The sequence below is a fragment of the Agrobacterium sp. a22-2 genome (assembly GCF_012276985.1).
Lineage (GTDB): Bacteria > Pseudomonadota > Alphaproteobacteria > Rhizobiales > Rhizobiaceae > Allorhizobium.
The window spans coordinates 1-114,410 of the sequence record NZ_JAAXMM010000011.1; the positions used below are offsets into that span (position 1 = coordinate 1).

A 114,410-nucleotide genomic window follows, 5' to 3' on the forward strand; every position below is an offset into this window, starting at 1 on the left:
CTAAAGCGGTCCTTTTGCGTTGCTAAAACAACGAAGCCCATAACAGTTAACGCGGGGTGGAGCAGCCCGGTAGCTCGTCAGGCTCATAACCTGAAGGCCGCAGGTTCAAATCCTGCCCCCGCAACCAACCATTCCTGCGATAACGACAAAGCCCCATCATGGGGCTTTTTGCGTTTCTGGGGCCGGGGGACCTGACATTCTGGAAGCATTCGGTCCAGCCTGACCTTGCCCCGTTGAGATAATCCATTTTGAAGTAAGCTCTGGCCCAACGAGAGGACCAGGGAATGAAGCGCAGCCGTTTCACGGACGAACAGATTATCGGCATACTGAAGGAGCACGAGGCAGGCACGCCGGTCTCGGAGCTTTGCCGCAAGCACGGCGTCAGCGATGCGAGCATCTACAAATGGAAGGCCAAATTGGGCGGTATGGACGTATCCGAAGCCAAGCGGCTGAAGACTCTTGAGGACGAGAACGCGAAGCTGAAGCGGCTTCTGGCGGATGCGATGCTCGACAATGCTGCTTTGAAAGACCTCTTGGGAAAGAAGTGGTGACGCCCGCAGCAAGGCGGAACGCTGTCACTCATCTGATGGATCACCACCAGATGAGTGAACCACTGCCCGGCAGGCGGTGTTTACACCGCTGAGAGGGGCGGGCGTGTAAAGCCAGCGGCTTTTGCCGAATGACGATCCGTTACGAAACCAGACGCAGCGACGATGATCGTCTTCGCGAGCGGATGAAAGCATTGGCGCATGAACGCCGTCGCTTCGGTTATCCCTTGGCCGTCAGGTGATTGCCACGCAATCACCGTCAGGCGACGCATCCACGTGCTGCTCAAACGCGAAGGGCACCGTGTGAACCACAAGAAGCTCTTCCGGCTCTATCGGGAGGAGAAGCTGACCGTGCGCAAGCGCGGCGGCCGCAAGCGAGCGATTGGCACGCGAGCGCCGATGCTGGTCCCGATGGCGGCCAATGATCGCTGGTCGCTGGACTTCGTGTCGGATCAACTCACCGATGGCCGCAGGTTCCGTGTCCTCACGATCGTCGATGATTGCACCAGAGAATGCCTGGGCCTCGTCGCCGATACGTCGCTCTCCGGCCTGCGGGTTGCCCTTGAGTTGGATCAGGTCATCGAGAAGCGTGGCAAGCCAAGAATGATCGTCAGCGACAACGGCAGCGAGTTCACCAGCAATGCGATCCTGCAATGGACGGACCGCGCCAAGGTGGATTGGCACTATATTGCGCCGGGTAAACCGATCCAAAACGCCTTCATCGAAAGCTTCAACGGGCGGCTGCGGGATGAGCTCTTGAATGAAACGCTCTTCTCATCACTGACCCATGCCCGGTCAGCACTTTCAAGCTGGCGTAGTGACTACAATGATCACCGACCACATTCCGGTCTCGGCTGGCTGACGCCGGCCGAGTTCGCTCAGACCATCAACCCGCGACGCGATGCGGTGCTGCGCAACCGGAATGGCTCCGCACCGCAACCCGCCGCTACCGCCCCAAATACAGCAACCCAAAACCGCTGGAGCGAACTCAAAACTGGATAAAACTTGGGGGCAAGGTCAATTTGCGTGGAGTTTCGGTTCCATTGCCGAAACTTCCGCTCCAGTTGCCGAGGCGTGTATTCCGAGTCGTTGGAGATGATGACGAAGCGGTCATTGAGCAGGCCGAGCAGGGTGCCGGCTTTTCGCTGTATCCGTGACTTGAGTGCAGCCGGACGGCCGTCGCCGAAGTCTGGCTGCTCAGTTCAGACAGTTGCGCATTCGACCCGGTCTCTGCCTGAGGCTTTGGCCAGATAGAGTGCGTTGTCAGCTTGGCGTAGCAGAGTGTCGCGGTCTTGTCCGTGGGCCGGGTAGGTCGAAATACCGAAGGATGCGGTTACCGCGGATGGTAAGCCAGAACCCTTAGGCATCGCGTTACGCAGTGTGGTGCGGATCCGCTCGGCGTTAGCACGCGCCGTATCGAGGTCGACCTCCGGCATCAGAACAACAAACTCCTCGCCGCCGTAACGGCAGACAACGTCGCTGAGGCGAACCGCATCGCGCAAGCTCGTGGCAAAGTTTTGTAGGACGACATCGCCTGCCTGGTGACCATAAGTGTCGTTGATTGCCTTGAAGTGGTCGATGTCGGCCATCAATAGGGTGAGTGGCTTGCCGGACCTTGCGGCGCGCGCCAGTTCGCAAATCACCACTTGGTCAAAATGGCGACGGTTGTAGAGGCCGGTCAGCGGGTCGCGGATCGACTGGTCAAGAAGCTTTTGCTGCAGGGCCTCGACTTCCCGCTCGGCGCGAACGCGATCGGTCACATCCATCAAAAGACTGATCAGAGCTTTCTTGTCGCCAACTTCCATCACATTGCCATGGATTTCGACGTCGATGATATTCCCGTCCTTGCGCATGCCGCGCACCGTATGGCGAATGCTTTTCGCTTGGCCCGACAACCGGCGGCGAATGCTCTCCTCAACGATATGCCGGTCCTCTGGATGAAAATAAGCCATCGGATCGCTGCCGACCACCTCCTCGGCCGCGCAGCCGAACATCATGGCAAAAGTCTCGTTGGCATAGGTTACGCTATCGTCTTCGACAATCGTGATCCCGACCAGCGACTGGCTTACCAAGCCGCGAAAACGGAGCTCGGATTCACTCAATGCCCGCGTTATCGTTTCATTCTCGCGCAACGCCTCTTCAAGCGCTGCCGTGCGTTGTCTTACCTGTTCCTCCAGCAGTACGGTTGTCTGGAAGATGCTGAAATCGGAGCCCTGCATCGTTGCGCTCCGTTCGGCGCGATCCATCAAGACCTTGACGATCTTGTTCAGCCTAATGATTTCGTCTTGCAGGTGGTCGAAATCATTTTGCTCCGGGCCGTGGGGTTCAGCGGCAATCGCTTGGCTGGTCATGCAGCGGCCTTCCCGAAGGCGATACCGACGAGGGTCTGGTTGACGTGGACGCCCTGATACTGTTCGCCATAGGTATTGAAGCCGACAGCGCCGTGCCCACGCAGGAGCGCGCCGACGTCGGAGCGCAGTTTCAATTGGGAGATCTCCAGTTTGCGCAGTATGCAATCGAAAACCAGCATGGCCTGTGGCGGGCCGATCGCCGAGGTGATGGCCTCCAACGCATGAACCAGGTTTGCCATCAGGTCGACGCCTTTGGCGACGCGGAAGACCAATCCCTCCTCAATCGCGCAGTAGAAAGTCAGGCTGCCGTCCGGATTGGCGCGCTGGATCGAGCGCACATAGTTGGTTCCGTCCAGCATGACCACGACAGGAGAGGCGGCAAAATGTTACGGGTCTAGTTCAAAGCCGCCGGTGTTGAGGATGCGAGCATATTCCTGGGCGGCGGGTCGCCCGTTGATTTCCTTGACCACGCGATGGCCGCTGTCTGCTTCGGTGACGACGAGCCGCTCGTCCATCGCCATGAAATGCTGTGTCTTGAAGATGCGGAAAGGTAGCGCCGTGTGCATCACCACGCACACGGCGCTGTCAGTATGGAAAATTCCATCATGGAAAACGAAGGTTTGCTCCAGAGCAAGGTCGTCGCCAGCCGAACCGCCGATCAGCGGAATTTCGCCAAGACCCGTTTGTAGCGCCCGCGTTACCTGCTCCTCGCGGATCGACAAACCGTCAATAAACAGCAGACCGAAGGAATTGTGGCGGTTCGCGCCAGGAGCCTGAGCGAGCAGTTCGGACTGGAGTGCTTTGCCAAGTTCTTGGCCGCGCGCCATCTTGAACTCGGACAGACTGTCAAGAAAGCCGATGGTTATGTCGAAATCGTGCCTTGAAAAACTGAGGCCGACCATGCTTCCGTCGGAGCAACCCTGGCTGCCGATCTCTCCGGCCGTTGTGCAGCCGACTACCGGAATGCCGGCGAAACGTGCCGCAATTGCCTGTTCAAGCGCAGCGCGGTCATAGCCTGGCGAACAGAAGATTAGAACGAGGGCGGTGTCTTCCCGCTGCAGCGCATCGCCGAGCTCGGTGATCGCCGTTGTTGGATCCGAAGCCAATGAGTGGCCATTGAGAACAGCCCCGGTTCGAGGCGATGCTTCCTGTGCGTCTAATTGGGCCATCTTCATGGTTGAGAGCCGCACGTTACCGCAACCTCGCCGGGTGCGGTCGCGGCCGGCGGTAAAATCGACACGGGAGACATGTAGACCATCGCCAGAGCGGTGGCCCGAGTGTCGCTTTCGGCTCCAGAATCGGAAACGTTCGGTATCCGCGAACCCGCTCGCAGGAACTCCATTGCGCCGAATGGAGCATCGAATTTCGTGCCGGTTAGCCCGATTTCCGGCTGCTGCGATTGCTGCCGCAAACCAAGGCCAGGCTCTTGCACAGCGACCGCCGAGCCGCCAAATTTCCTGAAACCGGACACAGAATCCTCCAACCTTCGGAGAGAGCATACCCTTTGAAAATTTAGGAGCTCTTAATTAGCAAACCAAAAATTATGCGAAGGCGCAATTCGTGCCACCACCACTATGGAGAGCAAAGTGCGTGGCGGCGACATCGTTTCGCTTCAGCGGCGATACGGGCCACCGATTTCCATCGAGAGGCCCCGTGGCCGCGTGTGAGCTCATTGAGCGAAAACGTTAATGGCTATGAGTTCGCAATCAAGCAGCGCTGAAGGAACGATATGGCGCGCCGGGCTCGAATGCTCAGGTGCGCCGCTTGTTCAATGATCTCCCAGAAGGGAGCCGAGCGTGGACTTGCACGTTCTTGTTCCCTCATCGAGCACAGTGGACCTGTCACATCACACATAGACCGACATTTCGTTAGGAGAAGTCGCTCCGTTCATGCTGGCGGCTGGTTGCTTGCGACAAAGGCTTAGCGCTGAGAGGCGCGGTTCGGAGGCGACGGTTTTCCGCACCGTCGAACCCACCATGGTTTCTCGGGCTATTGCTCCGAGCGTTCGTCGGCCTTGTCCCGCAATCGGTTCCAGTGATGCATCCTGTTTGCCGCCTGGACCGCAATGGCATGCATGGGAATGGGTTTCATGGATGTGACAGGAAGGGGCATCTGCTCGTCCGAGCGTCTGCCCGCCGCCCATCGGCCAAGTTCCTGTCCAAGGGCCATCGAGAGCGCAACGCCTCGTCCGGAATAGACTCCGCCGAAAACAAGGCCAGGAGCGAGCCGATAGAGCCGGGGTTGCCGGTCAGGAACGACCGCGAACGTACCGTGCCAATATTCATCAATCTTGGGAGGGCCACCGAAGGCCTTGAACGCCTTTCCAAGGATCTGGGAGACTTTTGTGCGTCCGCGCTCTGCCTCGTCGAACCAGAAAGTGTGTGTGGCGCCGCTGACAAGCCGATTGTCGCGGTCATAATGAAAGTAGCGAAGATCGTTGCGCATGTCGGAAACGGCCGGGTTGCCAACCAGGATTTGGCCCCGCAGTTCTTCCGACAGCGGCGGGGTGGCCGCCTGGAACACCTTGAGTGGGATAAGCGTCCGCTTCAGGCCGGGCCAGATGTCCCCCGTCAATGCGTTGGTGGCAAGAATGACCTCCGGCGCGGTAACGCTTCCCGACGCGGTGAAAACCCGCCAACCCTTTTCGACGCGCTCGATACGGGTAGCGCGTGAGTTTTCGAAAATTGTCACGCCTTCGCGCTCGATGGCCGCCGCAAGTCCGAGCGTCATCGCGAACGGGTTGATATGGCCCGAATTGTGCACCATCCAACCGCCGAGATAGGGGCTGCCGATACAGGCAGACACCTCGCCACGGTCGAGCCAGGAGACGTTGGCGCCAAACGCCTTCCATTCATCGTGGAACTGGCGGGCACGCGCCAGCGTCTTTTCCGTATGGGCCGGCTGCAGCCAGCCCTCCTGGACCTGATGGGCATCGATATTGAAGCGCTGCATCAGGCCAAAGGCGACACCTGCCGCATCTGCCACCATCCGGTTGTAACGTTCGCCTAACGGCTTGCCGTAAACCATCTCGAACTCGGAAGGCGACGCCTTGGAATGGTGGGATATGACGAGACCGTTATTGCGACCCGACGCCGCCGATCCGATCTCGTTGCCCTCCAGCAGCACGACGTTCATGCCGCTGTCTCGGGCGCCGAGAGCGGCCGCCATGCCGGTGAACCCTCCGCCGACCACGAGAAGATCGGTTTGGTGGTCGCCGGACAATTTCGGCGCTGTCGTCCTGTTCTGAGACGTCTTTCTCCAGAGATGCGGGGTCTGCCAGTCGACATCAAACATGGATCGTCTCCTCGGTCGCACCGCCGAGATAATGTTCGCTGATTGCGGAATGTTCGGCGAGTTCCTGCGCCGGGCCGTGGACACGGACCCGACCGGTGTTCAGCAGATAGGCATAGTCGCCGCATTGCAGCGCCAGTTGCACGTTCTGCTCCACGAGCAGGATTGAAATCCCGGATTTGGACAGATCAAGAATGATGTGAAAGATCTGCTGTATGATTTTCGGCGCCAGGCCGAGCGAAGGTTCGTCCAGCATGAGCAGCTTGGGTTCGGCCATCAGCGCCCGACCGATGGCGAGCATTTGCTGCTGGCCGCCGGACATTCTGCTTGCCATGCCGTTGCGCCGTTCCTTGAGAATCGGAAAAAGCTCGAACACATCATTTCGAAGGGCTTCGAAGCTCTTGCCGCCGCGGCCGATATGGGCCGCAACGAGATTTTCCTCGATCGTCAAGCGCTGGAATATCTGCCGGCCTTCCGGGCAATGGGTCAGCCCCATGCGCACTACCTGTTCCGGCCTTGCGCCGGTAATATCCTTGCCGTCGAACTCGACCGATCCCGCTGTCGCGCGGGCGACGCCGGAGATCGAGTTCAAAAGCGTCGTCTTGCCGGCACCGTTCGGTCCGAGGATCACGACGATTTCCCGTTCGTCTACCTCCAGGTCGATAGCGTCAAGAACGCCGACGCGCCCGTATCCCGAGCTTAATCCGGCGATCTTCAGCAGCGGCCTTGATGTCGTCGATGTCATTGGCTGTTCCCAGATAGGCGAGTTGTACGTCGGAGCTTTCCTGAACTTCCTCAGGTGTCCCCTGAAAAAGCAGTTTTCCGTGATGCATCACCACGATGCGGTCACAGACGGACATCACCAGATCCATGTCGTGTTCGACGACGATCATGATGCGGTCCGGCGATCTCAGTTCCGCAAGCTTGGCCGTCAACTCGGCGGTCTCGTGATGATTGAGGCCGGCGGCGGGCTCATCGAGCAGCAGCAGGCGGGGATTGGTCACCAGCGCCCGGGCGATTTCCAGCATGCGCTGCCGTCCATAAGGCAGGCTCCCGGCTTCGTGATCGGCATGGTGCTGCAGATTGAAAAAGGAGAGCAGTTCCATGCATGCGTCGCGCCGCTTCAGCCGCCGCTTCGTGGCAAAGGGCGGCCAGAGAATTTCCCGCCAGACCTGTCCGACCTGGGTGGGGTAGAAACAAACCTCCAGGTTCTCGAGCACCGTCATCTGGTCGAAGAGCCGGATATTCTGGTAGGTGCGCGCGACGCCGGAATTGGCGATCTGGTATTTTTTCAGGCCGCTCAGCGTCCGCCCGTCCAGGATGATCTTGCCGCCGGAGACCAGATAGGAGCCGGCGGTCATGTTGATCAGGGTCGACTTGCCGGCACCGTTCGGGCCGATGATCCCATGGATCAGTCCCGGCTGAAATTGCGTCGAGACACCCTCGATCGCAACGTGGTGGCCATACTGCTTGCGCAGGTTTTCAAAGACGAGAGTCATTTTCCGAAAAGCCCTCGAATGAGTTTTTCCGGCCCGAATGTGCGCGGCACGATCCCGGCGGGCCGGACGATGATGAGGATGATCATCAGCAGGCCGAGGAACAGAATTCGCCACTCGGCGAATTCGCGCAAGACTTCTGGAAGCAGGATGAGGATGGCTGCACCGATGACGATGCCCAGAATGTTGCCGATGCCGCCGATGACGATCATCAGCACGATCAGGACCGATTCCTGCAGTGCAAAGCTGTCCGGGCTGACGAAACGTTGCGAGGCTGCGAAGATCACACCGGCAATCGAGCCGATGGTTGCGGATGTTGCGAAGGCTGCAAGCTTGGCATTGGTGGTGTTGATTCCGATGCCGCGCGCGGCATCCTGGTCCTCGCGGATGGCCGCCCAGGCTTTTCCAAGGATGGACTTCTCCATCCGCCACACGAATGTCGCGACAGCCAGCACCAGAACGATCAGCAGCCAGTAGATTTCGGTCGGTTTCGCCAGCTCGATACCCGCGATCGACGCCTTGTCGAGGCGCGCGATCCCTTTGGGACCGCCTGTCAGCCAATCCAGATTGTTGATCAGGATGCGGATGATTTCCCCAAAGCCGAGGGTCACGATCGCCAGATAGTCGCCTCTCAGTTTCAGGACCGGAAGGCCGAGAAGAATGCCGGAGATCGCCCCGAGGCTGGCTGCGATCAACAGGATCAGGAGGAATGGCAGATGCAGGCCAAACTGAGGGCTTGCCAAGAGAGCATAGGTATAGGCCCCGACGGCATAAAAGGCGACAAAGCCGAGATCGAGCAGCCCCGCATAGCCAATCACGATATTGAGGCCGATGCCGAGCAAAATGTAGATCAACAGGCCGTTGGCGACGCGCACATAATAATTGGGCAGGAACGGCGTGACGACGATCAGTGCCACGGCGATCAGCAGAATGAGCAGAGGGAGAAACCTGCCGCTTTTCGTCTGCGGTTGACGGGATGTATCGACGGCGGACATCAAAACTCCCTCTTGTAGACCATGCTCTCCTCGGAGACTGGCTCACCGAGGATACCCGCTGGCCGAACCAGCAGGACGAGAATGAGAATGACGAATGCCAGCACGTCGCGATATTCTGTCCCGAGCAAACCACCGGAGAGAACTGGCAGGAGAGCGGTGCCGGCCACTTCGACGAAGGCAAGGATAAATGCGCCGAGCATTGCGCCCGGGATGGAGCCTATCCCGCCGAGGATCGCTGCCGTGAAGGCCTTCAATCCGACGACGGCGCCCATTGTGGGAGACATGATTCCGTAGTAGCTCGCATAAAGGATCCCACCAGCCGCGCCCAGGACCGGGCCGGCGAAGAAGACCAGCGAGATGGCGAGGTTGACGTTGATGCCGAGCAATTGCGCGGTCGGACGGTTTTCGGATACGGCGCGAACGATGATACCAGCCCGACTTCGGTTGACCAGCAAGTGGAGCGCCGTCATCAAAACGAAGGAGGCGATCAGAATGCCGATCTGCACGAGGGTTACCGTGCCGCCGAGAACCTCAATGCGGGTTCCTGGAAAGAAGCTCGGAAAACCGACCGGCTGCGGACCGGCCATGATCTGCACGCCGGTTATCAGAGACAACGACACCCCGAGGGAAGACAGCATCGGTGCCAGGCGATTGGAGTTTCGCAGCGGCTTGTAGGCGAGCCGTTCGATGCCGACACCCACCAATCCGACGCCAATCACCGCTACCGCAAAGACCACTGCGAGAGCGAGGGCGCCTACTTCTCCTATGTCGCCCACGAAGAGGGCGAGAGCGAGAAATGCAGCATAGGCCCCCAGCATGAACATCTCGCCGTGAGCGAAATTGATCATGCGCAGGACACCGTAGACCATGGTGTAGCCGAGCGCGATAAGGGCGTAGATCGCACCGATCGTCAGAGCGTTGAATGTTTGTTGAATGAAGATTCCGAGCATGGGTGTCCTGTCCGCTGACGCCATGAAGGCGGGATAGGAGGCGCGACTGCCAGCTGGTTGAAGAGTTGGCAGTCGCGGTGAAAAATCGCGGACCAAAGACCTGGCCCGATCATATGGTCGGTTATTTCGTACCGACCAAGGTGAACTTGTCACCTTCGACCTTGTAGAGATAGGACGGCGCGACCTTTAGGTCGCCTTTTTCGTCAAACTCAAGCTCGCCGATAGCCGTCATGGCTTTCACGTTGTGCAGGGCCTCGTTCATGTCCTCGCGGGTCAGCCCCTTGGTGCTCTTCAGAACGGCTTCCAGGATCTGCCCCTGTGCGTAGCCGTAGATCGAATAGGGGCCGGCATCCTGGCCAAACTTTGCCTTATATTCCGCCGCGAAGTCGGCGATCGCCGGCGTTGCATCAAGCGGCGGAGCCTGTACGGCAACCGTGGCACCTTGGACGTTGGCTTCACCCGCCTGAGAGATGAATTCCGGCGTGTAGCCACCATCAGGAACCATGAGTGTCGCGGTGACACCCTGCTCGTGCATCTGCTTGGCAAACAGCGCCAGCTGCGGCATGACGGCGCCAAGATAGATGACATCCGGATTTTTCGCCTTGATCTGCGCGAGAATGGCGCTGAAGTCGACGTCCGTCGGCGCGATTGACAGCGTGTCGAGCACCTTGCCGCCACCGGTGGTGAAGTTCGTGCCGAAGATTTCGGAAATGCCCTGTCCGAAGACCTGCTTGTCGTTGACGATCAGCGCGGTTTTGGCGCCGAGCTTCTGAAGCGCATATTCCGCTGGAAGCAGCGCGCCGGCAAAGTCGTTGGCAACGGGGCGGACCATGAATTTGTAGCCCTGTTGGGTCAACGAAGGGTTCGAGCCGAAGGTCATCGTCGGCAACGAGCAATCTTCATAGATCGGCAACGTGGACTGTGCGACGCCGGAGTTGAAGTTGACCAGTCCAAGGATGACATCTTCCTCATCGCAGAATTTCTGCGCAACCAGAGTGCCTTGACGCGGGTCGGCCTGGTCGTCCTGCTGGTCGATCTTCACGGTCACGCCGTTCACGCCGCCAGCTGCATTGAGCTTGTCGATATAGAGCTTGAAGCCGTCATGCCAGGTGGTTCCGAAATAGGCCTGAGGGCCTGTGGTGGGGCCAGCCAGGCCAATCGTCACCTCCTCGGCGAGGACGGGCGTAGCGAAGATGGCAGTCGAAAGAGAAAGAGCGGCAATTAACTTCATTGTTGTTCCCCTTGTTGCGGTCCGATCGCGTCAGCAGGCCAGTTCCGGTCTTCTTGCTGTTGGACGCTATGGAAGCAGACATTTATGGGTACGTCAAGAAAGTGTCGACACTATTGCGTTCAATTTTATTCCGTTTTATTCATGCGACGGATCCGACGCGGCTGCGGCGTGGCCGGGTGGTCGTATCAGCGCGCGAATATACCCGGAGCAGGGCATCCTTGAGGGCTTCCTGTGTGGCAGAAACCGTGAGTTCGATATGCTTGCGCAACAATTCCGTGCCTTCCTCCGCGTCCCGTTTGGTGGCAGCGTCGACGATTGCCGAGTGGGATGCGACCAGATTGTTGTCGTGGCTGCGATGCTCTATCTGGATGCGACGGATGAACCGGATGCGGGCATTGATCGCGTGCAGTTGATTGACGATTTCCGGATTTCCGGAAAGTTCGGCGATCAGAATATGAAAGCCTTCGTCTTCCGCCAGAATGTCGTCCGGCGGTTGATCGCGGTAGCCTTCGACAATATTGGCCCAGTAGGTGCGAAGCCTGCCAATGTCATCGTCGGAGGCCCGTTCGCACATCAGACGAAAGGCTGCGCATTCGATGATCGACCGCAGTTCGTAGAGGTCGATCAGGCCCTCGGTACTGAGGCTTCGCACGAAGAAGCCGCGATTGGGGGTGAGAGACACGAACCCTTCCGATGCCAGACGGTTCAGCGCCTCTCTGATGGGTGTGCGGGAAATGGACAGGCTCTTGGCGAGCCGCATTTCATTGATCCGCTCCTCCGGCTTCAGGTGAAACTCGACCAGGAGCTTTCGAATGGCATTGTAGGCCCGCTCGCTGCTATCGGCAGATCTGCGGGTTTCCGGCTCCGCTGTCTCGACAAGAGCAACGGTAGGGTTCGTTACAAGGGGAGTCTTCATCTTGAAAATGGTCCATCGTCGAATGTTCTTGTCGACAGTTATATATGCAGTTGGATCTTTCTAGAGGGTGATCGATGCAACCTCAAGATCGAGCGGATGGGATAATACGATGATCGGAGTTCTTGGCGTAGGCCATCTTGCGGCAGCGATGATTGCAGGCCTGATAAAATCGGGTGGCCCGGAAACTATATTGCTTTCGCCACGCGGCAAATCGAAGGAGCTTGGCGCCAGATATGGGTTGGTCATCTGCGCAGACAACCGGGAGCTGGTGGAGCGTTCCGACATCGTCATTCTCGCGGTTCGCCCGGCAGATGCGCCGGCGGCCTTGGAGGGGCTGCCGTGGAGAGAGGATCAGGTCGTGCTGTCCGTTTGCGCCGGCGTTGCACTCTCAAAGTTCCCGGCGATCCCCGCACGGATCGTGCGCGCCATGCCGCTGACGGCGACCGAAATCAACGCCAGCCCGACCGTCTTTTATCCCGATGTGGCCGAGGCACGCCAATTGCTCGCACGGCTCGGGCCGGCGATCGCGCTTCGAAGCGAGGACGAGTTCGAGATCGCAACCGTGAATGCAGCGATCTACGGCTGGGCCCAGGACCTGATCCGGCAGAGCGTGCACTGGGGCGGAGATCATGGTGCCGATCGTCAAATGATGCGCCAGCTCGTGGCTCAAACCTTCGTGGCCGCCGGCCGCATGATTGCCGAGACCGCCGAGCCCATGGAGGCGATGCTCAAGGATTTGGTGACCCCTGGAGGGATCACCGAACTCGGCCTTGCTGTCCTCGACCAGCAAGGCCAACCGGCGGCCTGGCAGGCGGCTTGCGATGCCGTTCTCGCACGTCTGACAACATCTGCGGAAAGACGCTAACGGATTACCTCAACGAGCTTGAACCAAGGGGGTAGACGTGACCTCCGGTTGCCTGGTCGGTCGGAGAAATCGTCAACTCCGCCACATCGGCATGGGGCGGAAGGGTCAGGGCGCAGACAAGCACTGCGGCGATATCCTCCGGTCTGAGCGGGCGCTGCTGCGTATACATCCGCTCCTGCAGGGTGGCTGCATCGCCACCGAAGGCCTGAAGATAAAACTGCGTCTCCACCCTGCCGGGTGCGATCTCGGTGAGCCTTACGCCGGTTCCGGCAAGATCATAGCGCAGGATCCGGCCGGCCTGCGACAGTCCGGCCTTTGCCGCGCCATAGCTTGTCGTTCCGGGAAACGCAGCCGAGGCCGCCGTGCTGGTCAGGTTGAAGATATGCCCGCGCTGTCTGGCAATCATGCCCGGCAACATCATGCGAATGAGCTGCAGGGGAGCGGTGAGATTGAGGGCAATGACCTCTTCCGTCTCCTCGGCCGTCTGCTCATGAAGCGGCCGGACGGTGGAAATGCCGCCGGCATTGTTGACCAGCACGTCGATCTCAACGCCGGCAAGCCTCTCTGCGATGGCGGCGTGGTCGCGCACATCGGCCACCAGCGGCCGCAGTCGATCGCCCAGTTGGGAGGCGAGTTCGGTGAGCGACGCTTCGCTGCGACCGAGAGCGTAGACCGTCAGGCCCTCGCCCACGAGCCTCGACGCAATGGCGGCCCCAATGCCCTTGGAGGCGCCCGTCACCAGTGCGCAGCGATAGTCCATGCCGGTTCTCCTTGGCCGATAGCTTACAGCGCGCCGTGCTCGGCGACGCCCTTTAAAATGGAAACCAGTCCGGCCTCCCGTTCCGACTTCAACTGCTCCTGGCTTCGCCCGCCCACGGCCGCAGCGGTCGACTTCGTCACGGCAGCGATGGTTGCCTCGTCGAGCTCGGCGTCCAGCAGTGTGTCCCAGATGGCCTGATAGGTCGGCCCGTATTTGCGCAGAAAATCCTCCATGCCCGCCGCATTGAGCTGGTTGGAGATAAACGAACCCTGCAGGGTCCATTTGGGGCCAGGGCCGTAGACGAAGGCGCGGTCCACATCTTCGACCGAGGCCACGCCGTCGCGCACCAGGGCAATCGCCTCGCGCCACATGGCACCCATGAGGCGGAGCGCCAGGTGGCCGGTAATCTCGCGGTTCATGACAACGGGCTTTTTGCCGATGTCTTCATAGATCGCCTTTGCCACCTGCACGGATGCCGGATCGGTCAGGGCTCCACCGACAATCTCGACCAGCGGCATGAGATGCGCCGGGTTGAACGGGTGGCCAAGCACGATCCGTCCGGGAAGCCGGCAGTCGCGCTGCATGTCGGAGACCAGCAGGGCAGACGACGACGATGCTATGACGACATGGTCCGCCACGCAGCTTTCGATCTCCGGAAGAAGCTTGCGCTTGATCTCCAGGATTTCAGGGGCGCTTTCCTGGACGAAATCGACGCCGGCCATCGCGTCGGCCATGGATGAGAACAGCCGGAATTCGCCGGGCTCGGTCGTCTTGTGGGCACCGACGGCATCAAGGTCTGCCAGAAGGCTTGGCAGCAGCTTTCGGAAATCGTCCTCCTGACACGAGCCGCGATCATAGGCGCGGACATCATGACCGGCATGCAGGAATGCTGCTGCCCAACGCTGGCCAATGACCCCGAACCCGATGATTCCGATCGTTTTCTTCATCATGTGTCTCCTCGTCCATCGAGCGCGTTTCTGAAAGCGGTGTTGATGTCGTTCCACGGAATGAGGAGATCGAGCCATGCGCCGATGCGTCCCGCCACGATGATCGCTTCGTCGATCAGCACGCGGAACGGCAAGGGGCCATCCATGATGGATTCGAGAGCAAACAGAAGCGCCGGGGTCTCGTTCATGTGACAGAAGTCGCGTAGCCGCGTCGCCGTCTTGTTCAGCGCAAGTGCTGCCGCCTGGCGCAGGGCGGGTTCATCCCGCTTGCCGATTTCGGCACGCGTCCACCACAGAAATTCGTGCAAAACACGCGCTTCGCCTTCGGCGGCAAAAACCGGGCCCGCCGGATGCATGATGGCGCGGGACCTGGTCACCTGGGCAATGTCGGCCGGCATGTCCGCCCAGAGCCGCTGGCGCGCCGAGATCATTTCGGCAGGCAGTGGAGAGGCGGAAGGCGAGGCCGTCATTCCACCTTCGCCGGCCGTCAACCTACCCGTAATGATGCGCCGCCCCTGATCACGCTTGACCGTGGCGGCAAGCGCGGTGATGCCCTCGATCGGCGCATCGAGAACGCCAAGCAAGGTCACGTGGGCCGTTTCGGCCTGAAGCGGTGCGAAGGTGATTTCCAGGAACTGGCGAACCGGCCAGTAGAGGAAGGCACCGGCCGGCGCATCGAGGACATGGGTGGCACCCTCGACATCCTCGACGAAGGGAGCATGCCAGTAGATGTGGCTGCCGGCGATCTTCGGCGTATGCAGTTGCAGGTTCATCGGAAGGGCGCGCAACATGGCCTTGCGCGTCCTCTCGGCATTGCCCGTCAGCTTGATCGGCCAGGTCTGGCCTTCGGCCGAGAAATGAATGTGCATATTACTTTCCGGGAATGAAGAAGGATACGGGCTTCAGAATCTGGTTGCGCATATCGGCCAGGTAGTCGGTCTCGATCACTTTACGGCGATAGGCCTGCCATTCGGGATCGGCTTCCATCTGGTCACGGCGGGCTTCGCGATCGGCAAGGCTGTCGTATTTCCAGAGATGCACGGTGCGCGACAGGTCGCCGATATGGGTCTGGAAGAAACCGAAGGGTTCTCCGAGATAATGGCGCTGCATCGGCAGGCCCATATCCTCGTAGAGCTTCAAGAAGCTCGGCAGCATGTTGGGCTTGGCAGTATAGGTGCGATGGTCGAAGATCATTTTGTGCTCCTTGATGTCTGCTCGCGATGGCCGGCCGTGCGTATGGTCGGTCGGCTGGATTTATGCGTCCGCGCTTTTGATCGTCTCCATGATCAGCCGAGCCGTCAGAGCCGGCGCTTCCAGGTGCGGCACGTGCCCGACACCCGGCAGAAGATGGACCGCTGCAAAACCCGGCGCCCGCAAGGCATGGCTTGAGGGAATGACACGGTCGGACCGGCCCCAGATGATCCGGGTCGGCACATCGAGCCGGGAGAGTGCAGGCAAGCCGTCGAAGAGCTGGGTATCGCCCGAAAACAGATGGCCGGCGAGCGTTTCGAGTGCCGCCCGGTTGCCGATTTTCTCCATCTGCCGCAGAACGGCATTGGCATAGCCTGATGGAAGCGTCGCCGCTTCTGCCAGCATGAATGTTAGCCAGCGCTCCAGGGCGGCGGCTGTGGTCGATTGGATGAGCCCGCCGATGAAGCCGCCGGCGATTTCGGGGCCAAGGCCGCCCGGCGCCAGCAGGGTCAGCGATCGAACGGCAACCCGACCGACGGAGGTCAGGCCGAGTGCGGTTGCCCCGCCCAGCGAATGGCCGACGACATGGGCCTGCTCTATGCCTTGGCCTTCTAGCGCGTCGGACACGAAAGTGGCCAGGTCCTCGACGCTTTCGGCGCCTTGCTCGGCATTCGAGCCATGGCCCGGCAGGTCGATGGCAACCGCGCGGATGTCGGTGCCGAGTAGCGGTAAGACCTGCCGCCATGCAGACCGGTCGGCGCCGAAGCCGTGCAGGAACACGATGGGCAGGCTCTGCCTGACGACGACCGGCGGCGCTGCCAGCGGTACCGCCGCGGAAACCCGCTCGAGGGCCGGCCCGGTTGCCACAACCTTGCTTTGGTTGATCGCGTTTACAATGTCCCGCTGCTTGATCCGGCCGTTAGGTCCCGACCCGGCTATGGAGGAGAGGTCGAGCCCGGATTGCTTTGCCAGGCGCCGGGCCAGCGGGCTGGCGATAATCCGCATGCCGCTTGCCGGGGAGATTCGGGCGTCTGTCTCAGGGCTTTCAGCATCCGCCAACACCGTCTGCACCGGCCCTGTCGCGGTCGGCATGCTGCTCGTTCCGACATGTGCCGGAGGCTCGGTGTCCGAAATCGTTCCCAGCACAGCGCCGATCGGCGCCTCTTGCCCCTCGGGGTAGTGGATGTCTGCCAGCCAGCCGTCCCTGTCCGCTTCGATTTCCGTGGCGGCCTTGGCCGTTTCGACGGTGACCAGCAGATCGCCAGCCTTGACCTTGTCTCCAACCTTGGCCGACCAGGCGATCACCAGGACGGATTCCATGTACTCGCCGCCGGCACTTTCGATGCTGATGGGATGCGTTGTCATCGGCTATCCCTCACTTCAGCGTCGCAAGGGCAGCGGCGCGGATCTTGTCGGCATTGGGCAGCATCGCCGTCTCCAATGGTTCTGAATAGGGGATCGGCATGTCGGGCAGGGTCACCCGAGCGACCGGAGCATCGAGTTCATCGAAGGCGTGATCCATGATCGTGGCGGAAAGCTCTGCCGCATAGCCGCAGAAGCGCCAGCCCTCATTGACCACCACGGCATGGTGGGTCTTGGCGATCGAGCGGACAATGGCATTGACGTCGAGCGGGCGCAGAGAGCGCAGGTCGATCACCTCCGCCGAAATCCCGTCTGCCGCCAGGAGGTCCGCAGCCTTAACGGCCTCGATCACCATTTTCGATGTGGCGAAGATGGAAACGTCCGATCCTTCCCGCATCGTCGCCGCCTTGCCAAGCGGAACGATGAAATCGCCATCCGGCACCTCGCCGCGGATGTTGTAGAGCAGCTTGTGCTCCAGGAAGACGACCGGCTGGTCGTCGCGGATCGCGGCCTTCAGCATGCCCTTGGCGTCGGCGGGGGTGGAGGGCGCGACGACCTTGATGCCGGGGATATGCGCCAGCATGGAATCGAGCGCCTTGGAATGTTGGGCGCCGGCACCCGCGCCGCCGCCGCCCTGGGTTCTCAGGACGAAGGGCATCTTGACCTGTCCATCCCAGATGTAATTGTAGATGGATGCCTGGTTGACCAGCGCATCGAGCGTCAGCGGAATGAAGTCGGCATACATGATTTCCAGCACCGGCCGCGTGCCGGTCATGGCGGCCGTGACGGCCATCGCCGTCATCGCCTGTTCGGAAATCGGCGTGTCGCGCACCCGGCTCTCGCCGAATTCCTCCATCAGCCCCTTGGTCACCTTGAAGACGCCACCGTAGCGGCCGATGTCCTCGCCGAACAGGAAGACGGAGGGGTCGGCGGCCATTTCCTCGCGCAGTGCGGCATTCAGGGCTTCGCCATATCGCATGAGGGCCATATCAGTATGCCTCGCTGTAGGGGTTGCATGCTTCGTCGATTGCAAATTGCGGCATCGGATCCGACAACGCGGCTTCGAAAGCTGCATCGACCTCGGCCTTCGCCTGTGCCTCTGTCTCGGCGAGTTTCGCTTCGCCCACTTGGGCAAGAAGCGCTTGTCTCGACACCGTCAGCGGGTCGCGTTCTTTCCAGGCCGCAATGTCCTCGGGCGCCTGGTAGCCGCCCATGTCGGAGGTGGAAAACCCTTCCAGGCGATAGGTCTTGCACTCGATCATGCCCGGACCTTCGCCACGCCTGGCGCGATCGACCATGCCGGAGACGGCGCGATAAACGGCAATCGCATCGTTGCCGTCGACAATCTTGGACGGCATGCCATAGCCGGCGGCACGCACCGAAATGTCCTTGACCGAGGACTGGACATCCGAGTGCACCGTCAGACCGAACTGATTGTGTTCCAGCACGAAAACGACGGGGAGCTTCCACAGCGCGGCCATGTTCATCGCTTCGTGGCAGATGCCGGTCTGGGCCGCCCCGTCGCCGAAGATGCACATGGCGACATTCTTGCGACCCATGATCTGCATAGACAGCGCCATGCCGGTCGCCGCCGGAATGCCGGCACCGACAATCGCATTGCCGCCGACCACGCCCTTGCTGGCATCGGCGATCAGCATGTGACCGGCCCGACCGCCGCAGGCGCCGGTCTGGCGCCCGAAGATCTCGGCGATAACAGGCCGCATGGCCATGCCTTTGCCGATATAGACGGCGTGCCCGCGATGGGTCGTTGCAACCTTGTCTTCCGTTTCCAGCATGGCGGTCGCCGCAACGCCGACCGCCTCCTGGCCGTCGCAGCGGTGAATGGGGCCGCGGGTTCGGCCTTCCTTGTGAAGGGCACCCAGGCCCTCTTCCAGATGCCGCACCAGCAGCATCTTCCGATAGATTTCGAGATGGTCTTCCGTCGAGGGCGTGTTCTTCACAGAGTGGCCTCCAAATGCGTTCAGAAATTTAATACAAAAGTGTCGACACTTTGCAAGCCTTTCTGCAAAATAGAGTCCGGACAATCTGAAAAGGAGCGTGGATAATGCGTTTGCAGGGGAAGACAGCCATCGTGACGGGTGCAGGCGCCGGCATCGGAGCCGCGACGGCGGAGCTGTTCGGGCGCGAAGGTGCCCGGGTTCTTGTCGTCGATCGGGATGGTGCTGCGGCCGAACGGGTGGCCGCGGCCATTGGCGGGACGGCGATTGAGATCGACGTGTCCGACGAGGATGCGGTGCGATTGATGGCGCAATGTGCAGCCGGCCTGTTCCGGCGCGTCGACATCCTCGTCAACAATGCCGGTTACGGCATCCGTGGCTCCGTGCTGACAACGCAGGCGGCGGATTGGGATGCCCTGATGGCCGTCAACGTCAAAGGCGTGTTTCTTTGCTCGAAACATGTCATCCCGCTGATGGAAGGCGGCGGGGCGATCGTCAACACGGCTTCCAATGTCGCCAATGTCGGGCTCGCCGACAGGGCGGCCTATGTCGCGTCGAAGGGTGCCGTCGCCGCATTGACGCGCGCGATGGCCCTTGACCACGCCGGCCAGAACATTCGGGTCAATGCCGTCGCACCCGGAACCACATGGTCGAGCTATTTCGACAAGATCCTGGAGACCCACAGCGATCCGGAGGGCTTCGTTGCGGCCCTGAATGCACGAGCGCCGATGAACCGGGTGGCGCAGCCCAGCGAGATCGCCCAGGCGATCCTGTGGATGGCCAGCGACGAATCCTCCTACGCAACGGGCTCCATTCTCACCGTGGATGGCGGAATGACCGCCTGGTAGGTCTTCAGGCCGACGGGAGAGTGGTCCGCAAGGCGGCCAGCATCTCGTCCAGGTCCGCACAGGGAAAGCATCCGGCGGCGGCGAGATCGGACCTTACATCGACCGGCAAACCGGAATTGGAATCCGTCGGTATTTCGTTCAGGCGGCCGCCCACCAGGATTGGTAGCTCAAAGCCGTGAGACGCCATGACCGCCTTGATGGCCTTCGCATAGGACAGCGCAACGCCGTTATAGGTGCTGATGGCGATGACGTCCGCGCCGGCCTTCATCGCATGCTGCACCAGCGTTTCCGGATCGACGGCGACGCCGGCGTCGATGATGGCGGCACCCAGTCCCTCCAGCGCCTGTTCCACCAGATATTTGCCATGCTCATGGACATCTGTCGTGCCGATACAAATCAGCGGCCTCCTGGGTGTATTCAGGGGGAGCTGGCGTCCGACCCAGTCAGCAGCCTTGTGGTTGAGCTCGCGTGCCCATTCGGCATGGATCAGCGGCTGACGCCCCCGCGACGTTTCGGCGCCCGGCCCAAACAGCGTTTCCATGCGTTTCGGTCCCATTCGGCGGATGGCGAGCAGCAGCGCGGCCGGGTCTTTCGTGTCGACATCGCGATCCGAAAGCCCAGCCAGCACCGCTGCCGCAAAGCGGCGGCCCCCTTCGACGAGCGTATCCGCCATCGCTTCGATCTTCGGCCAGTCCATGATCAGCGCGTAGAAGGGAGCATGGTAGGCAAGGCGATGGGCGAAGGTCTGCGCGTCGATGATCTCGTCGACATCGGGGATGCGCTGGTTTTCGGTGACTGGCACGGGGTTTACGGCATGGCCCGACGGCCACCGCCCCAGTGCCAGGATATCGGCCGTCAGATAGCTCGACAGGCTGGCATAATTTCCGGCCGGCGTCGATTGGTAGGCCACGGTATTGCCGAAAATCATCGTGCCGGGCGTGTCATTGATCTGCACGAGGCCCGCATGGAAGGCGGCGCGTGACAGCGGGTCGCTGAAATGGTGACCATAACAATGGGAGACGCGGGCGCCGATCAGGTCTTCGACGATGTATTTCTCGATGACGACCATGCCAAGCGCGCAGGCCATGTCGATGAACAGGCCGGCGAATCCGTCGTCGAGATTGGAATGCACGAGGATCGTCTCGTCCTGTGCCGCAATCAGGCCAAGCGCGGTGACGGTCGCCTTCGTGGTCGCGACGTCGTCATCCCAATAGGGCAGACGGAAGGTGAAATATTGACCAAGATTGCCGATCGCCGTCGCGCCTGCGGCAATCGCCGCGCGTGTGTTCTCGACCGCTCCGGGAAGGCCGAGCATGAAATCGCCAAAATGCGCGGCGGCCGGCGCGGCATTGGTGATGCGGGCGAAATCCTCCGGGCCGCTCAGCACGATCCCCGTTCCGCGCGAAGCCTTTGCCCGCATGGCTTCCGGATACCCCATCGACCAGTCCAGCGTGATGCCGAAGCGATCGACGGCAAAGCCGGACTTCGCGCAGGCCGCATGGACGGACCGGATGGCATCGATCGTCCGGTTGACGTCGCGAAAGCCGATATGGGCGTGCTGCATCACCCGCCCTTCGGCAGCGCAGCGTGTCTTCCACGCCGCTTCCGAACCGACGCCCTTCTCGGACAGAAACAGGCATGACCCGAGGCGCCAGAGGCGCGCCATGTCGCGGCCGGCCTGTAACAGGTCGCGACCGGCTGTGAGCCGTGGATCGGTCAATGCGCGGGCGGATGCTGTCATATCGAGACTTCTTCGATGAAATGGCGGATGGATGTGGCAAATTGCCGGGGCCGGTCTTTCGGATGGAAGTGCGCACCGGCAAGCAGGGTCATGACAGAGCCGGGCACGACCGCCGCGATGGCCTGAGACAGGTAGAGTGGGGTCAATATGTCGGCGTCACCCGCAATGACGTGAACGGGACGCTCTATCCGTCCAAGGTCATCCAGCCGGTCGTGGTCCAGCAGCATGCGCACGCGTGCCGCCGTGACGGCGAGGGGGGCCAAGGCGGCACGCGCTGCCTTCGCGGCAGCCTCGAGGCGTTCCGCATGCTCATCCAGAAAGGCGGCTTCGTGACCGAAGACATCGGTCAGACGCTGGTAGGCCTCAGCAAGGCCTGCCTCCAGAAGGTCCGCTCGGGCGCGAAACAGTGTGTGGAAGCGCGCGTCGGCGCGCGCCCATGAACTGCTGATCGTGTAACTCAGGCCGATATCCGGATAGTCGAGCGCAAGGGTCTGCGCGATCGTGCCGCCGGTCGAATGCCCGACGACGTGAAGGGGTTCGCCGTGCAGCGCCGCGATCGCGGCGCAATCTGCCGAAATCCGGCCGATGGAATAGGGTCCGTCCGGTCGGTCGCTGCGGCCGGCACCCCGGTGATCGACGACGGTCAGCCGGAAAGCGCCTCGAAGTTCGTCGACCACCCCGTTCCAGAAGCGGCCATCGCCACCCAGGCCGGGAATGAGCAACAGTCGCGGACCGCGGTCCCCGAACGTCTCGGAATAGATGCGGCAGCCATCCGGAGCGACGAAATAGGGCACTAGGGCTTCCGTCCCTTCTCTAAAAGGTCCCGTGCAACTGCGGCCAGACTGAGGGCGGTGACGGCGGATGTCTTGGGGTTACCCGGCGAGGGCGCATTGGCGAACCGGAACAGGGCCTGCCCGGCAGCGCTGCTGACCTCGATCTCATGGACGTTGGACGCAAGGCCGGGATCGGCAATGACCGCCACCGAAACCTCCGCCGGATAAGCGACGATCCCCGCGGTAAAGGCGGCATTCGTGTTCTTGGGGTAGAGCTTCGCCGCTTCCGCCGGGCTGCCCTCGAACAGGACGACCGGCTCTGCCGTATCGGACAAGCCGAGCGCTGCCAGTTCATCCCGCCAGGCGGCCAACGGTTTTCGCAGTCTGTAGCTGATCTTCGCGTCGGGAAGAGCTGACACTGCCGCGAGATAATCGAGGCCGCCGATCGCGCCGGAGGGGATGACAAGCCGTGCTCCGGACAGCTTTCGCGCATCGTGAATGGCACGCGCCGTCTCCTCGGCGGCCAGCGCCCCGACGGATGCGACGACGACGGGGATACCGGCACGCAAGATGGTCGGCACGAAGGCGCCGACGCTCGCCTGACCGGCCGCCTCGATGACGAGTTGCGGGCGCTCGGCGATCAGACGGTCGACGGCAGTCACGATCTTTGCTGGGGCCGGCGGCGTTGCGCAAGACCCTTCGCGAAGCAGAACGACCCACCGGATCGCCGGCGTATCGAGTGCTGTCATGACCTGACTGGCCAGGGCTCCGAAGCCGATTATTCCTACGGTTACAGGTTCTTCGGACGCCATGGCGGTCAGTTCTTCAGGGGATCGAACTTGTCTTTCAGGTCCGCGCCGAAAACCGTCTGACGCTCGATTTCAAGCACGTTTTCCGGACGAGGGAAATTGGACGGAACGCGATCGCCCGGCTTGCGCGGCTTGCCGATCTGACGGAAGAAGTCCTCAAGGCCATTCGGCACGATCAGCCAGACCCAGCGCAACCGGGTGTCGCCGTCATTGATGAACATGTGGCGGACATTCTTGGGGAGGAAGATCGCCGTATCCGGCACGAGCGGAAATTCCTTGCCGTCGATCACCGCCCGGCCATGACCCTCGATAATGTAGACGGCCTCTTCGTTGCGGTCATGGGTGTGTTCGCGCACGTAACCGCCGGGCGCCACGGACTGGGTTCCCATGCCGAATGGGGATTCCATGGGCACGATGTGCGGCGCCAGCGCCACATCCACGTGGCCGTTGGCGGGTACCGGCTGCCAGTAACTCTCCCGCTCGTCCGGACCGGAGACGTGAACGCCGGCGGGGATTGCGGATTTGATGGCGTCTTCCATTGTCGTTCCCTCTCGTATCTGCGCGGCAGCAGCCTGCGGCAATTCTAAATGTTTGGTTGGTCGTTCTAAAGGTTCTGCCTGAGGATCGTTTCGGCCGAGATGAACCCCCAGGTCAGGTTCGGACCAAGCGTCGTGCCGGCGCCGACGGCCCGGGTGCCGATCGGATTGGCCATTGCCAGACCCGCGGCGTAAAGGCCTGGGATGATGGACCCGTCCGGACGCAGCACCTGGGCAAATTCGTTGGTGCGCGCGCCGCCCTTGGTGCCGATGATCGAGCGGTTGACCGAAAGGCCGACATAAGGCGGTTTGTCGATCGGGTAGAGACGGATATTGCCGCCGTCCTTCTTGCGCTCCCAGGCCGGTTCGCCGCGATGGAAATCCTCGTCCTTGCCTTTGGCGCAAAAGGTGTTCCAGCGGTCGACCGATTCCTTGAGCGCCGCGGCCGGCAGCCCGAGTTTGGCGGCAAGTTCGTCGATCGTATTGGCCTTCTTGACCCAGTCCGGTTCGTATGAGGCATACCAGCGGAAGGGGAAGGAGGATTGCAGGAAGCGATGGTCGCCGACCAGATAGCAGGGAAGATTGACCGGCGCGCCGGTCTCGTCGCGGGCATCGAGCGCCTCGCCGATATTGAAATGGGCCTCGCTGACGAAACGCCTGGCGGCACGGTTCACGACGATGGAATGCGGCTCATAGAGGAAGTTGATCGGCAGGCCATAGCGCTTGCCCTCGTAGCGAGTCGGAAGGCAGACATACACATTGGCCTGATCCATATTGTCGAGATGGGCGCCCACGGCTTCCGCCATTTTCTGGCCATCGCCCTCATTGCTCATCGGTGTGCCGATTCGGTCGAGTGGCCCAGGGAAATGGCGTTCCCGCATTTCCTTGTTCCATTCGAACCCGCCGGAGGCGATCACCACGCCCCGAAGTGCGGTAATGGTCTCACGGCGCGCCTTGCTTTCGACCTCGACGGCGACAATGCGGCCGCTGTTGTCCTGCACCAGGCCCACAGCCCTGGTCTCGAGACGAAACGTTACGCCGGCATCCAGGCAACCCTTGATCAGGCCGGTCATCAGCGCCGTGCCCTGCGCGCCCGCATTGTTCAGCCAGCGCCAGACCAGCTTCGGCCACGTCTTGAATATGGCGTGAAACGGACGATGATAGAGGTCGAGATTGACGTTTTCCTGATAGGTGAAGAGATGCGGAAGGGTGGAGCGCCGCATCTTGCCGGCATATTTGCCGATCAGCCGACGGCTCAGCGGCATGGGCGACAGCATGCGACCGTATTTCTTGCCTCCGGATGCTTCGACATACGGATCCGGCTCGTCAATCAGTCGAAAATCGATTGGCGTGTTGTCGGACAAGAATTTCAGCATCGTCGGCGCGTTCTGGACAAAGGCACGATGACGGGCGCCTTCCTTGTCGGCCCAATCCGGCGGCTGCACGGCCCTCAGGTAGTCGAGTGCTTCCTGCTTGCTGTCGGACACCCCCTCCGCTGCCGCGATATGGTTTGCCGGAATCCACACGCCGGATCCGGACATTGCCGAGGTGCCGCCGAGCTTGGCACTTTTTTCGATCGCAAGGACGCGAAGACCGCCTTTGGCAGCCCGGAGCGCCGCCGAACATGCTGCCGATCCTGTTCCGATAACGATGACATCAAATTCATCCATGCCGATCCCCTCGTCTGATAGGAGACATTATAGATCAGGAGAAGCCTATCTGTCTACCAATGTGTCGACACTTTAAGAGGACAAGTTCTCCAGCATTCAATAACCTGGAAGGGCTGGCGCGGCGGTAATGATCCTAAATTCAGTTCAAACGATTCGGACCTGGAATTGAGGACCAAGCGCCTTGGCTCTCGCAACATTAGACCAGTCCCGTTGAGATCGCGAGTAAGTATGGTCAACGTTCCCATTCTCGTCGTGCGCAACTAAGAGTGTAAGAATTTCTGCATAGCCTACAATAACTTCAGCATTTTAGGGATTGGTGAAAGGTCGCCGGTTCAGATCCCCATCAAGGCGCCGGTGGGCGCGCTTTTGCCATCGGCCCACTTTCCTCGTGTCTCGCGAGCGCTTCGCATCGCCCTGATCGAGAAGTTGCAGAAAACTTCTCAGTGATCCATGTCGTCTGTCGTTCGAATTGTATCATTCGTGCGACGGATTTCGGAAATAATGACTTTCAATCGCGCCTCAAGTCGACGAATACGACATAAATTTCGAATAAATACAATAAGTTGCTCTATGGCGCACAGTAAGCTTTATAAAAATAAAGCCTTATTGACAAAAATAAATAATCTGCGAGTTTCTTCTCATCCAGTGTGAACGATAAATCTGCCTCGCACTGTTGAAGGGTTGGAGAATACATGAGAATCCGGGAGCAAAGCCTGGCGCGCATCGCGTCCGGAGCGTCGTTTGATGTCCTGATCATTGGCGGTGGCGTCAATGGTGTTGCCGTCCTGAGGGAACTGGCGTTGAACGGTGTTTCCGCGTTACTCGTCGAGCGTTCCGACTTCTGCATGGGCGCAAGCGGTGCGTCCTCGCGCATGGCACATGGCGGTTTGCGCTATCTGGAAAACCGCGAATTCAAGCTCGTTGCGGAATCGACCTGCGAGCGCAATCTGTTGCTCAAATATGCACCGCATTTCACCCGTCCGCTTGAGGTCGTGGTGCCCTTGACCAGTTACATTAAAGGTTTGCCGGGCTCGATCCTGCGCTTTATGGGCGTGAGCACACGGGACAATACACTCAGCGCCGCGGGGCTTAAAGGTGCGCTGTATCTGTACGAATTCCTTGGCCGGGTGGAAAAGGTGCTTCCCTTGCACCGGATGCTGCTGTCGAGAGGTGTGTTTCCGGAACGGTTGGCAGCACGTTACAAGGCCGTTATCAGCTATTTCGATGCGCGCATCCGCAATCCCGAGGCGCTTGTCCTGGAGATGATCGAGGATGCGCTTTCGGCCAGCCAGGACGTTGCCTGCCTCAATCACGCCGAATGGAGCATGTCTGAAAACGGTGACATTACCGTTCTGGACAGTCTTGGTGGCCAGGAATTCGCCCTCCGGCCGAAAGTGATCGTCAATGCATCGGGGGCCTGGGTTGACCGCGTCAACCAGAAGTTTGGCCTGCAGACGCACTACATCAGGCCAGTCAAAGGCGCGCATCTGCTCATCCGTCATGACGAACTGTTTCAGCGCATGGCGGGCCGTGCCTTCTATTTCGATGACGGAAAGGGCCGGATGGTGATCTGCTATCCGCTCGATCGGACGATCCTGCTCGGGACCACCGAAATCCAGGTTGAGGATCCGAACGACGCCTCGATCGCCCCGGCCGAGGTCGACTATCTACTCTCGGCACTATCAAGCCTGTTCGACGATATCAAGATCACCGCGGACCACATTGCCACGGTGACCACAGGCATACGTCCGCTGCAGAGCGGTGGAGGTGCAAGCGCCAACCAGGCGAATCGCGATCACATGATTGCCGAGGACCGTCTAATTGTCGGCTCGGTTCCGCTGCTGTCCTTGGTCGGCGGAAAATGGACGACCTTTCGTGCCTTCGGAGAGCAGGCCGGCGATCGCATATTCGGGCTGCTGAAGGTTACCCGGAAAGCCGACACCCGCCGCAGGCCTTATCCTGGGGCTGCCGGATTTGGGGTCGGCGAGGATGGGGCAGAACGGATCGCCTTGCAGATCGCCAGCACCTTCGGGCTGTCGCCAAAGCGGGCGCATGACCTGGTCAAGCGATACGGAGCCATTGCCGCTGATGTTGCTGCCCACTGCGCCGAAGAGAATGACCGGCCGGTGGCGAGCCTTCCCGATTATTCGAAGCGTGAAATCGGCTGGCTCGTCGTACGGCGGGCGGCATTGATGCTGGACGATCTCCTTCTTCGTCGCACGCAGATCGTCCTGGACGGGCGCTGCAACGAGGCGGTCATCCGCGAATTCGCGACCATTCTGGCCGAGGCGCGCGGACTGGACAGCGAGTGGGCAAGGGCGGAAGTCGCTCGCTGCCTGGAAATTCCGGCATTGATCATTCGGTCAACGGCGTCTCTCTCCCAGGAGGCGTGGCATGGGTGATCTTTTTCTGGCAATAGATGCTGGCGGCACGGCCGTCAAGGCAGCCGTGTTCGATGCTGAGGGCCGACTCGTGGCCGTCCGCGCCATCGATGTCGTCACCGTCCACCGGGAAAACGGCTGGGTGGAGCGCGAACCCGAAGCGTTCTGGGATCGGACGGCTCAGGCGATCCGTGCCTTGACGGCATCCGAGATCGATGCCGGCCGGATCGCCGCCATTGCCTGCACCGGCTTTGGGAACGGCGTCTTTCTCGTCGATGAGAACGGTCGAGGAACCCGCGCGGGCATCGTGTCCGTCGATCACCGCGCCCAATCGATCGTCGACGAATTTCTCCGTGACGGAACGGCAGACGCAATCGAGGCGATGAACGGCCATCGTGTCTGGGGCGGCCAGACCATCATGCAGCTTGTCTGGCTGTCGCGAAACGAGCCCGATGTTGTCGCAAAGACGCGCTGGGCTCTGCCGTGCAAGGATTTTATCCGCATGCGGCTGACGGGAACTGCCGCCACCGACCCGACGGATGCAAGCGGGGGCGGCCTGCTGAACCTTGAGCTTGGTGATTATGATGCGGCGCTCTACGAGCGGGCAGGGATTCCGGAATTCTTCAGTCGCATGCCGCCGCTTGCCGAAAATTCATCGGTCGCCGGGCATGTTTGCGCTGCAGCAGCGGCCGAAACCGGTTTGCGCGAGGGAATACCCGTCGTCACTGCCATGATGGATGTCAGTGCCTGCGTCACGGGATCCGGGGTGGTGGGTAATGATGCGCTGACGATGATCGCCGGAACCTGGTCGATCAATGCGATTGAGACCAACGGCCCGGTCGAGGGGCGTCCGCCGATCCTCAACATGATCCACAGGGATCGCGCCTGCCGTCTGCTGGCGGATGGAAGCCCAACGTCTGCGGGCAATCTCAACTGGTATCTTTCACGCGTCGCCGGCGACCAGATCGATTTCCAACGTGCGAATGCCCTCGTGCAGGAGAGCCCTGTCATGGCGCGCCGCTGCCATTTCATGCCCTTCGTCAATGGGCCGGCCCCGCGACGTGGCTCTTTCGTCGGGTTGGTCAATTCGGATGACACCGGCTCTATGCTACGCGCGCTCTACGAAGGCGTGGCCTTCCAGCACCGGCGGCACGGGGAGGGTATCGCGCAATACGTCGCGCCGCATCGCCCCGGCATCATCCGCCTTGCCGGCGGGGCATCGAAAAGCGAGGTCTGGTCCCAGATCTTTGCGGATGTCTGCGGGGTTCCAGTGGAGGTTTCGGAAGGTGAGGAGCTTGGCGCCCTCGGCGCTGCGATCTGCGCCGCGGTTGCCACCGGACATTACCGCGATCTGCCAACCGCCATTGGCGCCATGTGCCGTGTCACGCGAACGGCGCTGCCGAATGCCGGTCTGCGCGCCTGGTACCAGGACCGCTATCACCAATTTCTGATGCTTGATCAGAAACTAGCCGATCTGTTCGAAGGATCGGAAACGCAGACAATCTAACGTTTCTTTGGAGGAGGAATAACGATGAATCTGAAAACAGCCCTACTTTGCTCGGTCGCCATGCTCGCCGCACCTGTGATGGCCTTTGCGCAAGCCGATGCCTGCATTGGCAAGGTTCCCACGCTCAACGTGATTGCGCAGGGCATGCCATCGGTCACCGAACTCGACAAATATGTCGGCGAGTTCAATGCGAAATGGCAGACAACCGTCAAGATCAACCTGCTGGGCGAAAACGAACGCCGCGCCAAGGCGCGTCTGGATGCTTCCACTGGCGCCGGAGCCTATCAGGTTCTTTATGTCGATGAAGCCAATACGCCGGAATATGCAACGGCTGGATGGCTTTATCCGCTGGCAGACGTCCTGCCTGCCGAATACGACATCAAGGATTTCCGTGTCGATCTGGCCAACGTCGCGACCTACGAAGGAACACAGTATTTCGCGCCTTTTGTCGGCGGCGGCGATATTCTCATCTATCGTAAGGACGTTTTGGAAAAGGCCGGTTTGACGGTTCCGAAGACGCTCGACGAGATGGTCGCGGGCATCAAGGCGGTCAATGATCCCGCCAACAAGCTTTATGGATGGGCGGCCCGCGGGCAACGCGGCTCCGGCATGAACGTCTGGCGCTGGACCCCCTTCTTCCGCGGCATGGGCGGCGAGTGGATGGACGGCGACAAGCCTGCCTTCAATTCGGACATCGGCGTCAAGGCGACCGAGCTTTATGTCGACCTGATGAAATATGCGCCGCCTGGTGTCGGTACCTTCAACTGGTCGGACTCCGTCGAGGCGTTTCGTGGCGGTCAGGTAGCCTACCTCATCGAGTCCGACGTGTTCGGCCCGTGGATGGAAGACCCGGATAAATCGACCGTCAAGGGCAAGGTCGGCTATGCACCGCCTCCGGAGCCGCTCGGCTCGGCCGGCTGGGCTCATGGTTTTGCGGTTTCGGCGGTTGGTGCCAAGGACGAATGCACCAAGAAGGTCGCAGGCGATTTCGTCGGCTGGGCAACGTCGAAGGACATGGAAGCCCGGCGGCTTGCAGACGGCATTGCCTCCGACATCGGCCGTCAGTCTACCTTGAAGAGCGAGGCATTCCAGAAGGCTGTTCCCGCCGAATACATCGAGGCGCTCCTTGCGACGGGTTCGCGTACGAAGCTGCTCATCATGGCAAGCCCCGTATGGCCGGAAATCGGGGACAATCTCGGCCTCGCGCTGGAAGAGATCTTCACCGGCACAAAGACGGACATCCAGGCCACGCTCGATGAGGCGGCATTCTCGGCAGAAGATACGCTCCGCCACGCAAAATAACTTTGCGGCCCAAGACCGGGCGGCTGGTCCGCCCGGTTCCCTCAGTTTTCAAAGAGCAACGGAATGCATAAACAACGCTTCGTATTCTGGACGCTGGCACCGGCTTTCACCATTCTGGGTATTCTGGCTTTCGTCTCCATCGCGGGCGCCCTGTATTTTTCGGTGATGGACAGGTCGCTGCGCTATTCGGATTATGATTTCGTCGGCCTCTACAATTATCAGCGGCTACTGGGTGACAGACGATTTCTGAACGCGCTGAAGATTTCCGCGCTGTGGGAAATCATCACGGTTGCCGGCTCGCTGCTGGTTGCAACGTTGCTGTCGATTTACATTTTCGAGACGACACGATCGGCCCGGACCCGCAATATGATTTGCCTGGCGTTTCTCGCGCCGGTGCTGCTGCCGCGTGTCGCTGCCGCCTTCATCTGGCGTTTCCTCTACTCGCCGTCCCTCGGCCTGATCAACTATATCGCCAGTCTGTTCGGCCTCGGCCCCATCGAGTTTCTCGCCAATCCGTCGCTCGCCCTTTTTTCGGTGGCCGCGGTCGACATTTGGCAATGGGGCCTATTCTTCACGGTCATCATGCTGAAACTGCTGGAGACCTTGCCAAAAGATCCGATCGAGGCGGCGCAGCTGGACAATGCGAAAACATGGGAGATCCATGCTTACGTGACCCTGCCGATGCTCAAGGCGCCGATTATCAGCCTGGCCTTGGTCAAGGCGGTGGAATCGTTGCGGTCCTTCGACCTGATCTACGTGATGACCGGTGGCGGGCCGGGGACGGCCACCGAAACACTGGATCTCTATGCCTATCAGGCCGGGATCAACTTGGGCGGTCGGGTGTCTTACGCGTCTGCCATGTCCATCCTGTTGCTTCTCATTACCACCGTCGTCTTCACCCTTGTCTGGAGAGGTATCCGCAAATGGTCAGCCTGATCCGCCGCAGTTTTTCAGGGGTGATCCTTACCCTTCTGGTCCTTGTCGCCCTGACGCCGATCCTGTGGACCGTGCTTGGCTCGTTCAAGAAGCTGAAGGATATCGTCACACCCGTTCCCACGCTGATCTTCACGCCAACGCTCGAGAATTTCACGACGATCCTGCAAAATCCGTCGATCAGGGACGGACTTGCGAACTCCGTCATCGTCGTCGGTGTCTCTGTCCTGCTGGGTGCCTTGCTTGGCATTCCGGCAGCCTACACGCTTGCCCGGCATGTCAACCGGTTGAAGGACGACATGCAGTTCTTCGTGCTGTCGCTGCGGTTCATGCCGCCGGTCGCCATCGCCATCCCGTTCATCATTATCTATCTCGATCTCGGGCTGTACGACACGCCGGCGGGGCTGATCCTCGTCTATCTCATCTCGACGATCTCGACGGTCATCTGGCTCTCCATTCCGGCATTCGAAAGAGTGCCAAGGGAGATCGAAGAGGCGGCGGCCATGGAAGGCTGCACGCAGACGGAGATCTTTGTAAAGTTCGCCCTGCCCATCGCAGCACCATCCTTGTTCGGGGCTCTGGTCTTCACCTTCGTCCTCGTCTGGAACGAGCTTCTGCTGGCCCTGACGCTTGCGGCGCAAAATAGCACCCTGCCTGTTGTCGCAGCTTCCATCACCTCGCTCGGCAAGGAAGTTCCATGGGGCGTGATCAACGCTTCCACCGTCATTCTCGTGCTGCCGCCGCTGGTTTTCATCGGTCTGCTGATGAGCTTCATCAACCGAATGGTCAGTACGGCCCGGAAATAGGAATATCACAATGGCAAACATCAAATGCTTGAACATCCGCAAGTCCTATGGCGGCCTTACGGTCATCGATGGTCTGAACCTCGATATCGCGGACCATGAATTCGTCGTCTTCCTTGGCCCCTCCGGCTGCGGCAAGTCCACGATGCTGCGCATGATCGCCGGCCTTGAGGAAATCTCCGGCGGCACAGTCAGCATCGGCGACCAGAATGTGACCAACTTGCCGCCCGGCGAACGCGGCGTGGCAATGGTGTTCCAGTCCTATGCGCTGTACCCGCACATGAGTGTCTTCGAGAACATCGCTTTCGGTCTTCGTCGCCAGAAGGTGCCGGCCGCAGACATTTCTCGGCGCGTGGCCCATGTCTCCTCTCTGCTCGGGCTCGACCAGTTTTTGGAGCGGAAGCCGAAAAACCTGTCGGGTGGCCAGCAGCAGCGCGTTGCGATGGCCAGGGCGATGATCAAGACACCCAAGCTCTTCCTGTTTGACGAGCCGCTGTCGAACCTCGACGCCAAGCTGCGCGAGCGCCTGCGGACGGAAATCCGCCGGATGCATCTGGAGCTCAAGACGACAACGATTTTCGTGACCCACGACCAGCTGGAGGCCATGACCATAGCCGACCGAATCGTGCTGATGCGTGCGGGTGTCATTGAGCAACAGGGCACGCCTTCGGAGATATTCGACCGCCCGGCCACACGCTTTGTCGCCGATTTCATCGGCTCCCCCGCCATGAATTTCCGCGACTGCCAAGTTCGTCTCGACGGTCAGGAAGCCGAGCTGTCATCGGGATCCATCAAACTGCGGGTGCCCGTTGCCGACTACCAGGGCTTTGCAGATGGTGGAGCGGTCGAGGTCGGCCTGCGCCCCTCGAAAATGGATATCGCCTCCCCAGGGGATGCCAATGTCATCACCGGTACGGTCGTTCTGGTCGAGAACATGGGCAGTGACGGACAGGTCATCGTCGATGTCGACGGCCGGGACATGTCCTTTGTGACCAAAGCTTTTCGTACGCTGGAACCCGGCCAGAAAGTCGACTTCTCGATCGAGCCGGCCAGCATTCATATTTTTTCTAAGGATACCGGCCGATCGCTGTTGCGCGCCGCTGCCTGAATGTTCAAGACCTGTAATGGAAATAAACATGCCAATGACCCGCTACGACGAAAAAATAGAGCGCATTCGCGATGGTAATTACCGCAAGGGAGATTTTATCCTCGCCGATGCGAAAGATGCCGATCTCTCAGGTGGTATCCTCACCACCGGCCGCCGCCGGGATGCCAGGGGGCAGGTGACGGGAAACCGTACCCGCGCGGAGTTTCTGGCGGAAATCGAGGCGATCGTCCGCGAAGATGCAGTCGATATTATGCTTGCTTCGACATCGAACATCGAGGCGCTCCATACCAGCGGGATTTTTGCCGGCTCGCGCGTCATGCCGGCATTCCGTGCCAATGATACGACCGATGTATGGGGCGTCGTGCGCGGTGGCAAATACCGAGAGACTCCTTCAATTCCGTTTCGCAGCACGGACCTTTCAAGAGCGAAAGCGGATCTCTGTTTATATTCGATGACTTTCAACAACTGCGCAGCCACGGATGCTGTAACACTCGACGCCTACCGCATATTCCGGCCGGACGCGCGCGCTGCAGGAAAACGGCACTTCCTGGAAGTGTTCAATCCCAACGTGCCAACGGGTTTCACAGCGGAGGAAACCGGCATGTATGTCAACGATTGTATCGCGCGCGCACTGGCCGGTTTGACGCTTGAGGAGCGCCCGGAGTTTCTCAAGGTCGCCTATAATGGACCGGCAGCTCTGGAAGAGTTGGTCGCGCACGACCCGTCGGTGATCATCGGCGTGCTTGGAGGCGGAACGGGGACACACCGCGATACATTCGAGCTGGTGCGACAAGCCGAAAAGTGCGGTGCGCGCCTTGCCCTGTTCGGCCGCAAGATCAATATGGCGGAACACCAGACGACGTTCCTGTCGTGGATGCGGCTGGTGGCTGACGTTGAGGTTTCGCCTTCCGATGCGGTCCGCGGTTACCATGCCGATCTTGCCAGGTCCGGGCTTTCTCCCGATCGTTCGATTGACGACGACCTGCTTATAACCGAAGAGGTCCTTCTGGCCGGCGCAGACCGGTAGCAAGGCTCCGCAACCTGTGGTCACAGCAAACACCGGACAAACGCATGTATCGCCAGCAGCATCCATCCAGCAAGATCATCGCCGAGGTCGCGTGGATGTACTATGTTCGAAACCTGACACAGGGAGAAATTGCGGATAAGCTGTCCCTCTCCAAGCCGACGGTCATCAGCTATCTGAAGCTCGCCAAGGAACGCAACATCGTCTGCATACAGGTTGCGCCGGAACATTTTCGCATCAACTCCCTTGCAGACAGTTTGAAGGACAAGTTCGGACTGAAGAGTGTCCATGTCGTACCTGATGAGGGCGCGCAGGGCGAGGTTCTGTCGCGCGCCGTGTGCGAAGTGGCGGCGTATCACCTTCCCAATTTTCTTGAAAAGGGTGATGTTCTCGGGGTTTCCTGGGGGCAGACCGTGTCGTTTGTTTCCGAATACGTGCCCCACTGGCCGATAGAGGATTTGACCGTTCGCCAGCTGCTCGGCTCCATTGCCAATCCGTTGCTCAGTACGTCGGAGAGCTGCAGCACCGAAATTGCACGCCGGCTGGGCGCCTATTGCATCAATTTCAACGCTCCGGCCGTCTGTTCCAGCGCCTCGCTCGCGTCGGCGCTCAAGGCGGAGCCGATCATCCGCGAACAGCTCGATAACCTGCAAAAATGCAACAAGTCGATCTTTTCCCTAAGCCCGTGTACTCCAGATACACACGTCGTCCAGTTCAAGATTGCCACCGTGGAGGATATCGACAGCTACCGCGCCCGCGGTGCTGTCGGCATCATCGCCGGGCGGTTCATCGACACAGAGGGTAGGGCGGTCCTGGGTGAACTGGACGAGCGCATCATTGGTGCCGATCATGATCTTCTCAAAACAATGGAAGGCCTGCTCGTTGTCAGCGGCACCTTCAAGCACGATGCGACGAGAGCCGCCTTGCGCGGCGGTTTTGTTGATCATCTCGTCACTGATGCCAAACTTGCGGAACTCTTGGCTGCTGGTTGAGTGCCGCTGCGTTTCGAGTTTCAATTCAGATCAAACTACGGCCAAAGGGTGCGACTAACCGCGGAACGCGTCCCGCACCCTGTTTGCGGTTGTCTCGTCCATAATCATCACGTTCGCCAGCCTCGCCCGCAACATCCCAATGACGGCCCCTACTTTTTCCGGCCCTCCGCCGACGCAAATCCGCTCCGGCACGTTGATCAGATCCTCGAGCGGCATGGTGATGTGGCGTTCGTCGAATTCACTGGTCACGATCCGGCCGTCTGCGTCGAAGAAAAATCCCGACGCAAAACCGATAGCGCCAAGGTCGCGATAGGTCGCGATTTCAGCCTCGGTCATGAAACCGCCCTGCACGAGCAGTGTTTCGCCGACCAGCTGTGTGACGCCGAAGATCGATTTTGTGCACTGGCGCAGAAGGGAAAAATGATCGCGGATCGTCGGCTCCGCCATCAGGATATCCTTCACATGTGGCGACGAGACAACACCCGGCGCATGAAGGTTGACGGCGCGTGCGCTCAGTCGCTCGGCAATGTTTGAAGTGCAAAGCACCGGCGAAAAATCGAAGGTCGCGGCGGAGCTGCCGGTGGTCTGGGCGACCGTGATATGGGGAAAGCTGATCCAGGACAAAGACTTGGACAGCGCGAGCACGGTGCGGCCCCAGGCCACGCCGATCGTGTCGTGGCTGCGCAAGCGCCGTTCCAGCACTCGCGCGCCGAGGTGGCCAATCTGTTCGTGAAGCCCGGCACGGTCCCGCAGGTTGGGCAGGACAAAACACTCGGACAATCCCGTCAGCGCGCAAATCTCGAGCGAAAGGTCGATCCGTGCGATCCGGGTCGGGTCGATGGCGATGCTGACGACGCCTTCATCACGCGCCTTCTGCAAAAGATTGAACACCGTTGCGCGGGAAATGCCGAGCTGCTCGGCGACCTCGTCCTGCTTCAGCCCCTGCTCATAGTAAAGCCAGGCAGCCCAAAGCACTTCGTCCATGGCGAACTGTGCGGGAATTTCGCGCCGCCCGGAGGCGTTTTTTGTCTCGGGAGCGTCTGCTTTCTTCATTTCAATTGTCGCCCTCTTTTCTCGTTCAATCGCAAATTTAGGCATTCGGGTCCACCGAAATATGCGCCATTCGCGGCGAATGTGGCGTACGTCATGTCGTGTTGAAAATTGCCATTGACATATGCCATTACTTGTTGGCATATTTCATCCCGAGGATGAGGACTGCCTGGGAGGAATGAAGTGAGCGTGTCGCAATCAGTGCCAATTGGCATGTCGAACGGCTGGAATGATCTCATTGATGAGGTCACCTCCGGACGCTGGCTGGACCCCGATACCGGGCGCGCCGTTGACGTTCCGTTCCGCAATATCCTGATCGGGGACGGTCTGGCGGACCAGGCCAGCGATCTGCTTGATGCGGTCATGCCGGCCTCCAATTACGGCGTCGTTTGCGACGCGGCGACGGCTGCAGCCATGGGCGACCGGATCGCCAAGGTGCTGGGTAGCAAGGCGCGGCTTTTCATCCTCGACCACCCACATGCCGATGAAGGGCAGGTCGCCGCGCTTCAGGCGCTAACCGCCGGAGTTGAAAGCCTGGTGGCCGTCGGTTCGGGCACGATCAATGACTTGTGCAAATACGCGACCTATCTCGATGGTCGCGCCTACAGCGTCTTCGCCACGGCGCCGTCGATGAACGGCTACACCTCGTCGACAGCGTCGATCACTCTGCATTCAGGGCTCAAGACCACGCAGAAGGCGCATGCTGCCAAGGGCGTTTTCATAGATATTGGTGTTTCGGCCGCTGCACCTCAATATCTGATCGGCGCGGGACTGGGCGACAGCCTGTGCCGCCCGACGGCCCAGATCGACTGGTATTTCTCGCACCGGATGTTTTCCACCCGCTACGCGACCTCGCCTTATGTCTTGCAGGAGGCCGACGAAGCCGAACTGCTGACCCGCACGGCCGGTCTTGGCCGGCGCGACCATGACGCCATCGGCTACTTGCAGCGTCTCATGACCCTTGCCGGTCTCGGCATTGCCGTCGTCGGCATGAGCCATCCCGGCTCCATGGGCGAGCATCAGATATCGCACTGGATCGACAGTTTCGCCGGCAAGCGTCATCCGGGTACCGTGCATGGCCAGCAGGTGGGCGTGGCGTCAGTGACGATGGCCCGTTTGCAGGCTCGCGTTCTGTCGATGGAGAGCGCCCCCAGGGTCAAGCCCTATATTCCTGACGAAGCGGACATCCGCGCCAGCTATCCCGCGCCAGCCGTCGAGGACTGCCTTGCAGCATGCCGCGCCAAAGCCATGGATACCGACGCAACTGCCCGGTTCAACGACAAACTGGAGAGGCTCTGGCCCGAGCTTCGCAGCGCACTTAGCCCCATGGCGCTGAACCCCGACGACATGGCGGTTCACCTGCGCGCGGCGGGCGGTGGTGCGACCTACGAGGAGATCGGCATGGAACGGGATCTCTATGTGGAGGCGCTGATCCGCTGCCGCGAAATGCGGGATCGTTACTCCATGCTCGATCTGGCTGCCGACATGGGAATTCTGGAAGACTTCATCGAGGAGGCCGTCTGATGCGCCCTTTACAAGACCTTGGGTGGGAGACGCTCGCCGATTGCGTGGCAGTGCTGACCGACATCGACGATACATTGACGACCGATGGCCAATTGCCGGCCGCAGCCTATGCCGCGCTGGAGCAACTGGCTCAGGCCGGCCTGAAGGTGGTCCCGATTACCGGTCGGCCGGCCGGCTGGTGTGACATGATTGCCCGCTTCTGGCCGGTCGCCGGAGTCGTCGGGGAAAACGGAGCCTTCTACTTTTCCTATGACCGTGACGCGCGGATCATGCGGCAGAAGTTCTTCGCCAGCGACGAGGAGCGTCGGATCAATCGGCGCCGTCTGGAAGACCTTTGCGAGCGTATCCTGCGAGAGGTGCCGGGAGCCGGCGTCGCCTCCGACCAGCTTTATCGCGAAGCCGACCTGGCGATTGATTTCTGCGAGGACGTGGAGCCTCTGGGGCCGGATCAGGTCCAGCGCATTCTCGATATTTTCACCGAGGCCGGTGCCATTGCGAAAGTGTCGTCGATCCACGTCAACGGCTGGTTCGGTGCCTATGACAAGCTGTCCATGACGCGAATTTTTGCGCGCGAGATCCTGGACCTCGATATCGACCGGGAGCGTGAACGGGTGGTTTTCGTAGGTGACAGTCCCAATGACGGACCGATGTTCGGCTTCTTTCCCAATGCCTGCGGCGTGGCCAATGTCCGCGCTTTCGCCGTGGGAAGTTTCGAGGCCCCGGCCTTCGTGACGGACTCCGAGGGCGGCGCCGGCTTTGTCGAGATTGCCGAGCGGATCCTTTCGTCGCGCAGGCAGAAGGAGACCGTCGATGGCTGAGGCCTCATACGATATCGCCATCATCGGCGGTGGCATCAACGGCTGCGGCATCGCGCGCGATGCGATCGGCCGGGGATATTCTGTGTATCTTTGCGAGCAGGGTGATCTCGGTGGTGCGACTTCCTCGGCTTCCACCAAACTGCTGCATGGCGGCCTGCGCTATCTCGAGCACTACGAGTTTCGGCTTGTCCGCGAAGCGTTGTTGGAGCGGGAGACGCTCTGGGCCATTGCGCCGCATATCGTGCGGCCGCTGCGGTTCGTGCTGCCGGTCAGCCGCGGCATGCGGCCAGCATGGTTGCTGCGGCTCGGCCTCTTCATCTACGACCATCTCGGCGGCCGCAAGCTGCTGCCTGGGACGTCGCACGTGGACCTGGCGAACGGTCCGATCGGCGAAGGACTGAGCGACGGGCTCAAGCTCGGTTTCGAATATTCCGACTGCTGGGTGGAGGATAACCGGCTTGTCATCCTGAACGCCATCGACGCACAGGAGCGCGGCGCCACGATCCGCGTCCGCACCCGCTGCACCGCAGCGCAGCCGCTGGCCGACGGTGGCTGGCGTATCGTCAGCCGAGACACCGAGACCGGACGCGAGGAGACGGTTCGGGCGCGCATGGTGATCAATGCTGGCGGCCCATGGGCAAATGGCATTGCCCGCGATATCGCCCACCGCGCCCCGCGTGGCCGTGTCCGACAGGTGCAAGGTTCGCATATCGTCGTGCCGAGGCTCTATGAGCACGACCGATGCTTCATCTTCCAGAACGGCGATGGCCGCATCGTCTTCACCATTCCCTACGAGGGCCGTTTCACGCTGATCGGAACCACCGACCGGGACTATCCCGGTGATCCCGCCGTTGTCACGGCTTCAGACGAGGAGGTCGCCTATCTCTGCACCCTGGTCAGCACCTATTTCGACAAGCCCGTGACACCCGCTGACGTGGTGTGGACCTATAGCGGCGTGCGTCCGCTCTACGATGATGGCAGTTCTGACGCGCAGGCCGCCACGCGCGACTACACCCTGGAGCTGGATGATCGCGACGACGCGCCGATCTTATCCATTTTCGGCGGCAAGATCACCACCTATCGGCGCCTTGCCGAAGCCGCGATGGAACATGTCGAGGCGCGTCTCGGACCGGCCCCGCGCCGGACAGGCCTGTCGCAAGGATGGACCGGAAAGGCATCATTGCCGGGCGGCGAATTTGCGCCGCTGGACTTCGATCGCCAGGTCGCCAGGCTGAGGGCGTCCCATGAATATCTGTCGGAAGCACTCTCCACGCGCCTTGTGCGCCAATACGGCACGCGGGCGTTGCGGCTTCTTGACGGAGCCACAACGCTGGCGGATCTGGGCCGGCAATTCGGCGCAGGATTGACACAGTCCGAGGTCGATTACCTCTGCCGCAATGAGTGGGCCCGGACGGCGGATGATATCGTGTTCCGGCGCAGCAAACTCGGCCTTTTGATGAGCCAGGCGGAAATCCTGGAGCTCGACCGATATCTCCAGGGTGATCACAAGGAACGGCGCACCGCATGACATGACTTTTACATGACGACGAGCGGGAAGAGGAGCCCGCACGCCGACATGAACGACCGCCGAGGGAGAAGGCGGAAATGGGAGGGGAAAGATGTATCTGGGAATCGATCTCGGCACGTCCGGGGTGAAGGCCGTCATCATCGACGAGGCGCAGCGGCTGGTGGCGGAAGCCTCGTCGAGACCGCTTGTGGTGACGCGGGAGCGGGCAGGCTGGTCGGAACAGCATCCGGATCTCTGGTGGGACGCGGTCTGCGAAACGCTGGACGCTCTGCAGGCCGCCCATCCCGCCAAGCTTTCGGCCATCAAGGGCATCGGATTGTCGGGACAGATGTACGGCGCCACCGTGCTTGATGTGCATGACGAACCGTTGCGGACCGCCATTCTCTGGAACGATACGCGCAGCGGCGCTGAATGCGAAGAGCTCGAGCGCGCCGTTCCCGATCTGGTAACCTTGGTTGGCCGACGTCCATCGCCGGGCGTGACGGCAAGCAAGCTTCTATGGTTGCGCCGGCATGAGCCGGAGACCTTTGCAAAGATCCGCAGCGTGCTCCTCCCGAAGGACTACGTTCGCCTCAGATTGTCCGGTGAGAAGGTCTCCGATCTCGCCGATTCCAGCGGCACCATGTGGGTGGACCTCAATACTCGGACCTGGTCGGACCGGATGCTGGAGGCAACCGGGCTCGATCAGACGCAGATGCCGCGGCTTTGCGAAGGCACGGAGGTCACGGGCCGGTTGCGGCCTGAACTTGCCCGGCGCTGGGGCATGACCGTCCCGCCGATCATTGCCGGTGGTGGTGGTGACAATGCCTGTGGTGCGTGCGGCACCGGTGTGATCGAAGAGGGCGAGGGAACGGTATCACTCGGCACATCAGGCGTGTTGTTCGTTGCCAATTCCAGTCCCCGACCGGCCGGAGCTGCGGCCATCGAAACGCTTTGCCATGCCGTGCCGGAGAGATGGCATCAGATGTCGGTCGTCCTGTCGGCGACCTCCTGTCTCACCTGGCTCTGCCAGAGGCTGAAGCGCAGCCCGGACGAGCTTGTGCTGAGCCTCGGCGTAGCGCCGCGTCCGGCAACCGATCTGATCTTCGTGCCGTTTCTCGACGGCTGCTGGTCGCCGCGCAACGACGCCAAGATCCGCGGCGGGTTTCTGGGGCTCGCCCATCAGCACGACGACGAAGCCATGGCACAGGCGGTCATGCAAGGGGTGGCTTTCGCCATCCTCGAATGTGCCGAGGCATTCCGGGCCAGCGGCACAGACCTGCGTCGTCTTATGGCGATTGGCGGTGGTTCGCGGTCGAAACTCTGGTTGTCCATCCTGGCAACGTCGCTCGGGATCGAGCTGGAAGTGCCTGACGCAAGTGCGCTTGGCGCCGCGTTCGGCGCGGCCCGGTTGGCCATGGTCGCCGCGACAGCGGCCGAGCCCGCAACGGTATTGAGGCGCCCTGAGATAGGCGACGTCGTCCTTCCCGCAACGGCCTTTGCCGACAGCTATGCCGAGCGATTTCAGACCTGGAAGGCGTTTGCCGAGGTGTGCTGAGCATCCGCGCCGTCCGGGAGGTGGACGGCGCAGACCAAACCGACCCGGGAGCCGGGCCGGATCAACTCTGGAGGAGGAAAAAATGACAAACGAAATCACGAAAGCTGAGCTTGGCCGCCGTGCCTTCATGGCCGGAACGGTTGCCCTGGCCGGCGCGGCTGCCTTTTGGCCGAAGGAGATGCGTGCGCAGGCGGCCAATCGCAATTTTGCGGCGGCGCTCGGCTGGACCACCTACGATTCCGGCCGCCATCTGCAAGACGGCTTCAAGGCTGCCGTGGCCGAGTTGGGCGGCAATCTGACGACGACCGATGCCGGCTTCGATGCCCGTGTTCAATCGGACCAGATCGACTCCCTGGTGGCCTCCAAGCCCGACGCCCTGTTTATCACCCCGGCCGATGCGGTGGCGATCGCTCCGGCCGTGCAGCGCGCCATCGCCGCCGGAATCCCGGTCTTCTGCGCCGACAGCGCAGTGCCTGGCACCCCGGTGACGACCACCGCGATGTCCAACAATTTCGGCATGGGCCAGTATTCCTGCGAGTTCATCTGCAAGATGCTGGAAGGCAAGGGCAAGATTGCCCGCGTGATGCTGCCGCAGAATGAAAGCTGGGATCAGCGCACATTGGGTATGGAATGGGCACTACGCCGCTATCCCGACGTCAAGATCGTCTCCGAATGGGCCTTCGCGCTGGCCGGCAATGTCACACCGCGCCAGACGGTCGATAATATCCTGACGTCCAATCCGGATGTCGACGCGATCTGGTGTGCCTGGGACGGCGCGGCCGTTGAGGGGACACTGGCGGCACGGGCCGCCAACCGCAACGACCTCATCCTGACGGGTATCGACGGCGGCTCGCAGGCCTTCAACTATATCGGCGGTGATACACCGTTGAAGCTCTCGATGGCGCAGAGCTTCTACGAGATGGCCTATTCCTGCGTCTTCTATGCCCAGGAACATCTGGCCGGCCGCAACGCTCCGCGCCTGATCGTCACGCCTACCTATGGTGTCACCAAAGAGATGCTGCAGGCCGGCATTCCCGATGACTTCGACGTTCCCGGCCGTGCTGCGGAACTGGGTTGGCTGCGGGCGGTCTAACACGGCCGAGGGGCACGGGGCCAAGTGGTCCCGTGAACTCGCCTGCTTGGGAAGGAAAAGAGACAATGCAAGCTCCGGTTTTGACCGCATCCGGCATCTGCAAGCGATTTGGCCCGGTGATGGCCCTGCAGGACGTGGAATTCCACCTCCAGCCGGGAGAGATCCATGCGCTGCTCGGGATCAACGGCGCGGGGAAGTCCACCTTCATCAAGATCCTGTCCGGGATCATCCAGAAGGATGCCGGCTCGATTTGTATCGGGGGCAAGGACGTGCATTTCCGGTCGCCTGAAGACGCGATCCGCGCCGGCATCGCCACGGTTCAGCAGCATCCGGAACTGGTTCTCGACATGAGCGGGCTTGAGAATATTTTCCTCGGCCGCGAAAGCCGGGAGAGGGGCCTGTTCCGGCGCATCGATCGCAAGGCCATGACGGCACGCGCCAAGGCGCTGCTCGCCCGCTTTTCGGTACCGCTCGACCTGTCGCGCGAGGTCGGCCAGATGCCAGCCGTGGAACGGGAGGCCGTCGCCATCCTGCAGGCACTCGTCGGCGAAGACATCAAGGTCCTGATCCTCGACGAACCGACCTCGACCCTGACCGAGGTCGAGCGCGAAGATCTGTTTCGGCTGATGAACCAGCTGAAAGCGCAAGGTATCGCGATCATCTACATCACCCATCAGCTCGAAGAAGTCTTCGCCATCGCCGACAGCTTCTCGGTGTTTCGGGGCGGCACATGCATCGCGCGGATGAGCGTCGAGGAGGCGCGGGAGACGGATGTGTCACTGGCGACACTCATGCTCGGCGAGGCGATGGGTGACATCTTTCCTCAGCGGGCATTGCCGGACAGTGCCGGCGATATCGTGCTCAGCGTCCGCGATCTCGGCCGCAGGACCGAATTTTCCAATATCAACTTCGATGCCTGCAAGGGCGAGATCGTCGGCATTTTCGGCCTGGTCGGGTCGGGCTGCGAGGAACTGGCCAAGACGATATTCGGCGTGACGCAGAAGGATTGCGGCGACGTGACGATTCACGGGCATCCTATCTGTGCGAAATCGCCGCGCGAGGCGCTGGATGCCGGGATTTTCCTGGTGCCCGGCGACCGCCGCACCGAGGGATTGGCACTTGAGCGTTCTGCTCTGTTCAACGTGCCGATGGCCAACCTGCGACGGGCGGCGGGCGGCGGCTGGGGCCTGCGCGGTCGACGGATTCGGTCCGACACCAAGAGGTTGACGGAACGGGTGGCGCTCCATCCACCAAGCCTCACGACGCCGGCCAGCGGCTTTTCGGGCGGTAACCAGCAGAAGATCGTGCTGGCCAAGGGCCTCTATAGCGAGGCCGACGTCTACATCTTCGTCGAACCCACCGTCGGCGTCGACATCGGCGCACGGGCAAAGATCTACACTCTGATGCGCGAGCTAGCCGCCAATGCGGCAGTGATCGTCATTTCGAGCGATTGCGACGAAGTGCACGGTGTCGCCGACCGCACCATCGCCATGCACAAGGGCCGCCAGGTCGCGCCGCGTTCGGGTGTCTTTTCCCGCGATGCGCTGTTGATGGCCGGCATCATGGGAGAAAGCAAATCATGAGACAGTTGATGAACCTTCCAAAAGGTGCGGGGCGGGCCCTGGCTTTCGCCCTGCTCGTGGCCCTGGTCGGGGCAGCATTCACGCTTGCCGAACCGCGCTTCCTGACGCAGGCAAGCCTTGCGGGGATAGCGCGCCACATGGCGGCAAACGGCCTTGCTGCGCTCGGACTGACATTCGTTGTCATCGTGCGCAAGTTCGACCTGTCGATCGGCGGCGTCGCGGCCTTTTCCGCGATGTCCATGGGAGCGGTGATTGCCGCGGGCATGCCGCTCTGGGTCGCGGTCCTGGTCGGGATCGCGCTGGGGGCGGCGCTGGGCGCAATTTCAGGGATCGCGATCAGCCGCTTCGGCTTTCCCGATATCGTCACGACCATCGCCGTCGGTTCGGTGTGTGCCGGTCTCGCCTTCCTGTATACCGGGGGGCGTTCGATCTTCGAAAACTTCTTCCAGAGCGGAATCACCGACCTGAACGATGCCCGGGTGCTGGGCCTGGGCGTCTCGTTGTGGTTCCTGCTGATCGCCTATGGCCTCGCCTGGCTGGTCATGCATCGGACACGCACCGGACACGCATTCTATGCGACGGGAGAAAATCCGCGGGCCGCGCATTTCTCCGGCATCGCCACCAGTCGCTTCGTCGCCCTTGCCTATATCCTGTGCGCGATCGCGACCGTTCTGGCCGTTCTGCTGATCCTGGCCGAATCGGGCAATGCCGAGACGAACAAAGGTGCCAACCTGATGATGCCGGCCTATGCCGGCGTCTTCCTGGGGGCGGCGATCATGGGCGGGACCTCCGTTCTATCGACCTTTGCGGGCATTCTGTTGATCACCATGCTGCTCGACGGTTTCTCGCTGATGGGCGTCCCCTACTACTACAGCGACGGTGTCGTCAGCCTGATCCTGCTGATGGGCGTCATCGCCTTTTCCGACAGCGCACGCGGATGGGCGAGCAGCCTGCGCGTTCTGTTTCCGCTTCGAAATCCCTCGTCAAACTCACGGGAGCGGCAGGTATGACCATGACAATTTCAGAAAACACACCGATGACAAGTCGCTCATCCAACAGGCTGGCGAGATTGACCACCGATCTCTGGCTGGTGCTTGCCTTGGTCATGCTGACCGCGATCGTCGGAAGCATCAAGCCACAGTTGCTCGAGGGAGGAAGCCTTGCTGCTCTGCTCAAGACTTTCTCGATCATGGTCACCATGGTTCTCGGACTGACCTGGGTGATTGCGGCCGGCAAGATCGATGTCAGTTTCATGCAGATCGCCGCGCTGTCCAATATGATCTGCGCGGCCACCGTCGGTTACGGCTGGGGCTGGGCGATCGTCGCGGCTTTAAGCGTTGGGCTTCTGGCTGGGCTCGTCAACGGCTGGCTCGTCGCCGTCATGCGCCTGCCAGCCCTGATCGTCACCATCTCCATGGCTGGGATCTGCGCATCGGCGGCGTCGGCGCTTGGCAAGGGCACAGTGATCCGCATCGCAGATCCCGGTCCGATCAGTTGGTTGCTCAACACGCTTCTGTGGGACGCCGTACCGTTCGTCTTCGTTCCGGTGCTGCTGGTCGCAGCGCTCGCCTGGTATGTTCAGGAGCGCTTGACGCTTGGCCGTTACATCTATGCCATGGCGCAAAACGAGGCCGCCGTGCGAGCCGTGGGGGTGCCGGTGACACGTCTTACCATCCTGCTCTTCGGTCTTTCCGGGCTCAGCGCATCCATGGCAGGCGTCATGCTGGCGGCGAGCCTTTCTTCCGGGCAGCCGATGATCGGCGGTCCTTATCTGATCAACGGCCTGACCGTCGTGCTGCTTGGCGGCATGATGGTGCGTGTCGGCAAGCCCAATATCCTGGGAACGCTGACCGCAACAATGTTCATCGGCGTGCTCTTCAGCGGCGCCGCCCTGCTCGGCCTGCCGGACTACCAGCGACAGATCATTCAAGGCCTGCTGCTGGTGCTGGGCCTGGCCGTTGCCACGATTGCCGCACGCCATCACCGCAGCCGCAGGCAGGAGCACTGACATGGCAAACTCGTCACCCACCGTCACGATCGGGCTGGACTGCGGCACAGGCGGTGCCCGCGCCATGGTTTGCGACCTTGACGGCCGCGTCCTGGCAACAGCGTCGCGAGACTATGCCACGACCTTTCCTCGGCCGGGCTGGGCAACGCAGTCGCCCGCCGAATGGTGGCAGGCGGCCTGCGGGGCGGTCCGCGAGGCCGTGGAACGCAGCGGCGTGTCGATCGGGCAGGTCGCAGCGATCTGCGCCGACGGCACCTCCAGCACGCTGGTGATGCTCGGCGAAAACGGCGAGCCACTTGCCGATGCGATCCTGTGGATGGACAATCGTGCTTCACCCCAGGCCCGCCGGATCGAACAGAGCGGACATCCGGCGCTGCGGCGCAGCCGGGCCGGCGTGAGTGCCGAAACGGCTATTCCCAAGATCCTTTGGCTCCGGGACAACGATCCGGATCTTTTCCGACAGACGCGCTGGTTCATGGAGCTTGCGGATTACATCGCGCTGCGTCTGTCGAACCGGCTGACACTGGGCCAGAACCACACCATTAACCGCTGGTTTTTCGATCCGCGTCGCGGTGGCTGGCCGGAGGATTTCTTCGAGGCGATCGGGCTTGCGGGCATCACGACCCGGTTCCCCGATCACATGCCGATCCTCGGCGCGCCGATCGGACTCTTGTCAGCGGAGGCTGCGGCGGCTTTGGGGTTGACCACCGAGACGCTGGTCGTCTGCGGCGGGACCGACGCCTATGTGGCGACGGTCGGGCTTAACACACTGCGGCCCGGAGAAACGGCGCTGATCACCGGCACGTCGCATCTGGTCCTGCCGACCGTCGACGACGATGTGGAAATCGCCGGGCTGTTTGGACCGCACCCCGATTGCGTGGCGCCCGGCTGCTTCGTCATGGAAGGCGGGCAGGTGTCGTCGGGTGCCGTTCTTCGCTGGTGGCACGACCTGTTTCAGGATGCCAGCCCCGGCCGCATCGAGGACATGATCCGCGCCGCGCAGACCGTACCGCTCGGCGCAAACGGCTTGATGGCGCTCGACTTCTGGCAGGGGAACCGCAACCCTTACACGGATTACGACCTGCAGGGCGCGATCTGGGGCATGACGCTCAAGCATTCCCGCGCCGATATCACGCGCGCCCTGCTGGAATCCGTCTGCATGGGCACGGCCAATATCCTCGGCTGCATGGAACGCCACGGCGTGGCCGTTCGCTCCATGACGGCGGCGGGTGCAGCCCTTCGCTCGCCCTTCTGGTTGCAGATGCATGCCGATACTGCTGGGGTGAAGTTGCGCATTCCGGAAGTTGGGGAAGCGACGGCTTTCGGGGCGGCGATCGCCGCAGCCGTCGGCGTCGGCGCCTACGGTTCGTTGCAGGCAGCGGCGGACAGAATGGTGTGGATCAAGGACGAGATCAGCCCGGATCCCGAACGCCACGCCGAATACAGGGTGCTGATGGAACTCTATCTGGACACCTATTCCGCTCTTCAGCCTCTCATGCACCGCATGGCGCAACGCAACCGCTCAAGCCCCCAACCCATGCCTGCTTAGCCCACCACCCGATCCGTTCCGGTTGAACGAAAACATGCCTCCCGGCCGCGGGGTGACTCGCGGAATGGATAGGTTTTGCCATTTGAAAGGAAATGACATGGCACATATTGGAGATCTCATCGCGGAAATGCTGGCGCAATACGGCGTCGACTACGTGTTCGGCATGCCGGGGGGGCAGACGACGGCTCTTCATGACGGCATTTCGCGCCGAACGGACCGCATCCGCCACATCCTCATGCGCGACGAGCGAAATGCAGCCTACGCTGCCGATGCTTACGCACGGCTGACGGGCAAGCCGGGGATCTGCGATGTCACGGTCGGCCCCGGCGCAAACCTGCTGCCGGCCGGCTTTCTTGAAGCGCTGAACGCCTCCATTCCGATGATCGGCATCATCGGCGAACTGCCGCTCGACTGGTTGACGTTGAAAGAAAAAGGTATCGCCAGCCAGGGTTTCGACCAGCTCAGCTTCTTCAAGACCTGCAGCAAGGAGGCCTATCTCGTGCCGTCCGTCGCCGCGCTGCCGGAACTGATCCGCACGGCGTTTCGCGTCGCCACCGCGCCGCGGCCAGGCCCGGTCGCGCTGATCATACCGCATGACATCTTCGATGCGGAATGGGACGAAGACCTCCTGAAAATCGCCGTGGATGATCGGGCCCGCCAGATGCCCTATCTGCGCAGTTGCGCGCCGACCAGCGAGATCGACAAGGCCGCGGCGCTGATCGCCAAGGCAAAACGCCCGGCGCTGGTCTGCGGCGGCGGCGTGCATGGATCGGATGCAGTCGAGGTGGTCACTGCCTTTGCCGATCGTCTGCAAGGCCTTGTCGTCACCAGTCTCTCTGGCAAGGGCTCGGTTCCCGAAACGCGCGACTATGCGGCAGGTGTGCTCAATCCCCTGGGTGCCAAGGCCGCCATCGATCTGATCAAGGAGGCCGATCTCTTGATCTGGTGCGGCTCCAAGGTCAGCCAGAACACCGGCATGAACTGGACCCTGCCACTGGCCGAACAGGCGACGATCACCATCGACTTCGATCCGCTCGAACACGGTCGGACCTTCCGCCCGACCGTCGCGCTGATGGGCGACGTGCGCGAGACCATCGTCGCGCTCGATGCAGCCTTGCCGACCCTTGGAGCCAACCCGGAATGGGCGGCCAGGATTGCCGAGGTCAAAGCGAAGTCAGAGGCCGAGAAGCTGGTGGAAACCACCTCGGAGCTATTGCCGATCCAGCCGCCCCGTTTGATGAGCGAGATCGCCAGCCGCCTTGGCGATGACGACATCATCGTCTCCGACGCCTCCTTCGCGGCCGGATGGATTTCCGGCTACATCCCCGCGAAGCGTGCCGGACGTCAGTTTCTGTTCGCGCGCGGCCAGGGCGGGCTTGGCTATTCGGTGCCGGGTGCCATTGGAGCCGCCGCGGTGCGTCCCGACGCCCGGATTGTCACGGTGGCCGGAGACGGTGCGTTTTCATACACGATCGGCGAACTGGCCACCCAGGCCCAATATAACCAGCGCATCGTCAACATCGTGATCAACAACGGCAAGCTTGGCTGGATCCAGCTCTGGCAGGAGCTTTATTTCAACAACGTCCAATCCGCGGTGCTCGAGACGCAAAGCGTTAAGCCCGGCTATGCCGGAGCGGCGCAGGCGCTTGGTTTGCTCGGCATCTATGTCGAGAAGCCCGACGAGATCGGCCCCGCCCTGGATCGTGCCTTTGCCCATGACGGACCGTCTGTCGTGGAGGTCCGTATTGACGACCGCGCGACGCCGATCCATTCGTTCAAGCGTCGCTTGCGGGAAAAGACCGAGACGCCCTATCCCCGGCCCGGTACTGTCTACAAACTGAGGGACTGGAAGATCTCGCCGGATCTCTGATTGTTAAAGCACCTGGCATTGTTTTGGCGATGCCGGGTGCAAATCGACGACTGGTTTGAATGCGCCGGTAGCATGGCCGTACGCTATAGGGCCTCGCTGACCCGGGTCTGTCTGTGGCCAAAACATGAACGTAACGGGTCCTTCAGCCATCTTCATCGCCGAAACCTAGCGCGGTTCGGGATTGAAGGGCACGCGCTCCTGTGTGAATCTATGTGTCGCCGGTTCAAATCCCTTCAAGGAGTGACCAATTCCCTCGATCAGATGCGGAAGAGTTCCTGCATCTGATCGCTTCGCAGCCAACATGGTCGGCAATTATGTCGCGGTCCCGCTGATAATTGACCTAGTCAACAAGTTCGGCAAATCAGACGAGGCTCGGATTGCTGTCCTTAACTTAGTCGGCGACTGACCAAATGTCTGTACAAAGGCCCTGGCGAAGTGCGATACGTTCTCGAACCCGACCTCAAGAGCGATTTCGATCAAGGGCGCTTTGGACTGTACGAGAAGATGTTTAGCTCACTCCAATCGCACTCTTCTGTAAATCATTGCCGGAAAGCTTTGGCCTGCTGCCGGTTTCGTGGACACCGAGTAAAGGTGTTTCCAATGAAACTGGAGCGCATGAATGCAACGAAGGAAGTTCAGCCGCGAGTACAAGCTTGAGGCAGTGAAGTTGGTGCGAGAGCGCGGGGTCGGCGTTGCGCAGGCAGCCCGCGATCTGGATGTTCATGAGAACGTTTTGCGCAAGTGGGTCGGGGAATACGGTTCGGACCCGGCGCAGGCGTTTCCCGGTCACGGACAGATGAAGCCCGAGCAGCTTGAGCTCGAGAGGCTGCGTAAAGAAGTCGCCAAGCTGAAGGCGGAGCGTGACATCCTAAAAAAGGCCGCCGCCTACTTTGCGAAGGACGTGATATGAAGTTCGCGTTCATTGCAAAGCACCGTTCGATCTGGCCCCTTTCGTCGTTGCTTTGCAACGACTGCCGGGCAGAGGGTGGCATGGCTGTGCGAAGCGCTGGGTGTATCGCGTTCCGGCTTTCACGCCTGGTTACATCGTTCTCCGAGCCAGCATGCCCGGTATGACGAGGCTCTGCTCGAGAAGATCAAGAGCAGCGACCGCACCTACGGCGCGCGGCGTGTCTGGCATGACCTTCTCGGCGAAGGCTTTTCCTGTGGTCTGCATCGTGTCGAGCGTCTGATGCGCGACAATGCATTGAGAGCAAGACCGAGAAGGCGTGGCTTGCCGAAAGACGGCGGCGAGCGCCCGGGCATCATGCCGAATATTCTGGATCATCAGTTCGCGGCAGCCAGGCCGAACCAGAAATGGGTAGACGACTTTACCTATCTATGGACGGCTGAGGGCTGGCTTTATGTGGCCGCCGTCATCGACCTGTTCTCTCGCCATGTCGTCGGCTGGTCGATGAATGCCAGTATGACCTCCCAACCCGTGACTGACGCGCTGATCATGGCCATCTGGCGCAGAGGCAAGCCGGATGCGCTCCTCCACCATTCGGACCAGGGTAGCCAATACACCAGCGAGCAGTTCCAGCGTCTCGTGGCCGATCACGGCATCACATGCTCGATGAGCCGATCCGGCAATGTCTGGGACAATGCCGCGATGGAAAGCTTCTTCTCATCACTCAAAACCGAAAGGACAGCTCGTAAGGTCTACAGAACCAGGGACGATGCCAAGGCGGACGTGTTCGATTACATCGAACGCTTCTACAATCCGAAGCGTCGGCATTCGACACTGGGCTATCTCAGCCCGATGGAATTTGAAAACAAGGTGGGATTAGCCTAACTCGGTGGCCGAAATACCGGCAGCAGGCCATCGCGCAGAAGCTTGCCGAAACCTTCGACGGGCTGGTTGTAGCCGAGCTCACGCAAACAATGCCAGAGCATGGCCTGGTTGCTGGTCACAACCGGACATCCCAGTTCCTGTTCGAGACGATCGATGATCGGTGTCACGTGGATTGCGGTGCAACTGAGGAAATAGGCGTCGGCGGTATCATCCCGATGCGCGCGGGCAAGTTCCACCCATTCGTCGGGCGAAACCGACGCCATGCCGTTTCCTTCCTTCAGATCGAGTCCCGTCTCGCTTAGGACTTCAATGCCGTAGTGCTTGAGGAATTCGACTTCCCGCAGGTTTACCGCCTTCACATAGGGCGTGATCAGGACGACGCGTTTCACGTTCATGGCTTTGAACGCAGCCAGCAGCGCATCGGCCGTGGTGGTTGCCGGCCGTCCGCAGGCGTCGGTGATGCGCTGCGAGATTTTCGAGCCCATGACGGGATCGAAGGTGGATACGGCCGTGCAATTGAAGACGATCAGATCGACACGGGCATCGGACAACAATGCCGACGCTTCCTCGATCTTGTCGGTCATCCCCAGCAATTCTTCGCGCGTCGATCCCGCAAGCTTCAGCCGTGTGGTGAGGACGGATATCCCCGACGGCAGCATCGCGGATAGCTCGGGCTCCGCCATCGGATTGCTCGACGGCAACAGCATCCCAATGCGCAGCGGTTTGCCGCCGGCATCGCGCGTTTCGCCCCTCAAGGCTCGTGTATCAACAATCGACATCATTTGCTCCATTCGTGAATTTCATGTGATCAAAGTCCTGGTGATAGGCATTCACCAGGCAATCCCTTCAACTCGGTTCCATTTTCCGCTCGAATATCGGCAGCAGTTCGCAGAGACGCTCCAGGTCTTCGGTCGTGTTCGCGGTGCCAAGGATGTAACGGTCGGGCCGGATGATGACGCTGCGCGCACCGATCTTATCCAGGTAGTCGAGACCCTCGCCGGGAAGGCAGAGCAGGTCGGCTTCGTCCCAGCGCCTGCGTGTCGCATTCGATACTTTGTCGAGCAGATCATGGTGGCCGAGCACAACGAAGCGATGGCCGACCACGTCGTCCAGCGCACGTCCATCGGAAAGGATCGGCTGATGGGAGATTGCCCCGGCCGGCGCCGGTGCTGTCCCGTGCAATCCGGGCCCGAGCCTTGGATCGATCGAGGTAATCAGCCGCTCGCTCTTGGCCAGATCCTCATCCCTCTTGCGCGCCTGTTCAGGATCGGTCGTCTGGATGATGCTGCCGATCTGCATGGCATTTTCGATGAACCGCCGAACATGGGGCGAACGTTCCACCTCATAACTATCGAGAAGCGTGGTCGGCGCCTTGCCCTTGACGACGCTTGCGAGTTTCCAGGCAAGATTGGAGCTATCCCTGATACCGGCGCAGAGACCCTGACCCAGGAAGGGGGGCGTCTGGTGTGCGGCATCGCCGGCAAGGAGCACGCGACCTTTACGCCAGGGCGCGGCCATCATGGCATGGAAGAAATAGGCGACCGAACGTTCGATGTCGGCATCGTGCGGCGTCAGCCAGGGGCTCAAAAGAGCCCAGGTTCCGGCCGGTGTCACAAGCTCGCGCACATCGTCGCCCGGCATGACCATGAATTCCCAGCGGCGCCGGTTTCCGACACAGCGCATGAAGGTCGTCGGGCGTTCAGGGTTGCAGAACTGCACCGTGCCATCGGTCAAGCCTTCGACATTCCGCTTTATCAGCAGATCGACGACGATCCATTGCTCGTGGCTGCCGAGATCTTCGAGTTCGCTGCCGATCATGCCGCGAACGGGCGACCGTCCACCGTCGCAGCCGACAAGATAGCGGCCCCTGACGGTGTCGGTCTCGCCCGTCTTGCGCGTCCGGTATTGCGCGACAACGCCATCTTCGTCCTGTTCGAGTGCAATGACCTCACAGCCGATCAGCACCCGCGCGCCCGGAAAACGGTTGAGGCCTTGCCGCAAGGCGATTTCGAGTGCCGGTTGGTGAAACCGGTAGCTTCCATGCCAGTTCTGGGGACCAACGTCCGCCGGACGCGGCCATCTGAGGATGACGTCGTGCTGCGGGTTGATGAAGGTCATGCCGGGATTGACGTGTGTATCGGGTTTGATCTTGTCCGCCAGCCCGATGGATTGAAAGACACGCATCACCTCGCCGTCGAAATGGGTCGCGCGCGGCAGAGTGTACATCGTCTCGTCCGCCTCGATAACGCAGACGGACAGATCCATGGCGCACAGGAGATTTGCCAATGTGGCGCCTGTTGGACCTAGTCCGGCAATGATAACATCAACTGAATCTGACATGTTCTTTCCTCTCCCGTTATGCAGCCGGTATGGTTCCGGCGCCGTGTTCTTCATCCAGACACATGTCCGGCACCGTTCCTGATGTCAGCGTCGCGTCGATGGCGGTCATCATGCGCGCCAGTTCCGGCCCGGTGGTCGGATTGTTCAGGTCCAGGCAGCATTGCTCAATTCGGTCGGCTTGGCTGTCGGTAATGATGCCGCGCACGAGCCGACGGAACTTTTTCCGCGCCGAAACAAGATCGAACGGCTTGTCGGGATCTCCGAAGGCGTTCGATACGGCGATCGAGGCAATCATCGTGTCGTTGACGAACAGATCGAGGGTCGCGGGGTAATGATGGGGACACTGGAGCGCCAGCGCGGCGTCAGCCACGACCTCCACCTTTTGGACAAACTCGATAACGGCTGCAGCGGTTACCGCCTCCGCCCGCTCGATGTCGAGCAGATCATCGGGCCGGAATGCTGCCAGCGCAAGATTGTAGCCGCAGCTGGTGATGCGGGAGAGGCGACTCAAACCGACATCACGGTGGCCGATCATGCCGGCATGGGCAGGGGGAACCCTGACCACGACCTTCGTCAACGCATCGAGCGGAATTCCCTGACGAAGAAGCGTCTGAAAGCCGTCAATCGCCGCGATGGCGTGCTTGGCTGCGCAATAGGGCTTGATGCTCGTGCCGAGCACAGCCGGCCGGCCGGCAAAGAAATCCAAGAGCGGTGCTGGCGACAGCTGGATACCGTGGCTTCTGCCCGGCCATTCACCGTTAAGAAGGCTCCTGTCGCCGTTGAAATCCTGCGCGGCACTGAGGGCGGCAAAGCAGCCGGCCTTTGCGGCAAGGCCGGCGAGCAACCATCGCGCCGAGGTGCCGACACTGCCGACCACTCCGCCGCTGACGCTGCCGCCGGGTCTGCCGCTGGCCGTGGAGAGCGCAATTGCCAAGGCATGTGCGGTCCGCTCCCAATCCAGGTTCAAAAGCTTGGCCGTGACCGCCGCTGCCGTCACCGGCGCCAGCAGGTAGGTGGGCCAGATCCCCTTGTGCAGGATCTCGGGCCCGGACACCGCTTCGCCAAGACGGGTCATGACTTCGTAGCCGGCGTGGAGTGCATCGACCAACAGGGCGGCGTCCGAACGTTGCTCCAGATCGGCCGCCAGGGACAATGCCGTCATGACGACAACGGCGCCGGGCGTCGTGCAGGAGGGCATATGCACATCATCGACCTCGCTCAGTCGCGCCGTGGCGACCCGGAGCGCAATGGTGTCCAGCGTTGACGAGGTCAGCGGGGCGGCCGCCTCTCTTGCGCCTTTGCGAAGCCGCGACAGATGCTGGCCTTCCCGTGTCGCCCGTCCGGCAATCCAGGCGCCCACAGTATCGAGAACGTGGATGGCGAGGCCGTCCACTGCAAGAGCGTCGCGAGAATAGGGCGCTCCTGCAGAAATCCGTTTTGAAATGTCGTCGATCAAAATGTTCATCTATGGGTTCCCTGTGAGGTTCTTGGCGAACCTAGCTCCGTAGCCATGTGAGGGGCGCAAGGACGATTTGCGGGAACAGAGCAAGCAGGACCAGAAGGATGAGGTCGGCGACGATGAAGGGGACAACGCCTCGGTAGATTTCAGACAGCCTGATCTGCGGAGCGAGCCCGTGAATGATGAACACGCCAAGACCGATCGGCGGGATGATCAGGCCGAGTTCGACAATCAGCACATTCATGATGCCCCACCAGATGGGGTCGTAGCCAAGCTCGACGATTACGGGCAGCACGAAGGGCAGCGTGATGATCATCGCCGAAATCTCGTCGAAGACGGCACCGAGGACCAGATAGGCCGCCAGCAATCCGAAGACGATCAGGATCGGCGGCGCATGCACCAGGCCGATGGCGTCGACAAGGCTTTCCGGCACGCGCGCCAAGGTCATGAAGTAGCTGAACACCGATGCCCCGGCGATCACCATGTAGACCATCACCGCCACATTGGTGGCGTCGAACATGCCGGAGAAGGTCGCCTTGAGGTTGAACCGCGACCTGACAAGGGCAAAGGCGACCGTCAGGACGGCGGCAACCGATGCGGCCTCGTTGACGGTGAAGATGCCGCTATAAAGACCGCCGAAGACGCAGACGATCAGGGTGAGGGCTGGCGCGGCCTTGCGCAGGAGAATTTTCCGTTCGGCCCACGCCACCGGCTCCAGGATGGGTGCCATTTCCGGGTGGCGCCGGGTGGTCACCCAGATCGCTCCGAGATTGAGCAGGATGACCAGACAGACGGGAACGATCGCAGCGAGGAAGAGGTCGAGAATGAAGGTGTTCGTGGCAATGCTGTAGAGGATCATGACGAGCGACGGAGGAATGAGCGCCTTGAGAGCGCCACCTGCGGCGATCGACCCTGTCGCCAGTTGCGGCGAATAGTTGCGGCCCAGCATCTCGGGCAGGGCGATCTTGGTAAAAGTCGCCGTGGTCGCGGTCGAGGAGCCGCAGACGGCGCCGAATGCCGCGCAACCCGCGATCGTCGCATAGGCAAGCCCGCCGCGGCGATGGCCCAGAAAGGACGCCGCGACGAGATAGATGTCCCGGGACAATCCCGCCGATGTGGCACAGATGCCCATCAGCAGAAACAGGGGGACGACCGCCATGTCGACACTGGTCATGGATGCCGCCGGATCGCCCACCAGCAGCGTCAGCGCCGATGTCCAGGACGTCTGCAGCGCGAACGCCGTGACGCCGACGAGCATCATCGCAATGGCGATCGGGATTTTGAGGATGATGAGCACGAACAGCACAAGAAAGCCGAGGGCGCCGATGTATAAGGGATCCATGATTGCCTTTCCGCAGCGCGTATCACCGAGATCGGTGGCGTGCAGGGTTTTCGTATCGGGCGGTTCAATCCGCCGTGTGATCTGGGAGCGGCGATGGCCGCCGCTCTCTCCGGGTGTCTCCCAGCAGTTCCAGGACGACGACGAACTGGACCACGACTGCAATCCACAACAAGCCGTCGATAACGAACCAGAAGGGTGCGCGGGGATAGCCGAGCATGGGTGTCACTTCGCCTGCTGCCTGAAAGTTGCGGGCGTTTTGCAGAAACTGCCAGGCAAAGACGGTCATGAACGCCAGGGTCACGAAGGCGGCGAACAATGCGAGCAGGCGTCCGACTTGCGGCGGCACGATCCCGTCGATGAACGTCACCTCGATATTGGCGCGCTCCAGAAAGGCCAGCGGTATGAAACTCGCCAGCGACACCCCGACAATCATCCCGCCAAGATCGCGGACGATATCAATCGGGTTGTTGAAGAGGGATCGGCTGGAGCCATCCAGGAGAGTCGCAACCGCAAAGCCCATGAGGAGGACCACGCCGGCACCCGCCAAACCATTCGCGAGGTGCCGGATGAACCGGGCAGGGACCGAGTTCAACACACTCATCTCACCGGCCGGTCTGCGCGAACCTCTTCCAAGGTCTTCTGGAGGTCGGCCAGAAGTTCCTTGTTATGGGGGTCCTTGGCGGTGAACTCATCGATCACGTCCTTATAGATCGTTTTCAGTTCCGCCATCTCGGTCTCTGACGGGTAGACGACGGTCTGCTTCGGATCGGCTTTGAATTTTGCGACGGCCCGGTCGTTGGCGCCGCCTGTCGCCTCGATCCAGCGATCCGCCATCCATTCACCGCCGTATTTGCGCAGGATCTCTTGCGCCGGGGCTGGCAGGGACTCGAACTTTTCCTTGTTCATCAGCACGGCCAGGGGGGCATTGCTGAACCGGCCGTAATAGTGGTGGCTGACGACGCGATTGATGCCGTAGTCGACGACCGGCGCCGATTGCATGGCGGTTCCTTCGACCGTTCCGCGCGCAATCGCCTCGACCGTTTCAGGCGTGGGGAGAACGACGGGTGCAGCGCCCAGGCGGCGCAGCGTGAGCGCTTCCGTCGGGTTGGTCGCCCGGATTTTCTTGCCCGCAATATCCTTGTAGGATGAAATCGGCACGTTCATGTGAATGCCGGATGGGTCGCCGCCGAATGCGCCGAGCACGACGAAGTCGCTGTAGCCCTTCAGTTTGCCGGCAGCGACGAGGCGCGTGAAGGTATAGCTCGACTCGGTGATATTGCTGAAGATGCCGGGCAGTTCCAGCACGCCATTGTTTGGAAACCGACCTGCAGATTGTCCCAGCGTCGCGAAAGCGATGTCCGCAACACCGTCCAATACGACCTGAGGCTGCTGGCCGGCGTTGCGGCTCAAAGCGCCGTTCGGGTAGCCCTGAATCTCGACGATACCCTTACCGTCAGCATTGACGGCGTCCATGAACGGACGGAGCACGCCGGTCCACGTCGAGTCGGTGTCGGCGTTGAAGAACGCCAGTTTCAATTGAACGGGTTCCGCCATTGCAGCGGAAGCGGCCAGGCCCAGCACCGAAGCCAGGCCGACTGTCAGAATGCGTTTAAACATGAACTCCTCCCAGAGCGATGTCGCCGAGAACCGGGGACGAAAAAGGATTGCCACGGCTATTCCGGAATGTCAATCAATCTAGTAATGTGAGATTTGGATAAATTTTAGATCCATTCGTTTTTTGGAGGACGCGAGAATGCATATGAGACCACACCTTAACGAGGCCGATGTAATCCTGATGTGCGAGGCCGCGCGCGGGTGCGCTGCAGCAAATGGCTGGAACGTGACAATCGCCGTGGTAGACGAGGGCGGTGCGCTCCTTCGTCTTGAGCGAATGGACGGCACTGGAGCGGCGAGCAGTGACATTGCCACGGGAAAAGCGAAAATGGCCGCAATTTCTCGGCGAAAATCCAAAGATATGGAGGAGCGCATCGGGGAAAGGCCGGTTTTTCTCAAGCTTTCATATGGCTTGCCGATTCAGGGCGGACTGCCTGTACTGGTCGACACGTGGTGCCTGGGCGGGATTGGCGTGTCCGGCGTCCAGTCCCATCAGGACGAGCTTATCGCCCAGGCAGCCTTGGATGCCTTGCTGTCGGACACACCGGTTCCCCTGGCGGACAGAACGATCGAGGCGAATAACTAAGTTGACCAAAATCTCATACTATGAGATGGAAATGTAATCCGACCTCGGGAGTGTCGGATCTTTGTCAAAAATTGATTTATCGGGAGGTACATATGCAGCAGGTCTCCATCAGCCATGTCGGGCTATTCGTCCACGATCTGGCGCTCATGCTGGACTATTACACCAAGGTCCTCGGGTTCATCGTCACGGACGAGGTCCCGGGACGGATGTGCTTCTTGAGCCGAAACCTCGAGGAACACCATCAGGTGGCGCTTTTCACCGGCCGCACGGCGGATACGCCGCAGGTGCAGCAACTTTCGTTCCGGCTGGATACGCTTGAAGAGGTGCGCGAAGTGCATCGCCGGCTGGTCGAAGGCGGAACCAAGGACATGAAATGCGTCAGTCACGGCATTGCCTGGTCGATCTATTTCCCGGATCCGGAGGGCAACCGCCTGGAATATTTCACCGACACGGAATGGTACGTCAAGCAGCCTTGCGCCGATCCGGTCGACTTCACCCTTCCGGCGGATGAAATCTATCGGCTTTCCGAGGCGCGCAATCGCGAGCATGAGGACTTTCAGCCCCTGCAGCAGTGGCGCGATCGCTTCAATGAGAAGCTGAAGCAAAAGATGGCGGAGTCGCTCTGACGCTTCATTGCATCAGTCACCGTCCAGCGCTTCGGCGCACAGTCTCGGCTCGTTCGCGGGCCGCTATTGGCTTTCCATTCCCTAGCGCGTTCAGCACGGCGCCAGCTGAGAGATCCTAATCCATGAAACTCGCATTTTTCGATTCCTACCGGCTCGGCGTGGTCCGGGGCGACACCATTTTCGACGTCTCTTCCGTGGTCCAGGACATTCCCCATGTGGGGCCGCATGACCTGATGCGCGGATTGATCGAGCGGTTTGACGCGTATCGCGGCAGGCTGGAGGCTGCGGCCGATGGTGGCGTGCCGATCGACCTGTCGTCCGTGCAACTTCAGGCGCCGTTGCCGAAACCGGGCAATATCGTGTGCATGGCGGTCAACTACATGGAGGACGGGACGCTTGCCGAAGCGCCGGCGATCAACGCCTTCCACAAGGCGCCATCCGGCGTGATCGGGCCTGGCGGCACCATGGTCCTGCCGGACATGCCGGCCAAGACATTCGAAGGGGAAGCCGAGCTTGCTCTGGTGATCGGCAAGCGGGCGCATCAGGTTCCGGCCGAAAACTGGCGCGACCATGTTTTTGGTTACGTGAACTTCATCGACGGTTCGGCACGTGGCACCGTCCCGGACAAGAACAATTATTTCCAGATGAAGTCGCGTGATACCTTTGCGCCGATCGGCCCGTGGATCGTGACGGCCGACGAAATTCCGGATCCGCAGTCTCTGCAGGTCCGGCTTTGGGTCAATGGCGAACTCAAGCAGGATTTCAACACCAGCGACATGGCGCACAAGATTCCGCGTTGTATCGAATGGCTGAGCCATATTCAGGCTCTGGAACCCGGAGACGTCGTGGCGACCGGCACCAATCACCGCGGACTGAATGCCTTTCAGGACGGGGATGCGGTCGAGCTGGAAGTCGAAGGGCTGGGGCGCCTGAAGATCGGCGTGCGCGATGACCTGAAGAGAACCTGGCCGCGCGATACGCGCGTCGACCTTATGGCCAAAGGGGTCAAGGGACCGGCGATCCAGCTGACTGGGAAATATGCCCCCGTCAATCCGTGACAGCCCGAGGGAGTGGAGGCGCTGCAACTTGCACGCCTTCTCATCCACGCCTAGCTTGGTTGTTTGAAGTTCGGGTCCTTGCGATGGCTCTTACCGATCGGCGCAATAGATCTACACGCGAGCACGTATGTCCAGTCTAACGAAAATGTTACTCATTCTTGACCTCTTTTCGGTCGAGAAACCGATCTGGTCCGCAGAAGAGATCATTCAGCATTGTGGGCATTCACGCCCCACAGGCTACCGCTATGTCAAGGAGTTGTGCGACGCCGGACTGTTGCGACGCGCAGTGGGGGGCTATTCTCTCGGCCCGCGCGTGATCGAAATGGATTATTATATCCGTCAGTGCGACCCACTGCTCAATGCCTGTCGGCCGATCATGGTCCGCATCGCCCAGGAAACGGGCTGCGACATGCTGCTGGCCAGCATGTATGGCTCGAAAATCATGGCCGTACACCAGGAACTGGCGCACGAAACCGGTCAGATCGCCTTCGGCCGAGGCCGCCCGATGCCGCTGTTTCGCGGTGGCGGCTCGAAGATCCTGCTTGCGTCGATGACAGTGCCTCAACTCAGGAAGCTTTATGGGCAGCACAGCGCAGACATAGCGGAGGCGGGCCTTGGCGCCACATGGTCGGAATTCCGCAAGCAGTTGCTACAATACCGCAATGACGGCCATGTGATCTCGATCGGCGAACTCGACCCCAATGCCGCAGGCGTCGCCGTTCCGGTTCCGGTCGACGATGCGCTCGATCCCGCTGCCCTCGTGATGGTCACCACCCGGACGCGCTTCAATCTCATGGAGAAAGCACTGCTGATCGATATCGCCACGAATGCCGCCCGGCAGATCGAAACGTCCATGCGCGGGCAGCGTGACCCGATCACACGGGGCCAGCCGCACTTCGACGACCGAGCAGAGACGCTCTGATCGATCTGCTTGTTCGTGGTTGAGTGAGAGTGTCTACCGTCGGTGGCTGGCCTCTTGAGGCAGGCAATCGAAGATGTGCGGGGCGTTCGTTCCGAATTCCAGATTTTTCCGATTGTCGGACGCGCCATCACGGTTTGCGCCCGACACTTTGTTCGACACCAGGAGGTCCTTGCATGCGTCTGACCGATCTACAACCAGAGGACATGTCTCCACTTCAGCGCAGCGTCTTGGAGGAAGCATCATCCGGTCGACGCGGTCATGTCCCGGCACCGTTGCGGGCGTGGATCCACAGTCCGGAACTGGGCGCAAGAGCGCAACGTCTCGGCGAATTCGTCCGCTACAATACAGAACTTGGTGCGGCTCTGTCAGAGCTTGCAATTCTTCTGGTCGCACGCGACTGGGGGGCGATTTACGAATGGGATGTTCACAAACGGGAAGCTTTGAAAGCCGGTGTCGAACCCCACGTCATCGAGGCAATACGAACACGATCAGATCCCCTCTTCCAAAGCGATAAAGCCTCCATTGTCTATCGCTACGTGAAGGTCTTGTTGGAAACCCGCTTTGTCCCAGACGCACTTCACCGTGAGGCATTAAACGCAATCGGTGAGTCTGGTTTAGCGGAGCTCGTCGGTATCGTTGGTTATTATTCTTTCGTAGCGATGACACTGAATGCCTTTGAAATCGGCGTAGAACAGGGTTCCGCAGACCTGGAGTGAGCGAGCCTCAGCCAGCTCTACGCCCCACGACCGTGGCGCCGGTGGCCCCTGTGGTTTGGCCTGCTGTAGCGCAACCGTCTCGGGGTGGAGCGTCGGTGCCAGTGGCCCCAGTCGCCTGGCTGTCCGCGCCATCCATTCATTCCCCGGAAATCAATGCAGAGAGTTGCAGCAGGCTGCTAGGCTGCACTTGTGATGAAAGCATTAGCCCGACGGAGATAGACGATGAGATCCTCGATGGTGACGAGATGTAGGTGATGCTTTCGGGCAAACACTTCCAAATCCGGTAGGCGCGCCATGGTGCCGTCATCGTTGGCGATTTCACAGATCACGCCGGACGGCGCCTTTCCGGCCAGGCGACAAAGCTCGATCGCAGCCTCCGTATGCCCCGGCCGCCCCAGGATGCCGGACGGGTTGGCGCGCAGCGGAAAGATATGGCCGGGGCGCGAGAAGTCTTCCGGCTCGGCCGTCGGATCAATCAGCGCCTTGATGGTTGCGGCACGATCGGCGGCCGAGATCCCCGTCGTCGTGCCGGGCAGATAGTCCACCGAGACGGTGAAGGCCGTCCCGAGAGAATCGGTGTTTTTCGGCACCATCAACGGGATTTCCAGGGCGTCCAGGCGGTTGCCCTCCATCGGCACGCAGATCAGGCCCCGGGCCTTGTTCATCATGAAGGCGATCTTTTCTGCCGTCACGTCTTGCGATGCGAAGATGAGATCGCCTTCATTTTCGCGGTCCTGATCGTCAACGACGATGACCATGTCACCGCGTGCGATGGCGAGGATGGCGTCTTCAATCTTGGAAACGGTCATGGATGCGTCTTTCCGGGCAGGAGGATTGGTGAAACGTCGATTTCGGGGTGGAGACACCCATGACACCGTCATTGAGTGTTGCCTTTCTTCCCTTTCCAGACAGCGTTGGCGAAGCCATCAGAACGTGACCCGCAATCCGGCATAAAAGGCACGACGGTCGCCGGGAATATAGCCCAAGGGATTGGTGAGGCTTAAGTCCGGAACGGAGTTGACCTTCATCAATGCTCCCATCACTTCGTAGTCCGTGTCGAATACGTTGGTGACGAGACCGAAGATTTCGGCGTTTTCACTGAGCTTGTAGCGCGCGCTGAGCGAGAGAAGGGCAAAAGGATCGGATTTATCGAGAGTATTGTTCTCGTCGAACTGGGCATAGCTTCCGCTGACCGCCGTGACCGTGCCGCCCACATTCAGCCGGTCATTGACGGCGTAGTCGGCAGTCAGGCTCAAGATCTGGTTGGGGATGTTTGGCATTTCCGAGCCTTCCGGAACGGTGATGTGGCCCGTGGCATCGGCAGAGGGATTATCCGAACTGAAGACGGAGAATGTCTCTTCGAACGTCGATTTCTGCAGGATATAATCGAGGCCGAAGGTCCAGGGGCCGGACGCCAGGGCAGCGTTGAAACGCATTCCCCGACGCCAGGAATCTCCGACATTGCTGAACATCGGTCGCGTTTCCCGCAAGACGAGCCAATAGGTGTCCTCCGTCTGCTGGGAAAACAGCCGGAAGTTCCAGGACAAGGTTGTGTCGCCGAATACGGTGTTCTGGGCGCGGACGCCGACTTCGAAGTTGTCCGAGTGAGTCTGATCAAGCGGTTCGTCCGCGGCAGGAAAGTTGGCGAACGCACAGGTTGAGGCCATGCTGCCGCACATCGTTCCAAATGGCGTCGGGGCCCGGCTTTCGCGGTTGTAGCCGGCGTAACCCACCAAATCGTCCATCAACTTGTAGGTAAAGCCGATCGAGGGATCGAGGCTGTAGAATGTCTTATGTTCGTTGAGGTCATAGTCGTAGGTCACATTCGTCATCGATGCGTTGTAGCGATCGAGGTCGGAAACGTTGAACCTCAGGGCGCCGCCAATCGTCAACCGATCGGTCACCGAGTACTGGTCTGCGGCGTAGAGCGAGAAATAAAGGGCATCCAGATCCGCGGATGTCGACTGATAGATCCCCTGGTCGTTTGTATAGTCGAGACTGGTCGTGTATTCGCCCAGGCTTTCCGTCACCAAACTGGAGGTTGACGATCCATCGAGGGCGATCCCCATGACGAAGTCGTTGGGACGTCCCATCAGGGGTTCGCTGGTTCGCGCCTCGAAGGACCCGCCATATGTGTCGGTTTCCTCGCTGTATTCGGTGAGAGAGGCGTAATGACCCGACGTGGAATATAATGGGAAGCGATTTCCGCTCATGTCCCTATACGGCGAGCCCATCATGTCACAGAGCGTGGTCGCATCGTCTGCACAGGCTTGCGGGGTTTCCCCATCCGCCCAGCTCTTTTGCCGTGACGAGTGTCCGACATAGGCTTTGCCGCTCAGGGTCCAACCGCTGTCCATCTCGTGTTCGCCCGACAGCTGCAACTTCCACCGTTGGTCGGTGTCGCCACTTGGCGACATAAAGGAGCTCGAGCGATCGTCTGCAAGCATTTCGACAGGTGTCAGACCTGCGCCCGATGAACTGCCGTCGAGGCCGCTTAACGTGAGGTGCAGATTCGACGTTTCGTTTCGCCAGCCCAGGTCGCCATAGAGTTCCGACAGTTCGCCGTCGGTATCGTCGCGCCAGCTCGGATCCTTGATGGTGCTTCCGGCAAAATAGGCGGAATAGTTCTCGTTGGACTGGCCGGTCTGGACGGTGGCACGATAGCGTCCGTAGGACCCTGCCATGCTGTGGATTTCTGTCCCGTCATGATTGAAACCGTCCGGAGCCGGCCGTGGCTCGGCCAGATCGCCGAAGCCGAGGAGCGTCCGGGAAGGCTTCAGATCGCCGACCATGCCTGGCGGCATGACAAAAATAGGGTCGATATTGCCGATGGCCGCAGGCCCACCGAGCGGTGGACCGAGATTGAAGGACTGGCTTGGGACGATCATGCTCAAGGGCGGCGGCGGGAGCCCTCTTGGACCTCCCGGATGTGCGCTTTTGTCAACCCGTTCGGGGATTGGACAGTCTTCGGTTGTCGGGGGGCCACGGCGGGGTGTTGGCCCTGCGGCACCACAAGTTTGCGTCAGATCGACGTTGGGCGGAATTTGGCTGGTTTCTGCCTCTTTATCCGGCGTTTCCTGTGCGTATGCGGCCGTGCCGGCCATCACCAGAGTGACGAGGCTGCAGGCTGCTGCGGCAAGGGGTAAGTCAGTCCATAAGCGCATTGAGCGTCCTCCCGACGTTGTGTGTGCGCGTTTCTGTTTTGGAAGATCGGTCGTCGTTGGCCCGTCTCGGCACGGACATTCATCCGTCAACGAGGGACCTGTCAGGGACCGAGCCCCTGATCACCGGTGGTTTTCGGATCGTCTGAGTGATCAGCAACAGCTCGATCACAACCCCGGAACTGTGCCACTTGCGATAGCCGGCAAGCAGGTCAAGGGCAGCGATATTCACGGCAACAGTAGACGAGTGCCCGCGCGCCTTCGGCTTCAGTGGCCTCGTCCACTTCAGCGATGATGACCATATGGGTGCCAACAGGCTGCGCGAAGGCGACCTCACAATGGAACACCGCCGTCGCCTCTTTCAGCTCGGGGATGCCGAAGCGGTTTGTCATCCAGTCGCCCATCTCGAACTTATCCGGCAAGAACGTCCCGAAACGGCCGGCAAAAGCGTCTGCGGTGGCGATGTGCTTGTGCGCATTGAGCACGTTCAGCGTGAAACGCCGGTTTTCCTGGAGAGCCTGGCACGTGCGGGACGCCTGGTTGAGGCAGATCAGCAAGGTTGGTCTGTCCCCATCGGCTGAGACGGAGCTCATCGCGGTGATTGTGATTCCGGCGCGGCCCGCGGGGCCGTCGGTTGCCACGATGCAGACGGGGGCCGCGACCCGGCCCATGCCCGAGAGGAATTGCGATTTCAAGGCCGCCTTGTTATCGATCACGATGGCCCCTCCTGGGCTCGATACGACCGGCGGAACGAGGTTTGGAGGGCCGGAGGTGCTGGTCGCCAGGGAAACTGGGGAGGCGGCAGCGCATGCTGCTTCATCCTCGCATGCTCCGGTACAGGGAGCGCCCGACGTTGCGCAATCCTGCGGCGGTTGCCTTGATGCTCCGGTCTGTGCCGGAGACGGGCCCGGGTCGGTCCCGGTACCCGCATCGCCCTGCGTGCGAACTTGGTGGTTCATGTTCCTCTCCCAATGAGTGTCTCATGCGGTATGCGTCCGGCGTCATCGCCCTCCCAGGCACGCCGCATGCCGCTATGGTCGTTCTGGAAACTTCCGCGCGGCCATCTGCATTGCCGTCCGGTCGAACTGCAGGCCTGGGTTCGTGCGTGCCATGGAGATGTCCCGGTAGTAGCGCTGAAGCCGTGAGCCGTTCTTTGCCGAAGTGCTGGTGCCCGCTGCGCTATAGAGGATCTGGACCGCGTCTTCGGCCAGGTGCGCTGCATGCTGCAGACCCGCCTGGATACGAAGGTCGTCGAATTCCGTATAGGAAGCCGGCTCGTTCACGCCGCGCTCGCAATAATCGAGATAGGATCGCGCACCGGCGGCCAGCGCATTCGAAGCCGCCTCGAGCATGCCGAGCGCAATGCCGTAGGGGCGGTGGAAGTCGGCCGCACCGGACATCGGAGGCCCGAGTTTCGGGGCCGATGCCCTGAGGCCCATCACCCGCTCGAACTCGTCCAGAGCCGCAAATCCGGCACCGACCAGGATCGAGGTGATTTCCGTCTGGAAGAAGCCGAACATGCGGCCGGAATACATCGAATTGCCGTGCAGCTTGTAACCTTCGGTGCCGCCGTCGATGTTGATGGCGAAGAAGTTCTGGCGAACCAGCAGGGGCTTTGGAATCCATTGGTTTTCGATGCGGATGCTGTTCGAGCCGCTGGCGCGCATGCCGATGAAATCCCGCCAGTTGTCGATCAGCTCCCAGCCCGACCTCGGCACGATGGCGATCCCCAGTTCGGGCGGCCCGCCGGTCGCAGGACCGGCGATGCGAACCCCGACGATGGCATGGGTGCTATAGGGTGAGCCGGAGCAATAGTCCCAGGTTCCATTGATGATCCAGCCGTCGTCGGTTTCCGTGGCCAGTCCGCCGGGGATGCCGCGGGCAGGGGCTGCAAATTCCCCGTCATCGCCGAAGATGATGTCCTGGCCGTCCTTGTCGAACAGGGCGGCGGCGTTGAGGGCGTGGCCGGACGCAAGGCACAGACACCAGCCCGTCCCGGGGCAGCCGCGCGCCACCTCGACGATGACACGCGAAAAGACGGTCAGATCGAATTCATAGCCACCGTACATTGCGGGCTGCAGGATTCGATAGAAACCGGCCTCGCGAAACCGCTCGTGCATCTCAGGAGAATAGGTGCCCCGCTCTTCGGCCGCCGCCTGGTCTTGCAAAAGGAGCGGGCGCAGGTCGATAGCGCGCTGGATGATCTGTGCCGGTGTCAGATCCGGTTCCGGCTTCGCCAGGGGGGCGATCCGATTTGGATTTGTCTTCGTGGCTGATACCACGTTCAGTTTCTTGGTAGCGACCACGTAGATGCTCCTTTGCTTGAACTATTCCTGCATGGTGTCAGCGCCGTCTGAGACGAACAAGGATCAAGCAAAGTGCGTCCGTCGTGCGTACGGCAATTGGCTAAAGCTCTCAATATGTACGAAAAAACAGTATGTTATGCCGGGGAGCGGGCACGGCAATCCGGCACGACATGCTGCATAACATTGGCACGTCAGTGGAATGCCGGGAGCTTGATCAAGATTGGCGTGGGGCCTCTGCCATCAACGAGAATTTGCATGCCGGGCAGCAGGCGATCGAATGATTGCGCACAGCGTTCGCGCGGTGCTTCCGTTCGGATGAATCAGGTATGCGACAGGATTGACAGGAGATCTGGAGATCAGAATGGAGCACAGCCGGCGACGAGTCTTGGGCCGTCGATTGTATGCGATCCGAGTCGCATACAATCCCGAGAGGGGGTTTCCTCCCGCCCAGCCGGGGGCGGTTCGCCTCTGAACAAGGCGAGACTTGGTATCAGTCTCGCGCTGCCTTGATCGCAGCTTCGGCTTCGGTTGGCGTATAGAGCTTGAACTTGTTTGCCAGCGGGCCGCCCATGGCGAACAGCAACCCACCTTCGTCGATCGCGCCGAGATCCACCGGCGTAGCGTGCAGATCACGGATCAACTGCGCGACGTCGTCCTTGGCTTTCGCATCCGAACCGGCGAGGAAAAGCACGCTTGCATCGTCGGCTGGAGGAAGCGCCTTGTCGAAGACCGGGATCGGTTCGTGATTGAAGGCCTTCACCAGGTTTGCGCCGGGCACATAGCCGGCAACGATCTCACTTGCGATCGCACCACCGATATTGATGACGTCTTCAGGCTTCGGGCCGAGCCGGTTGTTGGTGGCGTCGACCACGGTTTTTCCTTCCCAGGGCAGGCCCGCCGTGGCATCGGCGGTCTGCGGCCAGCGTGTCGCCAGGATAATCACGTCGGCGGCCAGGACCATGTCGCGAGGGCGGGCGGCGCTGGCATTCGGGCCAAGCGCCGAAACCAGATCGGTCAATGTTTCGGGTCCACGGGAATTCGTCAGGATCACCCGCCAGCCACCGTTGATCGCCTTTGGTGCGAGCATTTGGGCAAGGCGGCCTGCGCCCAGAAATCCGAGTGTTTTGGTCATGCTGTGTCCTTCCTGTCAGCCAATAGGCGACGCCGCCGAGGCAAGAACCTCGAAAGCGCGCCATAATTGGACCAATCAAGCAAGGGCCAGGCGGCGGGGCAAGCGATCATAGCCGCCTGTCCGCATGGTGTATAACGTCGAATAGACGGGGGAGTCCGGCGCCGGTACGCCGGTGTTTTCACACAGTTGGCGTTCGATGCGGTCTCTGGCCGCAAGCAATGGCGCACGCAGGTGCTGCATCGCTTCGTCGATGGTGAACATGTTGGCCCGCCAGATGACATTCATGCAAGCGAGCACCTTGCCGTTGCGGCGAATAGGGGCCGCGAGACTGGCACATCGCGGATGCGGTTGTTCTGCACAGGCGCTGACGCCGTCGCGGCGGCCAGCCTCGATGATGTCGTCGATGAACACCCGGTCGCGGGCGCGACGATCCTCGGTGTCGGTGGAATTGCTGAGGGCGCACAGAATCGCCTGGCGTTCGTCATCCGGGCAGTGGCTCAGATAGGCACGACCCAGTGGGCTCAGCAGCATGGAACGCCGATGGCCGACCATGCCCACGTCGCACGACATGGGGCTGATGCGATGCGTGGTCCGCTGGATGACCATGGTGGACCGCTGGCAGACGGCGATGTCCGACGGCCAGATGACCTCCGACGTCAATTCCTGCAGGGCCGGTACGGCGATCTCGTCGATCCAATCATGCCCGATATCGGTCCGGTTCCCAGCCAGCCGCTGCACACCGGAGCTCAGACGATATTCGTCTCCGAGCTGGCTGTGATAGACTAGGTTGAGTTCGCTCAATGTCTCGAGAATGCGATGAACGGTCGGACGCGGAAGATTGACGTGTTCGGCAATCTCTGGCGGCGTCGCCCCTTTGACCGTGTTGAGGTACTGCAGCACTTCGATACCGCGCTCCAGAGCCCTGATGTTCTTGTAAGTCATGGTTCCTCCTCCCATTTCGTCGTTCTTGCGAAGGCATGCCTCCTGGTCCCACCCTGTCAAACCTCCCAAAAGCCGCTAAGGCCTCTGCTTTGACGTGCCGTTACCCATGCATTCACGAGGGGTTTATAACGCGTCGGAAGCCGCAAGTGGGTACACCAGGCGGACGGAGCTCAATTTGCAGCCGAAACGCTGCCAAAACGGCTCGAAACTGCATCGGATGTCACCCTCCCGTGCACCCATGCTGGCGTTTTGCAACCACCGCTGCGCATCGCTGTGACCGGTACAATTCTGTACCGGGACCTTTGCGATGGACGATGACATGCAAAATTCCGTCGCTCGTGGCTTACACTCCTCTGCCTATGTGCCAGTCGGCGCACGGAGCGCCGACCCGTCGCAGCATATCGTTGCACGCAACCCGTTCCTCAAGCGCGGTTGCGTGCACCATATCGGTCGGATCCGTCTTTCAAGCGTGCTCGTGCCGCGGACCACGCTGCGCCGGCCGGAAGGCAGGCTCCGAGCCGTGCCTATGGGCGGCGTCGCGCTTGAGCTTCTGTTCAATGGCATCTTGCGCTCTCTGCAGTGCCGGCAGGAACCGCTCCAGGCCGTCTTGCATCTTCACCGCACTCGGGATCCAGATGATGCTCAGACAGGCCAGCACACGATCTTCATGACGAATGGGAGCGGCGATCGCTGCGATCTGCGGATAAGAGCTCCGCCGCTCGACGGCGTAACCGTCGCTGCGGATCTTGGCGATCATGTCCCGGGTATGGGCGCCGCAATGGCTATTGCGATCGACATGATCGCCAAAGCGCCCAAGATGTTCGAGAATCTGCACGCGCTGCTGCTCCGGGCAGAAGGCCAGGTAGGCAAGGCCGCAGGCGCTCGTCAGCATCGAGCGCTGGCTGTCGTCGAAATCCAGCAGCTTGATGTGAAACGGGTTCAGCGAATGGGTCGTATCCCGCTGGAGCATTGCGCAGCTATAGGTGTCGAAGGTGGTGATTTCGCTGGTCCAGACCACTTCCTTCTGCAACTCCAGCAGAATGGGCTCGGCTGCCCAGAGCGCCCACACATCGTCCGTCAGCCCCTCTTTCAGGGCTCGTGTGGCGATGGTCGGGCGATACACTCCGTCCTTGCCAAGCGAGATGAGACCGCTTTTTTCGAGCGTCCCGAGTAGTCGATAGATCGTTGGTCGCGATAGCCCAAAATGCGCCACCGTCGTCTGTTTTGTCGCGCCGCCGGTTTCGCTCAGAAACTCGAGCAGGCGTAGTCCACGAGACAAAGCCCTTATGTTATCTGTCATGTTGCACCTCCCATGTAGAGAGTGAGCCTTCGCTTAACTTCTGTCAATCGAGGTGCATTTCGATGCGCCGGAGCGCTGAAGGCCGACGATTGTTGGCTTGGCGTGTCACCTTGGCCATTCACCAGGCGGACGGCCGCCAGTCCGGAGTTGGCTCTTCGCACCTTCACGATCAGAGATGAACGCGTTGATGCACCCGCTGGTGCATATGTCTTTGTGGAGTGAAAATGGCAGGTACGGAATCCAATTCCGGTCGAGGCAAAGGCTATGGGTGGCGTCTGAGTTTGGGCATGCTGTTGCCGTCGAGCAATCCGGTGGCCGAACCAGAAGTGACACGCATGCTGCCGGAGGGCGTTTCGCTCCTGACGACACGGCTCAAGCTCGCGGGCAGCTCCCGGGAGGATCTGCTGGGGATGACGCGTGATGTCGAAAGCGCCGTCGGCCTTTTGTGCGACGCAGGCGCGGATCGGATCGTCTTCAATTGTACCGCGGTGTCCACCTTCGACGTGGCAATGGGGGACGTGCTTCGCGAGCGCATCGAAAAGGTCGCGGCTCGGCCGGCGACCAGTACGGCGGACGCCGTCATTGGCGCGCTCAAAGCTCTCGGCGCGAAGCGGATCGGGCTCATCACACCCTATATATCGGCCGTCGTGGAGCGCGAGATCGCATTTCTCCAACACCACGGTTTCGAGGTGGTGCGCTCTGTCGGCCGGGATCTTATTGAAGGCAAGGCGATGTCCAGCGTGGAACCTGGTCAATGGTATCGCTGGACGATGGACAATGCGGATTGCGCCGCCGACGCCTACTTCCTCAGCTGCACCGCCATTCGCGTCATCGACATCATCCCCCACCTCGAGCGTGACCTCGGCGCACCTGTGGTTACCAGCAATCAGGCAATGCTCTGGTGGTGCCTGCGCCATGCCGGATTGCAGGACAGCCCCGAGGCATTTGGTCGCCTGTTCACCAAGCGGCTGCCTGTCTGAAGACGTTGAGGACATTTGATATGAGTATTCGAGGAAAGGCCTTCATTGTGGGGGCATACGAGCATCCCGGACGCAATCTGCCAGATCATTCGGTGCAGCAGATCCATGCCGAATCGGCGATCGGCGCGCTCACAGACGCCGGGCTCTTGCTCCAGGACGTGGATGGTTATTTCAGCAACGGCCAACTCGGGTTCGGCGGCATCTCGATGGCCGAATATCTCGGACTGAAGCTTAGCTATATCGATTCCACATTCACCGGCGGCTCCTCCTATCTCGCACATGTCGGCCATGCTGCGGCCGCCATTGCCGCGGGAAAGTGCAGGATCGCGTTGATCACGCAAGGCGCCAAGGTGCGGGGTGTCGTCCGAGGCGCCAAGCATACGACCGATACGCCGGAATTCCCGTTCGAGACGGTCTATGGTGAAACCAATGCCGCCGTCTATGCGCTGGCGGCCCGTCGGCACATGCATGAATACGGCACGACGGCCGCGCAGTTGGCTGCCGTCAAGGTCGCGGCAGCTGGCTATGCCCAGCACAATCCGAATGCGCTGTTGCGCAAGAGCGTTTCCATCGACGACGTCTTGAATTCGCCCGTGATCGCCGATCCGCTGCATCGGCTGGATTGCTGTGTGGTCACCGATGGTGGCGGCGCTCTCGTTCTGGCGGCGCCCGACGTGGCGCGAAGCTTGAAGCGTCCGGGGGTCAAGCTGTTGGGCCATGGCGAGGCGATCCGGCACGGCGGCAGTGGCCCGAGCGACTTCGCCAGCACGGCTGCCGCCTTTTCCGGGCCGCGCGCTTTCGCGGAAGCCGGTGTGAGCCCTCGCGATATCCGATACGCGTCGATCTACGATTCGTTCACGATTACGGTCATCATGACTTTGGAGGATCTCGGCTTCTGCGCAAAAGGCGAAGGCGGCGCATTCGTGGCCAGCGGCGCCCTGGGGCTGGATGGCATTCTGCCGATCAATACCGATGGCGGCGGCCTCTGCAACAACCATCCCGGCTATCAGGGCGGCATGGTGCGAACAATCGAAGCGGTGCGCCAGCTGCGCGGCGAAGCCAATCCGAACACACAGGTCAAAAACTGCAGCATTGCGCTGGCGCACGGCACCGGCGGCGGCATGTCGCGCCATGCCAGCGTCACGCTGGTGCTGGGGCAGGAGGACGCATGATGAGCGACAGTCAACACACGGACACTCTTCCCATTCCCGTGCCGGTGGTTTTTCCGGAAACCGAGCCGTTCTGGAAAAGCGCCCGGAAAGGCATCCTGCTTTTGCCGTTCTGTGGCCATTGCGCCAAGGCGGTTTGGTATCCGAAGGCATTCTGCAATGCCTGTGGCAGCTCCGAGCTGGATTGGCGCGAGGCATCGGGGCTTGGCCAGATCTACAGCTTCACCGAAGTCTTCAAGGGTGAGGGGGCCTATCGGGAGACGCCGAGCTACATCCTTGCCCTGATCGATCTCGACGAGGGCGTGCGCATGCTCAGCAACATTGTCGAGTATGGCGCCGAGCCGCTGCACATAGGACAGCGCGTGCAGGTGGTGTTCCACAACGGGAGCGACGATACGGCGCTCCCCCGATTCAAGCCGGTTTGACTGGCTCGATTGCATTCATTTTCAGTGAAAGGAGAAGGCATGGATAAGGTCTTCAACAGTGCTACCGATGCGGTGGCGGATATCAATGACGGGGCGGCGATCGCGATTGCCGGTTTTGGCGTCGGCCATTCCTATCCCAACAGTCTGGTCGTGGCACTGCAGTCCCAAGGGGCCAGGCGCCTCTCGATCATCGCCAACTCGTTGGGGGCCGGCGGGGACTTTCGCCCGCAGATCCTGGTGCAGAACGGCCAGGTGCGCCGGCTCGTCTTGTCCTTCTCGGTCCGTCCGGGCATGCCTTCGCCGGAAGAGGAAAAGATCGCCGCCGGTGAAATCGAGCTGGAGATGGTGCCTCAGGGCATCCTCGTCGAGCGGTTGCGGGCGGCCGGCGCCGGTTTGCCTGCCTTTTACAGCCCAGTCACTGTCGGAACCCCTCTTCAGGACGGCAAGGAAGTGCGCCGGTTTGGCGACCGCGACTACGTGCTCGAACACGCCCTGCCTGTCGATGTCGCCCTGATCCGCGGCCACCGGGCCGATCGGTTCGGCAATGTCGAGTTTCGCGGCAGCAGTGCGCATTTCCATGCCAGTTTCGCCAAGGCCGCCAAGCTTGTCATTGTCGAGGTCGAAGAGATAGTCGAGGCCGGAGAGATCGCACCGGAGCGGGTGGGGCTGCCCGGCATCTACGTGTCACGGGTGGTGCGCACAAGCACCAAATACCCGCCGCCGACCGGCCGCATGGGCCGCCGCGCACCCGACAGCGGGCGCGAATATTTCGGCAAGCCTGCTCTGACCCGCTCCAACATGGCGCGCCGCGCCGCTGCACTCCTGCCGGAAGGCGGTTACGTCAATCTCGGCTCGGGTCTGCCGACGCTGGTGGCGGCCCATACGAAAGACAAATCCATCCTGCTTCACGCGGAAAATGGCGCCCTTGGCTACGATCTGCTGGACGACCCGGCGCAGTTCGATGTCGACTTCTTCGACGCGGCCGGGAACTTCATCAAGATGCGTCCCGGCGGGGCCCTGTTCGAGAGCGTCGGCTCCTTCGAAATCGCCCGTTCCGGCAAGCTTTCGGCCGTCCTTCTGGGCGCTTACCAGGTCAGCGAAAAGGGCGATCTTGCCAATTGGGCCGTGCCGGGCCAGTCCGGCGGCGGCATTGGCGGTGCCATGGACCTGGCGGCCTCCGGCAGCCAGGTGATCGTCCTGATGGAGCATTGCGACGGCAAGGGCCAGCCGAAGCTGGTGCGCGACTGTGCGTATCCGCTCACCGCGCCCGCCTGCGTGGATATGGTGATTACCGACCTGGCGCTGCTGATCCGCAAGGGAGACGGCTTTGAAGTCACCGAGATTGCGGAGGGCTTCAGCCCGGACGAAATCCGCGCATTGACCCCGATCGATATCACATTCGCCGCTTCGATCGGGTCGATGTGACGCTGCCGAATGTGCCGCCCGACAGCCAGCCGGATGCTAGGGAGATGGCGGCATCACGTTTTTTTCAACCATCCATGTTGTTCGGGCATGGAGATAACAGTGGAGACTAAAATGAGACTATCTCAGTCCGTTGAATTGAAGGCCCCTGCCTCGGAGGTCTGGACGTTTGTCAGTGACTTCTACAACTTTCAAACTTGGCAGCCTCATATCGAGTCGACGGCTCGGGGACCGGCGTCCGGTGAGCGTATCGTCAAGATGAAGCGGGGAAACACGATCCTCGATCGCATTGCCGTGCTCGACAACGAAAAGCGCACGCTGGCCTACGAGATGGTGCCGAACCAGGAACTGCCTCCGGGTGCGCCGAAGCTCGAAGGCTTCCTCGCGACCTTCGTCGTCAACGAGGCCGGTACCGGCTCCGAGGTCGAATATTCGATCGCTGTCGAGGTGCCGAGTGCCATTCAGGAAATGGCTGAAAAGGGCATCGGCAGCGACATCGCCGGCGCGTTGCAGGGCCTCAAGGACAAGTTCGGGGCAGTCTGACGGTTCCTCCCCACGACTTTTGGTATGAAGTCGTTGTGCCGCCGCTCGCAAGAGCGGCGGTTTTTTGTTTGTCCGCGCGCCGAGCCGCGCACTTGCCATTGCGCAGGTCCTCCTACTGAGCGCTGCGCACCAAACGTGGCCGACGCCGCGCGGTTGATGGATGGTCGGGTTAAGCCTGGCGGATTGTTCGGCACCGGTGTTGAACCAAACAGGTTGCAATCGGGTCACCAGCACAGGCGAGGCGGGGAGCCCTGGTAAGGTGATGGTGATCGTCATCGTCGCGGGCCAGGGCCATCCGGACGGGGAGGCCCCGAAGTCCCGGGGGCTGCAACACCGGGCACTTCACTGCCGCCGGTTCCGGGGTGGTTTCGGTCGGTTGGATCTTTGAACCATCTGCCGAAACGGCAAGAGGCCGACCTGGTTTTCACCAGTGCCGACCTCCTTGCTTGGGAGCAAAACAGTGCTTTGCGGGGCCGGGCCGTTGGTCGCGGCCCAGCTGCGATCATGGGGTTGGTGCGGGCGCTGCCGCCGACACGAACACCCGCCGATTGCTCATCATCAGCAAGGCCCCAGCGACATTCATTCCGGCAATGGCCAGAATGCTCGGAATGTAGGTCTGGGTGAGATCGAACAACTGGCCGACCACGAAGGGCGCGACGGCGCTCGCAATCGTCATCATGGAGATTGCAAAGCCCGAGACCGACGCAAAATGCCGGGCCGGAAAGGTTTCGGCCAGCAGGGCCATCGAGCTGACCTGGACCGCGCCATAGCCGGCGCCCAGGAGCACGGCGTAAGCATAGAGCATGAAAGTGTTTTCGGCGTAACCGAGTGTCAGAAGACCGATGGCGAAGACGAGGAGGCCGCCGGTCAGGATATTGCGGGTGCCGAAACGGTCGCCCAAGGCGCCGACCATGAAATTGCCCAGCAGCGTGGAGGCGGCCATCAACGACAGCGATGCCGCGGCGGCAGAGGGGGAGAAGGCGGAATCATGGAGAAGTGCCTGCCCATGGGCGATGTAGAGCGAACTTCCGGCCCCGGCACTGACAATGCAGAGAATTACCAGCCAAAGCGCTGGCGATTTGTAGATTGATCCTTTCGGCTCCGGTGCGGAATCGGGCTGCGCAGTCTTGTCGACGCCTTCATTCCGAGCGGCCGATGGTGCATCGCGTACGACGAAGATGGCAAAACACAAGGCAAAAGCTCCGACGGCGATGAAGACAAGCCAGCCGGCACGCCAGTCGCCCTGGGCAATGACACTGCTGATCAGCGGCGCGGCGATGAAACCGCCCACTCCCATCGTCGCATAGAGGGTCGCAAACGCGCGGGCCTGCTTCTTGTCGAACCACGCCGCGACGCAGGCCTGATTGGCAATGAAGCCGCCGGCACTCATGGCCAGTCCCATCAGGATGCCGAAGGCGAAGATCACCTGCCACGGCTGTTCCACCCAGAAAGCCATGGCGCTCGCACCCACGAGCAGCAGGAAGCTGCCGGCGATCAGCACGATGCGTGGTCCATAGCGGTCGACCGCCGAACCGATCAGCGGCGCGGTCAATCCGGTGACGGCCATGTTGACCGACACCAGCAGGCCCAGCAGGCTGCGGTCCCAACCGAGCGTCGTCACCATGGTGGTGTTGATCACGCTTGCGCCATAGATGGGGAAAGCCGCATTCATGCAGAGGATGAGCGCGCAGGCGCCCAGGATCACTCGGTGATACCGAGGATGGGTGGAATTCAATGGAGATAAGCTCATTGGTCGACCTCTTGATGTCGAAAATGTTCCGTATATCGGAGCCGGGCGCAACTAACCATTTAACCGCGCAGCGCAAACACTAGAGCGTTCCCACGGGACACACATCTTGGCTTATGCATGCGTCCGGCAGATGTATCAACGTACACATACCGGACGTTGGATCGTCGCAGCTTGTCGATCCTGGACTGCGGGTCTCAAATCAATCCCAGGAGAGCACTCGCCGCAATTGCGGGTGCTGGTGAGGAGGATGAGGTGCGCCGATGGTCAGTCTTGAACGACGTTTTGAAGCAGAGGGATTGGTGCCGCCGGAGCCCAACCTGCGACCGGATGAGATGGTCGCACGCGCGACGTCGATGATCGGCACGCTGCGCGCCCGCCAGGCGGATGCCGAAGCCGCCGGTCGCCTGCTGGAGGTCACCCATGAGGAGTTCATGCAGGCGGGATTCTATCGCATCGTGCAGCCGCGGCGGTTCGGTGGTTACGAGTTCGACCTGACTACCTACGTCCGCGTCATGATGGAAATTGCCCGCGGGTGTCCGTCGAGCGGTTGGGTTCTGGCGCTCGTCTCGGGGCATCCGATCATGCTGGCCGACTTCAGTGATCGTGCGCAGATCGAAGCCTATGGCGATGACGGCGATTATCGGTGCCCATCCGTGGGCTCGCCCGTACCGGTGAAACCGGAAAAAGGTGGCTACCGTGTCAGCGGGGCATGGGACTATGCATCGGGTTGCGATGTCTCGACCCACGCGATGGTCAGTGGCCTCACACCCGAACCCGATGGCAGCATGACGCCGCGCCTGATGCTCGTCGACCGTTGCGATTTCGAGATCATCGACAATTGGCAGATGATCGGGATGCAGGGGACCGGTTCGCGCCGGGTGGTCGTCAAGGATCTGTTCATTCCGGACTATCGGACGGCCCCGATCGTCATGTGGCGCGGCGAGCGTGGCGCGGCTGTGCATCCAAACCCGATGTATAACGGTCGCAAGGCATCGTATTTTGCCATCGAGCTTGGCGCTGTCATCGTCGGCGCGGCCAAGGGCGCGCTCGACATCTATGACGAAATCTGCCGCGGCAAGTCCATGCGGTTCTCCCCGAAGCAGCGCCTGTTCGAGAGCCACGAGTTCCAGCAATATTACGGGGACGCGCAAACCAAGCTCGATTCCGCCGAGGCGCTCCTGTTAAAGGTAACCGAAGGCTATCTTGAAGCCTGCAAGTCGCACCAGGAGACCAATCAGGGCTTCAGCGAGGAGACCGACCGGCGGCTGTTTGCTGCCGCGCAGGAGGCCTGCCGGCTTGCCTGGGATGCGCTGGAAATCATCTTCACCACGGCCGGCACCAGTGCCGGCGCCAAACAGTCCCAGCTGGCGCGGATCTATCGAGACGCCTCGGTGCAGAAGACGCATTTCGTCGAGCAGCGGTCGCGCACGGCGGTCAATGCGGCCCGCCTTCATTTCGGGCTCGCCCCGCTGACGCCGTTCTGATCGAGATGGACACGATCTTGACATCAGCAGGGGCGCCGCTCGATCCAGATTGGGTCCGTGCGGAATTCAAACGGCGACGCGGACATTGGCATGATGACTGGGAAGCGATGTTGTCCTACTCACCGGCCTATGTTGCCGCCTATCTCGATTTTTCCGCCTATTCCAGCGACCACGGCACCATCCCGCCGAAACTGCGCGAGCTCATCTATGTGGCGACGAATTGTTCGCCGACGCACATGTTCGAGAAGGGGTTCAGGAATCACGCCCGGCAGGCCTTGGAGCTGGGTGCCACCCCTGCCGAGCTTCTGTCCGTGGTCGCGACGGTCAGTGCGATCGGCATCCACTCCTATCTGCTGGTTGCTGCCGCGGTGGAAGAGTTCGCGCCGGGTCAGGTGGTCTCTGACGCAGGCCATGTGGAAAAGGTGCGCAAAGACCATCTCGCCGTCTTCGGCGCGGTGCTTGACGAGGTCCAGGCTGGGATAGCGCTCGATCCACGCTTCTATGCCTGCTGGCTGGATTTCGCGGCCGCCCCGACACGGGGCCCAAATGCGGCGCTTTCGTTGAAGGAGGCACACCTGATCGCCCTGGCGGTCCATGCCCAGGTGACGCAGCTCAATGGGACAGGCGTGCGTCATCATGTGCGGGCAGCACTGGAGCATGGAGCAAGCCCGCAGGAGGTTCTCGATGTCTGCAGGCAGATCTCGAGCATGGGGATTCACGCCATGGTGTTTGCCTTGCCGATCATCAACGGCTTGAAACAGGGAGGTGTTTGACATGCAGGGCGTGGAGCGGCGTTACGACGCCGGGGGTGTCGAATGTGTGGGTTACTATGCGGCTGGGGACAGCGCCGCCAAGGTTGGCGTTCTGTTGCTGCATGAGGCGCCCGGCCTCGGGCCGCATATGCGAAGGCGCGCCGATATGCTGGCCGGTCTGGGTTACCATGCCTTTGCTGCCGATTTGCATGGAGGAGGGCAGTTGGTCCAGACGCCGGCCGAGGCCCGTGTCCTGGTTGGCGCGCTGAAAGCCGACCCCGATCTCCTGATGGCACGGGTCGAAGGCGGGCTCAGAGCCCTGGCGGAGGCCAGCCGGTTGGATGTCGAGCACATCGCCGTCGCCGGCTATTGCTTCGGGGGTTGGTGCGGTCTGGAATTTGCCCGCACAGGCGTGGGAGTCGGAAGCGTCGCCGTCTTTCACGGCGGGCTCACCAGCGAGCGCGGCGCGGCAGCCTTGAAATCCTCAGTGCTGGTCTGTGTCGGCGACGCCGACCCTTTTTCACCGATGGACCAGATCCGTGGCTTCCAGGAGGAAATGAGCAGCGCCGGCGTCGATTACCAGCTCTGCCTGTTCGGGGGCGTGGGACATGGTTTCACCGATCCCGATCTTCACGGCGCCGGTCCCGGTTTCGGATACAGCGCCAAGGCAGATGCCGGCTCGTGGAGCGCCTTTATTTCGCTGCTGGGACAAACACCGGCCGCTTAGAGCATGTCCAGGAAATCCGTCCGGCGGGGTCACGCCGTGACGCTTGTAAAGACAGATCGATAGGGCGTCTTCGAGTGTCGGCAACAGACGAAGACCCTCACGTTTGAACATAGGATTCAGCTGATGAAATTCGACGGAAAATTGGTGCTCATAACGGGTGCGGCGACCGGTATCGGTCGGGCGACGGCACGACGCCTCGGCCAGCTGGGGGCTCGCGTGGTCATCGTCGACTTGAACGGGGAGGGCGCTGAGGCGGCTGCCAAGTCGGTTCCGGGCGGCAAGGCGCTGGCGTTTCGCTGTAATGTCGCAAACGACCGGGAGGTCGCCGATCTGCGGCGGGAGGTCGAGAGCACGTGCGGTGCCGTCGACATCCTCATCAACAATGCGGCCAAACCTCCGGTGACCGGATCCATCTTGAATACCGAACTCGATCAATGGCGCGAGGCCTTCGACATCAATGTGCTCGGTTATCTTCGCACCATCCGGGCCTTCCTGCCCGGCATGCTGGAGCGCCAGGCGGGACATATCGTCAACACATCCTCCGCACTGGCGCTGCTACCCGATCCACCGATCCGCTTCATGGGGCCGTATATCGCCTCGAAAGGCGCGCAGCTGTCGATGAGCTATGCCTTCGCCCATGCCTTGAGCGGAACCGGCGTGGGTGTTTCGGTCTTCTGCCCCGGCATAACCGCAACGGCGGAGATGCCGGGAGGCGTTCCGCCGACGCCGCCACCGGGGATGCCGGCCCCGGAAGAATTTGCCATCGGCGTTCCCAAGCGCCGCACGGTGCGGGTTCCGGCAGAGTATGCGGCAAATGTCCTGATCGACGGTCTCGAACAGGATGCCTTCCTGATCTGCTCGCAGGCCGGTTATCAGCCCGACCTGATCGCGTTCGCAACGGCTGGCTACGATCCGGCGTCGATCGTCGGCGAGGCCCGTGGTGAGTTGTCCGCCAGCGTGGGGAGATAACCCATGGGGCGCATAAAATATCTTTCGCCGGAAGACCTCGCGCCGGAGCATCGCAACATTCAACGCATGACGTCGAATATTACGCGTGCGGTCGCCCATAGCCCGGTGCTTGCCAAACTCGTCGCGGCCAAGGGCATGTATTTCCGCCATGAAAGCGGGCTGAATCCCCGCCTGCGGGAACTGGCGATCCTGCAGGTCGGCTATACCACGCGCTCTGCCTATGAATGGGCCCATCACGTGGATGTGGCACTGTCCTTCGGGGTGAGCCTCGACGATATCCGGGCGATTGCAGTGGAGAGTGACGGCGGCACCTCAGATCTTGAGCCGCTCGCCCGAACCGTGCTGGCCGCGACCAGAGAGCTGACCGACCACATCACGCTTTCACAGGAGAGGTTCGATCGTCTCGCGGAGGCCCTCAGCAGTGAACACCTCGTGGATCTGCTCGTGACGATCGGCGAATACATCGGTCTCGTCCGCGTCATGGCGGCCATCGAGATCGATCTCGAGCCGGAATATGTCCCGCGTCTCCTGGAGTTCCCGCTCCCTCAGACCCGATGACTTCTATCCCCGACAAAAGCGGATGGCCCGCTCAGCCGCTTTCGTCCCGGCAACAGACAGCAAAAAACAGCGCCGTCCTGATGACAGGCGGCTTCAATAGGAGTGCTTACAATGAAACTGCTTACCTTTGAGATCCAGAACCGCAAAAGCTTCGGCGCGGTTGTCGATGATGGCGTTGTCGATCTTGGCCGAAAGTTCGAAGGGCGCTATGCAGATCTCCTGGCTGTCCTTGAAGCGCAGGCCTTGCCCGAACTCGAAAGTGCCTGCGTCGGCGCCAAGCCCGACTACATGTTGTCGGATATTACGTTCCTTCCGGTCATCCCCAATCCGCCGAAAATCATCTGCATCGGCGTGAATTACGAGGCCCACCGCTCCGAAATCGGCCGGGATCCCAGCAAGAAGCCTATGGTTTTCGCACGGTTTGCCGCCACTCAGATCGGCCACATGCAGCCTTTGCTGGCGCCGCCGGAATCCCACACCTTCGACTACGAAGGCGAGATCGCGGTGATCATCGGCAAGCCCGGTCGCCGGATTTCGCAAGAGGACTCCTGGAGCCATATCGCTGGCTACGCCCCCTACAATGACGGCAGCATTCGCGAATGGCAGGGGCATACCGCACAATGGCTGCCGGGCAAGAACTGGTATCAGACGGGCGGCTTCGGACCCTGGATGTCGACGCGCGGCGAAATCCCCGACAATGCGCCGCTCCATCTGCTCACCCGCGTCAACGGCATGGAGGTCCAGCGTGCGGATGCCAGCCAGATGATTTTCTCGATCCCGGAGATCATCGAATATTGTTCGACCTTTATCCCGCTGCAACCCGGTGACGTGATCGTGACGGGAACGCCGGGCGGTGTCGGCGTTCGCCGCTCGCCGCAATTGTTCCTCAAGGATGGGGATGTCGTCGAGGTGGAAGTCTCGGAGATCGGCATATTGCGCAATCCGGTTCGGGCGGAGAAAGCCTGAACGATGATCCAACCATAGATCGGATGCGGCCCTGCGGCTGTATCCGGTCTATCCGTTGCACGCCCCGCTCTTCCAGAGTGACGAAGCGCTCTGAAAATGAGGTCACCTATGCGCCTATGGAGGATTGGCCTGCTGCTTACCTTGCGGCGCTAAGGTTTGATCGCCACAAGCTCACGGTGCTCGACGAGCTAGAAGCGCACTACGAGGATGTCGAAGATTTGAAAGAATGACGCAGCATACTAAAAGCGGCGCATTGCGCTTGATTACGACGGTAGCCGAAGGGGCGGCGGGCGACGTAGTCGCCGGCGGCATCGCCACGATGGCCGGGTCGATTCTGGGCAGGAAGAAAGTCAAACGACTCTGTACCAGAATGAAGGGCGGCTTGCAGGATCAACAAGAACGGCGATAATGGGCGCGAGTTACGCATCGACCGGTAGCGCGCCCATTGCTGTCAAAAAATACCAGCGGAGGCTATCCCGAAAGCCGCCGTTTATTGGCTCTATTTCTCACGGAGCTTTGCCAGATACTCGCGCAACAGACTCACCCGCCGCGGACGAAAACTGGCTCCGCTGCTTGAAAGGCTTTCGATCCGGTCGTCCCTGAACATCCGGAAGTCATCACGCAGGCAACACCAGGTTAGAACCGTCAGGACGTGATCGCTGTACATGATGGCAAGGGGGCGAATGATGCGCTGGCTGGCGGCGCCCGCTTGATCACGATAGCCGATTTCGATCTCCTGTTCCTCCCAGCACGCCTGCCGTATCGCTTGCAGATGCGGATGCGCGCCGTAGCGACCATTTGGCCGATAGACGTGGGATATGGAATGCAGCAATTGCTGCTCGCGGTCGTCCGGCAAGGTTGCGGCGACCTTGGCGAGCACAGCCTCGGCGGCACGTGCCAGGTCCGGGTCGCCCATTTGGCGCACTTCGCCCAGTCCCACGGTAATCGCCTCGATTTCCAGGCGATCGAATGTTTGCGGCGGCAGGGCATAGTCCTCGATCAATCGATAGCCATAGCCACGTTCTCCCTCGATGCGGGCGCCCGACAACCGCAACAGGTCGATATCGCGGTAGATCGATCGAACAGACACGCCGCGTTCGACCGCCAGGCGTGCCGCCGTGATCGGCGGCGCCATGACGCGCATAAGCTGAAGAAGGCGCAGCAATCTATCGGGTCCGCTCATCGTCCAACTGCCGTGAAGTGTCAGTTGGGGACATCTATACCCGCTTCATCCATTGCCCATAGCCATTGAGCGTCCCGCGACGATATTTTAGAAAGAGAGTGAACCATGGTTTTCAGCGCATTTGCCCAGATCAACCTCTGGGGCGTTCTTGCGGCCGCCGCCTTCGGCTTCGTGTTCGGGGGCGTTTATTTTGGCGCCCTGGTACCCAAATATTACGCAATAGCGCTGGGACGTGAGGCCATGCCGGCTGCCAAGCCGGACATGCTGACCATCCTTGGCCCCTTCGTGTGCAATATCGTCATGATTGTCACGACGGCCGCGATCATGCGCATGACCGGCGTTGTCTCCCTTGCCGATGCCCTGTCGTTCGGGCTGGTGATCGGCGTCGGTTATCTCCTGGCGATGTGCATGACCATCGCGATCAATCCCAATTTCCCCAGGCCGTTCTACTACACGATGGTGAACGCGCCCTATTTCCTGGTCAGCATGTTGGTAACGAGCGCCGTGCTGTTCCTGCTGCAGTAGGCCCATTCTGTGCACGAGCTCAGATGATGTGAGGATTTCCGAGGTGCAAAGATGGTCAGGGTACCTGAATATGCATGTATCACTCGACTGCGCGACCGTGATGGCGGAGACGTCCAATTAGGTCGAGCCAGCATTCGATCAGATGATGTTCGAGTTTGAGATCGATGACGGCGCTCTCTGAAGGACACTTGATAAAACATGCCGCCAAACTTCGCTTCAGTCGTTGGGGTCGCTGGCTATGCCCGCCCGCGGCGAGTGTGGCTGCAGATGGCGCCTATTGACTCCCAATTGTTACATTGATAGCCATAATATGGCGTAATAGAGGACAATTGGTAATGACGACGGATATTCTAACGGTGGAAACTGCTGCAAATCTCTTGCAGCTGCATCCCAAGACGGTTCTGCGGTTCATTCGTGAAAGGCGCTTGCGAGCGACCAAGGTGGGCAAGCAATACCGTATTATGAGGTCCGATTTAAACGCATTCGCCGGGTCGAGCAGCGCTAACGATCATTGGGACGCCAGGGCCACCAGCGTTGTCGATATTGCTGATGTCAATGAAGCGCTTCTGCAGCGCCTATCCGCAATTCTCTTGGGCGCCACCAAAGGCAAGGAGCCATCCGACACGTCCATCTCGGTCGACATTGCGCATGATCGCGAACGAAACAGCGTCAAGGTCATCGTCATCGCGCCACCGGCCGACGCCGCAGCATTGCTCAAGCTTGTTGGGGTATGCCTGGAGCGATGATTGTGATCTAAAAAACTGCCGAGGGCAAATTGGTTATGGAGCGATACCGGCCCGCCCCACAAACCTAGCCCGTCCCGAAGCAGGAAACTGTCGTGCAACGCGGCATGGCGACACCTTCGTTCTGGTAAGCGGCCGGCGGCGGGTGGCGAGCCGGTTGTGCTCCTCTATAGATCGGCTGCGGGCCGACCGAACGTTCCTTTAAACGGTTACTCGGTAAGCAAATGACTCCTCTTGAAACCGCTTTCGCCAACCGCGATCCTTCAGTGCGTCTGTACGCGGCCCTCAAAGCAGGAATGAGCCCATCCCTGAGGGACGTCGAGATTCTGCTGCGTCAATGTGCGGTTGAACCAGATTTTCAGGTCCGAGAAATACTGACATGGGCACTGATCCGGCAACCGGCGGGCGAAGTCGTGCCGAAGGTCATTTTGGAATTAATGCGCCCAGAGCCTCAGACCCGACGTCAGGCTCTCCACACGCTTTCCAAGTTCAGGGATGTCTCGGCTTGGCCTGCCGTTGCCTGCCGCCTCGATGACGAGGATCAGGACGTGGTGCGCACCGCTTGGTATGCGGCAGTGGCGCTGGTGCCCGAAAATCAGCGCAACTGGCTGGCCGAAAAGCTCGCTGCCAGCCTTGGGAGCGGCGATGAGGACATAAAGCGCAGCTTGAGCCGGGCGTTGGTCGGATTGGGAGAGGAGGTCATCGCACCAGTGTTGTCTGCTGCCGCAGAACACGGCGACGCGGCGGTCCGTCAGCACGTTGAGGCAACGGAGCGCTTGCTGCGGGATCCCGATTCCGGCTTCGCACCATCACTCAAGAGCGCTCGCCGCGAGGTTATGCTTGGCCGTACCAAGTCGACAAAGGGGTGAGGCAAAAATGGCCTCGACCCAGCCACCTGTCGCGAGTTAAAGGGATGGCAAGATTGGGCAGCGTGTGGAACTGGTCGAACGGCGGCAATGGGCCAAGAGGTGCCTTCCACTTCGCGCCTTCGATTCGGTCATGAAGGCAGTTATCGGGCATGCCTAAAAGCAGATATGGTCTTCGCAGCGACGTCACCACCCTCTGTGCGCGATAAGGCGACATTGCTGCTGCCGGAAACCTGGTCGATCATACCGATTCGCCCTTCTGAACGGGGAAACGGGCAGCGAAGACTTCTTTGGCTGCAAACAGCCCGTTGAGCGCCGCAGGAAAGCCGGCATAAACCGCCATCTGTATGATGACTTCGGTGATTTCGTCTCTGGTCAACCCTACATTCAGCCCCGCCTCAATATGGACTTTCAATTGTAGGGTCGCAGTTCCCATCGCCGTCAGTGCTGCGATGGTCGCGATCTCACGGGCGCGTAGATCAAGGCCGGGGCGGCTGTAAATGTCGCCAAACGAAAATTCGAACACGTAGTTGGCGAAGTCGGGAGCAATATCAGCCAGAGCGGCAATGACATTGTGGCCGGCGTCGCCGTCGATTTCAGCGAGTGCCCGCTTGCCGCGTTCCAGCCGGCTTTCGCCGACGTTCGTGGATTGGTGCGTCATTGTCTTTCATCCTTTCTTCCTTGCCGGCATATCCGGCAATCTTGGTGTCGAGGACTTCAAGGCAGGCTTTTAGTTTGGCCACATGCGCACGTACACGCTCACGGTGCTGTTCGAGCAACACGCCGCGCTCCGCTTCCGTATCGACACCGCGCTCCCGCAAGGCCGCGTAACGCAGCATTTCCCTGATAGGCATTCCGGTCGTTTTGAGGCGATCGATAAATTCTATCCAGGTCAGGATTGATGTGTCGTAGTCACGTTGGCCCGATTGGTCTCTGTCGGCATGAGGAAGCAGACCGATCCGTTCATAGTAACGGATTGTGTAGGCAGTCAGTCCCGAACGCTTCGCCAGCTCGCCAATCTTCATCAACGCCATTCTTTCGTCACGACGCCCAGAAAGTTACGGGTTAGAGTGCGCTCTAAGTCAATAGGGAAATGACGCATTTTCGTGTCGCGAAAATGCAACAGACCGTCCAAAAACTCTTTGGATAAATGAAGGCCTGCACTGTTCAGTGCCGGACCCGAGAGGACATCGAGATTTGTCTGATTCCGACGCCTGAATAGCCCAAGAAGGCATGATTGGGCATCTGTTCGCCCCTGTATGGTTCGAAAAAAGTGCGTAGGGCGACCTGTCATACTCTCAGGGCGGCAATCAGACCCGGAACGCCGACAAGGGTGATAGCTCTTTTGATGTTGTAGGCGAGCGCCGTCAGGCTGAACTCCCCCCGGACGTTTTCCAGCCTGCGCATCAGGAATGCGCCCTGATACATCCACTGCTTGATCGTTCCAAACGGGTGCTCGACGCTTTCGCGCCGTTGGTCCAGAATGTCGGACCGGGCGGTAAGACGTGTCGCCATTCGGTCAAGCACTGCCTCGTTCTCAAGACGCGACACGCGACGGAAGCTTTTGGTGCAGCGTTCGCGCAGGCTGCACGCCTTGCAGGCGTCACGGTTGACGTAGTCGATCTTCACATTGTCGCGTGACTTGCCAAAGTGACGGGGTGACAGCACCTGGTCTGCTGGGCAACGGTAAATGTTCTGGTCCGGGTCGTAGCGGAATTCCTCCTTAGAGAAGAAACCCTCGGCCACGGCCGGACCGCGGATCGGCTTGGGCACATAGGCGGTGATGCCGGCTTTCTCGCAGGCTTCGATATCCTCGATCTTGAAGTAGCCCCGGTCCGCCACCGCCTCGATCCTGTCGACGTCGAGCGTGTCCATCGCCGCCTTGGCCGTCGGCGCAAGAAGCCCCATGTCCAGCACCTGATTGCAGACCTCCTGCTCGGCGATCAGCTTGTGCTTCACATCAACGGCGAGCTGGATGTTGTAGCCGACGCCGACCTTCGTCATGCGCGCCATGGCCCGCGCATCCGGATCGGTCAGCGAGATCTGCTCTTCGCCGGTCTTGTCTAACTCATCCAGCAGCGCCTTGTGACGGTCGCGCTTGCCTTTGATAGCCGCAATCTTTTCCGCGAGTTTGCCGTCGCCCAGGCCGCAACGGCCGCCATTGCTGCTGGCTTTCTCCTCTTGCGCATCACCCTCATCGAGCCGCTTCATGTAATCAGCCAGTTTCTCGTCGGCTTCGTGGATGAACTTCGTCAACGCTCCCCGTGTGAAGTTGCGATCCTTGTTGTTCACTGCCTTGATGCGCGTCCCATCGACCGCCAGAAGCTCTCGCCCGAACAGATCGAGCTGCCGGCACAGGATGACGAACTCACGGAAGACCTGCTTGAAGGCCGACCGGTTCACACGGCGGAAATCGGCGATAGTGCGGAAGTCCGGCTTCAGGTGTCGCAGCAGCCAGATCACCTCGATATTGCGATGGGCCTCGGCCTCCAGCCGCCGGCTGGATCGCACCCGGTTGATGTAACCGTACACGTAGAGCTTCAAAAGGTCGGCCGGATCATAACCCGGACGACCGGTCTCCTTTGCAGCCACCCGCACAAAGCCTGCGGCAGCGAGATCGAGGCCATCCACGAAAGCCTCGACGAAGCGGACCGGGTTGTCCGGCCCCACGTAATCATCCACTGCTTCCGGCAGAAGCAGCAGTTGCGCGCGATCTGTTCCTGAAAGGTGAGCCATGGAAAATATTACCACAGCCCGTTATTTTCTGGAATCGCTACGGAAGCTTTGGGACGGTCTCTATGGGCTTTGCGACAATGTCCGTTTCGGCTCGCTACCTATGGCAAGCATTGGCCGGTAGCGCCCAGCCACCAGCTTCGATAGAGTGGGAGGCTAGAGCGGAGACGATGATGAGCCTGGGTGGGATCGGAAACTTAGACTACACTGTCATCCTTTGCAGCAGGATGCAGGAAACACGAGCCTTCTACCGCGATGTCATGGGCTTCCAGACTGTTGAGGATCAGGAAAATTGGGTGAGTTTCCGGGTTGGCACGGCCTTGCTTACGCTCCGTCCTCGCGGATCTTGGTCTGTTTGCGATGATGGGCCGAGGCCACAAGGTTCGGCCGCGATCCAGCTGGCGTTTCGTGTGCCACTCGAAGCTGTCGATTGCAGCCATCAAGAACTCATTGCCAAGGGTGTGCCCATTCTGCGGGAACCGACCGATCTCCCCAAGTGGCGTCATCGCACCCTGTTCTTCCGCGACCCGGAAGACAACATCATAGAAATATACGCTGAGTACTGACCGGAATGGGCCGCCTTTAATGCAAGTCCTTCGCTAATGACGCCCGATAATGGGCGAATGTTAGGATCAGTTTCTAACGCAGCTTTCCACAGCCGAGTTTTCAGACGGTCTGGCAACCTTTCACGACCGTGTTTTCCGAGATATCTGATGCTTGTTTCGGACCGACAGGTGCCATCCGCTTCGCGCCAGGAAGCCGACCTTCGGTGGTGACGCTTCTTGACCCGACAACCATCGCCATCAGGTTGTAGGAGCGGAAATCGGAGAAGCTTTAGATCACCGTTGGGGACAGCGCCACGGAAGCAATTCGCAGGCTCAGAACGATGATGCTCCGGCTTCGATAGGCGTCCTGAGATCGAACTCCAAGCCAATGGTTTACGCGAGCCCATGAGCAAACAAATTGTAGCGTCAGCCGGTCCTTGACATTCGTTCGCTACCTTGCGATATTTGCAAGGTAGCGAACAAACTGAAAGGGCCTTCGCGGCATGCAGGACGAACATCTGACTGTGGGGGCATGGACAAAGCGATGCTACTTTGCGGGGCGAGCCGTGATGGACGCGACACTGCGACCATACGATCTGGGTTCGACGCAGTGGTACGTTCTCTGGCATCTCGCAAACTCTGGTCCGACAGTGCAGCGCGATCTCGGACGCGCGCTTGAGCTTGAACGTGCGACATTAAGCGGGATCATCGCTACGCTCGTCCGCAAGGATTTGGTCCAGCAGACCTCCGACGGAGAAGACCAGCGCCAGCGTCTTCTGTCCCTAACGAGTTCGGGCGAGGCCCTGTGGCGCGAACTCCCAGACCTCTCGTTTATTCACCAAGCTGCTTTTGACGGCATCGCCGAGACCGATCTGGCCACGACGATCCGCGTCCTTCGATTGGCGACCGAGCGGCTACAGACCCTCTCACGAAAGGCATGAGCTAATGACAATCCTGATAACTGGAGCGACAGGTCTTGTCGGCGAGCGGCTTGTTCCGCGGTTGGTGGAAGCTGGTCTTGATTGCCGGCTGCTGCTGCGGACAGGGAAAACCTGTCCCCCGGGCGCAACGGCCGTGACTGGCGATATTCTTGACCCTTCGACGCTGTCGGAGGCTGTTCGGGGTGTTTCGGCGATTGTGCACCTGGCCGCCGTCTTTCGCAGCCCGGATACCGATTTGATCTGGAGGAGTAACCTGGAGGGCACCCGCAATCTGATTGGCGCCGTGGAAACTGATGCGCCTGACGCTCGCTTCATTATGGCGAGTACGTCGAATATCTATAACAGGAATTCGACCCAGCCCGGCCGGGAGACCGATAGTGTCGAGCCGCAACAGGCCTATCCCGCCAGCAAGGTCGCAGCCGAGAAACTGCTGCGCGAGAGTGGCTTGAACTGGTCGATCTTACGGTTCCCGTTCGTTTATGGCGACGGCGACGGTCACCTGGAGATGCTGCCAAAGCACCTGGTCGCCTCCGGCTTCCATCCCGCCAATCGGATGAGCACGATACACCATCGCGATATTGCGATAGCGATGAGAATGGCGCTGGCGGGCAGCTTCGATGGCCGCATCGTCAACATTTCCGATGAAGCGCCGACGACGGTCTATGAACTGGTAGGACTTGTGGGTCAGCAAATGGAACCCTCGGCCGAGGCAATGCAAAATCCCTGGCACCTCCACGTCGATGCGTCGCTCGCGCGGAGCCTTGGTTTCCGGCCGACCGTGAGGACGGTTTATCAGGCCGCGCAGGAAGGAATGATGTGAGGACAGCCTAGAGGACCAAGCCAGACTGACCCTCATCTACAGCGACTATATCGCCTGCCTCAACGAGCGCGACTGGACGAAGCTGGGCGAATTTGTCGACAGCGATGTTGTCCACAATGGCCTTAAACTTGGGTTGGCCGGCTACCGGGGTATGCTCGAACGGAACGTCCGAGACATCCCCGATCTGCGCTTCGAAACGGACTTGCTGGTCGTTCAACCGCCGCAGATCGGCAGCCGTTTGAAGTTTGATTGCAGGCCAATTGGGTCGTTCTTTGACCTGCCGATCAATGGTCGCCACGTGATCTTTTACGAGAATGTCTTCTATCGTTTCGATCGGGCCCGCATCGTCCAAGTGTGGTCGATTGTAGACAAAGCAGCGATTGAAGCCCAGCTTGAGGTGTGACGGCGGCGGCGTGAGAGCTCCTCTCCGGTCTCGGGATCGCCGCGCCACATAACACTGCGCCCGGCCATCCCGAGCCAAGTCGACCGGCTACTCAGGGTCAGAAGCTGCCATGGCCTGAGTAGGGCGTGAATGACCGCGATTGGGTCGGAAGCGGCCATAGAGATCGTACGCGCTCTATGGCCGCTATTCCTCCTCGGCCTTCAGGACCGGACGGTCTGCTCGCGACCCCTAATCAGCCATTCCGACAAGGCAAATCTCTTGGTTAGCTTGCGTATCTCGAGCAGCGGGCTTTTGAAACAGCGCGGTCGACGGTTCACATCCCTTCAAGGCGAACCGGATCTGCCTCACAGCCGCGCGATCTCGTTAAGCGAAAAACGCCGATCCAACCGCCTCTGTCGCGCTCACGCGTGTTAGGATGGAGCATTGCGTAGGAGGCTCCGAGCTATCACGGGCACGATCTGGTCGCCTCGCCTGTCGTGGCGAGACGATTCTGCGGGGAGGGGACTGCCGGTCGATGCGTGTTAGCCGATCAGCCCTTCGCTCGCGATGCCCTTCGTCAGTTCCAGCGCCTGGCGTTCGAACAGCCCGCGATAGATCCCGCTTTTGCGCCTGACAAGGCTGGCATGGGTGCCTTCCTCGGCGATCTGTCCGTGCTCGAAAACCAGCAGCCGATCGAGTGCGCGCACCGTCGACAGTCTGTGAGCGACGACGAGCGTCGTGCGTCCCTCCATCAGCCTTTCCATTGCCTGCTGGATGAGCATCTCCGATTCCGAATCGAGGCTCGAGGTCGCCTCGTCGAGGATCAGGATCGGCGCATCGGCCAGGAATGCGCGGGCGATGGCGATGCGTTGCCTTTCGCCGCCGGAAAGTTTGATGCCGCGTTCGCCGACAAGCGTCGCATAGCCCTTTGGCAGCGCTTCGATGAAATCATGGGCGCTGGCAAGCCGCGCCGCCGTTTTGATCTCCGATAGCGTGGCCGTCGGCCTCGCATAGGCGATATTTTCCGCCAGTGAGCGGTGAAACAGGATGGGTTCCTGCTGCACGATGGCGATCTGGCGGCGAAGAGAGGTCTGCGCCACCTTGGAAATATCCTGTCCGTCGATCGAGACCGTGCCGTGGTTGACGTCATGCAGGCGCTGTATCAGCTTGACGAAAGTCGTCTTTCCTGAGCCGGAATGGCCGACGAGGCCAACCCGCTCTCCCGGTTTGATGGTGACCGAGAAATCCTTGTAGAGCGGCGCATGGTGGTTGCCGTAGTGGAAGGTGACGTGGTCGAACGTGATCAGGCCGGCCTTCACATGGAGGGCTGGCGCACCGGGAACGTCCTCCACGCCCAAAGGCTGCCCATGGATGGTGACGAGTTCCTCCATGTCGTTGACCGAGCGCTGCAGATTGCGGATATGCATGCCGATTTCACGCAGATAGCCCTGAAGAATGAAAAAGGCGGTCAGGACGAAGGTGATGTCGCCCGCATTGGCCTTGCCGTTTGCCCAGAGCCAAAGGGCAAGGCCCAGCACGCAGCCGCGCAACAGGCTGAGCAGCGCATTCTGCGAGGTGCCGTTCAGAGTGCCCCGCGTCCAGGTTCGCCCTGTGCGATCCTGCCACTTGCGAGTGACCGAGGAAAGACGTGCGTCCTCCCGGTCTTCAGCACCAAAGGCCTTGACCACGGCGTTGCAGGTCACCGCATCGGCGAGCGCGCCGCCAAGGCGTGTATCCCAGCTATTGGCCATGCTGGCCATGGGCGCAACATAGCGCAAAGCCATGGTCGCGGTGAACGCGATGAAGAATACGGACCCGGCGCCGACCAGCAATCCCATCATCGGCCAGTACCAGGTCATCAGAATGGTCGAACCGATGAGCATCACCAGCGATGGGAAAAGCGCGACGAAGACGGTGTCGTTGAGCAGGTCGAGCGCCCACATGCCGCGCGTCACCTTGCGAACAGTGGAGCCGGCAAAGCTGTTGGCATGCCAATCGCTCGAAAAGCGCTGGATGTGGAAGAAGGAGTTCGCAGCGATCTCCGACATCGACTTCAGCGTGAAGCGTATGATGACGGTGAACGTGGCATGCCGCAGGATGACGGCGCCGACCGACAGTGCCATCAGCCAGCAAAAGGCGTTGAAGGCATTGTTCCAGTTTGCGGCGTCGCTGGCGGGGCCGGATACCACGGCATCGACAAGCCGGCCGGAGAACAGGGGCGTCAGCACATCCGCAAGCGTAGACAGCATCGCTGTGAACAACATGAAGGAAGCGCGGCCCGGCTGATGCTTCCAATGAGCCCAGCAATAGAGGAAAACGCTGCGAAAAGCACCGCCGCGGCGGGATTTGAAACCAAGAGACATTGATATATCCGGCTTTCGCCGGCTCCGTCATAAGGAAAAGAATGTCCGCGCAAAACCGCGCGAAATGGTTTGGTGAGGAACGATCGACAGAAAGGTTGGCGCGAGTCGATCAGGTTCTGCTGCGTTGGAAAACGCTGCCGGCTTCAGGCAATATTCGCGGAAGCCACTGGGGAGTTGGAAAAAACAGCCATCGAAAACTCCCTGGAACCGTGTTGATGATTATCAATCCTAGATTGGGTGGGCGCGCAGGCCAAGTCAAACCCGGCGAAATTTTCGATCAAGCTTTGAGATGCGGCATATCTGCAACATCAACCAAGTGGTGAGCTCCCCGAAAAAGAAGTTTGGTAACCACCAATGGAGGCAGGCCTCCTTGGCATCACCGTGAAATCTGTCCACGAGCCATTGCCGGACATGTGCCGCAAATGGCCATAAGGTCTGGAACGTCTTCAAAGTCTTCCGTTGTCGGCAGTTCGTATCCCTTCAAGAGCTTCATCTCTATGAGTGGGGTTCTGCTTTCTCGAAGCGTGTTGAGCAGGAGGCTCAATAGAATGTCCGGCGGAAGGGCATCACCGCTGCCCCCATCGCAGAGGCGTCACTCGAGATTTCTGAAATGATCAGCTTCGGGTGGAGGCGATGGACGCCATAGCGCGGCCGGTCGTAGATCCGTGTTCGCTCGGCAAGCATCTCGGCGAGATCCGGAGGGATCTGGCCGCCGAACACGATTGCCTGCGGATCCACGACGGCCCGTATCGCGTTGACAAGACGATTGTAGGCGGGTGTCACCTCATCGAGCCATTCGGCGACGCCCGGCCAATCGCGATCGAAATGCCGGCGCATGTAATGGATCGAGGGTACATTGACGCCGTTGCGATTCAATCGGTCGATAAGATACTGCAAAGCCGGCCGGCGTTTTGTCTCCTCGGCATCGAACATACCCGAGAATTCCCCGGCATTGCCATTGCCGCCCTGCAGCAGCTCGCCGTCGCTGACGATGCCGCCGCCAAAGCCGTAGTTGAAGCTCAGATAGGCAAAATGCCGGATGAAACGCCCCGCGCCGAACATGGATTCGGCAACCGCGCCGGCCTTGCCGCCATTGATCACCCAGGCCGGCCTGTCGAACAGCCCCGCGATCAGCGGCCCGAGCTCGATCAGCGACCATTCATGAAGCGGAAGCGGAGCATTGTGTCGTGTGCCATCGATATGGAAACCTGCAATCGCAAAGCCCACGCCGAAGAAACAATCGCCGGACAGGTCGTTCAGCCCCTGCAGGTCCGTTACCTGTTGTTTCACCAGCTGAAGCGCCTGGGCCATGGTTTGCTCGCGAAGCGGCACCTCGCGTTCGCCCAGGATTTTGCCGGCGAAGTCCATGATGCAGATGCCGATCACGTCGGTATTGACGGAAATGCCGCAGGCATAGGCGAAGGAACCGTTCAGTCGAAGCATGGGGCTCGGCTGGCCGCGCCCAAGTCCGGGCTTTGCGGATCCCAGAAGGATCGTGCCGCGCTCCGCCAATTGGTCAAGAATACGGTGCACCGATTGTTGGGTAAGGTCGGTATGACCGGTGATTTCTGATCGGGAAATACCGGGATTGCGCCAGATGAGCCGCAAAATCTTTCGCTCGTTGGACGAGACGACAGCCGTCTCGCCAGACCGAAGGAAGCGGGCGGCAATCAGTGCCTCAGGAACATAAGTATCCGTCACGCCTGAATTCCTTACTGTGAAAGTGTACTGACGTCGTCAGTCTCATGCCACATCGTCATGCCTATCGGCGAATATCCTGCATTTCAAGCGGATTGAGCCGTCACTGAATTGTTACACATTAAGTGTAGTAAACCGCAGTCAGAGATCGAGCGGTGCTCGGCCAATTCAAACAATTCAGGCGAGGCAATGATGAACAAGTTCACTCTGGCGGCCATGGCCGCCTTGATGGCAGGGGCGGGTTCCGCGCAAGCTGCCGATATCGAATTCTGGTATGGCAATACCGGCCCGGTCGAAACCGCCATCAAGGCCCAGTGCGATGCCTTCAACGCCGCCCAAAGCGAGCACAAGGTCACCTGTGTCGGCCAGGGCAGCTACGAAGTCTCGATGCAGAAGGCAATTGCCGCCTACCGCGCCAAGAACCATCCGGTTCTCATTCAGTTCTTCGACGCCGGTACGCTCGACCTGATGCTCTCGGACGCCGTCGAGCCGGTCCAGGATCTGATGCCGGAGGTCAAGTGGGACCAGTACATCACCGGTGCCCGCGCCTATTACGAAACGTCGGAAGGCAAGCTTTTCGCCCAGCCCTACAATTCCTCGACGCTTTTGTTCTACACCAACAAGACCGAGCTCGAAAAAGCCGGTGTCATGCAGACGCCGACCACCTGGGAAGAGGTGATCGAGGCCGCCCGCAAGCTGAAGGCCGCCGGCCATGCCTGCCCCTTCGTCACGGATGGCGACACCTGGCGTGTGCTGGAGCAGTTTTCCGCCCGTCACGGCCTGCCGATCGCTTCAAAGCACAATGGTTACGACGGCCTCGACGCCGAATATGTTTTCAACACCACATTTGCAGCCGAGCATCTCGCCAATCTTGTCGAATGGCGCAAGGAAGGGCTGGTGAGACTTGCTATCGATACCAAGGCCGGCAATTATGCCGCCGCTTTCAACGCTGGCGAATGCGCCATGATGGAAGGCTCCTCCGGCTCCTATGCCGCCTCGACCAAGGCATTCGACGGCAAATACGAACTCACCGTCGGCATGGCGCCGATGTATCAGGGGCACGAGCGCCACAACACGCTGGTCGGCGGCGCATCGATCTATGTCATGAAGGGCCATGACGTGGCCGAGATTGAAGGTGCCAAGGCCTTCCTCGACTTCCTGCGCAAGCCGGAACAACAGATGTTCTTCACCGCCAACACAGGCTACGTTCCGGTCACCAACGACGTTCTGGATGCGATCGCCAAGAGCGACGAGGCGAACTCGCCGAAATACGCGACCGCCAAGATCGGCGTCGAATCCATGAGCCAACCGGCCACTCCGGATACGCGCGGCATCCGCCTCGGCTTCTACGTTCAGTTCCGCGAAGTTTTCATGGAAGAGACCCAGAAGGCCTTTGCCGGTCAGCAGACCATGCAGGCGGCGCTCGACAGCGCCAAGACGCGTGGCGACCAGCTGCTGCGCCGCTTCGAGCAGACCTACAAGGGCAAGAAGCTCCCCTGATCCAAGCCCCCATCCTCGGCATGGGGCGGTTCGCCGCCCCGTCGCTCTCATCCTGCTTTAGGGGCTGTTTCCATGTCGTCGCAATCCTCCCTGTTCGGCCATCGCTGGCTACCGCTTCTGCTGGTGGCGCCGTTCATGCTGCTGATCGTCCTATTCTTCTACGTGCCGGTGTTCCAGGCTTTCTACTGGTCCTTCTTCCTGGAGCAGCCGTTCGGCGGCACGTCCGAATTCGTCGGCTTTCAGAACTTCGCCCGCGTCCTGGCCGATCCGGAATTCTGGATGGCCGGCTGGCGCACCATCGTCTTCACGCTGACGGCGTCCTCGCTGGCAGTCGTCGTGCCGCTGATGCTTGCCATCGCTGCCGACCGCAAGATCGGGCTGTCCTTTCCGGCCCGCAACATTCTGGTCTGGCCGAAGGGCGTTGCCGGCGCATCGATCGGCGTCGTCTTCGCCTTCATCTTCAACCCGTTCGTCGGCATCATGGCACCGCTCAACGGGATGTTTCCCGGCCTGTGGAACCCCGGGATCGACGGCACCGATGCCTTTGTGACGCTGGTTGCTGCGCATGTCTGGAGCGGCATTCCGTTTAATTTCGTGATCCTGCTCGCCGGCCTGCGTTCGATCCCGCCCACCATGTACCAGGCCGCGGCGATGGACGGGGCAGGACCCTGGCGGCGCATCTTCGACGTGCAGCTGCCGCTGATCATGCCGCAACTGTTCCTGACCTTCGTGCTTGAATTCACCGAGAGCATCACCAAGGTCTTTGCGCTGATCGACACCATCACCCGTGGCGGTCCGGGCGGTTCGACCACGCTGCTGGTCTACAAGATCTATGTCGATGGCTTCAGCGGTTTTGATCTTTCCGGTGCCTCCACCCAGACGGCCATTTTGATGGTCTTCGTCCTTCTTTTCGCGGCCTGCCAGTTTGTCTTTCTCGGCCGGCGCATCAATTACGAGCGCTGAGCCATGATCGAGAATGCACGCTCCATCAACATTGTCGCCAGCATCCTGCTGATCATCGGCATCGCCTACATCGTCGGGCCGCTTTACCTGACCTTGTCCACCGCCTCGCAGTCCTACGAATTCATGCTGCGCAACGGGCTCGCCTGGTATCCCGGCGACCAGCTGTTCACCAATTTTGGCAAGATCATTACGGACACGCGCATCCCGATCCAGATGCTCAACAGCCTGATCGTGGCCTTGTCGGACGCGCTTGCCACCTGCGTTCTGTCCTTCCTGTCGGCCTATGCGATCGTCTATTTCCGCATCCGGTGGGCCGGCGTGGTCTTTGCGCTGATCCTTGCGACCATCATGCTGCCGCTCGAAATCCGTGTGATCACCACCTACCAGGTCGCCTCCAACATCTTCTCTCCGCTCAATGCGGTGCTGGATGTCACCGGCCTCAACGAGCTGATCGCCAAGGTCTTCGGTGCGCCTGTCCATCTCGAACTCAGCGTGCTTAATACGCATTTCGGCCTGGTCGCGCCGCTTGTAGCCCATGGCACCGGCACATTCCTGTTCCGGCAGTTCTTCCTGACGATGCCCAAGGACTTGTTCAAAGCAGCGCGCATGGACGGAGCCGGGCCGATCCGCTTCCTGTTCGATATCCTGCTGCCGCTCGCTCGCTCCAGCGTCGCGTCGCTGTTCGTGCTGACATTCCTCGACGGCTGGACGCAGTATCTCTGGCCGCTTGTCGGCGCCTCGACGCCCGACATGCAGACGGCCGTGGTCGGGCTGGCCCGCCTGGTGCCGGACGCCGACGGCCAGATACCCGATTTCCCGATGATCATGGCCGGCGCCGTGCTCGTTTCCCTCATCCCCCTGTCGATGATCGCCCTTTTGCAGCACTATCTCGTCCAGGGCCTCGTTCTTTCGGAGAAATGACCCCATGACCGCCATCGACACAGCCATTCGCGCCGCCGCGGCCGATATCGAGCTCATCGGCGTCAGCAAGGCTTATGACGCCAAGACCGTCGTTATCCCGCTGCTCAACGTGGCACTTCGCCCCGGCGAGTTCACCGTCGTGCTCGGCCCATCAGGCTGCGGCAAGTCCACACTTCTGCAGATGATCGCTGGCCTCGAAAGGGTCAGCGGCGGCAAGATCCTCATTGGCGGCCGCGAAGTGCAGGATCTTGAGCCCAAGCACCGCGGCTGCGCCATGGTCTTCCAAAACTACGCGCTCTATCCGCATATGACGGTCGCCGAAAACATGGCCTACAGCCTGAAGGTCGCCGGTGTCTCCAAGGTCGAACGTACCGAGCGGGTCGCCACTGTCGCCACCATGCTCGGCCTTGCCGATTATCTCAGCCGCAAGCCAGGGCAGCTTTCCGGCGGCCAGCGCCAGCGCGTCGCGATCGGGCGCGCCATCATCCGCGAGCCGGGTGTTCTGTTGTTCGACGAGCCACTTTCCAATCTCGATGCGCAATTGCGCCACGACATGCGCGTCGAACTCGCCGACCTGCACCACCGGATCGGCGCCACCAGCGTCTTCGTCACCCACGACCAGGTCGAGGCAATGACGCTCGCCGACCGTATCCTCATCCTCAACAAGGGGCGCATCGAGCAGTTCGACACGCCAAAGGCGATCTACCATCATCCGGCATCGGTCTTTGTCGCAAAGTTCATCGGCGCGCCGCCGATGAATATTCTGGCCGTCGTCGGCGATGGTTCGACGCTGCGCCTGGCCGATGGACAGGTCATCGCAAACTATGCCGGCAAGGGCAATTTCCAGCTCGGTATTCGCCCGGAAGATATCGTCGTGAATTCTGGCGGTCCGATTCATGCACAGATCTGCTACCGCGAAGACCTCGGCTCTCACGAGATCCTCGAGGCGAACATCGCCGGTGAGCAGCTACGCATTGCCACGCCCTTTGGTGCCGAGATCGATACGACATCGACGCTCTCCTTGTCCTTCCCGCGCGCGCGTCTGCATCTGTTCGACGGCGAGACCGGCCGCGCCATGTCCCACACCTTCGACGAGACCGAGGTTACTCCCGCGTCGGTGAGAGTATACCAGTGAATTACAGAGAGTTTATCGCCGATCCGGCCCGCGCCTGCGCCATCGTTGCCCATCGCGGTATCTGGCGGGACGCGCCGGAAAACAGTCTTCTTGCCATAGAGCGGGCAATGGCGGCCGGTTGCGATGTGGTGGAAATCGATATCCGTGCCAGCAGCGACGGCGGGCTGTTCCTGCTGCATGACGAGACACTGACGCGCATGGCGGGTCTCGATGCGGCGTTGGAGGATCTTTCGTCGCAGCACCTTTCCGCGCTTCGTCTGCGCAATCGCGATGGTGGTGCGCAAAATGCGTTGAAGGAGGAAAGGCTGCCACGTCTCGCGGAGGTATTCGAACTGACCCGGGGCCGCATCTTCCTGCATCTCGATGTCAAGGAGCGGGAGGTCATTCCGGATGTCATCGCCTGCGCCAAAGCGATGGGTGTCGAAGGCCAGGTGGATCTATGGGCCTCGCTGACGAGCGAAGAAGACCTTGCCTGGATCCGCGAGACGATCGAACCGCACGACGTCCTCTTCATGGCCAAGACCCGTCTGAACGCGCCGGATGCTGCCAGCCAGCTGGCGCTCCTGTCGGCGCTCTCGCCTTCGGTCTGTGAGATCTATTTCGATCGGCTGGACGAGCTGTCCGCCCTCGATGGTCTTCTGCGCGAAAGTCGCATGGCGCTTTGGGTCAACACGCTCGATTCTGTTGCCTGCGCGGGCTTCACGGACACCGCAGCAGGTGTCGATCCCGAGGCCGTCTGGGGGCGCCTGATCGATGCGGGCATTTCCGTCTTCCAGACCGACGAAGCGGCGGCGCTCAAATCCTATCTCGCGGCACGCCGCGCCTGACCTAACCTCAAGGAAAACAAAATGACCCATTACAAGGACTATATCGCTGACCCCTTGCGCGACTGCGCCATCGTCGCCCATCGCGGTGCCTGGCGTGGTGCGCCGGAAAACAGCCTGGCGGCGATCGAACGGGCCATCGCCGTCGGCGCCGATATCGTCGAGCTCGACGTGCGCAAGAGCGCTGATGGTGAACTCTTCATCATGCACGACGACACACTGCTGCGCATGGCTGGCATCGACCGCGACGCTGAGACCTTTACGATCGCCGAGCTGCAGGCAATTGCGCTGCGCGAGGACGACGGCGGTGAAGGCCGCGCTATGACGGACCAACGCGTTCCGACGTTGAGACAGGCGCTCGAAATCATCCGCGGCCGCATCTTTGCAGATCTCGACCTCAAGGATCGCGGCCTGTTTTCCGAAGTGGCCGCTTGCGCCCGCGACATGAATGCAGCACCCTATGTCGATCTGAAGACGCGCGTCATGACCCGCGAGGAGCTGGACTGGGTTCGTGAACAGAACATCGAAGGCGTGCCCTTCATGGCGATGGCAAAATTCACCGCCGAAGACCTACAGGAAACCATGGCTTTACTCTCTCAGATCAAGCCGTTCATGTGCGAGATGCGCTTCGACCGCATCGAGACGATCACCGAAAACCGGCAGCTGTTCCGCGACGCCAACATGGCTCTGTGGACGAACACGCTTAACATGGCTGAAAGCGGCGAATGGCGGGATGAAACAGCGCTCACCGATCCTGATCGTATCTGGGGCAGGCTGATGGAGGCGGGCATCAGCGTTTTCCAGACCGACGAGCCGGAAGCATTGAAGGCCTATATCAAGGCGCGCCGTGCATGAACTCTGTCAGCGACGATCTGCTCCTTGCCCTGATGGGCGATATGCGTCAGGCAGCCGAGGCCGAGATCCTGCCGCGCTTCCGCGCCATCACGGCCGATGCCATCCGCGCCAAGTCGGCAGCCGACGATATCGTGACGGATGCCGACATCGCCGCCGAGCGGTTCCTCAGCGAGCGGCTGACTGAGCGTCTGCCCGGTATTGCCATTGTCGGCGAGGAGGCGGTGTCGGACGATCCTTCCATCCTCTCCCGCCTCGCCGAGGCTGATCTGGCCGCTGTCATTGATCCGGTGGACGGTACCTGGCATTTTGCCCATGGCGTTCCGATGTTCGGCAGCATCCTCGCCATTGTGTCCGGCGGCGAGACCATCGCCGGACTGATCCATTATCCGATCCTGGGTGATTTCGTGATGGCTCGCCGGGGCGGGGGCGCCTGGCATGTGGCCGTCGACGGCACGCGCACGCGTCTGTCCGTCGCCGCTCCGACGCCGATCGAGGAGATGCATGGCTTTATTCCGCTGCACATGTTCGAACCAGATCTGCAGGCAAAACTGGCGCCGCGCGTGTTGCGCTTCCTGCGTACGACGACATGGCGCTGCTCGGCCTGGGAATACCGCATGCTGGCGACCGGCGCGATGAGCTTCTGCCTCAACGAGAGCCTGAAACCGTGGGATCATGCGGCTGGCGTTCTGATACACGCGGAAGCCGGAGGTTATGCCGCCGTCCTGACCGGGGAACCTTATCGGCCGACAATGACCAAAGGTCATCTGTTGACGGCTCCGAGCCGGACTTCATGGGAGAATATTGCGGCAGGACTGTTCTGATACCTCATTCGTGGTGGACACTTCATGCATCAGCAAACTCAATCGAAAAAGGTGCCCAGAAGAAGCGTTGGTGCACGGATCTGAAGGATGGCGGAACTCGGTCATTGATGGCGTGATCTACGCTGCCTTTGGCTTGTTGGTTTCCACCCAGAATATCGCGCGTAGCGCATAATCGACGGTGTGGCGGGCAGCGCCCGATGAAGATGAGCACTCCGTTTACGCCATAGCGCTCAAACGCCGTCCTCGGACGGCGACCAGCAAGCGCCGCCGTGCGTGAGGTGAGGTGGCTCCGTTTGCGTAGAGTGCACCCGCCGGCTTATGCAGCGAGGAAACCGCCATCGGCGGCGAGCACATGGCCGACGATGTAACTTGCCTCGCCCGACAGCAGCCAGACGACCGCCGCGGCCACTTCGTCCGGATGGCCCATGCGCCGGAGCGGCAAGCTGCCCGCGACGGTACGCATGTCGGCGATGCCGGAGGACAGCATCATGTCCGTGACGACACGCCCTGGGGCGATCGCGTTGATCCGCACGCCTTGCGGCGCATATTCCATCGCCGCCGAGCGTGTCAGGGCGATGGCTGCCGCCTTGGAGGCGCCATAGAGCGACAGGCCGGGATTTGGGTTGCGCATCCCACTAACGCTGGTGTTGTTAACGATCGCTCCGCCGCCCGAGGCGATCAGCGCGGGGATTTCATGACGCATGGCATGAAACACCGCGCGCACATTGGTGTCGAAGACCTGCCCATAGACGTCATCCGTTTGGATGGCCAGCGGCGCCCGGCGCTCCTGGAACCCGGCGTTGTTGAAGGCGACATCGAGTCGGCCGAAGCGGGTCATCGTTTGCGCCACGAGGCCGGCCAGATGCGCCTCGCAGGTGACGTCGGCTGTGACGAACACGCCGGTCGTGCCTATGCGGCCCAGAGCCTCGGCGACCTCCTCGCCGAGCGCCTGCCGTCGTCCCGAGACGACCACGGCCGCCGCCCTTTCCGCGGCCATGCGCAGCGCCGTTGCACGACCGATGCCGCTGGTTGCGCCGACGACGAGACAAACCTTCCCGGCGAGCCGCCCTGCCGGCGTGTAGCAAGGAGCAGGCCCCGCCAGCTCGGTGATGGAAGGCGCTGTCGTCTCTGTGACCGTCATGGCCGTCTCCTCACAAAGCGCTGTTCGAGTACTTCCTTGCCCCACTGGCTGCCGAGACGCTCTTCAGCCAGTACGAAGCCATTCTTTTCATAGAGATGACGTGCGGCATGAAGACCGGCGAAGGTCCACAGATGGGTCTCGGTGAAGCGTTGCGCGTCCGAGAAGGCGAGCGCGGTCTCAAGCAACCGTCGTCCAACGCCCTTCCCTCGCATCTCATCATCGACAATGAGCCAGCGCAGGTGCGAGATACCCGGACCCAAATCCTCACCGTTGATGGCGATCGCGCCAACAATTCGTTCGTCCTTGAGGGCAGCCCAGATCTGGTTCGCTGGCGTTTCGAGATGGTCACAGAAGGCCGCGAGACCACCGGCGACGACGGTTTCAAAGCGCTGGCCGAAGCCGGCCTCGCGCGCATAATAGAGCGCGTGCATCTCGGTGACGCGGGCCACGAGGCCGGGCCGGTAGCCGGCGACGATTTCGACCTGCGGAACAATGCTCGGGGCATCCAGCTTCGTCGCCAGCGCATCGGCATAGAGGCGCAGGCCATTAAGGACAGTCCGGTGATGTTCGGAAGGAAGCCGTTCCAGCGCGCCCGCGACCTGTGCGCGAGCGAAGGCATGGATTGCGGCGACGCGTTTGCGTCCGGCCATGCTCAGGGAGAGCTTCTTGGTGCGCGCATCCTCCGCGTCCGGCTCCTCCAGGACATCGCCTGAGAGAACGAGCTTACGCAGCATCCGGCTGACACTCGACTTTTCCAGGCGGAGAAGCCCGCCGAGATCGCGAGCTGAGATCCCGTCTCTGGCGTCGATTTCGATCAGGGCGTGGACGGCGGAGGGCGGCAGGTCGGTTCCGGCGAAAGTGCCGCCCATAAAGCCGAGTTCTCGGACAAGCTGCCGAGATGCGGCGCGGATAGGATCCACGGTGGAACGCGTCAGAGACATGGGAGCACAGGCATATAAAGTTGTATCATGCAACCTTTTAGCCTGCGCCGGAATTGTGGTCAAGCGGGTCCATGCCAAACGACGAACCACCTTTTGACGGCGCGGCCGACGGGCCTTCGTTCTCGTAAGCCCATGGGGTATTCGGAGATCTTTTCGTAGCTGCCGCGCAAAATATCGCGCCATAGAGGGCATTCGGCGGTGTTAAAGCAGGTCGCTTCTACTCGCTGTCTGCCATTGCGTTATATCGATAGGGGCGATATCCGGCTGCCGGGGTGAAGTTGCGGAGATAGGCCGCAAGATGGGGCAGGAGGGTATCGATCGCATCCCAGGCTTCCCTTTCATCTCGCGTTTCGGGCCGTTCCAGCCGCTCGCCGATTTCCGCAAGGACCGCTTCCCTGTCGATCGTCACAACCTTTCCGTCATCGACAACCAGGCGACCGCCGACGAATACCTGGGTGATGGCATGCCGTCCGCCGCGATGCAGGACACTCTCCACGGCCGGTGTCCGCACGTTTACATGGGGTCTTCCAATCTTGCGACGATCCATCAGCACGATATCGGCCTGAAGACCAGGTTCGAGCCGACCCGTAAAGCCACCGAAGCCGGCGGATCTTGCGCCATGTTCCGTCGCCATCTGCAGCACGGCACCGGCGTCCGGACGGTCGTTCCACAGTCCGGTTTCACGGTGCAGCGCCCAGACCAGCTTCATTTCGAGCGTCATGTCGCGGTCGTCAGCTATATTCGATTGGTCTATGCCGAGCGCCACTGGAATTCCGCGCTGCCGCATTTCGTTGACGGGAGCGATGCCGCTGCCGAGCCGCAGGCCTGAGGAGGCATTGTGGCATATGCTGCAGCCGCAGTCGGCCACGATATCGAGATCCTTGCGGCTCATCCAGTTGCCGTGCCCGAGCGTGACGTTTGGCCCAAGGCACGCGAGTGCCTTCAAATGCTGGACGGCGCTATGGCCGAATTTGTTGTGAGCAAAGCGCGATTGCCGCTCGGTTTCCAGAAGATGCATGTGGATTTGCGCGCCAGTTTCTCGAGCGGTTTCGAAAATCGTCTGGAGGCATTCGTCCGTGCACCAATGCAGATTGGCGGGGGCGAGATTGATACGCACATGATCCGGCCGTACATTGAGCCAGCGTTCCCTAAGCGCACGGTAAAATGCCATAAGGTCTGCGATGGGGATGTTCGACGCGTTGAGTTTGGCAGCGATCCAGCTGCGAATGGCCTCGGGAAGGGCTGCCAGCACCTTGGCGTCTTCGTCATAGGTCAGAATGTTGCGGTCGCGGATCATGAAGGAAAAGCCGGCCCGCATGCCGATATCGGTATAAGCCTTGAGCGTGGCGTTTGCCGTCGCCATCCAGTTCTCCGGTGCGCCTGCAAGTCCGCTATTGATATGCTGCACCGTCGTCGTTCCGCTTTCCAGCATCTCGATTGCGGAATAGAGCGTATCCAGCCTGACATCGATCTGGCGCATCGCCCGGAATTGCGGCAGCCATAATTCCAGCGGCGCGAAAGGCACCCCTTGCATCAAGGGCGTGATCCCGAAATGGTGGTGGCTGTTGACCAGCCCCGGCATGGCGATCATGTCGGCGGATCCGAAGCGGGCAAGATGGTCGTTGCCATAGCCAACAGCGGCAAGCGGCCCAATCTGCGCGATCATGCCGCCAGCGACACGGATGCCGACATCGTGGCGCATGGACATGGTGCCGTCTGGCAAAAGGCCACACAGCACGGTCCCGGCTTCAATGATGCAGTCGCTTGTCATCGGCTCTTCCAAGCTCATTTCGTGTAGTCTCCAATCAATCCGAGGCGGCGTGCGACCACGACACGATAGAGCGGATCGCCATAGACTTTCATTTCCTCGCTGGCGGAAAAGGCAAGGCTGATATCGTGCTCGTCGTAGCTTTGCGCGGCGATCGCATGCAGCCCGGGCCAATCCGGCACTTGGATATGACGCCAGCGATCAATTGCCGCTCGGTCGGGCATCTCGGGAAAGCCAAGCTCGCCCATCAGCGCTGCGATGCCCTGCCAGAACACCCGCAACATCCGATGGAGCGTAGCCTCACTGCAATGCGGCGCGAGGAGACGGATCCAGTGCAGCCCTGTGATGATGTGCAATGCAGCGAAATGCTGGGTTGCCGCAAATATGGACAGGGCAGTCGCCGCCATTTTTTCCATCGTGTCCGGTCCGATATCGAGCCAATCGACGACGGGGGCAAACGCGGGCACGTTACCGGCATCGCGCATGTTCTGCCAGAGAAGGTCATGAAGTGTCATACCATGCAATGGCTCGATCGCAGCAGTCAGGGCCAATACCTCGGCTGGATCCCGTGTGATCGGCGGTGTCCCCTCTGCTGCGGGAAGCCGCAGATAGGTGGCAGCCCAATAGGCCAATGCAATCGCGACATCGGTCCCGTCAGCACGAAGCACCCCATAGGCCGTTCGCATCAGCGCATGAAAGGCGCTGGCGGCAATGCCGTCGGCAAGGTCTGGAAGATAGAGCTTCAGAACCTCATGTATTCCGAGCCTCGTCACTTCGCCGGCAAAGAAGACGCGTAGATCGGGCTCGCGCTCGCGGATCCCGATCGCGGTTTTCCAGCTCTTGCCATTGAGGCGCTCCAGCGGTTGAGCGAAGGGCAGAAGCTGCTTGGCATCTCTGTAGTGATTGAAGAACCGCCGAAGCTGAGATGGCGCACCGCCGATCCGGTCCAGTGCGACGAGAACCATGGGCGCGTGATTGGCGAAGGTGCGCGAAAATTCAGAGCCCCATTCCGGCATGCCGGCCAGCAAAGTGTCCAGTCCTTCGGAAGCTTTTTCTTGTGGAACCATGGATATAAATTCCTTCTTGAAACCGACAGCGAAGCCGGGCGGTCTCATGCATTGACTTCGTTGAATGCCAGCTTGCGTCACGTCGTCAGTTGCCGAGCACCCTGGGATGGCTTTGGGGATCAGGGCTTAGTCCGGATCTCCTCTGCGGTAATTGCCTGCCCGTCTTTCGGATCAAGCTGCCGCATCACAGGCAATCGCAGGGCGGAGGGATAGCCATCGCCTGACCTGAGCACGAGGGTCGTGACCAGCCTATCCGTCACGGCCGCGTCCTGGGATCTTGCGCCTGTGCCCGGATTGACGGGAAAGGCGGGAAAAGCAGCCGACTGTATGGAAAGGCGCAGGCAATGCCCCGCCAGAACGGTCACGTGGATCGGTCGCAGGCAGACGAAAACTGCCGATCCGTCGCCATCCGCCGTTACGGTTCTGTGTCCCGACGTCACGCTGATGGCCGACCCATCCGGGGCGAGCGCGCTCAACGTACAATCAAGATCGAAACTCGGCCTGTCGGCAGTGACAAATAGGTCCACTGCGGTCGCGCCGCTTAGCAGGAGCGGCCGGTCGAGCGGATCCGAGGTGTAGACGAGCACGTCGGCCCTATCGTCGACGGCCGCCCGGTCGGCAAAATCCGGCGGCGTGCCGAGATGCAGCCCGACGCTCGGCGCCGGCCGCCATGGATCGTGCACCAGATAGTCGGCGCTCGGAAGCCCCGGTTTCTCCGCGAGGGTTCCATCGATGCTTGTCGTCGCTGCGCGGCCGCCCGATGTGAGATGAAGCACCAGCGTCTCGGTTTTCGGCAGGTTTTCGAAACCGGTCCAGGCCTTTTTGCCGACATCGTAAAGCCGGATCTTCGGATAAGGGTTTTCGCGGCTTTTAAGAACCTCGTCGAAAAACGCGACGATCTCTCGGTCGATACCGTCTGCTGCACCGGCCCCGGCATCCAGTGCCCCAACCCTTCGACCCCAGGGGATATGCGACCAGGGGCCGATCGAGAGCCGCTGCAGACTATCGCCTGCGGTAAAGGCCTCGAAAGCGGCAAATGTGCCCTGAAGCATAATGTCGTTCCAGCCGCCCACATGCAGGACGGGAACGTCGAGCGTCACGCCCTCAAGCAGCGATTGCGGCGACCTTGCCTGCCAATAGGACGGATCATCGGCAAGCCAATCCTGGTAATGTGTGTACTTCGATGCCAGTTCAAGCACCTCCGGCCGTCCCGAAATCGCGCCGGAATGCAGAAAGGGCAAAGCGGCATGCAACATATGAGCAACGGCGAGGTCGCCGTCCAACCGGGCATTTTCAACGGCCATTTGACACGCCCACATCTGATTGGACTGCAGACGGAACCCGTCGCCCTCGAATGCCCAGTGATTGCGCACATCGAAAGCGGCCATGGCGATCGCCATTGCGTCGGGCACTTTTCCGCCCGACTTTTTTGCGCCGGCAAGGGCCATGAACTGGTTCATGCCGTGGTAGCTGAAGCCGTAGCTCGCCACCATGCCGTTGCCGCCGGCAAGATCGGCCGCCAGGGCCAGCGTCTGCGCGCCGTCGGCAACATCATCCTCAAGAACCCTGAAAATGCCCTCGGATTCCCCCCGGCCGCGAACGTCCTGCACCAGCACGACATAACCCTGCGCCGCATACCATGCGGGATGGGCGAGTACGACCGTCGAGGCAACCTTTCGCCCGTAGGGCAGGCGCATGACCAGAACCGGATAGCGCTCCGGGCCGACGGGTCGATAGACATCGGCTACCAGATGGACACCGTCCGCCATGCGCATGGGAAGGCTTTCGATTTCGCGGATTGCCAGCATGGTTTATCTCATCGCAGAAAACGGGTTTGAGAGGTGAGCTTGCCCATGTCGAAATCACGCGTCGCCTCGATCAGCCGAACCAACGCCGTCGCTGCCCGCTCAAGCACGAGCGCCCCTTTGGCGGCATCGGCATTGGCAGCATTGCCGCAGACACCAGCGGGATGAAGGTCCTGCGCTTGCCAGCCGAAGCCGACGGCACCCTCTGCCGTCAATGGACTGCCGGACTGCTCGATGGCAACCGTCAGGGGCACGAAATCTTCGGCCTTGTCCATGGCGACCAGTTCGGGCGCGATGGCAAGCATCATGCTGGTTTCGATATCGCCGCCGTGAATGCCGTGAACGATTTCCGCGGACGAAAACAGATCGTCGACCGCAGCGATCCTGAACCACGAGCAGGCGACCGCGAGCATATCGAGTTCGACGCGGATATCGCGGCAGGTCATCTCCATCAGCGAAATCTGCCCGCCATGCGAATTGAACAGGATGATCTTGCGGGCACCGGCCCGCTTCACGCTTCTGGCAATATCGAGCCAGACGAGCCGCAGGGTTTGTGCCGAGATGGTCAGCGTTCCCGGATAGGCCAGATGTTCATCCGACTTGCCGACGCTGAGCGCGGGCAGGATCAAAACGTCTGTGCTTGTGTCAAGCAATGGCATCATCCGATCGAGGATGGCCGCGTTGATGGCGGCATCCACCTGCACGGGAAGATGAGGTCCATGCTGCTCGACAGCCGCGATCGGCAGAATGACGACGGTCTCGCTTAGATCGCGCGACGCAAAATCGGCGGTCGAATGATCGGCCCAGAAAAAGGAAGGTTTCATGAGCCACTCCGGATAGCCTGGCTGTCTGTCTCTGGCGACCTTGTCGCTTGCCGATTTGCCTCGGCCAACACCCTTTCGAAATCGTCCGGGATCGGCAGATCCGGCGAGGCATAGGATGCCAGTTCCGGCAGGATAACCGCCTCCCGATCAAGCAGCAGCCGGCGCAGGACACCGCGTACGAGCCGGGGAACGGCATGTTTATGCCCGCTGATCGAGGTGGAGTGCGGACCGTGACTGACGAAACTGCTGCTGTTGAAGGCAAACACCCGGCTGACCCACGCGTCCTCCGGATCTTTCGGCACAAATCCGTAGAAACCGTCGAGATAGGGAAACCGCGCGAGGCGCGCATCCGCGCTGCCATCTTGCGGCGTGTAGCGATCGCCCCAGAGCACGACCTTGTCGTGAAGGGTGCTGAGTTCAGGCCTGACAGCCAGATCGACATCCATGCCTGTCGCAAGCAGCAGGTGATCAAATTGCAGAACGCCATCCGGTGTGGTCACATGGATGGCATCGGCCTGTTGGACGACCTCCAACCATGGCGTGGCGGGGCGAAGTCTGAAATTCTCAATTTTCATCGCGGTTTCGAAACTGCGCATCGGCGGGGGCTGATCGGCGCTGCGAAAGAACCGTGCGATATCCCAGCGCGTGGTCTCGGAAAGATCCGGGTAATGCGTCATCATACCGGGCGTCTCAATGGCCCGATGCGGATTGGTGCGCGGCAGTCGTGGACGCCGGAAGCAGAGATCGACGGAGGCAGCACCTGCGTTCAGCGCCTTGATCGCATTGTCGAAAGCTGATGCGCCATGGCCAAGCACGCCGACGCGCAATCCCTTCAAGGCGCTGAAATCAACAGGACCGTTCGTGTGATCGAACTTTTCGGGCGCAAGTGCTTCGGATACGAAGGGCGGCACACGCCATGCGCCGGCGCCATCGTATCCGGTGGCCAGCACCACGGTCCGCGCCAAGGAATTTTCGATCCGGCCTCCAATACGAGTTTTGACGGCAATGAGATCACCCTGCGGGGCGACGTCCAGAACCTCGCAATGATTGGTGATGGCGATTTCGAAAACGTCCGCATACCAATCGAGATAGGCCTTCCAGTCCGTTCGCGGAATGCGGGACAGATCCGCCCAGGCCTGATGCCCGTAACGCGTTTCGAACCAGCGGCGCACGGACAGATTGGCGACGTTGAACTCGTTACCGACCTGGGTCTTCGGGGTCCGCAACTCCTCCATGCGCGCAAAGGTCAGCCACGGGCCCTCGGCGCCCGGTGCGCCGCTATCGAGAACGCGGATATGTTGGAGCCCGTCCCATTTCAGGGCGGCTGCGATCGTGACACCGGACTGGCCACCACCGACAATGATCACATCGGCGACATCAACCGCGTCGGGTCGAGGAAGCTCGCTGAGCCATGGTGCGTTCGGATAGCCAAGCAGGGCAAGATCGGCAAGCGCTGCCTGTTTCAGGTCGTCGAGCGCCATGCGCGACGTGTCGATTGTGGTCATCATCATCATTCATCTCGCACATGAGCCATACGTCCACGCAGGCGACGTCGGCGATTGATTTCGGTCAGCGCCACAATCAGAGCCGTCAGCACGAGGACGGAAACCTGCATGGCATTGAGGTCAGGTTTGAGCTCGCGTCGAAATTCCGATGCGACGATCAGCGACAGGGGCTGGGTGCGGCCGGCCAGGAACATGGATATGGTGAGATCGGCCAAAGACAGGATGACCCCGATGGAGTAGGCAGCACTTAAGGCGACGCTCAACTGTGGCATCAGAACGCGCCGGAAACTCTGCCATGGGGTGGCGCCGAGATCCCGCGCCGCCTCCTCAAGCCGCGGATCGAGGCGGATCATCACAGCTGCAAGGATGGTCGTGGTGAAGGGAATGACGACCAGGGTCTGCGCCAGTATGAGCGCGGTTGCCCCGCGTCCCAGTCCCACCCAGCTCATGAGCATTGCCTGCGCAATGGAAAGGACCGTCTTCGGCACCAGAAAGGGAACGAGTACGAGTACGGCGAATGCGGCCCGGAACTTCATGCGTGGCGATGTCACGGCCAAAGCGGCCATCAGTCCGATCAGCGCACCCAGCAGACCGACCGGCTGCGCGATCAGAAAGCTGGTGACGAAGCCGCCCAGAAACGCGTCGTTCCCGAAAAGATCGGCATACCAGGAGAGGGTAAAGCCGCTTAACGGAAAGGCCATTGTGCTGGCCGCGTTGAACGAGAAGATTCCGAGAACGATGATCGGCAGATAGAAGAAACACACGGCGAGACCGAGCGTGAGGATGACCAGGCGGCTCATGGTGCCCCCCGCCGAAATACCGCCCGCGCGCCATCGAACCGAAGGAGGATGGTCACGAAGCCTGTGGCAAAGGCAAACAGGACGACAAGAAGGCTCAGGGACAGCGCGGAGGCCAGCGGCCAATCGTAGGCTGTCCCGAACAGGTTGTCGATCATGGCCATCGGGGTCGCGCCCGACGTCCCGCCCAAAAGGCTCGGCGTCATCATGTCACCAGCGGCCAGCGCAAATACCGTAAAGACGCCGACAGCCAGTCCGGGCGTCGTCAAAGGCAGAATGACCTTGAAGAACGCATCCAGCGGGCGGGCACCGAGATCCCGTGCGGCTTCGATCAACCGTCTGTCGATCAATTCCGCTGAGATCCAGATTGCCAGCACCATGAAGGGCAAATTGTTGTAGAGAAGCACGAGATGGGTTGTGAACGGCGAAAACAGTAGGAATTTCAAAGGCTCATCGACCAGGCCAAACCATTGCAGGGCGGCGTTAATCAGCCCTTCTGAGCCAAGAACAACCCGCCAAGCGTAAATCCGGACGACCTCACCGGTATAGAGTGGCGTCAAAAGGACGATGCTGCCTATGCCTTTCCACAGAATGGGAAGGCGCGTCATGGAAACGGCGATCGGGTATCCGATAAAAGCCGCCAGAACCGCCGTCCCCGCGCCGGAGATGACCGCCTTGCCGATCAGAAAGGCGAAGATCGGATTGGTGAACATCTGCACCCAGCTCTGCCCGGAAAAGGCCGGAACGAGCGTGAACGCATCAAGATCCACCTCAAAGACGCTGAAAACCGTGAGTATGGCAATCGGCAGAACGCAGCCGAGCACCAGAATACAGACGACGGGTAGCGCAAGCTGTGCACGGTGAAACACCGGAGCCATCAGTCGATCCTCGTAATGAAGGCGCGTTCCTGATCAACGACAAGCCCGACATTCGCGCCAGGCGTCAGCGGGTCATCCGCCATGAACTGCAGGACGATGCCGTTAACCTCGGCCTCGATAAGGTAGCGATCCCCCTTGAACACCACATGCCGGATCGTCGCGTTCAGGCCGTCCACGCCGATCCGGACATGTTCCGGTCGAATGGCGAGCACAGCCTTGTCCCCTATCGCCAATCCCTCCACAGCCGGGCATTGAACGATACCGATGGCCGTGTCGATTGCGGAGGCCACGCCGTTGTCGACGATTGTGCCTGGGATGAGTGTTGCCGCGCCGATGAAGTCAGCAACGAAAGCATTGGCAGGACGGGCGTAGATCGTCAGCGGTGCCGCCTTTTGAACCACGCGCCCCTTGTTCATGACAACGACGATATCGGAGAGCGCAAAGGCCTCCTCCTGATCGTGAGTGACGTAGACGAAGGCGATACCGAGACGCCGCTGCAAATCCTTCAGTTCGATCTGCAGGTGTCCACGCATCTTTTTGTCCAGTGCAGACAGGGGTTCGTCGAGCAGAAGCAGATGCGGTTCGGCGATGATCGCGCGCGCTACCGCGACCCGCTGCTGCTGGCCGCCCGAGAGTTGGTGTGGATACCGATCGCCGAACTCCGTCATATGCACGGCATCCAGCGCCCGTTTGACGCGGGCTGCCACATCGACATTGCTATGTCGCCGCAGTGTCAGCGAGAACGCGACGTTTCCAAACACGGTGAGGTGCGGAAACAACGCGTAGCTCTGGAAGACAGTGTTGACCGGACGTCGCTCCGGTGGAACGCCAGCAAGTGACCGTCCGTCAAGCACGATCGATCCCGCGTCGGGAGTCTCGAAGCCGGCAATCATGCGCAAGATCGTGGTCTTGCCGCAGCCGGAAGGACCGAGGAACGTGGTGAAAGCCCTCTCCGGAATGTCGAGATCGACACTGTC

At 60.7% G+C, this 114,410-nt stretch carries 105 protein-coding genes, 1 tRNA gene and 4 pseudogenes (1 of these 110 running past the window's edge); 56 read left to right on the forward strand and 54 right to left on the reverse strand.

Annotated elements, in window-relative coordinates; genetic code table 11:
* Positions 1–50 precede the first annotated feature (50 nt).
* A tRNA-Met gene (locus tag HFC70_RS17420) sits at positions 51–127 on the forward strand.
* 157 nt (positions 128–284) lie between these two features.
* Positions 285–1,550 (forward strand): annotated as a pseudogene (locus tag HFC70_RS17425) (IS3 family transposase).
* 200 nt (positions 1,551–1,750) lie between these two features.
* Here HFC70_RS17425 and HFC70_RS17430 read toward each other — a convergent pair.
* The 10 genes from HFC70_RS17430 to HFC70_RS17470 form a co-directional block, all read right to left on the reverse strand.
* Positions 1,751–2,899, reverse strand: a complete 1,149-nt coding sequence (locus HFC70_RS17430; protein ID WP_168474557.1) for a sensor domain-containing diguanylate cyclase — start codon at positions 2,897–2,899, stop codon at positions 1,751–1,753.
* Positions 2,896–3,264, reverse strand: a complete 369-nt coding sequence (locus HFC70_RS26800; RefSeq protein ID WP_368669704.1) for an FIST C-terminal domain-containing protein — start codon at positions 3,262–3,264, stop codon at positions 2,896–2,898. The genes HFC70_RS17430 and HFC70_RS26800 overlap by 4 nt, the downstream gene beginning before the upstream one ends.
* 21 nt (positions 3,265–3,285) lie before the next feature.
* Positions 3,286–4,074, reverse strand: a complete 789-nt coding sequence (locus HFC70_RS17435) for an FIST N-terminal domain-containing protein (RefSeq protein ID WP_210259318.1) — start codon at positions 4,072–4,074, stop codon at positions 3,286–3,288.
* A gap of 814 nt (positions 4,075–4,888) precedes the next feature.
* On the reverse strand, positions 4,889–6,193 hold the full coding sequence (locus tag HFC70_RS17440) for an FAD-binding oxidoreductase (protein WP_168474558.1): 1,305 nt from the start codon (positions 6,191–6,193) through the stop codon (positions 4,889–4,891).
* A complete protein-coding gene (locus HFC70_RS17445; protein ID WP_246735836.1) occupies positions 6,186–6,935 on the reverse strand; it encodes an ABC transporter ATP-binding protein in 750 nt (249 codons plus the stop codon). Before HFC70_RS17445 ends, HFC70_RS17440 begins: the two co-directional genes overlap by 8 nt.
* Positions 6,859–7,689 (reverse strand): ABC transporter ATP-binding protein, encoded by an 831-nt coding sequence (locus HFC70_RS17450; RefSeq protein WP_168474559.1) that lies wholly within the window; start codon positions 7,687–7,689, stop codon positions 6,859–6,861. The genes HFC70_RS17445 and HFC70_RS17450 overlap by 77 nt, the downstream gene beginning before the upstream one ends.
* Complete coding sequence (locus tag HFC70_RS17455; RefSeq protein WP_168474560.1) at positions 7,686–8,681, reverse strand: branched-chain amino acid ABC transporter permease; 996 nt, start codon at positions 8,679–8,681, stop codon at positions 7,686–7,688. Before HFC70_RS17455 ends, HFC70_RS17450 begins: the two co-directional genes overlap by 4 nt.
* Positions 8,681–9,631 (reverse strand): branched-chain amino acid ABC transporter permease, encoded by a 951-nt coding sequence (locus HFC70_RS17460; protein WP_168474561.1) that lies wholly within the window; start codon positions 9,629–9,631, stop codon positions 8,681–8,683. The genes HFC70_RS17455 and HFC70_RS17460 overlap by 1 nt, the downstream gene beginning before the upstream one ends.
* A 121-nt stretch (positions 9,632–9,752) precedes the next feature.
* Positions 9,753–10,862: a branched-chain amino acid ABC transporter substrate-binding protein gene (locus tag HFC70_RS17465; protein ID WP_168474562.1), complete on the reverse strand. Its 1,110-nt coding sequence runs from the start codon at positions 10,860–10,862 to the stop codon at positions 9,753–9,755.
* Between the two features lie 139 nt (positions 10,863–11,001).
* Entirely contained in the window at positions 11,002–11,778 is a 777-nt protein-coding gene (locus HFC70_RS17470) for a GntR family transcriptional regulator (RefSeq protein ID WP_168474563.1), read from the reverse strand.
* Between the two features lie 109 nt (positions 11,779–11,887).
* Here HFC70_RS17470 and HFC70_RS17475 point away from each other — a divergent pair, with 109 nt between their 5' ends.
* Positions 11,888–12,643: a pyrroline-5-carboxylate reductase gene (locus tag HFC70_RS17475; protein WP_168474564.1), complete on the forward strand. Its 756-nt coding sequence runs from the start codon at positions 11,888–11,890 to the stop codon at positions 12,641–12,643.
* 4 nt (positions 12,644–12,647) lie between these two features.
* Here HFC70_RS17475 and HFC70_RS17480 read toward each other — a convergent pair whose 3' ends face one another.
* From HFC70_RS17480 to HFC70_RS17510, 7 genes are read right to left on the reverse strand one after another with little or no spacing between them, the layout of a single operon-like run.
* Positions 12,648–13,403 (reverse strand): SDR family oxidoreductase, encoded by a 756-nt coding sequence (locus tag HFC70_RS17480; RefSeq protein ID WP_168474565.1) that lies wholly within the window; start codon positions 13,401–13,403, stop codon positions 12,648–12,650.
* A gap of 23 nt (positions 13,404–13,426) precedes the next feature.
* The gene (locus HFC70_RS17485) at positions 13,427–14,428 is read right to left on the reverse strand and encodes a 3-hydroxyacyl-CoA dehydrogenase NAD-binding domain-containing protein (protein ID WP_246735837.1); all 1,002 of its coding nucleotides are present in this window, start codon (positions 14,426–14,428) and stop codon (positions 13,427–13,429) included.
* Entirely contained in the window at positions 14,350–15,219 is an 870-nt protein-coding gene (locus HFC70_RS17490; RefSeq protein WP_168474567.1) for a hypothetical protein, read from the reverse strand. The genes HFC70_RS17485 and HFC70_RS17490 overlap by 79 nt, the downstream gene beginning before the upstream one ends.
* A gap of 1 nt (position 15,220) precedes the next feature.
* The gene (locus tag HFC70_RS17495; protein WP_168474568.1) at positions 15,221–15,544 is read right to left on the reverse strand and encodes an NIPSNAP family protein; all 324 of its coding nucleotides are present in this window, start codon (positions 15,542–15,544) and stop codon (positions 15,221–15,223) included.
* 60 nt (positions 15,545–15,604) lie between these two features.
* A complete protein-coding gene (locus tag HFC70_RS17500; protein WP_168474569.1) occupies positions 15,605–16,906 on the reverse strand; it encodes an alpha/beta fold hydrolase in 1,302 nt (433 codons plus the stop codon).
* A 10-nt stretch (positions 16,907–16,916) separates the two neighbouring features.
* Positions 16,917–17,891, reverse strand: a complete 975-nt coding sequence (locus HFC70_RS17505; protein WP_168474570.1) for an alpha-ketoacid dehydrogenase subunit beta — start codon at positions 17,889–17,891, stop codon at positions 16,917–16,919.
* 1 nt (position 17,892) lies between these two features.
* The gene (locus HFC70_RS17510) at positions 17,893–18,864 is read right to left on the reverse strand and encodes a thiamine pyrophosphate-dependent dehydrogenase E1 component subunit alpha (protein WP_168474571.1); all 972 of its coding nucleotides are present in this window, start codon (positions 18,862–18,864) and stop codon (positions 17,893–17,895) included.
* Positions 18,865–18,968: 104 nt separating this feature from the next.
* Here HFC70_RS17510 and HFC70_RS17515 point away from each other — a divergent pair, with 104 nt between their 5' ends.
* On the forward strand, positions 18,969–19,709 hold the full coding sequence (locus HFC70_RS17515; protein WP_168474572.1) for an SDR family oxidoreductase: 741 nt from the start codon (positions 18,969–18,971) through the stop codon (positions 19,707–19,709).
* A gap of 4 nt (positions 19,710–19,713) precedes the next feature.
* On the opposite strand, the gene HFC70_RS17520 is transcribed toward HFC70_RS17515, so the two are convergent.
* The 5 genes from HFC70_RS17520 to HFC70_RS17540 all read right to left on the reverse strand — a co-directional run bounded on the left by HFC70_RS17520 (position 19,714) and on the right by HFC70_RS17540 (position 25,238).
* Complete coding sequence (locus tag HFC70_RS17520) at positions 19,714–21,450, reverse strand: cobalamin-dependent protein (protein WP_168474573.1); 1,737 nt, start codon at positions 21,448–21,450, stop codon at positions 19,714–19,716.
* Entirely contained in the window at positions 21,447–22,244 is a 798-nt protein-coding gene (locus HFC70_RS17525; RefSeq protein ID WP_168474574.1) for an alpha/beta fold hydrolase, read from the reverse strand. Before HFC70_RS17525 ends, HFC70_RS17520 begins: the two co-directional genes overlap by 4 nt.
* The gene (locus HFC70_RS17530; protein ID WP_256368929.1) at positions 22,244–23,035 is read right to left on the reverse strand and encodes an aspartate dehydrogenase domain-containing protein; all 792 of its coding nucleotides are present in this window, start codon (positions 23,033–23,035) and stop codon (positions 22,244–22,246) included. Before HFC70_RS17530 ends, HFC70_RS17525 begins: the two co-directional genes overlap by 1 nt.
* Before the next feature lie 5 nt (positions 23,036–23,040).
* Positions 23,041–23,571, reverse strand: coding sequence for a cupin domain-containing protein (locus tag HFC70_RS17535; protein ID WP_168474576.1), 531 nt, complete (start codon positions 23,569–23,571; stop codon positions 23,041–23,043).
* A 65-nt stretch (positions 23,572–23,636) separates the two neighbouring features.
* The gene (locus HFC70_RS17540) at positions 23,637–25,238 is read right to left on the reverse strand and encodes an FAD-binding protein (RefSeq protein WP_168474577.1); all 1,602 of its coding nucleotides are present in this window, start codon (positions 25,236–25,238) and stop codon (positions 23,637–23,639) included.
* Between the two features lie 692 nt (positions 25,239–25,930).
* On the opposite strand from HFC70_RS17540, the gene HFC70_RS17545 reads away from it, so the two are divergent.
* The 8 genes from HFC70_RS17545 (at position 25,931) to HFC70_RS17580 (ending at position 35,288) form a co-directional block, all read left to right on the forward strand.
* Positions 25,931–27,640 carry a glycerol-3-phosphate dehydrogenase/oxidase gene (locus HFC70_RS17545; RefSeq protein ID WP_168474578.1) on the forward strand — a complete coding sequence of 570 codons (1,710 nt, stop codon included), beginning with the start codon at positions 25,931–25,933 and terminating at the stop codon, positions 27,638–27,640.
* Entirely contained in the window at positions 27,633–29,126 is a 1,494-nt protein-coding gene (locus HFC70_RS17550; RefSeq protein ID WP_168474579.1) for an FGGY-family carbohydrate kinase, read from the forward strand. The genes HFC70_RS17545 and HFC70_RS17550 overlap by 8 nt, the downstream gene beginning before the upstream one ends.
* A gap of 24 nt (positions 29,127–29,150) precedes the next feature.
* Positions 29,151–30,428: a sugar ABC transporter substrate-binding protein gene (locus HFC70_RS17555; protein ID WP_168474580.1), complete on the forward strand. Its 1,278-nt coding sequence runs from the start codon at positions 29,151–29,153 to the stop codon at positions 30,426–30,428.
* A 63-nt stretch (positions 30,429–30,491) separates the two neighbouring features.
* A complete protein-coding gene (locus tag HFC70_RS17560; RefSeq protein ID WP_168474581.1) occupies positions 30,492–31,364 on the forward strand; it encodes a carbohydrate ABC transporter permease in 873 nt (290 codons plus the stop codon).
* Positions 31,352–32,167 (forward strand): carbohydrate ABC transporter permease, encoded by an 816-nt coding sequence (locus HFC70_RS17565; protein ID WP_168474582.1) that lies wholly within the window; start codon positions 31,352–31,354, stop codon positions 32,165–32,167. The genes HFC70_RS17560 and HFC70_RS17565 overlap by 13 nt, the downstream gene beginning before the upstream one ends.
* 10 nt (positions 32,168–32,177) lie before the next feature.
* Positions 32,178–33,272: an ABC transporter ATP-binding protein gene (locus HFC70_RS17570; RefSeq protein WP_168474583.1), complete on the forward strand. Its 1,095-nt coding sequence runs from the start codon at positions 32,178–32,180 to the stop codon at positions 33,270–33,272.
* A 34-nt stretch (positions 33,273–33,306) separates the two neighbouring features.
* A complete protein-coding gene (locus HFC70_RS17575; RefSeq protein WP_168474584.1) occupies positions 33,307–34,299 on the forward strand; it encodes a hypothetical protein in 993 nt (330 codons plus the stop codon).
* A 44-nt stretch (positions 34,300–34,343) separates the two neighbouring features.
* The gene (locus tag HFC70_RS17580; protein ID WP_168474585.1) at positions 34,344–35,288 is read left to right on the forward strand and encodes a sugar-binding transcriptional regulator; all 945 of its coding nucleotides are present in this window, start codon (positions 34,344–34,346) and stop codon (positions 35,286–35,288) included.
* A gap of 54 nt (positions 35,289–35,342) precedes the next feature.
* On the opposite strand, the gene HFC70_RS17585 is transcribed toward HFC70_RS17580, so the two are convergent.
* Positions 35,343–36,482: a sugar-binding transcriptional regulator gene (locus HFC70_RS17585; RefSeq protein ID WP_168474586.1), complete on the reverse strand. Its 1,140-nt coding sequence runs from the start codon at positions 36,480–36,482 to the stop codon at positions 35,343–35,345.
* Between the two features lie 45 nt (positions 36,483–36,527).
* Between HFC70_RS17585 and HFC70_RS17590 the strand changes: the two genes are divergently transcribed.
* From HFC70_RS17590 to HFC70_RS17635, 10 genes are all read left to right on the forward strand, one after another.
* Positions 36,528–37,862 (forward strand): iron-containing alcohol dehydrogenase, encoded by a 1,335-nt coding sequence (locus HFC70_RS17590; RefSeq protein WP_210259320.1) that lies wholly within the window; start codon positions 36,528–36,530, stop codon positions 37,860–37,862.
* Positions 37,862–38,680 carry an HAD-IIB family hydrolase gene (locus tag HFC70_RS17595; RefSeq protein ID WP_168474587.1) on the forward strand — a complete coding sequence of 273 codons (819 nt, stop codon included), beginning with the start codon at positions 37,862–37,864 and terminating at the stop codon, positions 38,678–38,680. Before HFC70_RS17590 ends, HFC70_RS17595 begins: the two co-directional genes overlap by 1 nt.
* Positions 38,673–40,208, forward strand: a complete 1,536-nt coding sequence (gene glpD / locus HFC70_RS17600; protein WP_168474588.1) for a glycerol-3-phosphate dehydrogenase — start codon at positions 38,673–38,675, stop codon at positions 40,206–40,208. Before HFC70_RS17595 ends, glpD begins: the two co-directional genes overlap by 8 nt.
* Before the next feature lie 91 nt (positions 40,209–40,299).
* Positions 40,300–41,745 (forward strand): xylulokinase, encoded by a 1,446-nt coding sequence (gene xylB / locus HFC70_RS17605; RefSeq protein ID WP_168474589.1) that lies wholly within the window; start codon positions 40,300–40,302, stop codon positions 41,743–41,745.
* 82 nt (positions 41,746–41,827) lie between these two features.
* Positions 41,828–42,838 carry a sugar ABC transporter substrate-binding protein gene (locus tag HFC70_RS17610; protein WP_168474590.1) on the forward strand — a complete coding sequence of 337 codons (1,011 nt, stop codon included), beginning with the start codon at positions 41,828–41,830 and terminating at the stop codon, positions 42,836–42,838.
* A 65-nt stretch (positions 42,839–42,903) separates the two neighbouring features.
* Positions 42,904–44,421 (forward strand): sugar ABC transporter ATP-binding protein, encoded by a 1,518-nt coding sequence (locus HFC70_RS17615; RefSeq protein WP_168474591.1) that lies wholly within the window; start codon positions 42,904–42,906, stop codon positions 44,419–44,421.
* Between the two features lie 8 nt (positions 44,422–44,429).
* Positions 44,430–45,431 (forward strand): ABC transporter permease, encoded by a 1,002-nt coding sequence (locus tag HFC70_RS17620; protein ID WP_168474592.1) that lies wholly within the window; start codon positions 44,430–44,432, stop codon positions 45,429–45,431.
* Positions 45,432–45,457: 26 nt separating this feature from the next.
* Entirely contained in the window at positions 45,458–46,429 is a 972-nt protein-coding gene (locus HFC70_RS17625; RefSeq protein ID WP_168474593.1) for an ABC transporter permease, read from the forward strand.
* Between the two features lies 1 nt (position 46,430).
* A complete protein-coding gene (locus tag HFC70_RS17630) occupies positions 46,431–47,978 on the forward strand; it encodes a ribulokinase (RefSeq protein WP_168474594.1) in 1,548 nt (515 codons plus the stop codon).
* A gap of 97 nt (positions 47,979–48,075) precedes the next feature.
* The gene (locus HFC70_RS17635; protein ID WP_168474595.1) at positions 48,076–49,848 is read left to right on the forward strand and encodes a thiamine pyrophosphate-binding protein; all 1,773 of its coding nucleotides are present in this window, start codon (positions 48,076–48,078) and stop codon (positions 49,846–49,848) included.
* Positions 49,849–50,160: 312 nt separating this feature from the next.
* Here HFC70_RS17635 and HFC70_RS17640 read toward each other — a convergent pair.
* Positions 50,161–50,409, reverse strand: a pseudogene (locus HFC70_RS17640) (helix-turn-helix domain-containing protein); the annotation flags it as partial.
* A gap of 58 nt (positions 50,410–50,467) precedes the next feature.
* On the opposite strand from HFC70_RS17640, the pseudogene HFC70_RS17645 reads away from it, so the two are divergent.
* Positions 50,468–51,640 (forward strand): annotated as a pseudogene (locus HFC70_RS17645) (IS3 family transposase).
* On the opposite strand, the gene HFC70_RS17650 reads toward HFC70_RS17645, so the two are convergent.
* The 6 genes from HFC70_RS17650 to HFC70_RS17675 form a co-directional block, all read right to left on the reverse strand.
* Positions 51,637–52,431: an aspartate/glutamate racemase family protein gene (locus HFC70_RS17650; RefSeq protein WP_246735838.1), complete on the reverse strand. Its 795-nt coding sequence runs from the start codon at positions 52,429–52,431 to the stop codon at positions 51,637–51,639. The pseudogene HFC70_RS17645 and the gene HFC70_RS17650 sit on opposite strands and share 4 nt — an antisense overlap.
* Before the next feature lie 55 nt (positions 52,432–52,486).
* Complete coding sequence (locus HFC70_RS17655) at positions 52,487–53,980, reverse strand: bifunctional 3-(3-hydroxy-phenyl)propionate/3-hydroxycinnamic acid hydroxylase (protein ID WP_168474596.1); 1,494 nt, start codon at positions 53,978–53,980, stop codon at positions 52,487–52,489.
* 16 nt (positions 53,981–53,996) lie between these two features.
* Positions 53,997–55,445 carry an MmgE/PrpD family protein gene (locus HFC70_RS17660; protein WP_168474597.1) on the reverse strand — a complete coding sequence of 483 codons (1,449 nt, stop codon included), beginning with the start codon at positions 55,443–55,445 and terminating at the stop codon, positions 53,997–53,999.
* Between the two features lie 31 nt (positions 55,446–55,476).
* On the reverse strand, positions 55,477–56,781 hold the full coding sequence (locus HFC70_RS17665) for a TRAP transporter large permease (protein WP_168474598.1): 1,305 nt from the start codon (positions 56,779–56,781) through the stop codon (positions 55,477–55,479).
* 64 nt (positions 56,782–56,845) lie between these two features.
* Entirely contained in the window at positions 56,846–57,382 is a 537-nt protein-coding gene (locus tag HFC70_RS17670) for a TRAP transporter small permease (protein ID WP_168474599.1), read from the reverse strand.
* Positions 57,379–58,452 (reverse strand): TRAP transporter substrate-binding protein DctP, encoded by a 1,074-nt coding sequence (locus tag HFC70_RS17675; protein WP_168474600.1) that lies wholly within the window; start codon positions 58,450–58,452, stop codon positions 57,379–57,381. The genes HFC70_RS17670 and HFC70_RS17675 overlap by 4 nt, the downstream gene beginning before the upstream one ends.
* Before the next feature lie 88 nt (positions 58,453–58,540).
* Between HFC70_RS17675 and HFC70_RS17680 the strand changes: the two genes are divergently transcribed.
* From HFC70_RS17680 to HFC70_RS17700, 6 genes and pseudogenes are all read left to right on the forward strand, one after another.
* Entirely contained in the window at positions 58,541–58,981 is a 441-nt protein-coding gene (locus HFC70_RS17680) for a heme-binding protein (RefSeq protein ID WP_246735839.1), read from the forward strand.
* Positions 58,982–59,073: 92 nt separating this feature from the next.
* The gene (locus HFC70_RS17685) at positions 59,074–59,607 is read left to right on the forward strand and encodes a VOC family protein (RefSeq protein ID WP_168474602.1); all 534 of its coding nucleotides are present in this window, start codon (positions 59,074–59,076) and stop codon (positions 59,605–59,607) included.
* Between the two features lie 122 nt (positions 59,608–59,729).
* The gene (locus HFC70_RS17690; RefSeq protein WP_168474603.1) at positions 59,730–60,665 is read left to right on the forward strand and encodes a fumarylacetoacetate hydrolase family protein; all 936 of its coding nucleotides are present in this window, start codon (positions 59,730–59,732) and stop codon (positions 60,663–60,665) included.
* Positions 60,666–60,810: 145 nt separating this feature from the next.
* Positions 60,811–60,936, forward strand: a pseudogene (locus HFC70_RS27290) (IclR family transcriptional regulator); the annotation flags it as partial.
* A gap of 51 nt (positions 60,937–60,987) precedes the next feature.
* Positions 60,988–61,587 carry an IclR family transcriptional regulator C-terminal domain-containing protein gene (locus HFC70_RS17695; RefSeq protein ID WP_246735840.1) on the forward strand — a complete coding sequence of 200 codons (600 nt, stop codon included), beginning with the start codon at positions 60,988–60,990 and terminating at the stop codon, positions 61,585–61,587.
* 173 nt (positions 61,588–61,760) lie between these two features.
* Positions 61,761–62,303: a carboxymuconolactone decarboxylase family protein gene (locus HFC70_RS17700; RefSeq protein ID WP_168474605.1), complete on the forward strand. Its 543-nt coding sequence runs from the start codon at positions 61,761–61,763 to the stop codon at positions 62,301–62,303.
* Between the two features lie 176 nt (positions 62,304–62,479).
* Here HFC70_RS17700 and ribB read toward each other — a convergent pair whose 3' ends face one another.
* The 7 genes from ribB to HFC70_RS17735 all read right to left on the reverse strand — a co-directional run bounded on the left by ribB (position 62,480) and on the right by HFC70_RS17735 (position 71,144).
* Positions 62,480–63,112, reverse strand: a complete 633-nt coding sequence (gene ribB / locus HFC70_RS17705; RefSeq protein WP_168474606.1) for a 3,4-dihydroxy-2-butanone-4-phosphate synthase — start codon at positions 63,110–63,112, stop codon at positions 62,480–62,482.
* 117 nt (positions 63,113–63,229) lie between these two features.
* On the reverse strand, positions 63,230–65,467 hold the full coding sequence (locus HFC70_RS17710; protein ID WP_168474607.1) for a TonB-dependent receptor: 2,238 nt from the start codon (positions 65,465–65,467) through the stop codon (positions 63,230–63,232).
* A gap of 209 nt (positions 65,468–65,676) precedes the next feature.
* Positions 65,677–66,180 (reverse strand): flavin reductase family protein, encoded by a 504-nt coding sequence (locus HFC70_RS17715; protein WP_368669707.1) that lies wholly within the window; start codon positions 66,178–66,180, stop codon positions 65,677–65,679.
* Between the two features lie 315 nt (positions 66,181–66,495).
* Positions 66,496–67,770, reverse strand: a complete 1,275-nt coding sequence (locus HFC70_RS17720; protein WP_168474608.1) for an acyl-CoA dehydrogenase family protein — start codon at positions 67,768–67,770, stop codon at positions 66,496–66,498.
* Between the two features lie 490 nt (positions 67,771–68,260).
* On the reverse strand, positions 68,261–68,902 hold the full coding sequence (locus tag HFC70_RS17725; RefSeq protein ID WP_168474609.1) for an NADPH-dependent F420 reductase: 642 nt from the start codon (positions 68,900–68,902) through the stop codon (positions 68,261–68,263).
* A gap of 75 nt (positions 68,903–68,977) precedes the next feature.
* Positions 68,978–69,844 (reverse strand): helix-turn-helix domain-containing protein, encoded by an 867-nt coding sequence (locus tag HFC70_RS17730; RefSeq protein WP_168474610.1) that lies wholly within the window; start codon positions 69,842–69,844, stop codon positions 68,978–68,980.
* A 463-nt stretch (positions 69,845–70,307) separates the two neighbouring features.
* On the reverse strand, positions 70,308–71,144 hold the full coding sequence (locus tag HFC70_RS17735) for an IclR family transcriptional regulator C-terminal domain-containing protein (protein WP_168474611.1): 837 nt from the start codon (positions 71,142–71,144) through the stop codon (positions 70,308–70,310).
* Between the two features lie 224 nt (positions 71,145–71,368).
* On the opposite strand from HFC70_RS17735, the gene HFC70_RS17740 reads away from it, so the two are divergent.
* From HFC70_RS17740 to HFC70_RS17760, 5 genes are all read left to right on the forward strand, one after another.
* The gene (locus tag HFC70_RS17740; RefSeq protein ID WP_168474612.1) at positions 71,369–72,124 is read left to right on the forward strand and encodes an aspartate/glutamate racemase family protein; all 756 of its coding nucleotides are present in this window, start codon (positions 71,369–71,371) and stop codon (positions 72,122–72,124) included.
* A gap of 20 nt (positions 72,125–72,144) precedes the next feature.
* Positions 72,145–73,296, forward strand: coding sequence for a thiolase domain-containing protein (locus tag HFC70_RS17745; RefSeq protein ID WP_168474613.1), 1,152 nt, complete (start codon positions 72,145–72,147; stop codon positions 73,294–73,296).
* On the forward strand, positions 73,296–73,718 hold the full coding sequence (locus HFC70_RS17750; protein ID WP_168474614.1) for a Zn-ribbon domain-containing OB-fold protein: 423 nt from the start codon (positions 73,296–73,298) through the stop codon (positions 73,716–73,718). The genes HFC70_RS17745 and HFC70_RS17750 overlap by 1 nt, the downstream gene beginning before the upstream one ends.
* A 39-nt stretch (positions 73,719–73,757) precedes the next feature.
* The gene (locus HFC70_RS17755) at positions 73,758–75,143 is read left to right on the forward strand and encodes a 3-oxoacid CoA-transferase (protein WP_168474615.1); all 1,386 of its coding nucleotides are present in this window, start codon (positions 73,758–73,760) and stop codon (positions 75,141–75,143) included.
* Between the two features lie 111 nt (positions 75,144–75,254).
* A complete protein-coding gene (locus HFC70_RS17760; protein ID WP_168474616.1) occupies positions 75,255–75,683 on the forward strand; it encodes an SRPBCC family protein in 429 nt (142 codons plus the stop codon).
* 502 nt (positions 75,684–76,185) lie between these two features.
* Here HFC70_RS17760 and HFC70_RS17765 read toward each other — a convergent pair.
* Positions 76,186–77,433 (reverse strand): MFS transporter, encoded by a 1,248-nt coding sequence (locus HFC70_RS17765; protein ID WP_168474617.1) that lies wholly within the window; start codon positions 77,431–77,433, stop codon positions 76,186–76,188.
* A 260-nt stretch (positions 77,434–77,693) separates the two neighbouring features.
* Here HFC70_RS17765 and HFC70_RS17770 point away from each other — a divergent pair, with 260 nt between their 5' ends.
* From HFC70_RS17770 to HFC70_RS17800, 7 genes are all read left to right on the forward strand, one after another.
* Positions 77,694–78,917: an acyl-CoA dehydrogenase family protein gene (locus tag HFC70_RS17770; protein ID WP_246735841.1), complete on the forward strand. Its 1,224-nt coding sequence runs from the start codon at positions 77,694–77,696 to the stop codon at positions 78,915–78,917.
* Positions 78,918–79,024: 107 nt separating this feature from the next.
* Complete coding sequence (locus HFC70_RS17775) at positions 79,025–79,690, forward strand: carboxymuconolactone decarboxylase family protein (protein WP_168474740.1); 666 nt, start codon at positions 79,025–79,027, stop codon at positions 79,688–79,690.
* Position 79,691: 1 nt separating this feature from the next.
* On the forward strand, positions 79,692–80,396 hold the full coding sequence (locus tag HFC70_RS17780) for a dienelactone hydrolase family protein (protein ID WP_168474618.1): 705 nt from the start codon (positions 79,692–79,694) through the stop codon (positions 80,394–80,396).
* 123 nt (positions 80,397–80,519) lie between these two features.
* Positions 80,520–81,365: an SDR family oxidoreductase gene (locus HFC70_RS17785; protein ID WP_168474619.1), complete on the forward strand. Its 846-nt coding sequence runs from the start codon at positions 80,520–80,522 to the stop codon at positions 81,363–81,365.
* Between the two features lie 3 nt (positions 81,366–81,368).
* Positions 81,369–81,923, forward strand: a complete 555-nt coding sequence (locus tag HFC70_RS17790; RefSeq protein WP_168474620.1) for a carboxymuconolactone decarboxylase family protein — start codon at positions 81,369–81,371, stop codon at positions 81,921–81,923.
* 111 nt (positions 81,924–82,034) lie between these two features.
* Entirely contained in the window at positions 82,035–82,889 is an 855-nt protein-coding gene (locus tag HFC70_RS17795) for a fumarylacetoacetate hydrolase family protein (RefSeq protein ID WP_168474621.1), read from the forward strand.
* 226 nt (positions 82,890–83,115) lie between these two features.
* On the forward strand, positions 83,116–83,298 hold the full coding sequence (locus tag HFC70_RS17800) for a hypothetical protein (RefSeq protein ID WP_168474622.1): 183 nt from the start codon (positions 83,116–83,118) through the stop codon (positions 83,296–83,298).
* Between the two features lie 90 nt (positions 83,299–83,388).
* Here the strand turns inward: HFC70_RS17800 and HFC70_RS17805 are convergent, their stop codons facing one another.
* Entirely contained in the window at positions 83,389–84,072 is a 684-nt protein-coding gene (locus HFC70_RS17805) for a YafY family protein (RefSeq protein WP_168474623.1), read from the reverse strand.
* Positions 84,073–84,177: 105 nt separating this feature from the next.
* Here HFC70_RS17805 and HFC70_RS17810 point away from each other — a divergent pair, with 105 nt between their 5' ends.
* From HFC70_RS17810 to HFC70_RS17820, 3 genes are all read left to right on the forward strand, one after another.
* A complete protein-coding gene (locus HFC70_RS17810) occupies positions 84,178–84,597 on the forward strand; it encodes a DUF1761 domain-containing protein (protein ID WP_168474624.1) in 420 nt (139 codons plus the stop codon).
* A gap of 335 nt (positions 84,598–84,932) precedes the next feature.
* Positions 84,933–85,343, forward strand: coding sequence for a helix-turn-helix domain-containing protein (locus HFC70_RS17815; protein WP_168474625.1), 411 nt, complete (start codon positions 84,933–84,935; stop codon positions 85,341–85,343).
* A 221-nt stretch (positions 85,344–85,564) separates the two neighbouring features.
* The gene (locus HFC70_RS17820) at positions 85,565–86,209 is read left to right on the forward strand and encodes a HEAT repeat domain-containing protein (protein ID WP_168474626.1); all 645 of its coding nucleotides are present in this window, start codon (positions 85,565–85,567) and stop codon (positions 86,207–86,209) included.
* A 238-nt stretch (positions 86,210–86,447) separates the two neighbouring features.
* Here HFC70_RS17820 and HFC70_RS17825 read toward each other — a convergent pair whose 3' ends face one another.
* The 3 genes from HFC70_RS17825 to HFC70_RS17835 form a co-directional block, all read right to left on the reverse strand.
* Positions 86,448–86,867, reverse strand: coding sequence for a carboxymuconolactone decarboxylase family protein (locus HFC70_RS17825; RefSeq protein ID WP_168474627.1), 420 nt, complete (start codon positions 86,865–86,867; stop codon positions 86,448–86,450).
* Positions 86,803–87,231, reverse strand: coding sequence for a MerR family transcriptional regulator (locus HFC70_RS17830; protein WP_168474628.1), 429 nt, complete (start codon positions 87,229–87,231; stop codon positions 86,803–86,805). Before HFC70_RS17830 ends, HFC70_RS17825 begins: the two co-directional genes overlap by 65 nt.
* A 265-nt stretch (positions 87,232–87,496) precedes the next feature.
* Positions 87,497–88,942, reverse strand: a complete 1,446-nt coding sequence (locus HFC70_RS17835) for an IS1182 family transposase (RefSeq protein WP_168474629.1) — start codon at positions 88,940–88,942, stop codon at positions 87,497–87,499.
* A 170-nt stretch (positions 88,943–89,112) separates the two neighbouring features.
* Between HFC70_RS17835 and HFC70_RS17840 the strand changes: the two genes are divergently transcribed.
* From HFC70_RS17840 to HFC70_RS17855, 4 genes are all read left to right on the forward strand, one after another.
* Positions 89,113–89,505 carry a VOC family protein gene (locus tag HFC70_RS17840; protein ID WP_168474630.1) on the forward strand — a complete coding sequence of 131 codons (393 nt, stop codon included), beginning with the start codon at positions 89,113–89,115 and terminating at the stop codon, positions 89,503–89,505.
* Between the two features lie 482 nt (positions 89,506–89,987).
* On the forward strand, positions 89,988–90,425 hold the full coding sequence (locus HFC70_RS17845; RefSeq protein WP_168474631.1) for a MarR family winged helix-turn-helix transcriptional regulator: 438 nt from the start codon (positions 89,988–89,990) through the stop codon (positions 90,423–90,425).
* A gap of 4 nt (positions 90,426–90,429) precedes the next feature.
* Positions 90,430–91,245 (forward strand): NAD(P)-dependent oxidoreductase, encoded by an 816-nt coding sequence (locus HFC70_RS17850; protein WP_168474632.1) that lies wholly within the window; start codon positions 90,430–90,432, stop codon positions 91,243–91,245.
* A 34-nt stretch (positions 91,246–91,279) separates the two neighbouring features.
* Positions 91,280–91,648, forward strand: a complete 369-nt coding sequence (locus tag HFC70_RS17855) for an ester cyclase (protein WP_368669722.1) — start codon at positions 91,280–91,282, stop codon at positions 91,646–91,648.
* A gap of 521 nt (positions 91,649–92,169) precedes the next feature.
* Here HFC70_RS17855 and HFC70_RS17860 read toward each other — a convergent pair.
* Entirely contained in the window at positions 92,170–93,990 is a 1,821-nt protein-coding gene (locus tag HFC70_RS17860; RefSeq protein ID WP_168474633.1) for an ABC transporter ATP-binding protein, read from the reverse strand.
* Positions 93,991–94,031: 41 nt separating this feature from the next.
* Here HFC70_RS17860 and HFC70_RS17865 point away from each other — a divergent pair, with 41 nt between their 5' ends.
* The gene (locus HFC70_RS17865; protein WP_168474634.1) at positions 94,032–94,313 is read left to right on the forward strand and encodes a hypothetical protein; all 282 of its coding nucleotides are present in this window, start codon (positions 94,032–94,034) and stop codon (positions 94,311–94,313) included.
* A 217-nt stretch (positions 94,314–94,530) separates the two neighbouring features.
* Here HFC70_RS17865 and HFC70_RS17870 read toward each other — a convergent pair whose 3' ends face one another.
* On the reverse strand, positions 94,531–95,691 hold the full coding sequence (locus HFC70_RS17870) for an ROK family transcriptional regulator (RefSeq protein ID WP_168474635.1): 1,161 nt from the start codon (positions 95,689–95,691) through the stop codon (positions 94,531–94,533).
* A gap of 189 nt (positions 95,692–95,880) precedes the next feature.
* Between HFC70_RS17870 and HFC70_RS17875 the strand changes: the two genes are divergently transcribed.
* From HFC70_RS17875 to HFC70_RS17905, 7 genes are all read left to right on the forward strand, one after another.
* Positions 95,881–97,188 carry an extracellular solute-binding protein gene (locus tag HFC70_RS17875; RefSeq protein ID WP_168474636.1) on the forward strand — a complete coding sequence of 436 codons (1,308 nt, stop codon included), beginning with the start codon at positions 95,881–95,883 and terminating at the stop codon, positions 97,186–97,188.
* 72 nt (positions 97,189–97,260) lie between these two features.
* Entirely contained in the window at positions 97,261–98,151 is an 891-nt protein-coding gene (locus HFC70_RS17880) for a carbohydrate ABC transporter permease (RefSeq protein WP_168474637.1), read from the forward strand.
* Positions 98,152–98,154: 3 nt separating this feature from the next.
* Complete coding sequence (locus HFC70_RS17885) at positions 98,155–99,072, forward strand: ABC transporter permease subunit (protein ID WP_168474638.1); 918 nt, start codon at positions 98,155–98,157, stop codon at positions 99,070–99,072.
* Between the two features lie 4 nt (positions 99,073–99,076).
* Positions 99,077–100,207 (forward strand): ABC transporter ATP-binding protein, encoded by a 1,131-nt coding sequence (locus HFC70_RS17890; RefSeq protein WP_168474639.1) that lies wholly within the window; start codon positions 99,077–99,079, stop codon positions 100,205–100,207.
* Positions 100,204–101,034, forward strand: a complete 831-nt coding sequence (locus HFC70_RS27295; protein WP_168474640.1) for a glycerophosphodiester phosphodiesterase family protein — start codon at positions 100,204–100,206, stop codon at positions 101,032–101,034. Before HFC70_RS17890 ends, HFC70_RS27295 begins: the two co-directional genes overlap by 4 nt.
* A 21-nt stretch (positions 101,035–101,055) precedes the next feature.
* Positions 101,056–101,886 (forward strand): glycerophosphodiester phosphodiesterase family protein, encoded by an 831-nt coding sequence (locus HFC70_RS17900; protein ID WP_168474641.1) that lies wholly within the window; start codon positions 101,056–101,058, stop codon positions 101,884–101,886.
* Positions 101,883–102,707 (forward strand): inositol monophosphatase, encoded by an 825-nt coding sequence (locus tag HFC70_RS17905; RefSeq protein WP_168474642.1) that lies wholly within the window; start codon positions 101,883–101,885, stop codon positions 102,705–102,707. The genes HFC70_RS17900 and HFC70_RS17905 overlap by 4 nt, the downstream gene beginning before the upstream one ends.
* Positions 102,708–103,023: 316 nt before the next feature.
* Here the strand turns inward: HFC70_RS17905 and HFC70_RS17910 are convergent, their stop codons facing one another.
* From HFC70_RS17910 to HFC70_RS17955, 10 genes are all read right to left on the reverse strand, one after another.
* A complete protein-coding gene (locus HFC70_RS17910) occupies positions 103,024–103,848 on the reverse strand; it encodes an SDR family NAD(P)-dependent oxidoreductase (RefSeq protein WP_168474643.1) in 825 nt (274 codons plus the stop codon).
* On the reverse strand, positions 103,845–104,717 hold the full coding sequence (locus tag HFC70_RS17915; protein WP_210259321.1) for a helix-turn-helix domain-containing GNAT family N-acetyltransferase: 873 nt from the start codon (positions 104,715–104,717) through the stop codon (positions 103,845–103,847). Before HFC70_RS17915 ends, HFC70_RS17910 begins: the two co-directional genes overlap by 4 nt.
* Before the next feature lie 289 nt (positions 104,718–105,006).
* Positions 105,007–106,578: an amidohydrolase family protein gene (locus HFC70_RS17920; RefSeq protein ID WP_168474645.1), complete on the reverse strand. Its 1,572-nt coding sequence runs from the start codon at positions 106,576–106,578 to the stop codon at positions 105,007–105,009.
* Positions 106,575–107,624, reverse strand: a complete 1,050-nt coding sequence (locus HFC70_RS17925; RefSeq protein WP_168474742.1) for a questin oxidase family protein — start codon at positions 107,622–107,624, stop codon at positions 106,575–106,577. The genes HFC70_RS17920 and HFC70_RS17925 overlap by 4 nt, the downstream gene beginning before the upstream one ends.
* A 119-nt stretch (positions 107,625–107,743) precedes the next feature.
* Positions 107,744–109,432 (reverse strand): CocE/NonD family hydrolase, encoded by a 1,689-nt coding sequence (locus HFC70_RS17930; RefSeq protein WP_168474646.1) that lies wholly within the window; start codon positions 109,430–109,432, stop codon positions 107,744–107,746.
* An 8-nt stretch (positions 109,433–109,440) separates the two neighbouring features.
* A complete protein-coding gene (locus HFC70_RS17935; protein ID WP_168474647.1) occupies positions 109,441–110,253 on the reverse strand; it encodes a creatininase family protein in 813 nt (270 codons plus the stop codon).
* Positions 110,250–111,758, reverse strand: coding sequence for an NAD(P)-binding domain-containing protein (locus tag HFC70_RS17940; protein ID WP_246735842.1), 1,509 nt, complete (start codon positions 111,756–111,758; stop codon positions 110,250–110,252). Before HFC70_RS17940 ends, HFC70_RS17935 begins: the two co-directional genes overlap by 4 nt.
* 5 nt (positions 111,759–111,763) lie before the next feature.
* Complete coding sequence (locus HFC70_RS17945; protein WP_168474649.1) at positions 111,764–112,558, reverse strand: ABC transporter permease; 795 nt, start codon at positions 112,556–112,558, stop codon at positions 111,764–111,766.
* Positions 112,555–113,433, reverse strand: coding sequence for an ABC transporter permease (locus HFC70_RS17950; protein WP_168474650.1), 879 nt, complete (start codon positions 113,431–113,433; stop codon positions 112,555–112,557). The genes HFC70_RS17945 and HFC70_RS17950 overlap by 4 nt, the downstream gene beginning before the upstream one ends.
* Positions 113,433–114,410, reverse strand: partial view of an ABC transporter ATP-binding protein gene (locus tag HFC70_RS17955; RefSeq protein WP_168474651.1) — the 3' portion only. 99 nt of this gene lie beyond the right edge of the window; 978 of the gene's 1,077 nt are visible here — the last part of the coding sequence; the start codon falls outside the window, past its right edge; it ends in the stop codon at positions 113,433–113,435. Before HFC70_RS17955 ends, HFC70_RS17950 begins: the two co-directional genes overlap by 1 nt.

Excerpts from the sequence above, each read along its gene's own strand:
- HFC70_RS17905 (WP_168474642.1), top strand. The coding sequence starts at position 101,883 with ATGAACTCTGTCAGCGACGATCTGCTCCTTGCCCTGATGGGCGATATG.
- HFC70_RS17460 (WP_168474561.1), bottom strand. The coding sequence starts at position 9,631 with ATGCTCGGAATCTTCATTCAACAAACATTCAACGCTCTGACGATCGGT.
- HFC70_RS17760 (WP_168474616.1), top strand. The coding sequence starts at position 75,255 with ATGAGACTATCTCAGTCCGTTGAATTGAAGGCCCCTGCCTCGGAGGTC.
- HFC70_RS17765 (WP_168474617.1), bottom strand. The coding sequence starts at position 77,433 with ATGAGCTTATCTCCATTGAATTCCACCCATCCTCGGTATCACCGAGTG.
- HFC70_RS17830 (WP_168474628.1), bottom strand. The coding sequence starts at position 87,231 with ATGAAGATTGGCGAGCTGGCGAAGCGTTCGGGACTGACTGCCTACACA.
- HFC70_RS17595 (WP_168474587.1), top strand. The coding sequence starts at position 37,862 with ATGCGCCCTTTACAAGACCTTGGGTGGGAGACGCTCGCCGATTGCGTG.
- HFC70_RS17435 (WP_210259318.1), bottom strand. The coding sequence starts at position 4,074 with ATGAAGATGGCCCAATTAGACGCACAGGAAGCATCGCCTCGAACCGGG.
- HFC70_RS17820 (WP_168474626.1), top strand. The coding sequence starts at position 85,565 with ATGACTCCTCTTGAAACCGCTTTCGCCAACCGCGATCCTTCAGTGCGT.
- HFC70_RS17515 (WP_168474572.1), top strand. The coding sequence starts at position 18,969 with ATGCGTTTGCAGGGGAAGACAGCCATCGTGACGGGTGCAGGCGCCGGC.
- HFC70_RS17475 (WP_168474564.1), top strand. The coding sequence starts at position 11,888 with ATGATCGGAGTTCTTGGCGTAGGCCATCTTGCGGCAGCGATGATTGCA.
- HFC70_RS17770 (WP_246735841.1), top strand. The coding sequence starts at position 77,694 with ATGGTCAGTCTTGAACGACGTTTTGAAGCAGAGGGATTGGTGCCGCCG.
- HFC70_RS17840 (WP_168474630.1), top strand. The coding sequence starts at position 89,113 with ATGAGCCTGGGTGGGATCGGAAACTTAGACTACACTGTCATCCTTTGC.
- HFC70_RS17500 (WP_168474569.1), bottom strand. The coding sequence starts at position 16,906 with ATGACAACGCATCCCATCAGCATCGAAAGTGCCGGCGGCGAGTACATG.
- HFC70_RS17660 (WP_168474597.1), bottom strand. The coding sequence starts at position 55,445 with ATGAACATTTTGATCGACGACATTTCAAAACGGATTTCTGCAGGAGCG.
- HFC70_RS17470 (WP_168474563.1), bottom strand. The coding sequence starts at position 11,778 with ATGAAGACTCCCCTTGTAACGAACCCTACCGTTGCTCTTGTCGAGACA.
- HFC70_RS17845 (WP_168474631.1), top strand. The coding sequence starts at position 89,988 with ATGCAGGACGAACATCTGACTGTGGGGGCATGGACAAAGCGATGCTAC.
- HFC70_RS17805 (WP_168474623.1), bottom strand. The coding sequence starts at position 84,072 with ATGAGCGGACCCGATAGATTGCTGCGCCTTCTTCAGCTTATGCGCGTC.
- HFC70_RS17880 (WP_168474637.1), top strand. The coding sequence starts at position 97,261 with ATGTCGTCGCAATCCTCCCTGTTCGGCCATCGCTGGCTACCGCTTCTG.
- HFC70_RS17650 (WP_246735838.1), bottom strand. The coding sequence starts at position 52,431 with ATGGAGCAAATGATGTCGATTGTTGATACACGAGCCTTGAGGGGCGAA.
- HFC70_RS17900 (WP_168474641.1), top strand. The coding sequence starts at position 101,056 with ATGACCCATTACAAGGACTATATCGCTGACCCCTTGCGCGACTGCGCC.
- HFC70_RS17550 (WP_168474579.1), top strand. The coding sequence starts at position 27,633 with ATGGGTGATCTTTTTCTGGCAATAGATGCTGGCGGCACGGCCGTCAAG.
- HFC70_RS17465 (WP_168474562.1), bottom strand. The coding sequence starts at position 10,862 with ATGAAGTTAATTGCCGCTCTTTCTCTTTCGACTGCCATCTTCGCTACG.
- HFC70_RS17945 (WP_168474649.1), bottom strand. The coding sequence starts at position 112,558 with ATGAGCCGCCTGGTCATCCTCACGCTCGGTCTCGCCGTGTGTTTCTTC.
- HFC70_RS17630 (WP_168474594.1), top strand. The coding sequence starts at position 46,431 with ATGGCAAACTCGTCACCCACCGTCACGATCGGGCTGGACTGCGGCACA.
- HFC70_RS17735 (WP_168474611.1), bottom strand. The coding sequence starts at position 71,144 with ATGACAGATAACATAAGGGCTTTGTCTCGTGGACTACGCCTGCTCGAG.
- HFC70_RS17615 (WP_168474591.1), top strand. The coding sequence starts at position 42,904 with ATGCAAGCTCCGGTTTTGACCGCATCCGGCATCTGCAAGCGATTTGGC.
- HFC70_RS17850 (WP_168474632.1), top strand. The coding sequence starts at position 90,430 with ATGACAATCCTGATAACTGGAGCGACAGGTCTTGTCGGCGAGCGGCTT.
- HFC70_RS17910 (WP_168474643.1), bottom strand. The coding sequence starts at position 103,848 with ATGACGGTCACAGAGACGACAGCGCCTTCCATCACCGAGCTGGCGGGG.
- HFC70_RS17930 (WP_168474646.1), bottom strand. The coding sequence starts at position 109,432 with ATGCTGGCAATCCGCGAAATCGAAAGCCTTCCCATGCGCATGGCGGAC.
- HFC70_RS17785 (WP_168474619.1), top strand. The coding sequence starts at position 80,520 with ATGAAATTCGACGGAAAATTGGTGCTCATAACGGGTGCGGCGACCGGT.
- HFC70_RS17690 (WP_168474603.1), top strand. The coding sequence starts at position 59,730 with ATGAAACTCGCATTTTTCGATTCCTACCGGCTCGGCGTGGTCCGGGGC.
- HFC70_RS17530 (WP_256368929.1), bottom strand. The coding sequence starts at position 23,035 with ATGGCGTCCGAAGAACCTGTAACCGTAGGAATAATCGGCTTCGGAGCC.
- HFC70_RS17565 (WP_168474582.1), top strand. The coding sequence starts at position 31,352 with ATGGTCAGCCTGATCCGCCGCAGTTTTTCAGGGGTGATCCTTACCCTT.
- glpD (WP_168474588.1), top strand. The coding sequence starts at position 38,673 with ATGGCTGAGGCCTCATACGATATCGCCATCATCGGCGGTGGCATCAAC.
- HFC70_RS17450 (WP_168474559.1), bottom strand. The coding sequence starts at position 7,689 with ATGACTCTCGTCTTTGAAAACCTGCGCAAGCAGTATGGCCACCACGTT.
- HFC70_RS17915 (WP_210259321.1), bottom strand. The coding sequence starts at position 104,717 with ATGGGCGGCACTTTCGCCGGAACCGACCTGCCGCCCTCCGCCGTCCAC.
- HFC70_RS17655 (WP_168474596.1), bottom strand. The coding sequence starts at position 53,980 with ATGTCAGATTCAGTTGATGTTATCATTGCCGGACTAGGTCCAACAGGC.
- HFC70_RS17925 (WP_168474742.1), bottom strand. The coding sequence starts at position 107,624 with ATGGTTCCACAAGAAAAAGCTTCCGAAGGACTGGACACTTTGCTGGCC.
- HFC70_RS17865 (WP_168474634.1), top strand. The coding sequence starts at position 94,032 with ATGTCCGCGCAAAACCGCGCGAAATGGTTTGGTGAGGAACGATCGACA.
- HFC70_RS17635 (WP_168474595.1), top strand. The coding sequence starts at position 48,076 with ATGGCACATATTGGAGATCTCATCGCGGAAATGCTGGCGCAATACGGC.
- HFC70_RS17890 (WP_168474639.1), top strand. The coding sequence starts at position 99,077 with ATGACCGCCATCGACACAGCCATTCGCGCCGCCGCGGCCGATATCGAG.
- HFC70_RS17535 (WP_168474576.1), bottom strand. The coding sequence starts at position 23,571 with ATGGAAGACGCCATCAAATCCGCAATCCCCGCCGGCGTTCACGTCTCC.
- HFC70_RS17620 (WP_168474592.1), top strand. The coding sequence starts at position 44,430 with ATGAACCTTCCAAAAGGTGCGGGGCGGGCCCTGGCTTTCGCCCTGCTC.
- HFC70_RS17685 (WP_168474602.1), top strand. The coding sequence starts at position 59,074 with ATGCAGCAGGTCTCCATCAGCCATGTCGGGCTATTCGTCCACGATCTG.
- HFC70_RS17665 (WP_168474598.1), bottom strand. The coding sequence starts at position 56,781 with ATGGATCCCTTATACATCGGCGCCCTCGGCTTTCTTGTGCTGTTCGTG.
- HFC70_RS17740 (WP_168474612.1), top strand. The coding sequence starts at position 71,369 with ATGGCAGGTACGGAATCCAATTCCGGTCGAGGCAAAGGCTATGGGTGG.
- HFC70_RS17860 (WP_168474633.1), bottom strand. The coding sequence starts at position 93,990 with ATGTCTCTTGGTTTCAAATCCCGCCGCGGCGGTGCTTTTCGCAGCGTT.
- HFC70_RS17610 (WP_168474590.1), top strand. The coding sequence starts at position 41,828 with ATGACAAACGAAATCACGAAAGCTGAGCTTGGCCGCCGTGCCTTCATG.
- HFC70_RS17745 (WP_168474613.1), top strand. The coding sequence starts at position 72,145 with ATGAGTATTCGAGGAAAGGCCTTCATTGTGGGGGCATACGAGCATCCC.
- HFC70_RS17825 (WP_168474627.1), bottom strand. The coding sequence starts at position 86,867 with ATGACGCACCAATCCACGAACGTCGGCGAAAGCCGGCTGGAACGCGGC.
- HFC70_RS17440 (WP_168474558.1), bottom strand. The coding sequence starts at position 6,193 with ATGTTTGATGTCGACTGGCAGACCCCGCATCTCTGGAGAAAGACGTCT.
- HFC70_RS17700 (WP_168474605.1), top strand. The coding sequence starts at position 61,761 with ATGCGTCTGACCGATCTACAACCAGAGGACATGTCTCCACTTCAGCGC.
- ribB (WP_168474606.1), bottom strand. The coding sequence starts at position 63,112 with ATGACCGTTTCCAAGATTGAAGACGCCATCCTCGCCATCGCACGCGGT.
- HFC70_RS17545 (WP_168474578.1), top strand. The coding sequence starts at position 25,931 with ATGAGAATCCGGGAGCAAAGCCTGGCGCGCATCGCGTCCGGAGCGTCG.
- HFC70_RS17940 (WP_246735842.1), bottom strand. The coding sequence starts at position 111,758 with ATGACCACAATCGACACGTCGCGCATGGCGCTCGACGACCTGAAACAG.
- HFC70_RS17750 (WP_168474614.1), top strand. The coding sequence starts at position 73,296 with ATGAGCGACAGTCAACACACGGACACTCTTCCCATTCCCGTGCCGGTG.
- HFC70_RS17725 (WP_168474609.1), bottom strand. The coding sequence starts at position 68,902 with ATGACCAAAACACTCGGATTTCTGGGCGCAGGCCGCCTTGCCCAAATG.
- HFC70_RS17680 (WP_246735839.1), top strand. The coding sequence starts at position 58,541 with ATGAGACCACACCTTAACGAGGCCGATGTAATCCTGATGTGCGAGGCC.
- HFC70_RS17730 (WP_168474610.1), bottom strand. The coding sequence starts at position 69,844 with ATGACTTACAAGAACATCAGGGCTCTGGAGCGCGGTATCGAAGTGCTG.
- HFC70_RS17495 (WP_168474568.1), bottom strand. The coding sequence starts at position 15,544 with ATGATCTTCGACCATCGCACCTATACTGCCAAGCCCAACATGCTGCCG.
- HFC70_RS17885 (WP_168474638.1), top strand. The coding sequence starts at position 98,155 with ATGATCGAGAATGCACGCTCCATCAACATTGTCGCCAGCATCCTGCTG.
- HFC70_RS17835 (WP_168474629.1), bottom strand. The coding sequence starts at position 88,942 with ATGGCTCACCTTTCAGGAACAGATCGCGCGCAACTGCTGCTTCTGCCG.
- HFC70_RS17755 (WP_168474615.1), top strand. The coding sequence starts at position 73,758 with ATGGATAAGGTCTTCAACAGTGCTACCGATGCGGTGGCGGATATCAAT.
- HFC70_RS17480 (WP_168474565.1), bottom strand. The coding sequence starts at position 13,403 with ATGGACTATCGCTGCGCACTGGTGACGGGCGCCTCCAAGGGCATTGGG.
- HFC70_RS17670 (WP_168474599.1), bottom strand. The coding sequence starts at position 57,382 with ATGAGTGTGTTGAACTCGGTCCCTGCCCGGTTCATCCGGCACCTCGCG.
- HFC70_RS17490 (WP_168474567.1), bottom strand. The coding sequence starts at position 15,219 with ATGCACATTCATTTCTCGGCCGAAGGCCAGACCTGGCCGATCAAGCTG.
- HFC70_RS17570 (WP_168474583.1), top strand. The coding sequence starts at position 32,178 with ATGGCAAACATCAAATGCTTGAACATCCGCAAGTCCTATGGCGGCCTT.
- HFC70_RS17810 (WP_168474624.1), top strand. The coding sequence starts at position 84,178 with ATGGTTTTCAGCGCATTTGCCCAGATCAACCTCTGGGGCGTTCTTGCG.
- HFC70_RS17920 (WP_168474645.1), bottom strand. The coding sequence starts at position 106,578 with ATGAGCTTGGAAGAGCCGATGACAAGCGACTGCATCATTGAAGCCGGG.
- HFC70_RS17710 (WP_168474607.1), bottom strand. The coding sequence starts at position 65,467 with ATGCGCTTATGGACTGACTTACCCCTTGCCGCAGCAGCCTGCAGCCTC.
- HFC70_RS17775 (WP_168474740.1), top strand. The coding sequence starts at position 79,025 with ATGTTGTCCTACTCACCGGCCTATGTTGCCGCCTATCTCGATTTTTCC.
- HFC70_RS17780 (WP_168474618.1), top strand. The coding sequence starts at position 79,692 with ATGCAGGGCGTGGAGCGGCGTTACGACGCCGGGGGTGTCGAATGTGTG.
- HFC70_RS17815 (WP_168474625.1), top strand. The coding sequence starts at position 84,933 with ATGACGACGGATATTCTAACGGTGGAAACTGCTGCAAATCTCTTGCAG.
- HFC70_RS17505 (WP_168474570.1), bottom strand. The coding sequence starts at position 17,891 with ATGGCCCTCATGCGATATGGCGAAGCCCTGAATGCCGCACTGCGCGAG.
- HFC70_RS17875 (WP_168474636.1), top strand. The coding sequence starts at position 95,881 with ATGAACAAGTTCACTCTGGCGGCCATGGCCGCCTTGATGGCAGGGGCG.
- HFC70_RS17560 (WP_168474581.1), top strand. The coding sequence starts at position 30,492 with ATGCATAAACAACGCTTCGTATTCTGGACGCTGGCACCGGCTTTCACC.
- HFC70_RS17430 (WP_168474557.1), bottom strand. The coding sequence starts at position 2,899 with ATGACCAGCCAAGCGATTGCCGCTGAACCCCACGGCCCGGAGCAAAAT.
- HFC70_RS17555 (WP_168474580.1), top strand. The coding sequence starts at position 29,151 with ATGAATCTGAAAACAGCCCTACTTTGCTCGGTCGCCATGCTCGCCGCA.
- HFC70_RS17445 (WP_246735836.1), bottom strand. The coding sequence starts at position 6,935 with ATGACATCGACGACATCAAGGCCGCTGCTGAAGATCGCCGGATTAAGC.
- HFC70_RS17790 (WP_168474620.1), top strand. The coding sequence starts at position 81,369 with ATGGGGCGCATAAAATATCTTTCGCCGGAAGACCTCGCGCCGGAGCAT.
- HFC70_RS17455 (WP_168474560.1), bottom strand. The coding sequence starts at position 8,681 with ATGTCCGCCGTCGATACATCCCGTCAACCGCAGACGAAAAGCGGCAGG.
- HFC70_RS17935 (WP_168474647.1), bottom strand. The coding sequence starts at position 110,253 with ATGAAACCTTCCTTTTTCTGGGCCGATCATTCGACCGCCGATTTTGCG.
- HFC70_RS17520 (WP_168474573.1), bottom strand. The coding sequence starts at position 21,450 with ATGACAGCATCCGCCCGCGCATTGACCGATCCACGGCTCACAGCCGGT.
- HFC70_RS17625 (WP_168474593.1), top strand. The coding sequence starts at position 45,458 with ATGACAAGTCGCTCATCCAACAGGCTGGCGAGATTGACCACCGATCTC.
- HFC70_RS17575 (WP_168474584.1), top strand. The coding sequence starts at position 33,307 with ATGACCCGCTACGACGAAAAAATAGAGCGCATTCGCGATGGTAATTAC.
- HFC70_RS17695 (WP_246735840.1), top strand. The coding sequence starts at position 60,988 with ATGGATTATTATATCCGTCAGTGCGACCCACTGCTCAATGCCTGTCGG.
- HFC70_RS17580 (WP_168474585.1), top strand. The coding sequence starts at position 34,344 with ATGTATCGCCAGCAGCATCCATCCAGCAAGATCATCGCCGAGGTCGCG.
- xylB (WP_168474589.1), top strand. The coding sequence starts at position 40,300 with ATGTATCTGGGAATCGATCTCGGCACGTCCGGGGTGAAGGCCGTCATC.
- HFC70_RS17950 (WP_168474650.1), bottom strand. The coding sequence starts at position 113,433 with ATGGCTCCGGTGTTTCACCGTGCACAGCTTGCGCTACCCGTCGTCTGT.
- HFC70_RS17540 (WP_168474577.1), bottom strand. The coding sequence starts at position 25,238 with ATGGATGAATTTGATGTCATCGTTATCGGAACAGGATCGGCAGCATGT.
- HFC70_RS17485 (WP_246735837.1), bottom strand. The coding sequence starts at position 14,428 with ATGGCTCGATCTCCTCATTCCGTGGAACGACATCAACACCGCTTTCAG.
- HFC70_RS17585 (WP_168474586.1), bottom strand. The coding sequence starts at position 36,482 with ATGCCAACAAGTAATGGCATATGTCAATGGCAATTTTCAACACGACAT.
- HFC70_RS17800 (WP_168474622.1), top strand. The coding sequence starts at position 83,116 with ATGACGCAGCATACTAAAAGCGGCGCATTGCGCTTGATTACGACGGTA.
- HFC70_RS17795 (WP_168474621.1), top strand. The coding sequence starts at position 82,035 with ATGAAACTGCTTACCTTTGAGATCCAGAACCGCAAAAGCTTCGGCGCG.